Genomic DNA, 113,460 nt, shown 5'->3' with positions numbered 1-113,460 from the left:
CAGGCCGCCGCGTCAGCGGCGCTTCGCCTTTCAGGACCTTTTTCTGCAGGGCGGCGGGAAACCCGCCCGGCGGCTGACCAAGGCCGCCGCGGAAGAAGTTGATGACGCTTTCAGGGAAGGAGACATCGCCCGGCCCTTCGATGTCGCTCCGGGTCTGCCCCGCCGCCACCATCGCCAGCGCCATGTCCCCCACCACCTTGGAGGAGGGGGTGACCTTGGGGATGTCGCCAAACATCCGGTTCACCTCGGCGTAGGTTTCCGCGACCTCGCCCCAGCGATCCTCGAGCCCGAGGCTCCGGGCCTGGGTTTTCAGATTGGTGAACTGCCCGCCCGGCATCTCATGGAGATACACCTCCGAGGCGCCGGAGATGGTGCCGCTCTCGAACGCGGTGTAGAGCCCGCGCACGCCCTCCCAATATCGGGAAATCTCGCGGATCGCGGCGCCGTCGAGACCCGTGTCCCGCTCCGAGCCGCGCAGATCCTCGACGATGGAGCCGAGGCAGGGCTGGGACGTGCCCGATGAAAACGCGTCCATCGCCGCATCGACCGCGTCGACGCCCGCATCCGCCGCCGCGAGGATCGACGCCGCGGCGATGGCCGAGGTGTCGTGGGTGTGAAAATGGATCGGGAGGCCCACCTCCTCCTTCAGCGCCTTCACCAGCACGCCGGCCGCGCGAGGCTTCAAAAGCCCGGCCATGTCCTTCAGCCCGAGGATATGCGCGCCCGCCGCCTTCAGCTCGCGCCCCATCGAGACATAGTATTTCAGATCGTATTTCGCCCGATCCGGATCGAGGATATCGCCCGTGTAGCAGATCGCCCCCTCGCAGATCTTGCCGCTTTCGAGCACCGCGTCCATGGCGACGCGCATGTTCTCGACCCAGTTCAGACTGTCGAAGACCCGGAAGAGATCGACCCCGGATTCCGCCGCCCGCTCGACGAATTTCACCACGACGTTGTCCGGGTAATTCGTGTAGCCGACGCCGTTCGCCGAGCGCAGCAACATCTGCATCAGCAGGTTCGGCATCGCCGCGCGAAGATCGCGGAGCCGCTGCCATGGGCATTCCTGGAGGAAGCGGTAGGCGACGTCGAAGGTCGCGCCGCCCCAGCACTCCATCGAAAAGAGGCCCGGCATGTTGTGGGCGTAGGCGGGCGCGATCTTCAGCATGTCATGCGTGCGCATCCGCGTCGCGAGAAGCGATTGATGGCCGTCGCGCATGGTCGTGTCGGTGATGAGCAGCTTCTTCTCGGCCAGCATCCACTCCGCGACGCCGGCGGCGCCCTTCTCCTCCAGCAATTGCCGGGAGCCTGGCGGCGGCGCCTCGCCCCTGGTCGCCGGCGGCTTTGGCGGCTTCGCGTGTGCAGGCGGCCGCGGCCGGCCCGCGGCCTCGGGGTGGCCGTTCACGGTGATGTCCGCGATATAGGTCAGGAGCTTGGTCGCCCGGTCCCGCCGCTTCGCGAATTTGAAGAGCTCCGGCGTCTCGTCGATGAACTTCGTCGTGTAGGTCGCGGAGTTGAACTTCGGATGCGCGATCAGGTTCTCGACAAAGGCGAGATTGGTGGCCACGCCGCGAATGCGGAACTCGCGGAGCGCGCGAGAGAGCCGCGCCGTCGCCTCCTCCGGGGTCGGGGCCCAGGCCGTGACCTTCTCCAGAAGCGAATCATAGAAACGCGTGATCACCGCGCCGGAATAGGCGGTGCCGCCATCCAGCCGGATGCCGAACCCCGTCGCCCCCCGATAGGCGGTGATCCGCCCGTAATCGGGGATGAAATTGTTCATCGGATCTTCGGTGGTCACCCGGCATTGCACCGCGTGGCCGCGCAGATGGATATCCTTCTGCGCCGGAACGCCGGTCTCCTCCGGGACGCCGATCCGACCGCCCTCCATGATGCGGATCTGCGCTTTCACGATATCGATCCCGGTGACTTCTTCGGTCACGGTGTGCTCGACCTGAATGCGCGGATTGACCTCGATGAAGAAAAATTCGTGCGTCTCCGCATCCATCAGGAACTCGATCGTTCCCGCGCAGCGATAATTGGCGAAGCGCGCGATCTTGAGGCCCAGTTCGCAAATCTCCGCCCGCTCGGCGTCGGTCAGCAGAGGGTCCGGCGCGCGTTCGACCACTTTCTGATTGCGCCGCTGGACCGAACAGTCCCGCTCGAAAAGATGCACCAGATTGCCGTGGCTGTCGCCGAGAACCTGCACCTCCACATGGCGCGCATGGGTCACCAGACGCTCCAGAAAGCCTTCGCCGTCGCCGAAGGCGGCCTCCGCCTCCCGGCGCCCCTCCAGCACCTTCGCCTCCAGCTCGTCAGGCCCGTGGATCGGGCGCATGCCGCGCCCGCCGCCGCCCCATGAGGCCTTCAGCATCAGCGGATAGCCGATCTCGTCCGCCATCCGGCGGACCTCGTCCATGTCCTCCGGCAGAACCTCGGTCGCCGGAACCACCGGCACGCCGGCGTCGATCGCCGCGCGCCGGGCGCTGGCCTTGTCGCCGAGAAGACGCATCGTCTCCGCCTTCGGGCCGATGAAGACGATGCCGGCCGCTTCGCAGGCGTCGACGAAATCGGGGTTCTCCGACAGAAGCCCATAGCCGGGATGGATCGCGTCCGCGCCGCATTCACGGGCGACGCGGATGATCTCGGGGATCGAGAGATACGCTTCGATCGGCCCCATGCCCTCGCCGATCTTGTAGGCCTCGTCGGCCTTGAACCGATGCAGACCGAGCTTGTCCTCCTCCGCGTAGACCGCGACGGTGCGCTTTCCCAACTCGCTCGCCGCGCGCATCACGCGGATCGCGATCTCACCACGGTTCGCGATCAGTATCTTCTCGAAGTTTCGCATCAACTCGTTTCCTCAATCAGCGCGATTCTCGGCGCAAACTACGTCGCATTGCTGCGACTGCGAAGCGGCAAAGCGAACTCATGATCAGATCGGGCCGATCAATCGGGTCAAAATCCGGTCCAGCGCGGCGCGATCCTCCGGCGAAAGCCGCGCCAGAAGCGTCGCTTCATACGCCCGCCCCAGCGGAATCAGCTCCTCCATCGCCTCACGCCCCTTCGCAGTGAGGGTCAGCGCGACCAGGCGCCGATCGCTCGGGTCGGCGCTCTTTCGGATCAATCCCGCCGCCTCCAGCCGGGCCGCGGCGCGGGACGCCTTAGACTTCTCCAGATCGGCGCGGCGATGGATGTCGCGCACCGACACGCTGCCAGACTGGCTGAGATGCGCCAGCACCCGCCATTCGGCGATCGAAAGCCCGAAGCGCGGCTGATAGCTGTCGGCGAACTCGCGGCTGACCCGCCCGGCCAGAACCGAAAGCCGGTAGGGAAGGAACTGATCGAGCGCGAATTTCATCCGCCGGATCATTGCAGATGCATCCACCTCGTCAAGCAATCCCGGCGCCGCGCGTTGATTTATGGTAAGGTGGCCCCCAATTCGAGTCCGTGCGAGGAAGTTGAAAATGGCCCGGCATCCAATCGACAAACGAATTTGCGAATCCGACCCGAGGGACGTGAAGCGGTTCAGCCGGTTCGACGCGCAGAACCTCGGCGCGCTCCATCCCGCCATCAGGGTCGTCCATCGCCAGCCGCGCGAGGCGGACTCCCTGCCGCTGAAGGCGTATCTGAGGATCGCTCGCGGCCATCTGGCCTGACAGGCGTCGTCGCCGATTGACTTCGTTGCATTTGCAACGATAAGAAGGAGGAGCGCGAACCGAAGGTCGATTCCAATGAACACCGAGACCAGCCCAGACTCGTTCACCCCGCATGACAGCCGCTATGGCGTGACGCCCGGCTACATGCCCGGTTTCGGCAACGATTTCGAGAGCGAGGCGCTCCCCGGCGCGCTCCCCATCGGCCGCAATTCACCTCAGAGGGTGAACTACGGGCTCTACGCCGAGCAGCTTTCCGGCTCGCCCTTCACCGCGCCACACGGGTCGCTCGAGCGAAGCTGGCTGTATCGGATCCGTCCCTCCGTGAAGCATGTCTCCCGGTTCCGGAAGATCGACTTGCCGCGCTGGCGAACGGCGCCGAACGTCATTCCCGATGTCGTCTCGCTCGGGCAGTATCGCTGGGATCCGATCCCGTTTCCGGCGGAGAAGCTGACCTTCGTCTCCGGGATGCGGACGATGACCACGGCGGGCGACGTCTTCACGCAGGTCGGCATGGCCGCCCACGTCTATCTCGCCAACGCCGACATGACCGACGAATACTTCTATTCCGCGGACTCCGAGCTTCTGGTCGTGCCGCAGCATGGCCGGCTGGCGATCTCCACCGAGTTCGGAAAGATCGATCTGGAGCCGCTGGAGATCTGCGTGTTGCCGCGCGGCATGGTCTTTCGCGTCGCGCTGCCGGACGGCGAGGCGCGCGGCTTCGTCTGCGAGAATTACGGCGCCAAGTTCACCCTGCCGGGGCGCGGGCCCATCGGCGCGAACTGCCTCGCCAACCCGCGCGACTTCAAGACCCCGGTCGCCGCCTTCGAGGACAAGGAGACCCCGAGCCGGGTCATCGTCAAATGGTGCGGCCAGTTCCACGAGACGGAGATCGGCCATTCGCCGCTCGACGTCGTCGCCTGGCATGGCAATTACGCGCCCTACAAATACGATCTCCGGACCTACGCCGCCGTCGGTTCGATCACCTTCGATCACCCGGACCCGTCGATCTTCACCGTGTTGACGGCGCCGACCGCCGAGGAAGGCACCGCGAATATCGACTTCGTGATCTTCCCCGAGCGCTGGCTCCCGCAGGAGGATACGTTCCGCCCGCCCTGGTACCACAAGAACATCATGTCGGAGCTGATGGGCAACATCCACGGCCAGTACGACGCCAAGCCGCAAGGCTTCGCGCCGGGCGGGATCTCCCTTCACAATTGCATGCTGCCGCACGGGCCGGACCGCACCGCCTTCGAGAAGGCGACGACGGACGACTGGACCCCGGTGAAGCTGAGGAACACGATGAGCTTCATGTTCGAGACCCGCTTTCCCCAGCAACTCACCGAATTCGCCGCGAAGGACGCGCCCCTGCAAGACGATTACATCGACTGCTGGGCCGGTCTGGAGAAAAAATTCGACGGAACGCCGGGGCTGAAGTAACCCGGCCGTGACCAGACGCGAGAGGCGGCCCCGGCGAAGCCGCGCATTCCCCTTGTTGACGCCCCCGGAGGATCCATGCCGCTTCTGAAGAGCCGTATCGACAGCGCGAACCACCCCGAAAGCCCGTTTCCCCTCAACAATCTGCCTTATGGCGTCTTCTCGACCGGGGCGGAGGCGCCGCGGTGCTGCGTCGCCATCGGCGATCAGGCGCTCGATCTTGCGGCGCTGGAGGAAATGGGGCTGATCGACGCCGGCGCCGGGCGCCCGGTCTTCGCGGAGCCTGCGCTCAACGCTTTCATGGAGCTGGGGGCGGAGGCGTGGGCTTCGGTCCGCGCGCAGCTGACCGATATTCTGGCGGAAGGCGCCGCGGCGGCGCTTCCGCCGGGCGCGCTGACGCCTCAGGCGGAGGCGGTCATGCACATGCCTTTCAAGGTGAGCGAATACACCGATTTCTACTCGGGCCGGAACCACGCCTTCAATGTCGGCTCGATGTTTCGCGGCGCGGAGAACGCCCTGCCGCCGAACTGGCTCCATGTCCCGATCGCCTATAACGGCCGCGCCTCCACCGTCGTCGTCTCCGGCGCGGAGATCCATCGGCCGCTCGGCCAGATGAAACCGCGCGGAGCGGAGCGGCGCATCTTCGGCCCCAGCCGCCGGCTCGATATCGAACTGGAGATGGGCTGCGTCGTCGGCGCCGGCTCGACGATGGGAGAGCCGATCACCGTGGCCGAGGCCGACGAGATGATCTTCGGCTATGTCCTTCTGAACGACTGGTCCGCGCGCGACATTCAGGCGTGGGAATATCAGCCGCTCGGCCCGTTTCAGGCGAAGGCGTTCGCAACCTCAATCAGCCCATGGGTCGTGACCAGGGCGGCGCTGGAGCCGTTCCGCGTTCCCACCCCGGAGCGGGAGTTCGAGCTTCTGCCCTATCTTCGCGAACCCGGCCCGATGCTCTATGACATCAAGCTCGAGATCCTGATGCGGCCCGAGGGCGCGGCGAAGGCGACCACGATCTCCCGGACGAACTACAGGGAGATGTATTATTCCGCGCCGCAGCAGCTCGCTCATCACGCCATCGGCGGCTGCCGGATGAATCCGGGCGATCTCCTCGGCTCCGGCACCATCTCCGGCGCCGGGAAGGGCGAGCGCGGCTCGCTTCTGGAGCTTTGCTGGGGCGGCAAGGAGCCGCTGACGCTGGAAACCGGCGAGACCCGCACCTTTCTCGAGGATGGCGACGAGATGACGCTTGCCGGCTACGCCGAGGGCGACGGCTACCGCGTCGGCTTCGGAACATGCGCAGGGAAGATCCTGCCCGCCCCCGCCGAGCGCGACTGGACGAAATAGGCGCCGCGGCGCCCCACTCAAAAGGACCGAACGCCATGGCGAAAAAATTCGCGTCGCAAGACGACCTCAGCGAAAAGAAGATCTCCTTCACCGAAATCGGCGAAGGGCTCTGGGCCTTCACCGCCGAGGGGGACCCGAACTCCGGAGTCATCATCGGCGATGACAGCGTGATGATCGTCGAGGCGCAGGCGACGCCGCGCCTCGCCAACATGGTGATCGAGAAGGTCCGCGAGATCACCGACAAGCCGATCACCCATCTCGCGCTCACGCATTATCACGCGGTCCGCGTCCTTGGCGCTTCGGCCTTCGGCGCCGGGCAGGTGATCATGTCGGACATGGCCCGCGCGATGGTGGTGGAGCGTGGGCAGGAGGATTGGGACAGCGAGTTTCAGCGTTTCCCACGTCTCTTCGAAGGGCATGAGAGCATCCCCGGCCTCACCTGGCCGACCACGACCTTCTCGGATTCGATGACCGTCTATCTCGGCAAGCGCCGGGTCGACATCATGCATCTCGGCCGCGCCCACACCGCCGGCGACGCGGTGATCTGGGTGCCGGATCAGGAGGTGATGTTCACCGGCGACATCGTCGAATACCATTCCGCCTGCTATTGCGGCGACGGCCATTTCGGCGACTGGGGCGACACGCTCGACGCGGTGAAATTCTTTGACCCGCGCGCGATCGCGCCGGGCCGGGGCGACGCGCTGATCGGGGTCGACATGGTCGATGCGGCCCTGGAGGCGACGCGCGATTTCGTCGAGAGCACCTATCGTCCCGCCGCCAGGGTGGCCGCGAAAGGCGGCTCCTTGAAAGACGCCTGGGACGCGGTGCGCGAGAGGTGCGATTCCAAATTCAAGGATTACGCGATCTACGAGCATTGCCTGCCGTTCAACGTCTCCCGCGCCTATGACGAGGCGCGCGGCGTCGACACGCCGCGGATCTGGACCGCGGATCGCGACATCGCCATGTGGGAGGCGCTGCAAGGCTGAGCCTGGCCATTCGCCAATGGACGCGGGAGAAGGATAGGCCCGGCCGGACCGCTTCAGCCGACCAGGCCGCCATCCACGCGCCGCACCGCGACAACCGAGGAACGCGGCGGCGCGTCGCCGCCTTCGGGCCAGTGGCTTCCGACCCGTTCGCCCGGATGCTGGACGCCGACGAACATCGTCCTTCGATCCGGGCTCCAGGCGAGGCCGGCGATCTCGGCGCCGCGCGGGCCGACGAGAAAGCGGCGGATCTCGCCGGTCAGGGGGTCCGCCGCAAGCATCTGGTTGTTCCCGTGCCCGGCGAAATCGCCTTTGTCCGAATAATTGCCATCGGTCAGAATCCAGAGCAGCCCCGACTCGTCGAAGGCGACCCCATCGGGCGAGTTGAACATGTTTCCCGGATTCAGATTGGCGGAGCCCGCGTTCGCGTCCTCATGCACGGCGGGATTGCCCGCCATCACGAAAAGATCCCACTCGAACGTCTCCGCCGCATGATCTCCGCCGGTCGGGCGCCAGCGGACGATCTGACCGTATTTGTTCGCCTCGCGCGGGTTCGGCCCGCCGACCGGGGTTTCGTCGCCGCCGGCGTTCGGCTTCCGGCCGCGCGCCTTGTTGTTGGTGAGCGCGCAATAGACCTCGGCGGCGCGCGGGTTGGCCGCCACCCATTCGGGGCGGTCCATCGTCGTCGCGCCAACTCTGGAGCCGGCGATCCGCGCATGGATCAGAACCTCGCCGATATCGGCCATGCCGGTCGTCTCCGGCGTCAACGCGCGCCAGGCGCCGGTTCCATCATCGTTGAACCTGGCCGCGAACAGCACGCCTTCATCGAGAAGGGCGGACGTGTCCGCGCCCGGCGCGAAGACGCCGTTCGAGACGAACCGATAGAGAAACTCGCCGCGCTCGTCATCGCCCATATAGACGACGATGCGCCCGTCGCCATTCACCACCACCTCGGCGTTCTCATGCTTGAAACGGCCGAGCGCGGTGCGCTTTTTTGGCGTGGAGGACGGGTCGGAGGGGTCGATCTCGACCACCCAGCCGGCGCGGTTGGGCTCATTCGGATGTTTCGAGACGTCGAAGCGCTCATCGACCTTCGCCCAGCCATAGCCCCAGTCCGCCGCGGAGACGCCGTAGCGCGAAAGCGCGGGCGGGAAGGCGAACGCCTTGTCGCTGGCGCTGAAATAGCCGTTGAAATTCTCTTCACAAGTCAGATACGCGCCCCACGGCGTCTTGCCGGAGCCGCAATTGTTCCAGGTGCCGAGGCTCCGGGTTCCGGTCGGATCGGCCGCGGTCTTCATCAGCGCATGGCCGGCGGCGGGGCCGGTGATGTCCATCGCGGTCAGTGGGGTGATCCGGCGGTTCAGGGGGCTGTCCCTGACCGCGGACCAGACCCCGCCCCTCTCCGCGATTTCGACCACAGAGACGCCATGCGCCGCCATTCCCTTCAGGAGATCGTCGGCGGAGACCGCACGCCCTTTCGGCCGATTCCCCCATATCACCCGACGGTTCGCGGATTCGTGGTTCACGACCAGAACCGTGCGCCCGTCGATGACAAAGATCTCCATCCCGTCGTTATTGTCGCCGAAAGCGGCGGCCTGCGTCGCCGCCGCGCCGCGCGTCGCGGGATCGAATTCGGGCGCGCCCGCGGTGATCGGGTCGCCCCACCGCAGCAGGATCTCCGCTTCGTAGCCTTCGGGAACGGTGAGCGCGTCGCGCGTGTTCGCCGCGACCTGACGGAATGCGAACGGAGACCCGGCCGCGCGCGCCGCCCCGCCGACGCCGAGCGCGGCGACGCCGCCGAACGCGACCACGCCGCCGAGAAAACCGCGCCGGCTCAACGCCCGCTCGACCACCCCGTCGAAATCGCATTCCGCGGGCCTCGGCGTCACGCGCTCGTCGAAATCGTCAAAGCTCAGATCCTGATCCCGCACCGCGCCCCTCCTCATTCCGATCCGATCGCCCCGCACGCCTGAAGCGCGCGCCGGCGCGTCATGATGCGCGAGACGTCCGCGCGACGCCAACATGAAGAGCGCTCCCGCGCCACACTGCGGCCCCGTCGCCATGGCGCCCCGCTCCAGGCGGGAAGAAAAAGCGCCGAAAAGAGGGCCATTCACGCCATTATACGCTCGGCATTATACGCTCAGCCGAGGGATGAAACGCTTCACGCATGGCGCCGACATTGTTCCTTGCCGTCTGCAAGCCGCCCTGTAGAATCTCGAAATGTGGGCGGAGTCTATTCCCGCGCGATCCCCAGCGCAGGCCGGTAGCGCGTCACGTATTTGACGACATGGCGTTGATTGGGGGAGGCGCCGAAAATGCATGCGCCGCAATCTGTGACAGAAGGATCGGAGGACAAGATTCCCTCATCCAATCAGCGTGACGGGAAAGAGCGTCAGGCCGTGGAGATGTGCGTTCATCCAGGCGACGTCATCAAGGTTTTGATCGCCATCACCCTGGCCTTGTTCGCGGCCCATGTCTCAGGGTTGATCCTATCCTATAATACTGACTACGAAATCTTCAGAAAGCTGAGCGGTCTATTTCATTTCGGATATGAATGGAATGTCCCATCGGTGTTTTCATCATCCCTTTTGTTAATCTGCTCCATCGGAACCTTTTTGATCTGGAGTCTGGAGAGATCCGGGAAAATGAATGCCCTATGGATATTGCTCAGCGTGATTTTCCTGTTCCTGGCGGCCGATGAGCTGACCTCGATACACGAAAATTTCGATACGCCGGTTCGCAATATGATTGGCGCATCCGGCGTATTTTATTTCTCATGGATAATTCCATATATGATAGCGGTTATCGCCCTATCCATATTGTATTTCAGGTGGCTGTTTTCTCTTCCGAAGTCGGTCAGGAACATCATGATCGCTTCCGCCGCAATATATCTCTCCGGCGCTGTCGGCGTTGAGATGCTTGAGGCGCGCCATATGAACAATCACGTCAACGATCAGGGGCGCTTCGTCTGGGATCTGACCTATGATCTGTTGATCACCGTCGAGGAGCCTTTGGAGATCCTCGGGCTCATAACGTTCATCTACGCGCTGCTTTCCTATATTTCGATCAGATATGGCGGCGTGACGATCCGGCTGGCCAAGCGGTGAATCCGCATCCCGCTCTGCGGACGAGGCCGCGAGCGGCTTTGACATGACCCCAACGCCGCGTATGCGTTAGGGACGCCGCGCCGCCGCCATGAACCACGAGTCGCATGTGCCATACGAATATCGGGAATTTCCCTATCTGACCCCCGGCCCGCTGGCCGGAAGGCCCGAAGCCCGCCACAAGGTCGTCATCGTCGGCGCCGGGCCGGTCGGGCTCGCGATGGCGATCGACCTCGCGCTCCGTGGCGTCGCGTGCGTCGTCCTCGACGACAACAACGTCGTCTCGGTCGGCTCCCGCGCGATCTGCTGGGCGAAGCGGACGCTGGAGATTTTCGACCGGCTCGGCGTCGGCGAGCGGATTGTCGCCAAAGGCGTCACCTGGAAAATCGGCCGCACCCGGCACCGCGACAGGGACGTGTTCCGCTTCGACCTTCTCCCCGAGAGCGGGCACAAGATGCCGGCTTTCGTCAATCTTCAGCAATATTACGTCGAGCAATTTCTCGTGGAGCGATGCCGGGACTTTCCCGACCTGATCGATCTCCGCTTTCGCAATCGCGTCGTCGCCGTCAACCAGAGCGACGCGTGCGCCACGGCGACGGTCTCGACCCCGGACGGCGTCTACGAGATCGAGGCGGATTATCTCCTCGCCTGCGACGGCGCGACCAGCCCGCTTCGCAGCCTGCTGGGGCTGGATTTCGCTGGCGAGCTGTTCGAGGAGCGGTTCCTCATCGCCGATATCGTGATGGCGGCAGATTTCCCGCCCGAGCGCTGGTTCTGGTTCGAGCCGCCCTTCCACACCGGGCAATCGGCGCTGCTTCACAAGCAGCCGGACGATATTTACCGGATCGACCTGCAACTCGGCTGGGACGCCGACCCGGAAGAGGAAAGGAAGCCGGAAAACGTCATCCCGCGAATCGAGAAGGTGGTGGAGGGGCGCCCGTTCACGCTCGATTGGGTTTCCGTTTACACGTTCCAGTGCCGGCGGCTGGAGCGGTTCACCCATGACCGCGTGATCTTCGTCGGCGACAGCGCGCATGTCGTCTCCCCCTTCGGGGCGCGGGGCGGGAACGGCGGCGTGCAGGATGTCGATAATCTCGGCTGGAAACTCGCGGCCGCCCTGACCGGCGACGCTGGCGCGCGCCTTTTGCAGACCTATGATTCGGAGCGGATCGCCGGAGCGGATGAAAACATCCTCAATTCAGCCCGCGCCACACGCTTCATGTCGCCGGCGCCGGGGGCGGAGCGGCTTTTCCGCGATGCGGTGCTGGCGCTTGCGGCGGAGGCGCCGTTTGCGCGCGAAATGGTGAACTCGGGGCGGCTGTCGCGCCCCTGCGCCTACGCAGATTCCCCGCTCAACGGCCCGGATGACGCGGAGTTGCCGGCCTCCGCCGCGCCGGGCTGGCCCGCGCCCGACGCGCCGCTTGGCGAGGGCTGGCTTCTGGAGCGGCTTGGCGAGGGGTTCGTCTTTCTCGGCCTGAATACGGCGCCGCCCCGGCCGACGGGGGCCGCAAGCCTTCGGCTCGACGCCGAAGGCGCCTTGAAATCCCGTTATCTCGGCGCCGCGGCGGGCGCGGTCTATCTGATCCGCCCCGACCAGCATGTCGCCGCCCGCTGGCGCGCGGCGCCGGACGCGGCGACGGCGGCGGCCGCGCTGGCGAAAGCGAAAGGGGCCGACGCATGAAGACGCTGATACGCGAGAAGAACATCGACGATCATGACGGCTTCTACGCCGAACTGCTCGCCGCGCATAAGGGTCTCGATGAAGCCGAAAGCGCCGCGCTGAACGCGCGGCTCATTCTCATCCTCGCCAACCATATCGGGGAGCGCGACGTGCTGCGCGAAGCGTTGGCGCTCGCTTCGCGCGGCTGAAGCCCCCGCTCAGACGTCGAGATTGACGACGTCGAGCGCGTTGTCCTGAATGAACTTCCGGCGCGGCTCCACCACATCGCCCATCAGCGTGGTGAAGATTTCATTCGCCTCGTCGATATGATCGACCCTGACCTGAAGCAGCGTCCGCGCGTTCGGATCCAGCGTCGTCTCCCAGAGCTGATCGGGGTTCATCTCCCCAAGGCCCTTGTAGCGCTGAAGGCTGAGCCCCTTCTCCCCTTCCGCGAGGATCAGATCGAGCAGCTCCGTCGGCGAGCGGACCGGCGATGTGCGGTCCTTCCGCTCCAGAACGGCCGGCCGCTCATAGATTTCATGGAGCGCGTCCGCGAAACTCGCGAGACGGCGCGCTTCGGCCGACTGGCAAGCGGCGGCGTCGATCACCCGCGTCTCCGTCACCCCGCGCACGGTCCGCTCGAAGATCATGCCGCCGTCCTGCGCGGCGCGCCCGGTCCAGCCCTGTTCGGTCTCGGGCGCGATCGCGTCGAGCCGCGCCGCGACCAGCGTCGCGGCCTCCGCGGCCGGCAGCCGCAGAAGCTGGCCGGACCAGCCCGCCTCCGCCTCCTCGCGTGGACGGCGGCGGAAAACCCCGCCGATCGCCGCCTGCTCCAGAACGAACCGCGGCAGATGAGTCGGAAACGCGGAGAGCGCGCCGCGGACGACGCGCGCCTCCTCCACGACCCGCCGGAGATCCTCGCCGGCGATCTGCGCGCCGGTCGCGAGGCGCAGCGTGACCCCTTCGAGCCCCTGCCTGACCAGATAATCCTCCAGCTCCTTCTGATCCTTCAGATAAACCTCGGACTTGCCGCGCGAGACTTTGTAGAGCGGGGGCTGGGCGATGTAGAGATACCCGCCTTCGATCAACGCCGGCATCTGCCGGTAGAAGAACGTCAGCAGAAGCGTGCGGATATGCGCGCCATCGACATCGGCGTCGGTCATCAGCACGATCTTGTGGTAGCGGAGCTTGTCGATATTGAACTCGTCATGGCCGATGCCGGTCCCGAGCGCCATCACCAGGTTGCCGATTTCCTGACTGGAGAGCATCCGGTCGAAGCGGGCGCGCTCCACATTCAGGATCTTGCCGCGAAGAGGCAGAACCGCCTGCGTCGCGCGGTCGCGCCCTTGCGTCGCGGAGCCGCCGGCGCTGTCTCCCTCGACGAGGAAAAGCTCGGTTTTCGACGCATCCTTCTCGGAACAATCCTTCAGCTTCCCGGCGAGAAACGCCACGTCGACCACGGATTTGCGCCGGGTGAGTTCACGCGCTTTGCGCGCCGCCTCGCGCGCCGCCGCCGCCTCGACGATCTTGTTGACGACGATCTTGGCGTCCGCCGGGTTCTCCTCGAACCATTCGGAAAGCTTCTCGTTGAGGAGACTCTCGACCGCGGGCCGGACCTCGGAGGAGACGAGCTTGTCCTTCGTCTGGGACGAGAACTTCGGATCGGGAACTTTCACCGAGAGAACGCAGGTCAACCCCTCGCGCGCGTCGTCGCCGGTCAGCGTCACCTTCTCTTTCCGGGCGAGGCCGCTGGTCGCCGCATAGGCGTTGATGGTGCGGGTCAACGCGCCGCGAAACCCGGCGACATGCGCGCCGCCGTCCCGTTGCGGGATGTTGTTGGTGAATGGCAGCACGTTCTCGTGGTAGCTGTCGTTCCACCACATCGCGACCTCGACGATGATGCCGTCCTTCTCGCCGGTGACGTAGATCGGCTCCGACGTCAGCGGCGTGCGCGACCGGTCGATATATCGGACGAACTCGCGCACGCCCCCTTCATAGATCATCTCCTCTTCCACCGGCTCCGCCGGCCGCTCGTCGCGCAGCGTGATCCGCACGCCGGAATTGAGGAATGCGAGCTCGCGAAGCCGGTGCTCCAGCGTCTTGAAGACGTAGTCGCGGCTGGCGAACGTCTCCAGCGATGCGAGAAAGCGCACCTCCGTGCCCTTGCGCCCGTTCGCGGGGCCGACCACCTCAAGCGGTTTCACGGTGAAGCCGCCTTCGAAACGGGCGTAGTGCTCCTTGTCGTGGCGCCAGATCCGAAGCTCCAACCATTCCGAAAGCGCGTTGACGACCGAAACGCCGACGCCGTGGAGGCCGCCGGAGACCTTGTAGGAGTTGGAGTCGAACTTCCCGCCGGCGTGCAGCTGGGTCATGATCACCTCAGCCGCCGACACGCCCTCTTCCGGGTGTATGGCGGTCGGAATGCCGCGCCCGTTATCGGACACGCCGACGGAGCCGTCGGCGTAAAGCGTCACCGAAACCGTGTCGCAATACCCGCCCAGCGCCTCGTCGATACCGTTGTCGACGACCTCGTAGACCATGTGATGCAGGCCCGAGCCGTCATCCGTGTCCCCGATATACATCCCGGGACGCTTCCTGACCGCCTCAAGGCCCCTAAGAACCTTAATGGAATCAGCGCCATACGTCTCGGGAACCTGCTCTTCGTCCGCCATCTGCCCGCCGCCTGTTGTTCTGTCGCCGCACCTTATCCGGGCGGCGCGGGAATGTCATGCCGCCAACCCGGCGAAACCTCGGATTTCGCCCGTTTTTCTTGGGATTCGTCGCCTCCGGGGCGGTTTACCTCCGCCGGCCGGCCGCATAGGCTCCGCCGCGGCCCAGTTGGCGGGAATTGCATATATGGGAACTCCGGATTTCATCTGCATCGGCGCGCAAAAAGCGGCGACGAGCTGGCTCGCCGCCAATCTCGCGCATCACCCCGACATCTGGCTGCCGTTCACCAAGGAGCTTCATTTTTTCGACCCGCAGGTCGAGGGCTCGATCCCGCACTGGCGGCGGCGGCACGCCAATCGGCTCGCCGCGCTGATCGAACGCGCGAAGGCGAACGGCGCGCGCAAACGCGTCGCCTATCTCGAAGGATTGACCGGTGAAGATTTCATCCTCACCGAAGCCTGGTACAGGAAGGTCTTCGCTCACCGGCCCGCTGGGCGCATGACTGGCGAATTCACGCCGCGTTACGCCACCCTGCCCGCCGCATCCATCGACCAGATGCTCTCCATCGCCCCGGACGCGCGCTTCATCTACCTGATCCGTGATCCGGTCGCCCGCGCGATCTCCAATTTCCGCATGGATCTGGCGTTCAAATCCCCTGAACCGCCGAGCCCCGAGTTCATCGAGAGCTTCGCCCGGCGATGGACCGGGGCGCGGCGCTACACGTCCAGCGATTACGCCGATCATATCCCGCGATGGGATGCGAAACTGGACCCGGAGCGGCTGCTCTATCTGCCGTTCGGCGAGGTGAAGGCGGATCCGCGCCGTGTGCTGGCGCGGGTGGAGCGCTTTCTCGGCCTCGCGCCCTTCGCCGCCTATCCGAAAGCGGAGCGCCGCGTGAACCGCACCGCGGAGATCGCGCTCCCCGACTGGTTGCGCCCGCATCTCGAAGCCGATCTCGCGCGCCACCGCGCATTTCTGGAGGCGCGCTTTCCCCCGGCGTTCTTCGCCCGGATCGCCTGATCAGGCGCGGTCGGGCAACGGCCGGGCGGGGCCGCGATAGGCGTCCTGATATCTCGCCGGCAATTCATCGCCGTCGTGAACCCCGATCAGGATGCCCTTTTCCGCGGTCTTTCCGCGCCCGGCGGCGATCGCGGCCTCCGACATCGTGGTCCGCTGCGACAGCCGCCGCGCCCATCGCGCGAGCCGCTCATACATCATGCTGATGATGTCGGCGTGCTCCGGATCGTCGCCAAGATCGCGATATTCCTCCGGATCGGTCTCCATGTCGAAAAGCATCGGCCGGAAGCCGCCCTCCGCATGGATGAACTTCCAGCGCTTGTCCGCGATCATGAAGAGCCGCGCATCCCGCGGCGCGACGCCGAGCGCGCCGGCCATGGGCGAGATCGAATAATCGTATTCGCTGACAGCGAAATCACGCCACTCCGGCGTCTCGCCCCGCAGGAACGGCGTCAGCGAGCGGCCCTCGAGGACATGATCGGGAACCGCGGCGCGGTAATGGTCGATGAATGTCGCCGCGAGATCGATCTGCTCGACCAGCTCCTCGCAGACCGCGCCGCGGGTTCGGTCGGCCTCGGGCGACGGGTCATGGATGATCAGCGGAACCTTCACCGATTGCTCATGGAAGAGATCCTTCTCGCCCAGCCAGTGATCGCCTAGATAATCGCCATGATCGGAGGTCGCGACGATCATCGTCTCCTCCATCGCGCCGGTTTGCTCCATCCATGCGAAAAGCCGGCCCATCTGGTCGTCGCATTGCTTGATCAGCCCCATATAGGCGGGGATCACCGTCTCCCGCACGCCCTCGCGGCTGAAGGTGCGGCCGATCTGGTTGCTCATGAAGGCGCCGTAGATCGGATGGGGGTTCTGACGCTCGCGTTCATCGCGGATCGGCGGCGCGACATGCTCCGGCCCATACATGGCGTTGTAGGGCGCGGGCGCGATATAGGGCCAGTGCGGCTTGATATACGAGAGATGACAGACCCAGGGCGCGCCGCCCTGTCGCGCCTTCATGAATTCGATCGCCCGGTCGGTGAGCCATGGCGTCTCCGAGTCTTCCTCATGGATATGCGTGGGAAGCCCGGCGTTCTTCGTCAACCAGCCGGAGGCGATCTCGCCCTCCGGGGTCACGCCCGAATTGGCGAAATCATGCCAGGGGTTGCGCCCGCCATAGCCCTTGGCGTTCAGATATTCGTTATAGGGGGAGGGCTTTTCATCGTAGAGCCCCGCCGGCCCTTCGCCGATCAGCCCATCCTCGCGCACGAAGGCGTCGAACCCGCAATCCGCGACGCGGGCGCCGATCACGCTGTCGGGCGCGAGCCCGAGCCGGCGCATCCCTTCCGCATCCGCCTTCATGTGGGTCTTGCCCACCAGCCAGCACTCGACGCCGATCTTCCGGAGATGATCGCCCAGCGTCTCCTCGCCGACCTTCAGCGGATAATTGTTATAGCTCGCGCCATGGGAGTGCACGTACCGCCCGGTATAGGTGGACATCCGCGAGGCGCCGCAAACCGGGGACTGAACATAACACCGCGTGAACCGCACCCCCCGCGCCGCCAGACGATCCAGATTTGGGGTTTTCAGGTGCGGATGCCCGTAACAGGAGAGATAATCCCATCTCAACTGATCGAACATGATGAAAAGAATGTTCCTCGCCCGCGCCATGCCGCCTCTCCCGCTTTGGCGAGAGCCTAGCCTGTCGCTCACGAATGCCAAGGCCGCCCCGCTTGGCATCGGTCCGGGCATCCGTTATCCCCGGCGCGACGAACCAGCCCCGGGTGCCCCATGGCCAAGATCCAGAAACCCCGCCGCCCGAAGGCGGAGACGCCGCGCGGCTTTCGCGACTACGCCGGCGCGGACGTGACGGAACGCGACGCGATGCTGACCGCGATCACCGACGTCTATCATCGCTACGGGTTCGATCCGCTGGAGACCTCCGCCGTGGAGACGCTGGACGCGCTCGGCAAGTTCCTGCCCGATGTCGACCGGCCGAACGAGGGCGTTTTCGCCTGGCGGGATGAGGACGAGGCGTGGATGGCGCTCCGCTACGACCTCACCGCGCCGCTCGCGCGGTTCTACGCGCAGAATCATCTCGCCCTGCCGACGCCCTATCGGCGCTACGCGGTCGGGCCGGTCTGGCGCAATGAAAAGCCGGGGCCGGGCCGCTTCCGGCAGTTCTATCAATGCGACGCGGACACGGTCGGCTCCGCCTCCCCCGCCGCCGACGCGGAAATCTGCATGATGCTGGCCGATGCGCTGGAGGCGGTCGGCATCGCGCGCGGCGATTACGTGATCCGGATCAACAACCGCAAGGTTCTGAACGGGGTGATGGAGGTGGTCGGCCTGCTGGATCCAGCCGCGCCGGACGCCGGTGAAGCGGCGCGCGGCGTGGTTCTCCGGGCGATAGACAAGCTCGACCGGCTGGGGCCGGACGGCGTTCGGGCCCTCCTTGGCCAGGGCCGGAAGGATGAGAGCGGAGATTTCACCGAGGGCGCGGGGCTGGGCGCCGGGCAGATCGAGATCGTGATGGGTTTCGTCGCTGCGGAGCGGGATACCGGCGCCGCGACCTGCGCGCGCCTCCGCGACCTCGTCTCGGAATCGAAGACCGGTCTCGAAGGGGTCGATGAGTTGGAGGCGATCTCTTCGCTGCTGGCGGCGGGCTACGCCGACCGCGCGAGGATCGACCCCTCCGTCGTCCGCGGCCTCGGCTATTACACCGGCCCGGTCTATGAGGCCGAGCTCACCTTCGAGATCACCGACGAGAAAGGCCGCAAGCGCCAGTTCGGCTCCGTCGCCGGCGGCGGGCGCTATGACGATCTGGTGATGCGCTTCACCGGCCAGCGGGTGCCGGCCACCGGCGTCTCCATCGGCGTCGACCGGCTGCTCGCAGCGCTTCAGGCGAAACGCGGCGCCGGCGCCGAGGCGCCCGGCCCGGTTCTGGTCACGGTGATGGAGAAGGATCGGCTCGCCGAGTATCAGGCGATGACCGCCGAATTGCGGCAGGCCGGCATCCGCGCCGAAATGTTCCTCGGCGGCGGCAACATGGCGAAACAGCTGAAATACGCCGACAAGCGCGGCGCGCCCGTCGCGATCATCGAAGGCGGGGACGAACGCGCCGCCGGAATCGTCCAGCTGAAGGATCTCGCCCTCGGCGCGCGGCTCGCCGCCGAGATCGAGACGAACGAGGAATGGAAGGCGCAGCCCGCCCAGATCGAGGCGCCGCGCGCCGGGCTCGTCGACGCGGTGCGCGCGATGCTGGCGCGCGGCGTCTGACATGGCGGCGGCGCGCGCCTATCTCCCCGGCGGCAGGATCGGCGTGGATCTGGACCGCCTCTCGGCGCTTCGCGCCCGGATCATGGCGCGCCTCATAGACGCGGGCGCGGCGCGGGTGGAGCCTGAAACGCTCCAGCCCGCCGATCTTCTCCTCGACCTCTACGGCGAGGATATTCGCGCGCGCGCCTTCATCGTCCATGATCCAACCGCGGGCGAATTGGCGCTGCGCCCGGATTTCACGGTGCCGGTCGCGCGCCTCCACATGGAGGGCCACGCCGCCCCCGCGCGCTACGCCTATGAGGGGCTGGTCTGGCGTCGGCAACCGCCCGGCGCCGACCGGCCGAGCGAATATCTTCAGGCCGGGATCGAAGTGATCGGCGGCGCCGACCCGGCGGCGGAGGAGGCGGAGGTCTACACCCTGATCGCCGCGGCCCTGGAGGGCGTGGACGCCGCGCCAGTCACCGGAGATCTCGGCGTCATCTTCGCCGCCATCGCCGCGATCGAGACGACGGAGCCGCGCCGCGCCGCGCTCCGCCGTCATGTCTGGCGCCCGGCGCGGTTTCAGGAGCTTCTGGAGCGCTTCGCCGCGCCGCCGAAACCCTCCACCACCCGCGCCGCGCTTCTCGCCGCCGGACCGGAGGAGCGCCGCGCCGCCATCGCCGGCGCCGGTCGCTTCGTCGGCCTGCGGGAGGAATCGGAGATCCTCGCCCGGCTCGACGCCCTGGCCGAAGACGCCGCCGCGCCGCCGCTCCCACATGAGCAAAAGGCCCTGATCGAAGCGATTCTGGCCGTGAAGGGGCGCTCCGACGCCGCGCTGGCGCGCCTCCGGGCCATGAACCTCGCGCCGATGCGCTCCGCGCTCGACCGGATGGAGCGGCGCCTCGACGCGCTGGAGGCGCGGGGCGTCGACGCCGGCGCCCTGCCCTTCGACGCCGCCTTCGGGCGCGGGCTCGAATATTATGACGGGTTCGTTTTCGAATTCAGAAGCCCGCGCCCCGGCCTTCCCCCGCTTGGCGGCGGCGGCCGCTACGACGCGCTGACCGCGATCCTCGGCGCGGGCGCGGAGGCGCCGGCGGTCGGCGGCATGGTGCGCCCCGAGGCGCTGCTGGCGGCGGGAGCGGACGCATGAGCATCAAGCTTGGCCTTCCCTCCAAGGGGCGCCTGCAGGAGGCGAGCGTCGCCTGGCTCGCCGCGCGCGGGGTCCGGATCGAGCGCGCGGAAGCCGGGCGCGAATACGCCGGGAGCGTCATCGGCGTCGACGGGGTCGAGCTCGCGCTTCTCTCCGCCGCCGAAATCCCGCGCGAGCTCGCCGCCGGGCGCATCCATCTCGGCGTCACCGGCGAAGACCTCGTGCGCGAGAAGATCCCCGGCTGGGAGACGAAGATCGACCTTGGGCGCCCGCTGGGTTTCGGCCACGCCGACCTGATCGTCGCGGTTCCCGCCGTCTGGGTCGACGTCGAGACGACGCATGACCTCGACGCCGCGGCGGCGGGATTCCGCCGTCGCCATGGCTGCCGGCTTCGCATCGCCACGAAATATCACAACCTCGCGCGGGCGTTCCTCACCCGGCGCGGCGTCGCCGATTACCGCCTTGTGGACAGTCAGGGCGCGACCGAAGCGACGCCGCTGAACCTGACCGCCGAAGCGATCATCGACATCACCTCATCCGGCGAGACCTTGCAGGCGAATCATCTGAAGGCGCTTGAAGACGGCCTGATCCTCTCGTCCGAAGCGCGGCTCTGCCGCTCCCTGGTCGCGCCGGTCGCGCCGGCCGACGAGGAGGCGCTGGCGGCGCTCCGGGCCCGGATCGACGCCTGACGGGCGCGGGCGCCGCGAAGCCGTCGATACTCTTCCGTCCCTATTCGGCCGCCAGCGTCCGCAGACGCGCCATATCCGTGGCCGCGATCAGCTCGGCTGTGATTCCGGGCTCCGAGAGGGCGTGCCCCGCGTTTCCGATCATCTTGAGCCTCGATCCGGGCCAGGCCCGGTGCAGCTCGAACGCCGAACGCGGCGGGCAGATCATGTCATAGCGCCCCTGCACGATTACCCCCGGAATATCGCGAATCCGGCCGATATCCCGAAGGATCTGTCCGTCTTCGGCCAGGAACCCCCGGTTCTGGAAATAATGGCATTCGATCCGGGCGAACGCGCGCGCGTAAGAGGCCGCCGCATAGCCCGGGGCCGCGTCGTCATCCGCGCGAAGGGTCGCGGTCGCCCCTTCCCACCGCGCCCAGATCCGCGCGCATTCGGTCTGCACCGAAAGGTCTCCGCCCATCAGCCGCTTGTGATAGGCGCCGATCAGGTCGCCGCGCTCCGCCTCGGGAATCGGGCGCAGGAACTCGTCCCAGAGGTCGGGCCAGAACGCCGACGCGCCGCCGCCATAGAACCAGTCGAGCTCACGCTGCGTCATCAGGAACACACCGCGGAGAATCAGCTCCGCTGCCCGTTTCGGGTAGGTCTCCGCATAGATCAGCGCCAGCGTCGAGCCCCAGGAGCCGCCGAAAACGGTCCACCGATCAACGCCGATGCGCCGGCGGATCGCCTCGATATCCTCGACCAGATCCCAGGTCGTGTTCCGCTCCACGCTGGCGTGGGGGCGCGAGCGGCCGCAGCCGCGCTGATCGAAAAGGATGATCCGCCAGAATTCCGGGTCGAAATAACGGCGCATTCCCGGGCTGCAGCCGCCGCCCGGTCCGCCATGCAGAACGACGACGGGGCGCCCGTCCTTCGCGCCGCACTCCTCCACATAGATGTCATGGCCGCCGGGCACCTCCATCCGGAATCTGTTGAATGGCTCGAGCGGCGGATATAGCGAGCGGCGAGGCGGGGTCATCGGGTCCCTGGTGTCGTTGCGATTGCCCTTCATTGCTCCATGTTCTAGGGCGAAGATGCAAGGAAGCCTATACCGGGAGCCGAAATTGTCCATCAGCGGAACAGCGGACGCCGCCGAAATCGCGAAATTCGAGGCGATGGCCGCCGAATGGTGGGATCCGGACGGCAAGTTCCGCCCGCTTCACGCCATGAATCCGTGCCGGCTCGACTACATCGCCGGGCAGATCGCCGCGGAATTCGGCCGCAACCTGCGCGCCCGGCGCCCGTTCGACGGGCTCGCGATCGCGGATATCGGTTGCGGCGGCGGGCTGACGGCGGAGCCGATGGCGCGGCTCGGCGCCGCCGTCGCCGGCTTCGACGCGGCGGAGGAAAGCCTCGCCGTCGCGCGCGCCCACGCCGCGGCGGGCGGGCTCGACATCGACTATCGGGCGGAGCTGGCTGAGGACGCGGCGGCGCGGGGCGCGCGGTACGATGTCGTTCTCGCGCTCGAAATCGTCGAGCATGTGGCGGACCCGGCCGCCTTCGCCGCGGCGCTCGGCGCGCTGCTGCGCCCCGGCGGCATGGCGATCCTCTCGACGCTGAACCGCACGCCGGAAAGCTACGCCGCCGCCATCGTCGGCGCCGAACACATTCTCCGCTGGCTGCCGCGAGGCACCCATGACTGGCGCAAATTCCCGACGCCGGACGAGCTGGAGGCGCTGCTGGCGGCCGCCGGGCTCGATGTGGTCGACGCGAAGGGCATGGTTCCCGACCTGACGCGCGGCGGATGGCGGTTGAGCGCGGGAAATCTTCGGGTCAACTACATCATGACGGCGATCCGCCCGGCCGATGGGCCGAAGGAGGGCTGATCCGCCCCCCCGCGGCCCCGACGCGGAGTCAGGTCGCGATCAGCGACAGCGCCTTGGCCTCGGCCCGGTCCGCCCGGCCCTTGTCCCCCAGTCCGCGGAACGCCCGCGCGACGCAGCGCCAGTTCTGGGCCGAGGTCGGCTTCAGCGCCGTCCGCTCGTTTGCGAGACCGAGCGCGAGGTCGAAGCGCCGCGCGCGAAGCGCCGCCTCCACCAGCGTCCAGCCGATCACATCGCGCTGCGCGTAACTGCCGCCGAGCCGGTGCGTCATGTAGCGAACCGGAAGCAGCCGGTCGACGCAGGCGCCGTAGCGCTCCGCCTGGAAATCCTGAATCGCGAGGCAGAACGGCATCCCGATCTCCCGGCTGATCGCGGCGTTGGCGTCGGACGCGCTTTCGACATAGCGCTCATTCGCGGTCAGGAGCGCGCGCTGCGCATCCTTGCGGTCGTCGGAGACGAAGGCCATCATCGCATGGACGTCGTTGAACGCGTAGAGCGTGTCCTGCGCCGCCGGCTCCCATTTGTCGGCCAGATGGCGCCAGCGCTGACCGACATCGACCCCGGTGAGATTGAGCCGCCAGAGCAACGCGGCGGCGTCCAACTCCTCATACCGGTCGCCCGCCTTCCCCTCGGAGCTGAGATGCGCGTCGTAGATCCCGACGACCTGCTCCGTCTCCTCGATATCGAGATGAAAAAGCGACGTGTGCCACCAGAGATGGTTCGAGAAATTCGAGTCGCCCCAACGCGACTCGTTCTCCTTCATGAAGCGGACGCCGCCCGCCTGCCGCCCGTTCATCTCCATCACATGGGAGACGGCGTGCACCGCATATGGATTGTCCGGCCGGATGGCGAGCGCGCGGCGGCCCATTTCCTCCGCCAACGCGAAATCCCGGTTCTCCTCCAGCCCGAAGGCGTAGAAGCCGAGCACGAATTCGTATCCCGGGATGCTTTCGTCCCAAAGGTTGAAAACCCGCGCCACCACATCGCGCTGCCCGACGACGTCGCCGAGAAGAACATTGGTCAAATGCACGAGCTCCAGGGCGAAAAGATCCATCGGGCAGGCGACGAGAACCTTTTCCCATTCCTGCACCGCGCCGAAAAAATCGCCCCTGACCCAGGCGCGCACCGCGGCGAGATGGCCGCGCTCGCGCTCATTGGCGCGGCCCGCCAGTTTTTCCGCCTCCGCGAGCGCCGCCGTCATGTCGGCGTAGATCCGCGTCTCCATCGCCTGGGTCAGCCAACCCGCCTTGAAGAGCCAACCCATGATGAACTCGGGGTGATTGGCGAGGACCGCGTCGATCTCCGCGATCGCGTCCCCGCGAAAGGCGAGGGACATCTCCAGCGCCCGCTCCAGCCCCTCCACCGCGTCGGGATGCGCGTAGGAGAGGGGGGCGCCGCGCGGGTCGGCCCCGCCGCGAAAACATGCTCCAGTCTCAGATCCGTCCGTCATATGCGTTCCTTCCGATCATCGCCGAGATAAGAGTGAAGGTGTCTCGTCGATACGCCGCCGCCACCGCGGCGCGGAGCGCGGCGCGGTCGGCGACGGTGACGCCGACGCCGCCCATCGCATTCGCGACGGCGGTGAAATCCGTTCCCGGGAATTCGACGCCGAGCGGCTCCATCCCCATGCCGCGCTGCTTCAGCTCGATCAGCCCGAGTTGCCCGTCGACGAAGACGACCACCGGCAGGCCCAGCCCGAGATCACGGGCCGTCGCCAACTCGCCGAGCCCCATCTCCAGGCCGGCGTCGCCGACGAAGGCGACGACGGCGCGGCCCGGCTCCGCCAGCTTCCGCCCGATGGCGAGCGGGACCGAGACCCCCATGGCGCAGAGCGCGGTGGACTGGAGAACGCCGCCGGGGTGGTCGCTCTCCCACACCTGCGAGGCGACGATCCGATGCGCGCCGCTGTCCATGGCGGCCACGGCGCCCGGCGGCGAGGCGCGCCGGGTCTCGTCCACCACCGCCGCCGGGCCCCATGATTCGTCCCGCCGGAAAAGCGCGTGGAGCCGGGCCTTCACCGCGGCGGGCGCCCCGTCCGGCCAGGTCGCGCGCGGCGCCACATCCGCCGACAGCGCGGCGAGCGACGCCGCCACATCGCCGATGAAGTTCAGCGGCGCCTGATGCATGTAATGGGTGTTGGGCGCGGCGGCGATGTCGATCACCCGCTGCGCCGGACCGAACGCGTCGCGCCAGCCGATCCGCATCTCGATCGGGTCGTATCCGGCGAGAATGACGCAATCCGAGGCTTCGACCAGCGGCAGCAGCTCCCCGTCGGCCACCGGCGAAAGCCCGGCGCCGCCCAGCGCCAGCGGATCCGCCTCCGGCATCACGCCCTTCGCCTTGTAGGTTGCGATCACCGGCGCCTGGTGACGGCGGCAGAACGCCTCCACCGCGCCGCCCGCGCGCTGCGTCAGGACATCGAGCCCGGCGACGACCAGCGGCCGCTCCGCCTCCGCCAGCCAGGAGCGCGCCGTCTCCAGCGCGTCGCCCGCCGGCGCCATCGGCGCGTCCGGCGCGTGGCGAGAGCGATGATACGCCGCCGGCGCCTCCCGCTGCACGTCGATCGGCACATCGAGGATGACGGGGCCGGGGCGCCCCGAGGTCGCGATCTTCAGCGCCTTGTCGATGGCGACGGCGGCGGCGCCCGCCTCGACCCGGATCGCCGCCTTCGAGATCGGCTCCAGAAAACGCACATGGTCGAACACCTGATGGGTGTAGGTCAGCGCCTCCGCCGCCGGGACGCTCCCGGTCAGCACGATCAGCGGAACGCGTTCCTGCCAGGCGTTGGCGATGGCCGTGGCGGCGTTGACGACGCCCGGGCCGATGGTGGCGAAAAGAACGCCCGGCGCCCCCGTGGCGCGCCAGGCGCCTTCGGCCATGAACCCGCCCGCGTTCTCATGTTTCACCAGCGTGATCTGGAGCCCGGCGCGCCCCAGCGCCCCCATCAGCGCGAGCACCTCGCCGCCCGGGATGCCGAACGCATGCCGACACCCCGCCTCCGCCAGGCGGGTCGCGATCACATCGGAGGCTGTCGCCGCGCCTGGCTCCGCGCCATCTCTCATCATGCGTCCTTCGGTCATTTCGGCGCATACGCGCCGCGTCCTTGCGGGGTCTTCATATCCAATATGCGCCCGGCGATCAGATTCCGAAGCATCTGTCCGGTTCCTCCCCCGATTGTGAACATGCGTGCGTCCCGCACCATGCGCTCCAGGGGGTTGCGTCGGCTGTACCCGGCCGCGCCATGCAGCTGAAGCGCCGCGTTGGTGACCTCGACCGCCATCTCCGACGCCGCGATTTTCGCCTGCGCCGCCAGCAACGGATCGGGGAAGCCGCCGGCCCGCGTTTCGGCCGAAAGCGCCGCGCGCCAGACCATCATCCGCGCCGAGTCGAGCTTCACCGCCATCTCCGCCAGCATCCATTGCAGCCCCTGGAACTCCGCCAGCGGCCGGCCGAACTGTTCGCGCGTCTTCAGGTACGCCCGCGCGACATCGAACGCGCCCTGCGCGATGCCGAGCGCGACCGTCGCGGCGCCGACGCGCTGCGCGTTATAGGCGTCCATCAGCGCGGCGAAACCGCGCCGGATCCCCTCCGGCGGCAGAAGAATCCGGTCCGACGCGAGGCGCAGCCCCTCGCAGATCACCTCGGTCTCGGGAATGCCGCGGAGCCCCATGGTCGGCTCGCGCGCGCCGATCTTCAGCCCCTCCTCGCCCGAAAGCGCGATGAAGCCGCCGATCCCCAGATCCTCCCCGCCGTCGATCACACGCGCGAAGATGAGATGAAGCCGGGAGATCCCGCCGCCGGTGATCCAGTGCTTGCGCCCGTCGAGCACCCATGAATCGCCGTCGCGGCGCGCGGTGGTCGTCATTTCCGTCGCGGCGCTGCCGGCGCCGGGTTCGGTGATGCAGATCGCCGGCTTGTCGCCGGAGAGAACATGCTCCGCCGCCAGCCGTCTCTGCTCCGGCGTCCCGTAAGCGAGGATCGCGCCGACCGCGCCCATGTTGCCTTCGACCACGATCCGGCCGGAGACGCCGCACACGCGCGCCAGCTCCTCGATCACGAGCACGGTGTCGAAGTAGCTTCTGCCGCTCCCGCCGAGATCGGCCGGCACCGTCTGCCCCATGAAGCCGCCGGCCGTCAGCGCCTCGACCACTTTCCAGGGATAGCTTTCGGCGCGGTCCGCCTCCGCGGCCTGCGGCGCCGCGATCTCCTCGGCGAGCCGGCGCGCGCGCGATTGGAGCCGGGCCTGCCCCTCGCTCAGCGTGAACCAGGGACCACGCCCGTTTTCCGCGTCATACATGTCTCTCTCCTCGGAGTTCACAAAACCGCGAGAAGAGTATTCCTCAAGGGAAACTCATGAAAGCGATATAATCAAAACATCTACGTAATCGCGCCCGATCTTATACGGCATCTTATACGGCGCGAAGCGCGTTCAGAAACGTCTCGATCAACGCCGCCGGGGCGCCATCAGGGGCGACGAGAGCGCCAATCTCCCGGCAATAGGGCGGATCGCCAAAGGGCAGCGATCGGATGCGCGGCGGAAACGGCCGCGCCCCCTTGCAGATCGGCACGATCGAGACGCCGAGCCCCGCCCCGACCAGAGAGGCGATCGCGTCGAGCGAGTCGATCTCGATATCCGACGTGACCACGATACGGCGCCGATTCAGCTCCGCGTCTATCCCCCGCCCGGCCCAGGTCTTGCGATTGAACCAGATGAAGGGAAGCGTCGTCAGAAGCTCCGCATCGGTCGCGCCGGCGGCGTGGGCGGGCGCGATCACCGCGAAGGGCTCGGTCGCGACCCGCCGCCATTCGAGCCCGGGCGGCGATGGGTCCGGACGGGTGCAGATCGCAATGTCCAGCTCCCCGCGCTGCAGGCGCGTGGCCAGCCCGGCGGAGCTGTCCGAGCGGATCTCCACCCGAATTTCCGGGTGGCGGTCCCTCAGCGTCGCCAGCGCAGGCGGCAGGATGGAGGAGAGCGTCGTCGGCACCGCCCCGACGGTGAGGCGCCCGTGGACCAGTTCCCCCGTCGCGACAGCGCGGGCGGCGTCGAAATATTCGAGCGTCTTGCGGGCGTGCCCGGCCAGCGCCCGCCCCCGCGCGGTCGGCGCGGGCGGGCGCTTGGAGCGATCGAACAGCGCGACGCCGAGTTCCTCCTCCAGCCCCTTGATCTGAAGGCTGACTGCGGAATGCGATACGCCGACGGACTCGCCCGCCGCCGCAAACGATCCACGCTCGACGACAGCGAGAAGGGTGCGAAGGTGTCGGATGTTCATACGCGATCCTAGGCTGCAAGCCGGGTGAGAAAAAGCGGTTTCTGCACCGGGTCCTCAACCGTCCGTCATCGCCGCGCTCATCTGTCGCTCTGACGCCCGGGCGGAGCGACGATGGCCGTCGGCCGGAGGGGAGCGCCGGGCGTTCGGACCGGCGAGCCGGGGCAGACATGGGCGCCCTCCGTCGCCCCCCGCTCAGCCGCCGACCGCGCGCAACGGCTCATAGGAGACCATCACATGCTCGGCGTAAGCGGGGCGCGCGACGAGCCGCGCGTAATAGGCGTCCACCGCCGGGGTTTCGGCCTTGTCGAAATCCACCGTCTGATAGCGATAGAGAAGATTTCCGACCGTGACGTCGGCGAAGGTGAAGGTCTCGCCCGCCATCCACGGCCCGGCGCCGATCCGGGCGTCCAGCCGGCGCATCACCGGCTTCAGCGTCTCGATCGCGTGGTCGATCTTCGCCTGATCCCGCGTCGAAGGCGGGTTCCGGACCAACGGGAAGAAAACGCCGTAGTTGAAGGCCGGCGCCAGCGTCGTCCGGCACCACTCCGCCCACATGTCGAGCGGCGCGCGCGCCGCCGGGTCGCGCGGCCAGAACGCGGCGTCGCCGTAACGCGCCGCCAGATACCGCAGGATCGCCGCGCTCTCCCACAACGTGAGGTCGCCGTCCTTCAGCACCGGCACCAGCCCGTTCGGATTCATCGCCAGGAATTCCGGCGTGTCGATCCCGCCATAGCTATGGCCGTAATCAAGCCGTTCGGCGGTCAGGCCAAGCTCCGCCAGGGTCCACATGACGATCTGCACATTGGAGGACGTGGCCCGCCCGAAAACAGTGATCATGCGGTTGTCTCCCCCAGCTGACGCGCCGGCGGAAGCTAGCACGCGGGATGGGGGCGGCCAAATATTTTCCTCCACCGTCATGCGGGAGCCGTATGGGACGTTCAGACCACGTTTCGCCCCACGAGAAATTGACCGGGACGGCCTTGCGCGCGGCCGCAACCGGGCGGCGAGTCGCGGGGCCGGCGGGCCTGCTCGTCACGCGCGGCGGCGCGTTTCGAAAAAGCCTTCGGGCGCGGGGCTTCCGCCTCGCGGATGAAAGTGCTAGACGCCATCCCCTGATCGCCGCATGACCGAAAGAACGGCCGCAAGACAAAGATATGCAGGTCGAAGCAGATATACCCACTCCGGCTCCGACCGAGAGCGGCCTGCCGCTGCGACAGGCTGATTTCGCGAATTTCGCGGAAGCGCTCGCGTATGCGGCCACCGGCGCGACCGGATTCACGTTTTACAATGGCCACGGCGAAATCGCCGAAGTCCTGACCTATCGACAATTATACGACGACGCTCTCGACGTCGCGGGGCGGTTTCTCGCGCTTGGCCTCGTTCCCGGCGACCGGGTCGCGGTTCTCGCCGAAACGGAGGGCGATTTCGCACGCGCCTTCGCCGGCGCCATGCTCGCGGGGCTCGCGCCCGCCCCGTTGCCGCTGCCCGTCGCCTTCAGCGGCCGCGAAGATTACAATGATCAGCTCCGCCGGATCGTCGCCGTCGCCGGCGCGCGCGCGGTGATCACCCCCGGCGAATACGCGCAGTGGGTCGCGGAAGCGATGGCGGAGGTCGACCTTCTGTTCTGCGGCAAGCTCGATGAGCTTCCGGCCGTCGCAGGCGGAACGGTCCCCACGCCGGCCGCCAACCCGGACGATCTCGCCTATCTCCAGTTCTCCTCCGGCACCACCAGCTCTCCCAAGGGCATCGCGGTGACGCATCGCTCGATGATGGCCAATCTTCACGCCATCGCCGCGCACGGGCTGAATCTGCGGTCGGACGACCGGGGCGTGAGCTGGCTGCCGCTTTACCATGACATGGGCCTGGTCGGCTGTTTTCTCACGCCGATCGCGACACAGCTTTCGACCGATCACATCGCGACCAGGGATTTCATCCGCCGGCCCCTGCTCTGGCTGGAGCTGATCGACAGGAATCGCGGCACCATCACCTTCGGCCCGACTCTCGGATATGATCTGGCCCTTCGCCGGGCGCGGGGCCGGGCGCCGGAAGGGCTCGATCTGTCGAGCTGGCGCGTCGCCGGCATCGGCGCGGACATGATCAAGGCGCCGGTCATCCGCGCCTTCGCCCGCGCCTTCGCCGACGCGAACTTCGACGCCGGAACCTTCACGCCCTCCTACGGCATGGCGGAGACCACGCTGGCGCTGTCCTTCTCGCCGCTCGGTCAGGGGCTGCGCACGGCGCGGCTCGACCTTGACGCGCTGGAGCGCGACATGGTCGCGAAGCCCGCGACGCCGGGCGCCAAGGCGCGCGATTTCGCGCTGTGCGGCCCCGCGCTCAGCGGCCACGCGATCGAAATCCGCGATGAGAACGGCGTCCCGCTTCCGGATGGCCGGGTCGGCCGGATTTTCGCCTCCGGGCCAAGCCTGATGCGCGAATATTTCGGCGATCCCGAGCAGACCGCGGCTTGCCTCTCCGATGGGTGGCTGGACACGGGCGATCTCGGCTATCTCACGCCGACGGAGCGCGACCGGCAGATCGTCATCACCGGCCGCGCCAAGGATCTGATGATCGTCAACGGCCGCAACATCTGGCCGCAGGATCTTGAATGGACGATCCAGAACCGTGTCGAACATATCCGCGAGGGAGGCGCCGCCGCCTTCGCGGTGACGCCCGACGACAGCGGGCCCCGGATTGAAGAGCAGATCATCGTCGTCGTCGAATGCCGCTTCCGCGACGCGGCCCGGCGCGAGGCGCTCCGCGTCGAGGTGCATGGCGCGGTGCGCGAAGCGCATGGCGTGGAGGCGCAGATCGCGTTGGCGCGAAACGGCGAATTGCCCAGCACCTCCTCCGGGAAACTGAGCCGGGCGAAGGCGCGGCGGATGTATCTCGATGGGCTTTTCGACCTGTCGGGGGCGGCGTCGGCCTCATCAGCGTGAGTCGAATCGCCGCCCTGACCGGCGGAACCGGGTTCCTTGGCCGCCACGCGGCGGCGGCGCTGGCGGCGCGAGGCTGGCGGGTCCGGATGCTGGTTCGGCGCGCGCCCGATCTTCCCGAACTGGCGGAATGGCCGATCGAGATCATTCCCGGCGCTCTTTCCGACCCCGGCGCGCTCGACCGGCTTGTCGGCGGCGCGGACGTCGTCATCCACATGGCCGGGTTGGTGAAGGCCGGGAGCAAGGCCGCCTTCATGGCCGCGAACGTGGAGGGCGTGGCGGCGCTGGCGCGGGCGTGGCGCGCTCATGCGCCGGACGCGCGCTTCATCCTCATCTCCTCCATGGCGGCGCGCGAGCCCGGGCTGTCCGCCTACGCCGCGTCGAAGCGGGCCGGGGAAGATCGCCTCGCCGCGCTCGGCGCCGGCGGCGACTGGCGCATTCTGCGCCCCGCGGCGATCTACGGCGCGCACGATCTCGAGAGCCTGAAAGTGCTGAAGCTGGCGGATGCGCCGGTGCAACTGATGCTGAACGGCGCCGGCGCGCGGGTGACGATGATCGACGCGCGTGACGCCGGGGCCGCGATCGCCGCCTTCGCGGAGCGCCCGGGCGGCGGCGCGACGCATGAGCTGACGGACGCGCGGCGGAGCGGCTATTCGTGGCCGGAGTTGACGCGAACCGCCGCGATGGCGCTCGGCCGCGCCCCCTGCGCCATCCGCCTGCCGGCGACCGCGCTCCGGCTTCTCGGCGCGTGCGGCGGCGCGGCGGCGCGCCTGACCGGCGCCGCCGGCATGCTCACCCCCGGGAAAGCGCGCGAGATTCTGCACGCGGACTGGAGCGCCGACCCGGCGCTGCCCGCGCCGCCTTCCGCCATCTGGGAGCCGCGGATCGGCCTCGCCGAGGGCCTCGCCCATATGGCCGCCTCGGCCCGCGCCGAAGGGCGGCTCCGCTCCTCCCGAGCCCACCCCTCTTGATCCCGGCGGCCGCTTCGCCGGATATAGGATCGAATCTTCAAGGAAGCGCCTTATGCCCGGACCGATCTACACCGATCTTGTCGCCAGTCTGCCCTCGACCGTGCCCTTCGTCGGCCCTGAAACGCAGGAGCGCGCGCGCGGGCGCGCCTTCGCCGCGCGGATCGGCGCGAATGAGAGCGTGTTCGGCCCCTCGCCGAAAGCCATCGAGGCGATGCGTCAGGCGGCCGCGGACATCTGGAAATACGGCGACCCGGAAAATCACGATCTCCGCCACGCGCTCGCGGCGCATCATGGCGTCTCCCCCGACAACATCACCGTCGGCGAGGGGATCGACAGCATGCTCGGCTATCTCTGCCGGATGCTGGTCGAGCCGGGCGTCTCCGTCGCCACCTCGCTCGGCGCCTATCCCACCTTCAATTTCCATGTCGCCGGCTATGGCGGGCGGCTGGTCGCGGCGCCCTATGTCGACGATCGGGAGGACCCTGAAAGCCTGATCGCGCTGGCGCGCGCCGAGGGGGCGCGGCTGATCTATTTCGCCAATCCCGACAATCCGATGGGCGGCTTCTGGGACGCCGCCGCAGTGCAGCGCCTGATCGATGCGACGCCGCCGGGCGCGCTTCTTTGCCTCGACGAGGCCTATATCGATTTCGCCCCCGAAGGGACCGCGCCCGCGATCGACCCGGACGATCCGCGGGTGATTCGCTTTCGCACCTTCTCGAAGGCGCATGGCATGGCCGGCGCCCGCGTCGGCTATGCGATCGCCGCCGAGCCGCTCGCGACCGCGTTCAACAAGGTCCGCAATCATTTCGGCGTCAACCGCGTGGCTCAGGCGGGCGCCCTCGCCGCGCTCGCGGACCATGAATGGCTCTCGGAGGTGAAGCGGAATGTCGCCGAAGCGCGGCGCCGGATAACCGCCATCGCCGCGTCGAACGGGCTACGCGCGCTGCCCTCGGCCACGAATTTCGTCACCATAGACTGCGGCGCCGACGGTGATTTCGCGAAGGCGGTGCTCGACGGGCTGATCGCCCGCGACATTTTCGTCCGGATGCCCTTCGTCGCGCCGCAGAACCGCTGCATCCGCGTCAGCGCCGGGCGCCCGGAGGACATGGCCCTCTTCGAAGCCGCGCTCCCCGCGGCGCTCGGCGATGCGCGCGCGGCCCGCTCCTAGCCGATCCGCCGCGCAAGGTCGACGAGGTCTTCGGCGATCAGATCCCAATCCGCCTCGGCCCGGGTCTCGCCCCGGCCGGCGCCTTTCTCGTCCGGGCGCGGGATGAACGCGGTCTTCAGCCCGGCCGCGCGCGCGGCGGCGAGGTCGGAGTTATGCGCGGCGACCATCAGCACCTCATCCGCGGCGAACCCGAGCGCGGCGGCGGAGGCCTGATAGACCTTCGGATCGGGCTTGTAGCCGCGGGCGATTTCCGCCCCGAGGATCGCATCCCAGCTCAGCCCGGCGAAACGCGCCAGCGAAACCATCAGCGCGATCGAGCCGTTCGAGCATGTCGCGACCGGCGACTTCTCCCGAATCGCCGCGACCCCGGCGACGCTGTCCGGCCAGGGCGGCAGGCGCTCCCAGGCGTGATTCAGCGCATCCCGCTCCACCGGGTCGAACGCCGCCTCCAGCCCTCTCGCCGCCAACACAATGTCGAGATTCTCGCGGTGGAGCCGATCGAGCGGAACATAGCCGCGCGCGCCGCTCCGGACCCGCGCCATCGCCGGTTGATACTCGCCGCGCCAGGCGTCTGCGAACGCGCCGGCGTCATGCTCGAGCCCCTTGGCCCTGAACTGCGCGGCCACCTCCCCCGCGACGCCCGCGCGCCAGTCCACCACCGTGCCGAACACATCGAAAACCGCAGCCTTGATCGCCATCTCGCACTCCTCCGGATCGCGCCGACGCTCGCCGCGCCCGGGCGCTCCGTCAAGCCCTTGCGAACGGGGGCCGGCGCGGGCGGGGAGATATCACCGCAACGCGTCTTTTGCGGTTTCGGATCCGGCGCGGATCGGTATGCTTGGGTCTCGTCCCCCTTGGCGATCACGCTCCAACTGGTAAAGGCGCCTGACCGATGTCCACGCATGATGACATTCCGCAAGAGATGCGCGACCGCGTCGCCGCTTCGGATTTCGACAAGGTGTTGAAGTTCGATTGCGGCGATGACGGCGTTCTCATCATCAATCGCCGCGAGGTGACGCGCGAGGACATGGAGGCCGATTGCGTGATCTCGCTGTCGAAGAAGGACCTCAAGAAGCTTCTGACCGGCGATCTCAGCCCCACCACCGCGTTCATGACCGGCAAGATCAAGGTGGACGGCGACCTTTCCGTCGCGCTGCAATTGCAGACCCTGCTCTGATCAGCGCCGCCCGATGACCCGGTCCAGCGCCCGCGTCGGCAGGACCCGGCGCAGAATGTCCGCAAGATAGGTCGGGGTGGTCACCAGATAGCGCGCGCGCGGGCGCGGATCCTCCAGCGCCCGGATCAGCTTCGCGGTCACGGCGGCGGGCTGGAGGTCGAACCGCCCGCCCTTCTTGTCCTTGTAGAGCCGGCGCTCGATCTCGCTCCAGATCTCCTGCGGGTGGCTGGAGCCGGCGCGCGCCGGCCGCATCCAGCGTTCATACGGCGCGCGGGAGTTTCGCCGGAACGGGGTCAGGATCGGGCCGGGCGCGATCAGGACGATCTCCACCGGCGCGCCCGCGAGTTCCCGCCGCAGGGTGTCCGTCAACCCTTCGAGCGCGAATTTCGTCGCATTATAGGCCCCGCGATAGGGCGCCGCGACCATGCCGAGAACCGATGAGCAATTCACGATCCTCCCGCCCCCGGCCGCCCTCATCGCCGGCAGGACCGCGGCGGCGAGCTGATGCGGGCCGAAGAGATTGGCCTCGAAGATCGCGCGCAGCCCATCCCTCGGCAGGTCCTCCGCCGGGCCCGGCAGCGCCCACGCGCCATTGTTGAACAGCGCGTCCAGCCGCCCCTCGGACCGGGCCAGCGCCTCCGCCGCGCCGGCGGCCACGCTCTCCTCGTCCTCGTAATCGAGCCGCCAGCTCTCGAAGCCGGCCTCGCGCAGCCGCGCGGCGTCCGCCTCGCGCCGGCAGGTGGCGAAAACCCGCCAGCCCCGCGCGCGCAATGTCGTCGCCGCGTCTTCGCCGATGCCGGATGCGCACCCGGTGATGAGGATTGTCCGCTTCGTCATGCCGTCCTCTCTGGACCCGGGGGCCGCCCGCCCCCTATACGGCGTCTATGGCCGATCAACGCGACGATGACAAAGACCCTGGTGAAATCATTGCCGAGCCGATGCGCCGGGCGCTCGGCGAGCGGTATCTGCAATATGCGCTCTCGACCATCACCAACAGAGCGCTGCCGGACGCGCGCGACGGGCTGAAGCCCGTCCACCGGCGGATCCTCTACGCGATGCGCATGCTGAAGCTGGAGCCGGGCTCCGCGTTCCGGAAATGCGCCAAGATCGTCGGCGAGGTGATGGGCGGCTATCACCCGCATGGCGATCAGGCGATCTACGACGCGCTGGTGCGGCTCGCGCAGGATTTCTCCCAGCGCTACCCCCTCGTCGAGGGGCAGGGGAATTTCGGCAATATCGACGGGGACAACGCCGCCGCGCAGCGCTACACGGAAGCGCGCCTGACGGCCGCCGCTCAGGCGATGATGGTCGGCCTTTCGGAGGACGCGGTCGATTTCCGCGACAATTACGACGGCTCCGAGCGCGAGCCGGTGGTGATGCCCTCCGCGTTCCCCAATCTTCTCGCCAACGGCTCCAGCGGCATCGCCGTCGGCATGGCGACCTCGATCCCGCCGCACAACGTGCACGAAGTCTGCGACGCGCTCCTGCATCTGATCAAGACGCCGAACGCCCGGCCGGAGACCCTGGCCGAGATCATTCCCGGCCCCGACTTCCCGACCGGCGGCGTTCTGATCGAGCCGCGCGCGAACATCCTCACCGCCTATGAGACCGGCCGCGGCTCATTCCGGCTTCGCGCGCGCTGGGAGCGCGAGGATCTGGGCCGGGGGCTCTGGCGCGTCGTCGTCACCGAGATCCCGTATCAGGTGCAGAAATCGAAACTGATCGAGCGCATCGCCGACCTCATCAACGCGAAGAAGCTCCCCATCCTCGCCGATCTTCACGACGAGAGCGCGGAGGATATCCGCCTCGTTCTCGAGCCGCGCTCGCGCAGCGTCGATCCGGCGCAGATGATGGAGAGCCTGTTTCGGCTGACCGACCTTGAAACCCGCTTCAGCCTGAACATGAACGTGCTGATCGACGGGCGCACGCCGAAGGTCTGCGGGCTCCGCGAGGTGCTTCTGGCGTTCCTCGGCCATCGCCGCGACGTTCTGATCCGCCGGTCGCAAAATCGCCTTGGCGAGATCGCGAAGCGCCTCGAAGTGCTCGAAGGCTACATCATCGCCTACCTCAATCTCGACCGGGTGATCGAGATCATCCGCTATGAGGACGAGCCGAAAGCGATGCTGATCGCCGAGTTCGAGCTGACCGACGCGCAGGCCGAGGCGATCCTGAACATGCGGCTCCGCAACCTCCGGAAGCTGGAGGAGATGGCGCTGCGGCGCGAGCGCGACACGCTGCTCGAGGAGCAGGCCGGGCTGACCGCGCTGATCGGCGACGCCAGCCTCCAATGGGCGCGGATCGCCGAAGAGGTGCGCGACATCCGCACCCGTTTCGGCCGCTCGGCCCCCGGCGGCGCGCGGCGCACCGAGATCTCCCAGGCGCCCGATGTCGAGGAGATCAGCCTCGAAGCCATGATCGACAAGGAGCCGGTGACGGTGGTCTGCTCCGAAAAGGGCTGGATCCGCACGCTTCGCGGACATCAGCCGCTCGACGGCGAGCTGAAATTCAAGGACGGCGATTCCGGGCGTTTCATCCTGCATGCGGAGACGACGGACAAGCTTCTTCTCGCCGCGTCGGGCGGGCGCATCTTCACGCTCGACGTGCACAAACTTCCCGGCGGGCGCGGCATGGGCGAGCCGGTGCGCCTGATGGTCGACATGGCCAATGATGAGGACATGGTCGCGCTTCTGCTTCATCGGCCCGGCGGGCGGCTTCTGCTCGCGTCCTCCGCGGGCGACGGGTTCGTCGCGCTCGAAGACGACCTGATCGCGCAGACCCGCAGCGGCAAGCAAACGCTGAACCTGAAGGACGGCGCGACGGCCCGTGTCTGCCGCCCAGTCTCCGGCGATCATGTCGCTGTCGTGGGAGAGAACCGGAAGGTTCTGGTCTTCCCGCTTGCGGATCTGCCCGAGATGAGCCGCGGCAAGGGCGTGCGCCTCCAGAAATACAAGGATGGCGGCCTCGCGGACGCGACGACATTCAACCTCGCCGAGGGCCTCTCATGGCGCGACCCGGCCGGGCGGACCCGGACCGAACCCGTGCTGGACGAGTGGCTCGCGAAGCGGGCGACATCGGGACGGATGGCGCCGCGCGGCTTCCCTCGCGACAACAAGTTCAACTGAACGCGCCGTCAGGTGAACTCCAGCACCACCGCGCCATAGAGCGTCACTGTCGCCGAAAGCACGAAAACGTGCCAGATCGCGTTCTGGAACGGCAGGCGCTCCCAAAGGTGGAAGATCACCCCGATCGAATAGAGCCCGCCGGCCACGAACATGAGGGTCAGCGCCGAGGTGTCGATGCTGCGGGCGATGTCTCCCGCAAACATCACCGCCGCCCATCCCATCCCGAGATACAGGAAGATGGAAAGCGTATCGAACCGGCGCGGAAAAAACAGCTTCAACGCAATCCCGAACCCCGCCGTCGCCCAGATCCCGGCGAGGAGCCCCACGCCCAGCTTTCCCCCCACCGACAGGGCGGCGAACGGCGTGTAGGCGCCGGCGATCTTCAGATAGATCGTCGAATGATCGAGCCGGCGCAGCCAGTCCTTCGCGCCTTCGACCGGGAGAAGGTTATAGATCGCCGAGAACGAGAACATCGCGATCAGCGTGGCGACATAGATCGACACCGCGATGACCGGGCCCGGCTCCCCCCGCGCGGCGACGAGCGCGATCAGGATCGGGCCGCCGATCAGCCCGAATCCGACGCCGAGCGCGTGGACCGCCGCGTCCGCGATGATCTCCGGCCGCGTCTTGACGCGCCGTGTTCCGAGTCGAGTCTCCATCGTCAGATTATGGGGTCCGGGGCGCGTTTCTGAAAGGCGCGCTTGCGTCTATCGAGCTGGAATGTGGCGCATGACGGGCGCCGCGCGCGCCTCCCCCTTGTCGCCGCGGCCGCCCCGGGGCATCGTCACGGGCGGCGACGCCGACCCGAACCACTTGAATGGACAACCTGAAATGAACCAACCCGCCGCCCCTGCGCCCGAAGTCGGCTTCGATGTTCCCGCTCTTCCCGGCATGAGCGAGGCCGATATCCAGACGCCCTGCCTTGTCATCGACCTCGACGCGTTCGAGCGGAACGTCGCCAAGCTTCGAGACTTCTGCGCAGCGGCGGGCGTCGCACACCGCGCGCACGCCAAGATGCATAAATCCGTCGATGTCGCGACCTATCAGATCGAGGTTGGCGGCGCCGTCGGGATCTGCTGCCAGAAAGCCTCCGAGGCGCTCGCCTTCGCCCGCGCCGGGGTGGGCGACATTCTTGTCTCCAATCAGGTGCGCGACGCGAGAAAGATCGCGATGCTGGCGGACGTCGCGAAACTCTCCCGCTGCATCGTCTGCTGCGACGATATCGACAATATCGCCGATCTGTCCGCCGCCGCCGTCGCCGCCGGGGTCACGATCGAGGTGCTGGTGGAGATCGACTGCGACACCGGGCGGTGCGGCGTGACCACGACCGAAGCCGTCCTGGAGATCGCCAAGGCGGCCGCCGCGGCGCCGGGGCTGACGTTTTCCGGTCTTCAGGCCTATCAGGGCGCGGCCCAGCACATTCCGCGCTTCGAAGATCGGAAGGCGAAGATTGAAGCCGCTGTCGCGACGACGAAGGCGGCGCGGGACGCGCTTGTCGCCGCCGGTCTCGGCTGCGCGATCGTCACCGGCGCCGGCACCGGCTCCTATCGGCTGGAGGGGGCGTCCGGCGTCTTCACCGAACTCCAATGCGGCTCCTACGCCTTCATGGACGCGGCTTACGGCCGCGTTTTCGACAGGAACGGCGCGCCTCTCGATCAGACCGAATGGGAGAACGCGCTCTTCGTTCTGACGTCGGTGATGAGTCATGTGAAACCGGATCGGGCGGTCTGCGACGCCGGCCTGAAGGCGCAGGCGGTCGACAGCGGCCTGCCCAAGGTGTTCGGGCGCGCGGACGTCGAATACATCCATTGCTCGGACGAGCACGGCATCATCGACGACCCCGCCGGCGCGCTGAAGATAAACCAGAAGCTCCGCCTGGTTCCCGGTCATTGCGACCCGACCTGCAACCTCCATGACTGGCTTGTCGGCGTGCGGAACGGCGAGGTGGAGACGCTGTGGCCGGTCACGGCGCGCGGTCTCGGCTATTGAAACGACACGGCGGATGAGGGAATCGAAGTGACCAATTGCGACAAGGCGGCCTGAGCGATGCCCGGGCCGCTCGAAGGTTTGAACGTCGTCGAGATGGAGGGGCTGGGCCCCTGCCCGCTCGCCGGGCAGTTTCTCGCCGATCTCGGCGCCGCCGTCATCGTCATCGTCCGGAAGGCGGGGCCGCCCGACCCGACCGATATCGTCAATCGGGGCAAGCGTTCCGTCGCGCTCGACATCAAGTCGGACAAGGGGCTCGAAGCCGCGCGGCGGCTGATCGCGAGAGCCGATATTCTGATCGAAGGCTTTCGGCCCGGCGTGATGGAGCGGCTCGGGCTCGGCCCCGAGGCCGTGATGGAGGGGAACCCCGGCCTGATCTACGGGCGGATGACCGGCTGGGGGCAGGACGGCCCGCTGTCGCAGACCGCCGGGCACGACATCAACTACCTCGGCGTCACCGGCGTCCTCCATGCGATCGGCCGGCGGGACGCGCCGCCGCCGCCGCCGCTCAATATCGGCGCGGATTACGCGGGCGGCACGATGTTTCTGCTCCTCGGCGTCCTCTCGGCGCTCTGGGAGCGGGGGCGGTCCGGGCGCGGGCAAGTGGTCGACGCGGCGATGGTGGACGGCGCGGCGGCGCTGATGTCGCTCTTCCATTCCTTCATCGCGAAGGGCCGGTGGCGGAACGAACGGGAGGCGAACCTGCTCGACGGCGGCGCGCCCTTCTATCGGTCCTACGAGACGAAGGACGGCCGGTTTCTCTCGGTCGGCGCGCTGGAGCCGCAGTTCCACGCCGAATTCCTGCGCATCGCCGGGCTCCCGGCCGCGCATCAGGACACCCAGATGGCCGAGGCCGCATGGCCCGAGCGGCATGCGGCCTATGAAGCGGTCTTCAAAAGCAGGACCCGGGCTGAATGGACGGCGCTTTTCGCCGGATCGGACGCCTGCGTCGCGCCGGTGATGGACTGGGAGGAAGCGCCGGACCATCCGCAAATGAAGGCGCGCGGCGCGTTGCAGGCGCATGGCGGCGTCATGCAGGCGGCCCCGGCCCCCCGGTTCGGGCGCACCCCCGCGGGCGAGCTGGCGGACCCGCCCGCGCCCGGCGCCGACACCGCCGCGATTCTGCGCGAGATCGGTCTCGACGAAGGCTGACAGGCGGGCGGGAGCGGCCGGACGCCGCTCTCGCCGCTCCTGTCCGGACGCGGCCCGACGCCGCGCGCCCTATTCCGCCGCGTCGACGTAGTCCTCGAGCGGCGGACAGGTGCAGACGAGATTTCTGTCGCCGAACACATTGTCCACCCGCCCGACCGGCGGCCAGTATTTGTCGACCCTGAACGCCCCCGGCGGGAAGCAGCCCTGCTCACGCCCGTAGGGGCGATCCCATTCGGCGACGAGATCCTCGACCGTATGCGGCGCATGCCGAAGCGGGCTTTGCTCAACCGGCAGGTCGCCGTCGGCGACGTTGCGGATTTCCTCCCGGATCGCGAGCAGCGCGGTGACGAACCGGTCTATCTCCGCCTTGGTCTCGCTCTCGGTCGGCTCCACCATCAGCGTCCCCGAAACCGGCCAGCTCATCGTCGGGGCGTGGAAGCCGTTATCGATCAGCCGCTTGGCGATGTCATCGACGGTGACCCCATGCGCCGCGAACGGCCGCGTGTCGAGAATGCACTCATGTGCGACGCGGCCGCGATTGCCGATGAAGAGAACGTCATAGGCGCCGCGAAGCCGGGCGACGATGTAATTGGCGTTGAGGATCGCGACGCGGGTCGCCTGCGTCAGGCCCGCGCCGCCCATCATCAGGCAATAGGCCCATGAGATCAGGAGGATCGACGCCGACCCATAAGGCGCGGCGCTGACCGCGCCCTCCCCCGCGCCGGTTTCCGGATGGCCGGGAAGAAAGGGCGCGAGATGCGCTTTCACGCCGATCGGCCCCATGCCCGGTCCGCCGCCGCCATGGGGAATGGCGAAGGTCTTGTGAAGATTGAGGTGGCTCACATCCGAGCCGATCTCCCCCGGTCGCGCCAGCCCGACCATCGCATTGAGGTTCGCGCCGTCGAGATAGACCTGCCCGCCGAATTCATGGGTGATGTCGCAGACCGTGCGCACCGTCTCTTCGAAGACGCCATGGGTCGAGGGATAGGTGATCATGCAGGCGGCCAGATTCTCACCCGCCGCCGCCGCCTTGTCGCGAAAGTCCTCCAGGTCGATATCGCCGTTCGCGGAAGACTTGACCACCACCACCTTCATGCCGGCCATCTGCGCCGAGGCGGGGTTGGTGCCGTGCGCGGAGATCGGAATGAGGCAGACGTTCCGCCGCGACTCCCCGCGGGAGGCGTGATAGGCGGCGATGGTCATCAGCCCGGCGAACTCCCCCTGCGCGCCGGAATTCGGCTGCATGGAGAAGGCGTCATAGCCGGTGATGTCGCAAAGCTTCTCGGTCAGGTCCGCGATCGCCTCCGCGTAACCGGCGGCCTGCTCCACCGGCGCGAACGGATGCAGCCTGCCGAATTCCGGCCAGGTGAGCGGCATCATCTCGGCGGCGGCGTTCAGCTTCATCGTGCAGGAGCCGAGCGGGATCATCGCGCGATCCAGCGCGAGGTCGCGGTCGGCGAGACGGCGCATGTAGCGCATCATCTCGGTCTCGGCCCGGTTCATGTGGAAGACCGGATGTTCGAGATACGCGCTCTGACGGAGAAGCGCGTCCGGCACGCGCAGGGTCCGGCCTTCGTCCGCCGGCTCGCTCACTCCGAACGCGTCCAGCACACGGGCGATCACGTCGGCGTCCGTCGTCTCATCGACGGAAACGCCGACCCGGTCCCGACCGATGCGCCGAAGATTGACGCCGCGCTGCTCCGCCGCCGCCAGAATCCCCGCCTGCCCGACGCCGACCTCGATGGTGATCGTATCGAAGAACGCGTCGGGAGCCACCTTGGCGCCCGCCGCGCGCAACGCGTCCGCCAGCCGGACGGCGTTGAAATGAACGCGCTCCGCGATCGCCCTCAGGCCGACCGGCCCATGGAAAACGGCGTAAAACGACGCCATCACCGCCAGAAGCGCCTGCGCCGTGCACACGTTCGAGGTCGCCTTCTCGCGGCGGATATGCTGCTCGCGCGTCTGGAGCGCCAGCCGATAGGCGCGCGCCCCGCGCGCGTCGACGGAGACCCCGACGATCCGCCCCGGCAGGTTGCGCTTGTACGCGTCGCGGCAGGACATGAAGGCGGCGTGCGGGCCGCCATACCCCATCGGCACGCCGAAGCGCTGCGCGGAGCCGATCGCGATATCGGCGCCCATCGCGCCCGGCTCCTTCAGCAGGCAAAGCGCCAGAAGATCGGTCGCCACCGCCGCGACCGCGCCGGCTTCATGCAGCGCCGCGATCGGCGCGGTGAAATCCCGGATATGGCCATAGGTGCCCGGATACTGGAAAAGCGCGCCGTAAACGGCGCCGGGGTCGAGCGCTTCCGGAGCGCCGACGCGCACCTCGACGCCGAGCGGGCGCGCCCGCGTCTGGACGACGGCGATGGTCTGCGGATGGCAGTTCTCATCGACGAAAAAGACGTTCGCCTTCGATTTCGCCACCCGGCGGGCCATCGCCATCGCTTCGGCCGCCGCGGTCGCCTCGTCGAGAAGCGAGGCGTTGGAGATCGGCAGGCCGGTGAGATCGCTGACCATGGTCTGGAAATTCAGCAACGCCTCCAGCCGCCCCTGCGCGATTTCGGGCTGATAGGGCGTATAAGCCGTGTACCACGCCGGATTCTCGAGAATGTTCCGCTGGATCGCCGGCGGCGTCGCGGTGCCGTAATAGCCCTGACCGATCAGGCTGACCATCACCCGGTTCTTGGCCGCGACGGCCCGCATCTTCTCCAGAAGCTCATGCTCCGTCAGCGCCGGCCAGGTCAGCGGCCCGCTCTGGCGGATGACCTGCGGGACGGTCTCGTCGATCAGCGCATCCAGGCTCTCCGCCCCGACCGCCTTCAACATCTCGTCCATTTCTTCCGGCGAAGGGCCTATATGGCGGCGGTTCGCAAAATCATAGGTGTCGTAGTCGGTCGGGGAATATGCCATTGCGCGCCTCAGCCGATCATCTTCTTGTAGCCGCTCTCGTCCATCAGACCGTCGAGCGCGGCGACGTCCGCCAGCTTCATCTTGAAGAACCAGGCCGCCTCCATCGCGTCCTCGTTCACCAGCGCGGGATTGTCCGCAAGCGCGTCGTTCACCTCGACGATCTCGCCATCCACCGGCGCCTCGATCCCCGAGGCGGCCTTGACGCTTTCGATGACGACGATCTCATCGCCCTGAGAGACGGAAGTCCCCACTTCGGGAAGCTCGACGAAAACCACGTCGCCAAGCTGTTCGGCGGCGTAGGTCGTGACGCCGACCACGGCGTGATCGCCCTCGACGCGAAGCCATTCATGGCTCTCGGTGTATTTGATGTTCGACATGGACGGTGTTCCTCAGCGTTTGTAGGTTGATGTTCTGAACGGAAGCGGCGCGACCTGAGCGGGATGCCTGCGGCCGCGAACTTCGCCATAGACGGTCGCGCCTTCCTCGATATCGGGCGGCAGATATCCCATCGCGATCGGTCTTTCGACCGAAGGGCCGAAGCCGCCGGAGGTCACCCGGCCGATCGGCGCGCCGCCCTCCGCCGCGGCGTATATCTCCACGCCTTCGCGCATCGGCGCGCGGCCCTCGGGCAGGAGCCCGCGGCGACAGCGCGACGGCCCTTCGGCGAGCGCCGCGAAGATGGGCGCCGCGCCGGGAAAACCGCCCTCGCGCGCGCCGCCGGGGCGGCGGGCCTTCTGGATCGCCCATTGCAGCCCCGCCTCGACCGGATTCACGGTCTCGTCCATGTCGTGGCCATAGAGACAAAGCCCGGATTCAAGACGCAGACTGTCGCGCGCGCCGAGCCCGATCGGCCAGACCTCCTCTTCGGCGAGAAGGGCTTCCGCCAGCGGCTCCGCGCGGTCGGCGGGCATGGAGATCTCGAAGCCGTCCTCGCCGGTGTAGCCGGAGCGGGAGATCCAGACCTCCGCGCCGCGCCAGTCGAAACTGGCCGAGTCCATGAAGCGCATCGCCGCCACTCCGGGGACGAGACGCTCCAGCACCGCCTCCGCCGCCGGGCCCTGCAGCGCCAGAAGCCCGCGGTCGGTCAACTCGGTCGCCTCCGCGCCGTCGAGATTGGCCTGCATGTGCGCGACATCATTCGCCTTGCACGCGGCGTTGACCACGAGAAAGAGATGATCCCCCCGGTTCGCCACCATCAGATCGTCGAGAATTCCGCCGGCGGCGTTCGTGAACAGCGCATAGCGCTGACGCCCCTCGGCCAACGCCAGAAGATCCACCGGCGCCAGGGCCTCCAGCGCCGCCGCGGCGTCGGCGGCGCGACCGGAGGGCGCGCGCACGATCACCTGCCCCATATGGCTGACATCGAACAGCCCGGCGGCGGCGCGGGTGTGAAGGTGCTCCTTCATCACCCCGGTCGGATACTGGACCGGCATTTCATAACCTGCGAACGGCACGAGCTTGGCTCCGAGCCGAAGGTGCAGATCATGAAGCGGTGTCCGAAACAAATCGCTCATCGCATCACTTCCATCACTGGCCGGAGTTCCGGCATCGTTTTCCAAACGGGCGCGCCCGTTCACATCGACGCCCCCTCTGTCCCTTGCGCCTGAGATCGTTATCCCTTCGGCGAACGCGTCCGCGTTTCTCTCCAGAGTCTTCGTGTCGGGCCGGTCCCTTGCGCCTGAGAGTTTACCGGGGCGGTTGCTCCTTCGGCACCGGCGAGATCAAACCCGCCAGCTTCTCCCAATCCGACATGCAGACGGTAATCCGGCGGCGCCGGATCTGGCAAGAGCGTTAATGCCCAAAGGGCGACGTCGCGGGTTCAGAAGCGAAGCCCCCGCGCGGCGGCGGCGCCCGCGTCCATCAGGTCGAGCAACCGCGCGACGTAATGCTCCCGCGCGACGAAGCCCGCGGCCTCCCCCTCCACAAACTGCCGCTCCAGCGCGTCGATCAGCCGGAGAAGCCGCCGCCGGTGCAGACCAAGCCCGCGCTGCACCGGATCCGCCACCACCCCGGCGAAAGCCGCGAGAACCGACGCCGAGGCCGCAAGCCCCGCCGTCACCCCCGCCACCAGAGACACGGGAACCGCCGGCGTCATCACGCCGTACCAGAGCGACCCTGCGGCCGCGCCGAGCGGAAACGCCGCGACGGCCGCGCTCTGCGTCATCGCCGCGGCGAGCGCCGGTCCGAGCGAGAGCGCTCCCGGCGTCAACTTCTGGAAAACCGCCGCCCCCGCGCCGACCGTCGCCAGCGCCGTGGTCATCTCCGCGACCGCGGCGCGCGCGCCGGCGTATTCGGAAAGCCCGGCATGGAGCGCGGCCCGGCCCGGCCCGCCGCGCTCCGCCGCCGCCAGCATCCGGCGGATCGCCGGATCGGCGGTGATCGCCGCCGCCAGCGCGTCGTCGCCGGCGCCATCGGGCGGCAATTCCAGAAGCTCGACCAGAATCAGCCGCCGCACCTCCCGCATCACCGCCGTCTCCAACATGATCCGGCGCGAGCGGAGCCAGCCCGCCGTTCGCCGCCGTTTCGCGGCGGCGGCGAGCGCCGCCGTCAGCCGCGCGCTCGCGAAGACCGGCGCCAGCGCAAGGTTCGCCGGCGCCCGCGCGATGTCCCAGCCGAGCGCGTGCCGATGCAGCCGGAGCGAGCCGCGGATCGTGAACCACTGGTCGACGAACCCGTCCACGCGGGCGCGGCGCTCATCGAAATAACGGCGCGCGGCCGCGACCACCGCCGCGCGCACCTCGTCGGGCGTCGGGCCGGGCTCCGGCGCGCCGGGCGTCGCGGCGAAGGGGGCGTCATCCACAGCCATCACTCCGGAATATGGGCGCGCGGCGCCGCCTGCGCAAAGGACTCAGGCCGCGTCCCACGCGACCGGGACCGAGAGCGGCCCCCGGAACGCCCATCCACCGATTTTCGCCTCTCCGTTCAGGCGGAGGCCCTTCAACCGCTCGAAAAGCGTCGGCAGCGCCACCTCCGAGACCAGCGCCTTCGCCGCCCAGGCGCCGGCGCAAAAATGCGGCCCCGCCCCGAAGGCGATATGGGCGGATGCGTCGCGCGTGACGTCGAACCGCTCCGGCGCGGTGAAATGCGCGGGATCGCGGTTGGCGGCGCCGAACATGAAAAAGACCCGCTCCTCCGGCTCGAAGCGCACGCCGTCAAACTCGAAATCGCGCGCGACCCGGCGCGGCGACATGCCGATCGGCGACATCCAGCGGACATATTCCGCGAAGACCCGGGTCCAATCCACCTCGCCGCGCCGCACCAGATCCAGTTGCTCCGGATGGCTCAGAAGCGCCCAGGCGGCGCCGGCGATGGCGTCCCGCGGCTCGTTCTGGCCGCCGGAGATCACCAGTTTGATGTTCGCCCGGATCTGCGCCATCGGCTGCCCGGCCCGCATGAGGACCGAGAGGATCGACGGGTCGGGCGCCGCCCGCTTCGCGGGGATCGTTCGGGTGATGTGCTCGTCGATCAGTCCGGTTCCCCAATCGCAGCGCGCCGCCACTTCGGGGTCGCCGACATAATTGGCGCAGCCGTCGATCATCGCCTGGGAGGCCGCGTTCAGGTCCTCCCACGTCATCGACGTCAGCCCGGTGATCGCCCGGAGCGCGTCGGCGGCGACCGGCGCCGCGTAATCCTGCGTCAGCTCCGCCGCGCGCCGCGGCGCCAAAGCGTCCAGCGCCCGCGCGACATCCCGATGAAAGTGCGACGTCCAGACATCCCGCACCGTGCGCGGCGAGACGGAGGGAAACATCTGCTTGCGCTCATCGAGATGCGCCGCGCCGTCCTTTCGCATCATGTTCTCGCCCATGAGGACGGTCATCAGCCCGCCCGGCTGCACGGACGAGAAGATGTCGATCTTCTTTTCACATTCGAAGATCGCGTCGCGGCGGGTGAAGAGCGTGGCGTTCAGCTGCGGGACGAATGCGATCGGGGCTTCGGCCTGCATCCTTGCAAGGTCGGGATATGGATCGGCCCAGAAGGCCGCATGGTCGATCTCGTAAACCGGCGCCGTGCTCACCTGATCTTCACCTCGAACAGATCCGCGCCGCCTCAGGCGCAGGCCGGGTCAACCGCCGTTCAGCAACGCCTGCGCCTCCGCGGCGATCCGCGAGACGATGGCGCCCGTCCCCTCCGTCCTCCGGTTCAGCCCGACCGCCTGCCCGGCCCAGAGCGACAGGAAATCGGCCGAGTCGGCGTCAGCGCAGGCGTTTCTCAGCGGTCGGGTCAGGGGGTTCATCAATGGAAAATCGGCCCAGACCATATCCGCGGTCTCTTCGATGTAGCGATTGCGGATGCCGCGCGCCGGGCGGCCGGAGAACGCCGTCGTCACCACCGTATCCGCCCCGTCGGAGCTCAGGAGCGCGGCCTTGTGCGGCGCGCGGACCGACGCTTCGGGGCTGGTCAGGAAGGCCGTGCCGATCTGCACCCCCGCCGCACCCAGCATCAGCGCGGCGGCGACGCCCCGGCCGTCGCCGATGCCGCCAGCCGCGATCACCGGAACCGAAACCCGGTCGACGATCGCCGGAACCAGCGCCATCGTTCCCATCTCGCCCCAGCTTTCATCCGGGTTGAACGCGCCGCGATGGCCGCCCGCCTCCCAGCCCTGGGCGATGATCGCGTCCGCGCCGGCGGCCTCCAGCGCCTCGGCCTCCTTCGGCGAGGTGGCCGACGACATGATGAAGATGCCCGCGGCCTTCAGCGGCGCCAGCAGCGCCGGCGCGGGCAAGCCGAAATGGAAGGAGACCACCGGCGGCGCGGCGGCGAGCGCCGCCTCCAGCTGCGCCTCGCCGAACCCCGGGCCGGCCGTCGGCGCCGCCGGCGCGCCAAGACCGAATTCCGCGTAATCAAGACCGAATTCCGCGTAATAAGGGGCGAGCCGATCGATCGACGCCTGCTCGCGCGCGGCGTCGCGCCGGGGCGGCTCGTGGCAGAAAAAGTTGATCGAGATCGCGCCGTTCGTCGCTCCCTGCGCCTCCTTGCAGGCCGCGACCGCCGCCTCCGGCGTCATCAGCGCGACGCCGAGCCCGCCGAGCGCGCCGGCGTTCGCCGCCGCCGCCGCCATCGCCGGCGTCGCCGCGCCGGCCATCGGGGCCTGAACGATCGGATGCCGGATGCCGAGCCGGTCCATCAGTCTCTTGTCACGCCACATCAGCTTTCAATCGCCTCCGCACAGCTCAAGGGTTCATTTTCCGCGATCCGCCCGACCGTCTGCTCGTCACCGTCTTCCCCGCTGATGATCACGATATCCGCGCCGCGCTTCACGTGCAGGAAACAGTGGAGATCCGGGCCGTAGGCGAAACAATATTCGCCGTCCGCGTAGGCCCAGCGCCCTTCCGCGCACAGCCCGTCCGGGAAGCGAAACACAACGTCGCCGTCATCATTGCGATAGTATTCGCGCCCGAACAACACCCCGTCCTTGTAGTAATGCAGGGTTTTCCCTGTGGTCAGCGCCCGCCAGGCGTCCGGCGCGATCGGCTTGTCCTCCAGCGCCTCCGCGAACGCGCCCCCGCCAAGCGCCGCGATAATCACAGCCAATATCACTCCATGCATTCCGAACCTCCACACTAACGGACCCAGAAAACCACGCGCCGCACCCGAACGCCAGCAAGAAGAAGTCACGTCGCATTGATGACCGCCCCGTCTGGACAGCGGACGCCGGGCGGTCTTATTGGTCTGAGAGTTTGGGAGGGACCAATGATCGCGATTGAAGGCAAAACCATCGGCGCCGTTTTCGACGAGGCGACCCGGACCTGGCCCGACGCGCCCTTTCTGATCGAGCCGGCGAAGACGGGCGGCGCGCCGCGCATCCTCAGCTACGCCGAAGCCGCCGCGGAGGTCGACCGTCTCTCGGCGGCGCTCTCGGCCGCCGGCTATGGCCACGGTCACCGGATCGCGACGCTGATCGGCAATCGGCCCGAGTTCTTCCTGATGCGGCTGGCGATGAACCGGCTCGGGATCTCCATCGTGCCGGTGAACCCGGATTACCGCGCCGGCGAAATCGCCTATCTGATCGACGATTCCGGCGCTGATCTGGCGCTGGCGGAGGCGTCGCGCCGGGATCTGATGGCGGCCGGCGTCGCGGAGGCGGAGAGCGGCCCGCCGCTGGTGCTTTTCGAGGACATCCTCGCCGGCCCGCCGCCGCCCGCCGCGCCGCCGCCGCTCTCCGGCCCGCCGACCCCGGCGACGGAGGCGAGCCTGGTCTACACATCCGGCACTACCGGAAGGCCGAAAGGCTGCATCCTCAGCCACGAGGCCGAGCTGATGTATGGCGAAAGCTATCTGCTGATCCCGCCGCCGATCGGTCTTCGCGAAGCCAGCGAGCGAATTCTCAACCCGCTCCCGCTCTATCATGTCAACGCCGGCGGCATCACCTTCTTCGGCGTGCTGCTCTCGGGCAACGCGCAGGTCATCCCGGAGCGGTTCTCCGCGTCGAACTGGTGGCGCGACATCCGCGACACCGGCGCCACGATCTTCCATTATCTCGGGGTCATCATTCCCGTGCTGATGGCCGACAAGACCGTCGGAAAGGCGGATATCGGCGCCCTTCGCTGCGCGCTCGGCGCCGGGGTCGAGCCGGCGCTTCACGATCCGTTCGAAGAGCGGTTCGGCATCCCGCTCATCGAATGCTGGGGCATGACCGAGATGTGCCGCGTCCTCGCCATCGCCGAGGAGCCGCGCATGACCGACACGCGCGCCATCGGCCGGCCGCGCGCCGGGCTGGAGGTCCGGGTTCTCGATCAGGACGGGAACGAGGTTCCACGCGGGACGCCGGGAGAGATGTGCATTCGCCATTCGGCCGAGACGCCGGGAAAGGGCTTCTTCTCGGGCTATCACAACAAGCCGGAGGCGACCGCGGAGGCGTGGCGCGGCGGCTGGTTTCACACCGGCGACACCGTGTCCATGGACGAAAGCGGGATGATCTTCTTCATCGACCGGGCGAAGAACATCATTCGCCGCTCGGGCGAGAACATCGCCGCGGCCGAGGTCGAGAACTGCCTCTTCGAGGATGAGCGCGTCGTCGCGGTCGCCTGCGTCGCCGCGCCCGACGAGATGCGCGACGAGGAGGTGCTGGCCTGCGTCGTCCTCGCCGAAGAAACCGAGAAGAACGAGGCGACGGCCCGCGCGCTCTTCGATCACGCTTTCCGGAGGCTCGCCTATTTCAAACCCCCCGGCTGGATCCGGTTCATGGACGCGCTTCCGGTGACCGGCACGCAGAAGGTGCTGAAGCACAAGATCTTCCAGCCCGACGAAGATCCGCGCGCCGGAGCGTTTGATTTCCGGGCGCTGAAGCGGCGCGGCTAGACGAGACCGGGCCGTCGCCCGCGCGGCGCGCGGGCGACGGCCGGGATTCAGGACGAGCGGAACAGGTAGATCGGGCTGGTCCAGGCCCGGGCGCCGTCTTCCAGCGTCAGGCGAATATAGATCGGGTTGTCCCCCTCGGGCCTGATGTCGATCCGCCGCGTGAAGCTGAACCGGCGCTCGGCGTTTTCCTCCGGCAGGCGGAACGCCTTGACGAACCGGGGCAACTCGCCGGACGCGTCATAGATGCGATCCTCAAGCCCGATTTCGGCGAGTGGAGCCTCGAACGAGACGAGCGGCGAGCGGAACTCCAGAACCGCGTCCTCCGCCCCGTCCAGCGTGACGTCGAAGCCGCCGAAATTGCCGGTGGTCAACGCGTCCCAGCGCAACCCGTCATCGCCCACGCGCGACAGGGTCTTGTCGCGATTGAAGAAGTTGACCGGGCTGGCGGCGCGAATCTTCGCTCCCTTGAACCGCGCCTCCCCGTCCCAGACCACCTGCCGGAACCGCCCCCGATACTCGGCGCCTTCCCAGAGCACCCGGATGCGCGGGCCGAGATCCGCCGCGCCGTAGGGGCGCAGCGTCTCGACCAGGTCCCGGCCGTTGAAGATATCGACCCGCTCGACCGGAGAGGAGGCGACGATATCGACGTCGATCTCCACGCCTCCATCGGGGAGATGAACGATATCGCCCATAAGCGCGTCGCGCGCCGGGCGCCCTTCCGCCGGGCCGAGCGCCGGGTCGTCGTGATAGAGCGTTCCCTCCTGATCGAAGCGCGCCTTCAGGTCGATCACCATCCGTCCGGACGGGCCGCCGGTCGTGCCGAAATGGCGGCGCTTGCGCAGGCAGTCGAGAAGCGCGGGGCGTGAAAGCTCCTCCATCAGATAGCAGGTGAGCCCGCCGATCGCGCCGAATTTCCCCGCCCCCGGATAGCTCGCGCCGGGCCGGCCCTTGTGGCCGTCGGAATTTGCGACGACGCCGACGCGGTAGCCGAGCCGGAGCGCGTCATGCAGCAGCCATTCGAACGTTCCCCAGGAGGAATGCACCTCCACCGACCGCTCGAACCGGCCGTCATGGGCCAGCTCGATATCGGCGTAGCGCCCGCCGCAATGGGCGAAACAGACGACGTCGAACTCCTCCGCCTCGGCCAGCGCGGCGAAAAGCGCGCCCGCCGTGGGGCAATCGTATTTCGCCGTCGCGCGATCCTCGATCAGCGCATGCGAAGAGCGCCGGATGATCCGGCCCTCGGCCGGGAAATAGACGTTGCGGTCGCCGCCGAGCGCGGTGTTGCCGGACCATTCATAGCCCGGCAGCGCAACGAACTTTCCCGGCTCGTCGAACTCCGCGGTGATCCGGTTCAGTTCCGCCCAGAACTCATCGGTGATCTGGAAATCATTGCCCTGATGGCCGCAGGCGTCGACGAAGGCGCGGTCCCGCGCGAAGGCGAAATAGGCGCGCGCGCTTCCGGTGCCGATCGTCTCTTCCGACTGCCCGTGAATGTCGCCCCAGAAATGAACGAGCTTCGTCTCTTCGACGCGAAGCGGATTCGTCTCCGCGACGACTTCGCCGTCGGGGCCGCGAAGGACGATGGAGACGTCGGCCGGCTCCCGCACCACAAGGCCCGGCGCTTCGAAGGCGAACGGGCCGGGAGAAAGCTCCATCTCCGCCGGCAGACCTTCAATCGGCCCCCGCGCCTCCAGAGTGAGACGGGTCTGGCAGAGATCGGAAGGGTTGCCCCACTTGTCCTCGCCTTTCAGCTTCAGCGCGAACGCCTCGCCCGGCCGGCGCCGGGTCGGCAGGACGGCGACGAAGCGCTCCGGCGCGCCCGGCGCGATGTTGATGATCGGCTGTTCGGGAAGCGGCTGAAAGTTAAAGGTTGCGATCGGGTCGACCAGCACGCGAAACTCGAACGTCTCTTCGCAGAAGGTCTGAAGGCGCATTCCCGGCCCGCCATGATCCGTGATCCCGAAACGGACCACGATCTGGTCGCCCTCCTTCAGATAGCCTTTCACCACCTTGATCCAGAGCGTCCGATCCCAGGGGCGCACATTCGCCTTCGGATCCCAGCGGAGTTGAAGAACCGCGCCGTTCGACGCCTCGACCGTGCAATAATTCGCGCCCTTCGGGTCATCGAATTGCGGCGCGCTCTGATCGGAGGCGAAGCGGAAGCAGATGCGAAGACTTCCCGAATCGTCGATTCCATACGCGCCGGCGGTGTAGGTCAGCGTGAACGAGGCGTAAGAGCCCGCCTCGAGGCGGCCGGCGGGGGAGATCTCGGCCCGGCCAAGCAGATGATCGGGGATGGCGTGAAGGATCACGCCGCTATTCATATCCTCCCACGGCCGGGCGGCCTCGGTCGCCGCGGCATGCTTGTCGGTCATCGTCGTCTCCTTCATCGGCCCCGCGCTCGCGCGCGCCATCAAGCAAAAAGCTCCACAAGAAAAATCGAGATCTGCGGCACATAGGTGATCAGCATCAGGTCCGCGATCAGAATCGCGATATACGGCCAGATCACGACGACGATCCGCTCCACCGGAACCCGCGTGATCGCCGAAGCCACGAACAGGTCGACGCCGAGCGGCGGCGTCACGGTGCCGATCGAGAGATTGACGCACATGATGACGCCGAAAAGAACCGGATCGACGCCGAAACTCATCGCGGCCGGATAGAGGATCGCGGTGAAGATCACGATCGCCGCCGCCGCGTTCATCAGGCAGCCGACAAGAAGCAGGAAAAGATTGACGAACAGCAGATAGACGAGATCGCTCCCCGCGGTGGCCGCGAGATACGCCGATATGTTCTGCGGGATCTGGTTGATGGTGATCAGCCAGGCGAAAACTCCGGCGCAGTTCATGATGAACATGACCACCGCGGAGGAGATCACCGCCTTGTAGAAGGCGCGATAAAGCCCGCTCAACGTCAATTCGCGATACGCGAAGCCGACCAGAATCCCGTAAAGCACGGCGACGACGGCCGCCTCGGTCGGGGTGAAGACGCCGCCGTAAATGCCGCCGAGGATGATGACGGGCATCAGAAGCGGCCAGAACGCCGCCCGGAAGCTCCGAAGGATCTCGCCGCCGCCGGCGAACGGCTCGACCGCGACCGTCTCGCGCCGGATCAGCACCCAGTTCACCAGCAGCATGCTGGCGCAGATCACGACGCCGGGCCCGATCCCGGCGAGAAAGAGATCCGCGATCGAGACGCCGGTGACGACCCCGTAAAGAATAAGGAGAATGCTCGGCGGAATGATCATGCCGGTCACGCCCGCCGCCGCCACCGTCGCGGCGGTGTAGGAGGGGCGATAGCCCTTCTCCGCCATCGGCCCGCTCATCACGCCGCCGATCGCCGCCACGGTGGCCGCGTTGGAGCCGGAAAGCGCCGCGAAGAAGCTGGAGCCGAGGATCGCCACCGCGCCGAGCCCGCCGCGGAAATGGCCGACCAGCGCGCTGGCGAAGTCCACCAGACGGCGCGACATGCCGCCGGTCGCCATGATCTCCCCCGCGAGGATGAAGAACGGGATCGCCAGCAGCGGAAAGGAGTTGTTGGTGGAGAAAAGCCGCTGCGCGATGATCTCCAGGCTGATGTCGCTCAACAAGAGCCCGACGACGCTGGAGACGCCAAGCGCAACCGCGATCGGCGCCCTGATCATCATCAGGATCAGCAGCGTCGCGAAAATGGCGGTCGTCACCATGCGCGGGGACCGTTCTCTCTCATGGCGTCACTCCCAATCATTCGCGTCAGGCTCCGCTTCAGGCGCGACGATCAGCCCGCGGATGATCTCGATCATGTAGATCAGCATGAACGCGGCCCCGGTCGGCACGGCCGCGTAGGCCCACGCCATCGAGACCTCCAGCGCGGGCGAGATCTGCGGCGCGACCCGGACCGTGAGCTCGGCCCCATAGCCGACCAGCACCGCGAAGAACCCCGCCGAGGTCGCCGCCGCGATCAGCAGCGCCCCGCGCCGGAGCGGCGCCGGCATCAGCTTCACGAAAACGCCGATCGCCGCATGCGCTCCCCGCCGCAGGGTCACGGCGGAGCCGAGAAAGACCATCCAGACGAAAAGATAGCGGATCATTTCATCGGGGAAGGCGAGCGAGCTATCCAGCAGGAACCGGAAGACGACGGTCGCGACGCCAAGGGCGAACATCGCCGCGAACGCCGCGACGCACAGGGCCGCCAGCGCGGATTCGGTGAGATCCAGAATCCGGGTCGTCATTCCGGCCTCATCCAACCGGCCCGCGCGGCGGCCCGCCGGGTCACTTCGTGTCGATGACGCTCTGCACGAGCGCCTCGCCGATCTTGCCGCGATACTCAGCCCAGACCGGGGCCATCGCCTTCTGGAATTCAGCCGTCTGCTCGGGGGTGAGACGCGTGACGACCATGCCGCCCGTCTCCATCTCCGAGAGGTATTTCGCCTCTTCCGCGTTCAGCGTCTCGCGCTCCCACGCCTGAGTTTCGAGCGCGGTCTCCGCGAAGAGGGTCTGAACCTCCTCGGGAACGCTCTTCCACATCTTTTCGTTGGCGAGGAACATGATTCCGGCCCATTGATGGTTCGAAAGCGTGATGTTGCCCTGCACCTTGTCGAACCCGAACGCCTTCACATTGCCGACCGGGTTGTCCTGCCCGTCCACGGTGCCTTGCTGGAGCCCGGTGAAGACCTCCGAAAGCGCCATCGGCGTCGGGTTGGCGCCGAGCGCCTTGAAGGTCGCCACGTTGAGCGGGTTGTTCACCACGCGAAACTTGATCCCCTTCATGTCGTCCGGCTCGGAGACCTTGGTGTCGCGGGTGGTGATGGTGCGGAATCCGCTTTCGTACATCGCCAGCGTGCGGATGCCGATCTTCTCCAGCATGTCGGCCGTCAGGCCGGCGCCGACCGGGCCGTCCGCGACCGCGTAGGCGTGTTCACGGTCCCGAAAGATGAACGGCAGGTAATAGATGTCGAGCGGCGGATAGAAGCTCGCCACGTTCGTGGTCGGAACGAGGGCGAAATCGACGACGCCGATCTGCATCGCCTCCACCAGGTCGCGGGAGGAGCCGATGGTGCTGTTCGGAAAGACGCTGATCGTGATCTCGCCACCGCTTTTCTCGGCGATCTGATCGGCGAACATCTGCGCGCCGCGCGCAAGCGGATGCGCCTCGTTGTAGGGGTGGCCGAATTTCAGGTCGAGCTTGGGATAATCCGCCGCCACGGCCGCTCCCGCCGAAGCCGCGAGCAGCCATGCGCCCGCGAGCGCGCCAGCCGCGCGGGCGAAGCGCCCGGCGCGGGCGCGAGATCCCATCTGGATGTTCGTCGTCATAGCACTCTCCGTTGTTGTCTTCGGTTGATCCGACCGTATCGCCGGGCTTCGCCGCCCGGTCTCTCCATGTGTTTTCCGCTTGTTTTCATCACGCGCGCGCCCCGATCGGGGATAGACATGACCGTCGTCCGCCCCCGGCGCGCTCACGGCGCCGGAACCGAACGCGCCCGACCCGTGAAACGCCCCGACGCCCGGCCTGCGACGGGCCGCTCATCGTAACGTCGATCCCGTTTCGCGTCGCCATCGAACTGAGCGCCTGTTCCGAACTTCGTCACGAAATTGACGCTTCAGATGCCGGTCGGTCAAGTCCTCTATAGGAATTAATTCGCGCCGGCCCCGCCTCTCCGGGGCGCCGGCGTCACCCGCTCCGCGGGCGGTTCGCGCCCAGTCCGGCGGTCAGAAACCGGCCGGCCCGGAGCTTCGCGCCATCGACCACGCTGAAAAGCACGGGCACGAACAGAAGCGACAGCAATGTCGACAGCACCAACCCGCCGATCACCGCGAGAGCCATCGGCGAGCGGAATTCGCCGCCCGGCCCAAGCGCGAGCGCGCTCGGCGTCATGCCGGCGGTCATCGCGATCGTCGTCATGATGATCGGCCGCGCGCGCTTGTGGCCGGCGTCGAGCACGGCGGCGCGCCGGTCGGCGCCGTCTTTCATGGCCTGGATCGTGAACTCCACCAGCATGATCGCGTTCTTGGTCACGATTCCCATCAGCATCAGGAACCCGATGACGACCGAGAGGCCGATCGCGGAGCCGTTGAGATAAAGCGCGAAGATCGCGCCGCCGATCGCGAGAGGCAGCGACAGCAGGATCGTCAGAGGCGTGATGAAGCTGGAGAAAAGCAGAACCAGAACGACATAGACCAGAAGAGCCCCGGCCCCCATGGCGAGGCCGAAACTGGTGAAGACCTCGGTCATGACCTCCGCGTCGCCCGAACTCTGGATCGAGGCGCCTTCCGGCATCGCGCCGGCGACGGGAAGCGCATGAATCTCCGCCACGGTCGGGCCGAGCAGCGCGCCATCCGCGAGGTCGGCCTCCACCGAGACGCGGTATTGGCGATCATATCGTTCGATCGCGCTCGGCCCCATGCCCAACGCCAGATCGGCCACCACCGCCAGCGGCACAGGCCCGCCCGTCGTGCTCGGCACATGTTGACCGGAGAGCCGCATGAGATCGCGGCGCGCCGCCTCCTTCAGCCGCACAACGATGGGGATGCGGCGCTCCCCGGTGTTGAATTTGGCGAGATTGGCGTCGATGTCGCCGATAGTCGCGATGCGGACCGTCGACGCCAGCGCCGCCGCCGTCACGCCCATCTCCGCGGCCAGCTCCGGTTTCGGCGTGATCCGGATCTCGGGCCGAAGAAGCGCCGCCGACGTCGTCGGATCCACCACCGACCCCAGGGCGTCCATCGCATCGGCCAGGCTCGACGCCGCGCGGCTGGCGGCGGCCTCGGTGTCGGCGAGAACGCTGATCGAGATGTCCCGCGCGCCGTTATCGTTGAGCATGTGCAGCCTGACATCGGGAATTCCGGCCAGCCGCCCGGCGAGGTCGTCCAGGATCTCGGAGGACGAGCGTTCGCGCTCGTCCTTCCGTCCGAAATTGACGGTGACGTTCGCGGTTGCGATCCCGTCCGCGCCGCCGTTGACGAAAACGTTTCCAACCTCCGGAATCTGATGCGCGGCGTCCGAAATCTCGTGCGTGACGAGACGGGCCTCATCCAGCGTCGAACCGGGCGGCAGCTCGACGGAAATATTCGTCCGGCCGGTGTCCGCCGACGGGATGAACTCGGTCGGCAGCAAGGTCGCGGAGAAGATCGACACCGCGAAGATCGCCACCCCCGCGCCCAGCGCCAGCGCCCGGTGGCGGAGCGTCCAGCGCAGGGCCGCGAGATAGGCGCGCATGAGCCGACCGTCGCTCGGGGCCTCCCGCTCGCCCCCGTCCTTCATGAAATAGGCCGCCATCATCGGCGTGATCAGCCGCGCGACGAGCAGGGAGAACAAAACCGCGACCGCGACCGTGAGCCCGAACTGCTTGAAATACTGCCCCGCGATCCCGCCCATGAAGCTGACCGGCGCGAAGACCGCGACGATGCTGAAGCTGATCGCGATGACGGCGAGGCCGATTTCGGTCGCGGCGGCCTCCGACGCCTCATAGGCCGGGCTGCCCATCCGGATGTGGCGGGCGATGTTCTCGATCTCGACGATGGCGTCGTCGACCAGGATCCCCGTCACCAGCGTGATGCCGAGCAAGCTGATCGTGTTCAGCGAAAAGCCGAGCAACTCCATCACGAAAAAGGTCGGGATGATCGACAGCGGCAACGCCACCGCGGTGATGATGGTCGCGCGCCAGTCGCGAAGGAAAAGCAGCACGACAAGAACCGCGAGCGCCGCGCCCTCGTAAAGCGTCTCCATCGCGCTATCGAAACTGTCCTCGGTGTAGACGGTCATATCGTCGATCAGCGAGAAGGAGACGTTCGGATACGCCTCTCGGATCCGGTCCAGCTTCACCTTCACCGCCTCGGCCGCGTCGAGGTCGCTGGCGCCCGTGGCTCTCCGGACCGAAAAGGCGACGACCGGCTGGCCGTCATAGAGCGCGAAGGCCCGGGCCTCGGCCGCGCCGTCGATCACCGCGCCGAGCGCGTTGAGCCGAACCGTGCGCCCGGATGGAAGCGTGATCGGCGTCTCCGCGAGCTCCTCCACCGTATCGGCGCCGCCGAGGGCGCGGATGCTGAACTCCCGCCCGGCCAGCTCCCCGCGCCCGCCGCCAAGATCGATATTGATCGCGCGAAGCTGACTGCTGACGTCCGCCGCCGTGATTCCGAGCGCGCGCAGCCGGTCCGGCTCCAGCTCGACCTTGATCTCCCGGTCGGCGCCGCCGACCCGCGCCACGCGTCCGACGCCGCCCACCGCCTGCAGATCCCGCGCGACGACCTCATCCACGAAATACGACAGATCCTCGATCGAACGCGTGGGGTCGGACACCGCGTAGGTCAGGATCGGCAGGCCGGTCACATCGAGCCGTTTGACGATCGGCTCCGTCACCTCTTCGGGCAGATCGTCGCGAACGCCGGCGACGGCGTCCTTGATATCGTTCAGCGCCCGGTCGGTGTCGGTCTCAAGCAGGAATTCGATGGTCAGGTTGGCGGAGGAATCGGTGGCGACGGCGGTGACATGCTTCACCCCGACCACATCCGACACCGCGCTCTCGATCGGCTTGACGATCTGGCTCGCCATCTCCGCCGGCGCGGCGCCGGGCTGGGTGACCGAAACGGTGATGATCGGGACGTCGATATTGGGGAACTGCGTGACCGGCAGGCGCACGAAGCTCACCACGCCGACGATGCAGAGCACGAGAAAAAGCGCCAGCGGCGGCACCGGCCTGCGGATCGCCCAGGTCGCGATGTTCATTCGGCCGCGTCCGTCGCCCGGACCGGGCGGATCCTGTCCCCATCGCGAAAGAACGCGCCCGCCCTCGCGACAACCACCTCGCCGACCTCGAGCCCGGAGAGAATCTCGCGGCGCCCGTCCCAGATGAGGCCGGCCGCGACCTTTCGTCTCTCGATGACGCCATCGACGACAACGAGAACATGATCGCCCTCCAGATCGGTGAGCACCGCCGCCGCCGGCACGCTCGGCGAAATTCGCCGGTCGGTGATGATCCAGCCGCCGGCGAAAAGCCCCGTCTTGTCCACGGCGCCGCCCGCCACGGCGATTCTGATGACGCCGAGCCGGTCGACGGGATCCACCGCCGGCGAGATCAGCCTGACGGTTCCTGTCGCGGCGCCGCGCCCGGCGATCATCAGCTCCGTCTCGTCGCCCGGCTCGATCCGCCCGAGCGTGGTTTCGATCACCTCCGCCTCGACCTCGATCTCTCCATTCGCGATGATCGTGAAAAGCGGCTCCCCGCCCGACGCCGAGATCGCGCCGACGCGCGCGGTCCGGGCCGAGACCACGCCGTCCCACGGCGCCCTGATCTTCGCATTGTCCAGATTGAGGCGCGCGACATCCAGCTCCGCCGCGGTCCGGCGCGTCTGCGCTTCGGCGATGGCGAGGCCGCTCGTCGCCGAATCCAACGCGGCGCGGGCCATCTCCGCATCGGCCGTCGCCTGATCGGCGCTGGCCTGGCTGATATTGTCCCGCGCCCGCAGCCGGTCGCTTCGCGCCTGCGCCGCCTCCGCCTGGGCCAGGGCGGCCTCGGCCGAAGCGATCTGGCTTCGGGCCTGGCGCTCACCGGCTTTCGCACGCGTGAATTCAGCTTCCGCCTGAGCCAGTTGCGCCGCCAGCCGCGAATCGTCCAGCGTCGCCAGAATCTCGCCCGCCGCGACTGTATCGCCGATATCGACCTCAACCGTTTCGACGCTGTAGCCGCTGACGCGCGGATAGATCAGGATCTCCCTGCGCGGAACCGTGGTCCCCGAAACCGGCGCCCGGCCGACGATCTCCGCGAGCGTCACCGGCGCCACCGTCACCACCGGAAGCCGGGGGCCGGCCTCTTCCGCGGCCGCGGCCCATGCGCCAAGCAGGAGCGTGGCCGCCGCAGCCCATAGCCCACAGCGACGCCGGACCGCGCGCGCAAGCCCGGGCGTCCGCGCCATCCCGTCCGGTTCTTCGCTCATCCGCATCAGCCGTCGCCCCACCCGTGAGCACCCCACCCTTCACGAATCGTCCCGCCGTCATATGTCGCCACTCAGCCACAGGTCTATCACGAGTCATAGGGGAAGCCGGGGCGGCCCGACGGGTCGCCTCCGCCGCGCGCGTCTCGGCGGCGGCGCTTCGGGCGCCCCCGGTGGAGACGGCCCGCCATGCGCGAAGGACCGCGGCCCGTCTCGCGAACCAGACCGCTCCAACCGGGCCCGAACCGGCGAACAGGGGCCCGGGGCGAAGAAAAAGCCAATGCTGGCAGGAAGGTGACACGCGAACATCCGCCATCACGCGAATCAGAAAAGCGCGCTCTGGTAAGCTTCAGTTAGTCTGTACCCGCTAGTGAATCTGGCGACCGAGAGAATCTACGGCGCCGGGACCATGCTGGACATCGATGACATCGACTCAGACGACGAGACGGAAGCCGCGCCGCCGCCGAAGCGGAGCCGCGCGCCCCTGCTGATCGGGCTCGCGCTCTTCGTTCTCCTCGGCGCGGGCGGGTTCTACGCGATGTTCTCCGGGATCGTCACCCTCCCCACCGGGCAGAAAGACGAGAATCATCGGCCAAGCTACGCCGCCGCGAACCCCGAAGACGCGCCGACATTCGTGCCGATCGGGGAAATGGTCATCCCTCTCGGCCCGAATGCGAATGCGAAATTTCTGGTGATCGACACGCAGATCGAGACGCGGCGGGAGGACGCCGCCGCGCTGGAGGCGCTGCGGCCGCGCATTCTCGATGTGTTCAACACCTTTCTTCGCGCAGTCGAGGAATCCGATATCGAGGCGCCCAGCGCCACGATCCGGCTCCGCGCGCAATTGCTGCGCCGGGCCAGCGCGGTCGCCGCGCCGATCCAGCCGCGCGATCTTCTCATCACCTCGTTCGTTCTGAAATAGGAGCCATTTCATGGAGCTGATCGCTGACGGGCTACTGCTGATCGCCTCGATGGTGGCGGCGCTCTACTGCCTCATCCTCTCGCGGCGGCTTCGGCGGCTGACGCGGATGGAGGGTGGGCTCGGCAAGGCCATCACGACCATGTCCACGCAGGTGGACGAGATGAAGGCCGTGCTTTCAACCTCGCAAAAGGCGACCGCGAAAGCCATCGGCGACCTCGATGCGCGGCTCGCCGCCGCCAAGACCGCGGCGGCGAAGCTCGAAGCCACGGCGGCGGCGGCCGACGACGCCGCCGAGACCCTCAAGGAGGCCGCCGCCCGCGCGGAGGCCGCGCCGAAGCCCGCCGCCCGCAAGACCGCCGCGAGAAAGCCGCGCGCCAAATCGGCGTCGAAATCCGCCGCCGCCCGCAAGCCGGCGACGCGCAAGGCGGCCGGCGCCGACGCCGACGCGGATGCGCCCGCGCCCGACAAGAAAACCGTCGCGCAGGATCCCGCTCCCGTCGAGGAAGCGGCCAGCGCCAGGGAAACCAGCGTGATCGCGGCGGTCGACGAGATCCTGTCCACCGAAGGGCGTGACGATCACGACCTTCTGGCGCGGCGCCTGACCGCCGCGATCGCCGGCGAAGGCCAGACCGAGGCGGCCGGGCGATGAGCGCCGGCGCGAACCGGCGCGGTCGGCCGGCGATGCTGATGCTTTCGGGGTGCTTCATGCTGTCGGCGGTGATGCGCGTCGCCGACCCCGCGATCGCGCTCGCGGTGGAGGCGCCGCGCGCCGGCGACTCGGCGGCGCCCCAGGACGCCGCGAGCAGCATCGGCCCGACGCACAGCGACCTCGCCGCGCTGCTCGCAACCCTGCGCGAGCGCGAGACGCAGCTCGACGCGCGCGAAGAGCGCATCGCCGTCAAGACCCGCGTGATCGAGGCTTCGGAGGCGAAGCTCCGCGATCAGATGAAGCGCCTCGAAGAGGCCGAAGCCCGGCTCGGCGCGCTTTTGCGCGTGGCCGACGGCGCCGCGGACAGGGATGTCGGCAAGCTCGTCGCGGCCTTTCAGGCCATGGATGAAAAGCGCGCGGCGCCGATTTTCGAGAACATGGACGTCGCCTTCGCCGCCGGCCTCCTCTCGCGGATGACGGACGGGCCGGCGGCGGAGATCCTCGGCGCGCTGACGCCGGAGAAGGCCTACGCGATCACCGTTCAGATCGCCGGGCAGAACGCGAGAGCGCCCAAGAAATGAGCCGCCGGTCATCCGTTTCGCCGTTTCTTAACGGCCCATGGGCGATGATCGGCGTCGCGGTCGGAACGACGGGGGCGCCTCGACGCTCCGCCAGCGAGCAGGACAGAGCATGATCGGCGTCATCGGCATCGTTTTCACGTTCATCATGGTCTTCGGCGGCTACGTCTTCGCCGGCGGGAAGATGGCGATCATCTTCCATGCGCTCCCCTTCGAGATGATGATCATCGGCGGCGCCGCGGTGGGCGCCTTTCTCCTCGCCAACAGCATGGCGGAGATCAAGGCGACGCTTGGCGCGGTCCGCACGGTCTTCCGCGGAGCGAAATGGAAGGATGAGGATTTCCAGGATCTCCTCTGCCTTCTCTATGCGCTGATCCGAATCAGCCGCGCGAACCCGGTCGACGTCGAGGCGCATATCGAGGAGCCGGAGCAAAGCTCGGTCTTCCAGAAATATCCCCGCATCCTCGCGGACCATGAGGCGGTCGCGCTGATCTGCGACACGATGCGCGCCGGAGCGATGAATTACGACGATCCGAACCAGGTGGAGGAGGTGCTGGAGAAGCGCCTCGAAAAGATCCACCAGCACTCCATGCACGCCAGCCACGCGCTCGCGAGCATGGCGGACGGGCTGCCCGCGCTCGGCATCGTCGCCGCCGTGCTTGGCGTGATCAAGACGATGGCGTCGATCGATCAGCCGCCGGAGGTGCTTGGCAGACTGATCGGCGGCGCGCTCGTCGGCACGTTCCTCGGCGTGTTCCTGTCCTACGGGCTGGTCGGCCCGATCGCGATGAAGGTGAAGGCCGTCGTCGACGCCGAGCAGCAGTTCTATTCGCTGATCCGCGAGGTGCTGATCGCCAATCTCTACAATCACGCGCCCGATATCTGCATCGAGGTCGGGCGGCAGAACGCGCCGCACGAGTTGCGGCCGAGCTTCGGCGCGCTCGCCGAAGCGCTGCAGGCGGTCAAGGCCGCTTCGGCGACGTGACCAGGCGCGCGCTCTCCGCCGCCGCGGCGCTCTGCGCGCTCGCCGCGTCCGCGCCGCCGCTGTCGGCGGAGGCGGTCCGGGTGCGGGCGACGGATATCGCTCATGCGAGCCAGGTCGAGATTCCCGTCGCCGGCCTCGGCTTCGGCGTCGAGAGGACCGGGCCGCGCCAGATCGACATCGTCATCTCCGGCGGCGGGGGCGCGTTCGATCTATCGGAGATCTTCCCGGGGGCCGGCGCCCGGCGGATCGTCAGCGCCCGGCTTGTCCCCGACGACGCCGCGACGCGGCTCCGGTTCGTGCTGAACTGCGACTGCGACTATGCGGCCCATGTCGCAGGCGGCGCTCTGACGGTCGAGTTTCGGGATCCGGCGCCGGGCCCCGTCCTCGCGGCGAGCGAGCAGCCCGCCGCGGCTCCGCTCCCGCAGCGCGCGCCGGAGGAGGGCACCGAACGCGCCCCGCACTCCGCGCCCGCGCCGACGCCCCGCCACGCCGGCGCCCCCCGGTCCGGCGGCGCCGAAACCGCAGACGCGGCCCCGCCGGAGCATGACGTGGTCATCGCGCGTCAACGCCTTCTGGAGCAGCTCTCGCGCGCCGCCGATCAGGGGCTGCTCTCCTACCGCTCTCCCGAAGCCGCCGCCGCCGCGCCGCCGCCCACCGACCCCGAGCGGCGCGGCCGCCGCGCGCCGGAGACGCCCGAACCGCCGCCCGCCCCGGCCCCCGCTCCCGCGGCCACGGCCGAACTCATGGCGAAGACGCCGCCCCCGGAGAAGGATTACGCCGAGGCGCCCAAACCGCTCGAACTGCCGGTGCGCGCCCGCACGGCGGTCGACCGCGCGTTCCGGGCCGATCGGGCGGAGACTTTCGTCGACGAGGTGGACTGCATCGCCGACGCCCGGCTCGACACCTCGGACTGGCCGGACGCGGACGCCTTTTCGGCGGAGCTGGCGCGGCTCTCCGGCGCGCTTCTCGATGAATTCGACATGCCGTTGCCGGACATCGCGACAGGGCTTGTGAAGCTCTATATCGCCGCCGGGTTCAGCGCCGAGGCCCTCGGCGTGATCGACCTTTACCCGGATGCGGTGGAGGATTCCGCGCTGCTTCGGGATCTCGCGCACATCGTCGGCGGAACGCCCCCCGCGCCTGACGGGCCGCTGGCCGTCACGGGCGCCTGCTCCGGGCCGACCGCGGTCTGGCGGCGCGCGGCCGGGCTCCCCGCCGCCGTTCAACCCTACGCCGCCGATGACGCGCAAGCCTGGCTCGACGCGAAGATGGTCACCGCCTTCGCGACGCTTCCGGTCTCTCTGCGGGTCCTCATCGGACCGATGATCATGGCCTCTTTCCTCGATGACGGCGAGGTCGAGAACGCGCGCAAGATCGATCTCATCCTGCGCCGGATCCCCGGCGATCACGGCCCCGCCTTCGATCTGGCGCGCGCGCGGCTGCTGACCGCGTCCCATGAAGATGAGGAGGCCGACGCGCTTTACACGCGGCTCGGCCGGCGCGATCTGGCCGAATCGCGCGAGGCGCTGCTGCGCTTGCTTGAAAGCCGCATCCGGCGCGGCGCGCCCATCAGCGCGGATCTGACGGAGGCTCTGGCCGAAGCCGCCTTCATCGCGCGGGGCTCGCAAATGGAGCGGCCGCTGAAGATCGCGGAGATCCGCGCCCGCGCCCGCGCGGAAGGGCTGACCGCGGCTCTCAGGACGGTGCGCGACGCGATGACCCGCTCGCCAGCGGCGAAGATCATCCTCCGGGACGCCGGGCACGCGGTGCTGGAGGAGGCCAGCGCGGAGGAGACCGGGCCGCTCGCCTATGTCCGCGCCGTTCTCGGCTATCGCGACGAAATCTCGACGGAGATGGCCGGCGACGCCGCGCGCCGACGGATCGCGGAGGAGCTGACCGGGCTTGGCCTCGCCAACGCCGCGCTCGCCTTCCTCGACCCGGCGCTCGGGCGCGGCGCGCCGGGTCTGCGCCGGGCGGCGGCGCGGGCGCACCTCGCGGAAGCGGATGCCGCGAGCGCGCTCGAGACGCTGGCCGGGCTCGACGGGATCGAAGCGAAGCGCCTCCGCGCCAAAGCCGAAGAAATGATGGGCGAGCCCGCCTCCGCGCTCGCCACCCTCGCCGAAATCGACATCCCGGCCGAGAGCTCCGCGGACCGGGCGGATCTGGCGTTCAGGGCGGGAGCATGGGCGGAAGCGGCCGAGTCCGGCCCGCCCGAACGCCGCCTGCTCGCGGCGTTCATGGCCGGCTCCGAAGCCGCGCCGAAGATCGACGCGGCGCTGAGCGAGAACGCCGCCGCCGCCGCATTTCTCACCCCGCCGCAGGTCGAGGGGGAAGTCACCCTTGGCGCGGCGCAATCCGTCATAGACGCATCCCGCGCGGTCCGCGCGGTCATCGAGGAGGCGCTGGAGGATGGATAATCCCGGCTATGTGACGCTCTCACGCCAGTCCGGTCTGCTGAAGGACATGCAGATCATCGCGAACAACATCGCCAACGCCTCCACAACCGGATTCCGCCGGGAGGGCGCCGTGTTCGCGGAGATGGTCGACCGGTTGAACGTCGTCGGCGGCGGCACCGCCCAGACGGCGGCGCGGGTCCGGGTGACGGATTTTCAGCAGGGCGCCCTCGCGCCGACCGGCGGCGCCTTTGATTTCGCCATCGAAGGCGACGGCTTCTTCATGATCGAGACGCCCGACGGCCCGGCGCTGACCCGCGCAGGCTCCTTCGTCCGGAACCCCGATGGGGAGCTGGCGACGAAAGACGGCCTTCGCCTTCTGGACGAGGGCGGCGCCCCTCTCTTCGCGCCGCCCGACGCGCGCGAGATGACCGTGGCGACCGACGGCACCCTCTCCGCCGATGGGCAGCCGATCGGCCGGATCGGTCTCGTGACCGTCGCCGACACGTCCAGCCTGACGCGGAGCGGGGCCGGGCTCTTCACCACCGAGGAGCCGCTCCTTCCAGCCGAGGAGGCCAGCATTTTTCAGGGCTTCGTCGAACGAAGCAATGTCGATCCGATCCGCGAGATCTCGCGGATGATCGAAGTGCAACGGGCCTATGAAATGGGCCAGAACTTTCTGAACGCCGAAGACGAACGCATGCGCCAGGCCGTCCGCGTGATCGGATCGGGCGCCTGATCCCCGGCGCCACGGCGCCCAGACTGAACGACGACGCGAGCAAAGGAGAATCCAGATGCGCGCACTCGATATCGCCGCCACCGGAATGCAGGCCCAGCAAACGCGGGTCGAGACCATTTCCAACAACCTCTCGAACATGAGCACCACAGCCTATAATCCGCGGCGCGCGGAATTCGCGGACCTGCACTACCAGCAGGTGCGCCAGCCCGGCGCGGTGAACGCCGCCGACGGCTCGATCCTGCCCACCGGCGTGCAGCTCGGCCTCGGCGTCCGGGCGGCCGCGGTGTCGATGGAGGTCGGCCAGGGGGCGCTGCGCCAGACCGGCGGAGAGCTCGACATCGCCATCGAGGGCGCCGGATATCTCGAGGTGGAGCTGCCCTCCGGCATCTCCGCCTACACAAGAGACGGCGGCCTGAAGCGGACCGGCGACGGGCTGATCGTCACCTCGGAAGGCTATCCGATCATCCCCGAGATCACGATCCCGGAGGATGCGAGCGCGATCACCATCAACGCCGATGGCGAGGTGGTCGCCTCCTTCGACGACCAGACGGACTCCGAGGTTCTGGGCCGGCTGTCGCTCGCGAGCTTCGTGAATGAAAAAGGGCTCGAGGCGATCGGCGGCAATCTCTTCCGGGAGACCGCGGCCTCCGGCCAGCCCAATATCGGCGACCCGGACACGGATGGACGCGGCCGGTTCCGGCAGGGCTTCCTCGAGGAAAGCGGCGTCGACGCGGTGCGCGAGATCACCGAGCTGATCGAAGCGCAGCGCGGCTACGAGATGAACGCGAAGGTGATCACCGCCGCCGATCAGATGCTCGGCGCGACGGTGCAGATCCGATGATCCCGCGCGCCATGCAGGCGCTCTTCGGAGGCGCGCTCGCCGCGCTGACGCTGACAGCGCCGAGCGCCGCCACGGCCGAAAGCATGGTCGCCGCGCGCTCGATCATGGCCAGAACGGTGATCGACGCCGGCGATCTGCGCATGGCCTCGGCGGCGATCCCCGGCGCCATCACCCAACCCTCCGACGCCGTCGGGAAGGAGGCGCTGGTCACGATCTACGAGGGCCGGCCGGTCCGGCCGGGCGATCTCGGGCCGCCGACGCTCGTCGAGCGGAACGACATCGTGCGCCTCCGCTTCGCTGTCGGCGCGATCGAGATCACGACGGAGGGGCGCGCGCTCGATCGCGGCGCCCTCGGCGACCGGGTGCGGGTGATGAACCTGTCTTCGCGCGCCATCGTGACCGGCAGCGTCGCCGGCGCCGCCGATATCTCGGTGTCCAGATGAGCGCCGGCGTCTGGCGCGCGGCGCTTCTCTGCCTCACCGCCGCGAGCGCCTGCGGCAGGCTCGATCATGTCGGGCAGCCGCCGCCCTTCACCCCGTCCGGGCAGGTCTATATCGACACGCCCCCGGTGACGCCGGAGCGCGTCGCGCTCGCGACGCCGTCCCCGGCGGAGGTCGCGGCGATGCGCGCGCCGATCGAGGACTCGCCCCGGATCCGGTCGGCTTCGCTCTGGCGTTCGGGGCCGACGTCGCTCTTCGGCGATCGGAGGGCCCAGGGCCGCGGCGATATCCTCACCGTGGTGATCGAGATCGACGAGGAGGCCACGATCCGGAACGCGACGCAGCGCTCACGCTCCGGCGCCGAGGATCTGTCGATCGGGGCGCTCTTCGGCCTGCCCGATCTCGTCGACGACGCGACCGGCGTCGACCTCGACCCCGCCGCGCAGATCGTCTCCGGCTCAACGAGCTCCGGCGACGGCTCGGTCCGCCGCAACGAGGAGATCACGCTCCGGCTCGCGGCGACGGTCACCCAGGTTCTGCCGAACGGCCATTTCGTGATTGTCGGCAATCAGGAGGTGCGGGTGAATTTCGAGCTTCGCGACCTCCGGGTTCAGGGCGTGATCCGGCCTGAGGACATCTCGCGCAAGAACGAGATCACCTACGACAAGATCGCCGACGCGCGGATCAGCTATGGCGGCCGGGGGCAGATCACCGATGTGCAGCAGCCGCGGTACGGCCAGCAGATCGCCGACATCATCCTGCCGTTCTAGGAGACCGGGCCATGAAGAAGTTCTTGCCGCCGATAATTCTCGCGTCGCTCGGACTCGGTCTCGGCGCGGCCGCCGGTCATCTCCTGAAACCGGCGGCGCCCGCCCCCGAAACCGAAGCCGAAGTCGAGGGAGACGGCGGGGCCGGGGCCGCCGCGCCCGCGCTCGTCTCCACCCACGTCCCGGCGGCGACCCCCGGCACCGGCGAGTATGTGAAGCTGGACAAACAATTCATCGTTCCGGTCGTCATCGACGACAGGGTCGATTCGCTCATCGTGATCTCGATGGCCCTGGAAGTGTCCAGCGGACAGACCGAGACGGTCTTCCTGCATGAGCCCAAGCTCCGCGACGAGTTTCTCCGCGTTCTGTTTCTTCACGCGCAGTCGGGCGGGTTCTCGGGCGCGTTCACCGAGTCGCACGTCATGAACGATCTTCGCGGCGCGCTCACCGCTTCGGCGCAGGCGATCCTTGGCGATATCGCGCATTCGGTCCTGCTGACGAGCGTCGTCAGGCAGGACCTCTGAGGCGAGCGGCGGTCACCCCGCCGCAGCCCCCGCCGCGCGGATCGCCGTCACGTCGTCGGCGCTGATGACGTCGCCGCTGTCGAGCACGAGTTCGACGCCGCCATCCGCAAGCCGCGCCTCGGTCACTCCGGCGAAGCCCCTCGGCTCCGCGTCCGGGAGCGGCGCGCTTCCGTTCATCCGCTCCAGCGAGAACCGATAGACGCCGGCCGGCGCGGGCTCGCCGCCGGCCACCGCGCCATCCCAGGTCAGCGTGGTCGCCTGCGGATCGACAGGCTGGCGGGCGACAACCAGCCCGGACTCGCTTTTCACGACCAGCGTCGCCGCCGTCGCCGCCGGATCTCTCGCGACCGTCAGTTCGACCGGCGCGCCATCGAAGCGGAGCGCGGCGGCGGCGTTCACCTGGGCGCCGATCCAGGGCGCGAGCGCGCCAGCCCCCTGCCCGCCCAGCGCGCTGAGGATCGCATCAAGGGACTGGTTGGTCTTCACCTGCTGCTCGACCGAAGAGAACTGCGCGAGTTGCGCCACGAACTCGGTCGAGTCAGCCGGATTCAGCGGATCCTGGTTCCTGAGCTGCGTGGTCAGCAGATTGAGAAATGTCTCGAAATCGCCGTTCACATCGAAGCCGTCGGAGGCGCTTTTCTGCGCGCTCCTCGCCGCGGGCGACGCCTGCGATTGGAGGGCGGTGGCGTTGGTTTCCATGAGCGTTCCCTATAGCCTGATGTCGAGGCGATCGTCGGCGCCGCCGCGCCAGACGGCCGTGATCGCGGGGCTGGCGGCCCCGATGCGCGCGGCGGGCGGCGCGGACGGGGCGCCATCCTGGCGCTGCGCGCCGCCGCCATCGCCCGAGTGGGCGAAATCCAGCGTCACGTTGCGATAGCCCGCAGAGGTGAGATCCCGTTGCAAAAGCTCTCCGTGGCGGCGCATCAGGTCGAGGACCTCCGGGCGATCCACGCTGATCAGCGCGATCACGCCGTCATCCTTCATCGTGAAGGAAAGCCTGACCCGGCCAAGCTCCGGCGGGTCGAGCCGGACCTCCACCCGGTCGCCGTCCGCGCGCGAGACGGCGAGGCCGATCTGGCTGGAAAGCTGCGCCGCGATGCGCGGGTCCGGGGCGCCGGGAAGAAGCGTCGGCGCGCCGATCCCGCCTCTCGGGCCGCCGATTTCGGCGCCTCGCCCGGCGGCCGCGATGGAAAGCCCGTCCAGCGGGTCCAATCCTCCATCCGCCGCCCGGTCTTCATTCGCCGCGAGGGCGATCGGCGCGTTCGGGGCGGCCTTCACCGGTTCGGGCGAGGCCTTCGGCGGCTCCGGCGCGGCCTCCGGCGAAGACTCAGGCTGGGCCTCCGGCTCCGGATCCGCCGGTTGGTCCACCTTTGCGCCGGCGGGGGCGGCCGCTCCGCCAGCCACGCTCACCGCCGGTTTAGGGTCGGCGCTCCGGTTTTCCGGTTTCACCGCCAAAGCGGCGTCTCCCGTCTCGGCCGCCGCGCCCGGCCGTTCGGCCGGCGCCGACGGCGCCATATCGGGCGTTGTCGCATCGGCGGGCGCTGTCGCATCGGCCGGCGCGGCCGCCTCGGCGCCGGCGGACGCGGGCGCGCCTGGCGTGGCGGCGGCCCGGGATGGAGCGGGCGCCGCGGCGCCTGGCTCCGCCGGGGCGTCAACGGGCGCCTCGGCGGAGCCAGGCGCCTCAGCCGCCTCAAGGGATTGGGCCGCCGTCGGCGCGATCATTTGCTGCGCCGCACCCGCGCGGCGGGGCGGCGGGGCCTCCGCTTCGGCCTCCTTCGGCTCGGCCGGCGGCGGCGCCATCAACGCGCTGAAGTCAACGCCGGGCCGATCAGCCTCCTCGGCGTCGCGCGCGGGAGCGTCCCGCGCTTCGGCGGCGTCCCGGCCCGCCGCCTTGGCGTCCGTCTTTCCGGAAGGGCGCGCGGCGTCTTCCGCCGGCGCGCCGTCTCCGGCGGCGGCGGGTTTCTCTCCGCTCCCAGCGGGGTTCGCCTTCGCGCTGGTCGGCATGCCCGGGGGCCGCAAAAAGTCGCTTTGACCGATCACGCCACGCTCCTCCATTCTGGTTCGCGCGGACGACTATGGGAGGGGATTCTTACCATTCGTTTACTGGATCCATTCATAATCACCCTGTTTTGAAGGGAGACCGCCCCATGGATCCGATCGCAGCCCTGACTGCGCGGCACACGCCGCCCGCGGCGCCCGCGCGCGGCCCCGACGCCCCGCTGCGCGAGGCCGCCACCAAATTCGAAGCGGTGTTCCTCGCGGAGATGTTCGCCCATACCGGCCTCGGCGCGACCCGAGAGAGCAATGGCGGCGGCGCCGGCGAAGAGGCGTTCTCCAGCTTTCTCGCCCGCGAATGGGCCGACAAGGTGGCGGCGGCGGGCGGCGTCGGCCTTTCCGAACGGATTTATCAGGCGCTGGCGGCGCGGGAGGCGGGTGATGCTTAATCAGATGAAATGGCGCTATCGGCTGACCGACGCGCGGGCGATGCTGGAGTCGGAATATCGCCTCATCAAGGCCGGCGCGGTGCGCGAGCTCGCCGCGCTCGATCAGCGCCGCCTCGCGCTGATCGCGCAGATCACCGATATCCCGGCCGCGGTCGCCGCGGCGCATGAGCCCCGGATCCAGGAGATCAGGCGGCTGGCGGCCCGCAATCAGCGCTTGCTGCGCGCCTATCTCGACGGCGCGGCGGACGCGGCGGCGCGCCTTCAGGGGCTAGAGCGGGAAAAGAATCAGATCGGCGCCTACGGGCCGGACGGCGCGCGGATGTCGAGCGGCGGGTCCGCCCCGACGCGAGAGAGCCGCGCGTAAGGCGGCCTTTCTCAGGCCAGGCCCCTCCCACCGGCCGGGCCAGGTCAACGGGCGAGAGAGAGAACCAGATTCTGCGCCCCGAGCGGCCCGACCCCGCCGCCCCCGAGCAGCGCGAGCGCAGCCGCCCCCGGCGTCGAAGCGGAAGGCCCCTCCTCGATCGAGCGGCGGATGAGAAAGCGCTTGATCACCTCATCCACCCGCGCGTCATCCTGAAAGACCGCCAGAGATTTCGAGCCGAAGAAGCGGTTGTTGAGATCCTTGAATTCCTGCTGCTGACGGTCGATGTCCAGCTGGCCGAAACTGTCCGGCAGGCCGAAAGCGCCCTCGAACACCGCCCGCATCTGCGGCTGCCCCATCACCGAGAACCAGGCGGTTCCCTCCGGATCGCTTGCGTTCGCGTATTCCTTGATCTCGCGGCGGAAATTCAGCGCGAGCCGCAGCCCTTCATTCTGGTCGCCGACCGCGATTTCGAACTGGCGATCCTTGAAGGCCGCCGTGATCTCCGCGGCGAAGCCGGGATCTTCCGTGCGCGCGCCGCCGGCGTCGCCGAAGCCGAAGGTCCTGGCGATATCGCCGTAGCGCGGATCGACGAACCGGTTGGCGAAGGCTTCGCGGTCCTCGGTCCCTTCCTCCAGAATCTTGCGCATGAACGCGCGCTTGTCGATCTCGTCGTCCAGCCCGAACGCGCCAAGCGCCACCTTGAGCAGGCGCCGGTCGGAGACGAGATCTTCAGCGCTCTTCACCTCGCCGATCTTTTCGGTGAAATAGGCGATGTCGCGCGCGATCTCCGGCTGACGGTCGAAAATCGCGCGCTGCTTGTCCTCGGTCCGCGTCAGGAGCTGATAGCCGAGCGGGCCGGTTGCGGGAAGGATCGGAGCGAAGCTCATGGCGTCTTTCCTTCGCCGGCGAGCGCCATCAGCCGGTCCTCCATCGGCAGCAGCGCCCGCAGGCCGCGGAGCGCCGGGTAATACCGGCCGAGCGCCACATCCTCGGCCGCCCGCGCGAGGCGGCGGGCCGATTCGCCATCCGTGAACACCGCGCCGAGCTGGTCGATGCCGGTCCTTATCTGCGGCTTCGCCTTCAGCTCCGGCACTTCGCCGGCCAGAAGCAGCTGCACGATGTAGCAGACCCGGCGCACCGGCGTGTTCGCCTCGTCGGGATGCAGCGCGTCGCGCAGCCGCAGGACGTTCGAATCGGGCGTGAGAATATTGAGCCGGGCGCGCCGGTCTCCGTTCTCGATCACGACCCCGTTGGCGACGAAGCGCTCGCCCGGCGCGAGCTTGAGGATCAGGCCCGGCACAGCGCGGCCTCGCTCTGCTGGCGAAGCCCGCGCATGATGGTGGTGTTGATCTCGATCAGCGGCGCGGCGTCCTCCTCCTCCTGCGCCAGAATCTTGCGGGTGTGCGCGCGGGTGAACTCCGCGAGATAGAAGAGCCGGGCGCGCAGCGTCTCCGGCAGGCCGTTGCCCTCGAGCGCGACATCGGTCGCGATCACGGTCCAGAGCCTGAGATTGTCATGAAGGGCGGCGGCGAGGCGGGGGAAGGCCGAGGGCCCGTCCGTCTCCGCGGCGGCGCCGAGGGCGCGGGTGATTCGCGCAAACGCCTGATATTCGATCTGTTTCGGGGCTTTGACCGCAGTCTGGGCCTGGCCGTAGGAAGCGGCGGCCTGATGTTGGGCGTCCATCGGGGTATCCTCGCGAAAGCGCCGGTCGCGCCGGCGGCAGGAACTGGCGCGGCTTCAGCCGCGTGAGCGAGTGCGGCCCGGAGCCGGCGAAGCCGGCTCCGGGGTCGTCATTAACGGAACAGCGCCAGGATCGACTGCGGCGACTGGTTGGCGATCGAGAGCGCCTGAGTGCCGAGCTGCTGCTGGACCTGAAGCGCCTGAAGCCGCGCCGCGGCCGCCTCCAGATCGGCGTCGACCAGCGTGCCGATGCCCGACTTGAAGCTGTCGATCAGCGTGCTCATGAACTCGTTCTGAAGATCGACGCGGTTCTCGGAGGTGCCGAGCGCCGCCTGAGCCTTGACCGAAACCTGGATCAGATCCTCGATGGCCGAGAGCCCGGCCGCCGCGCCTTCGGTGGACGTGACGTCGATATCGTTCAACAGTTCAAGCCCACCGCCGATGGTGCCGCCCGATTCAACCACCACGACCGCGCCGTCGCTCAGGTCGCCCGTCGCCCCGCCGGAATTGTTGAGGATGGTCAGATCGGCGCCGGAGGCCGTCACGGTGAACCCTTCGATCCCTTCGTTGGCGAGGGTGAAGTTGATCCGCGACGCGAGCCCGGCCGCCACATCGGCGAGGGTGTCGCCATCGCGGATGACGAAGTCGATATCGCCTGAGGTTCCGAACGCCGCAGCGGCGAAGGAGACCGAGTCGCCGGCGGTGATGGTGCCGCCGATGGTGATCGTGTCCTCCGCGCCGTCGGCCAGCGCGCCGGCGCCGGCGGCCGAGACGGTGGCCGCTCCGCCGCTGCCCACCGCAGACGCCCCGTTGCCGAGATCCTGCTTGGCGACGGCGATCGACGATGTGGCGACGCCGGTGGCGCCCGGCGCGCGGTCGAGCGAGGAGAGGATGTTGAAGGTGCTCGACCCGGCCGTGTCATCCGTATTCGACAGGACGTTGAGTCCGTTGAACTGAGCCGCGTCGACGATGCCGCTGATCTGGCCGCGGAGCGACGTGATCTCGTCCTGCAGCTTGCCGCGGTCGACGTTTTCGCCATTCGCGGAGATGATCAGCTGCTTGATGTCGTTCAGCCGCTCGCCGACGGCCTTCGCCGCGTTGGAGCCGACCGCGACCGTGGACTGGCCGAGCGAGAGCGATTCGGAGATCGCCTCGAAGCCCTTCACATCCGAGCGCATCACCTGGCTGATGGCGAAAATGGCGGCGTTGTCCTTGGCGTTGCCAATCTTGAGGCCGGTCGAGATTTCGCTCTGCACCTGGCCGAGGTCACGGTTGATGTTGCTGAGCGACTGCAGCGCGACCATCGCGCTGTTGTTGGTGAGAATGCTACCCATGAGAGGGTCTCCTGATCGGGTGGGGCGCTTCAGCGCCCCAGTCTCGTCGCCCGGGTCGCCCCGGGGGTGAACGCCTTTCATGGCGTTTCGCCGATCGTCCCGCCTTTGGCGCCGTCGGCCGGAGCCTTCGTGGCTCTGCCCTCCACATGCCCGCACGCCGCTTAACAAAACCTTGTCGCCCGCCAGCCAAGCATCGAGAATTGCGGCTAATATTTAGAAGGAAGCGCGGCATTCACTCCGCCTTTCCCGCCTGCAGGATCTCCGCCAGGCGCGCAAACCCTTCGCCCGCCCCGGTTTTCGACGCGAAAAAGGCGTCGAGCGCCGGAAAGAGCTCGACCGCGCGGTCGAGCGCCGCGTCCGCGCCTTTCTGATAAAGGCCGGTCTGAATCATCGGCTCGGCCTTTTCATAGGCGCCGATCAGCCGCCGCACCTCGCCGATCAACGCGTTCTCCGCCTCCGTCGCCGCCATCGGCAGGCAGCGCGAGACGGAGCGCCCGATATCGATGGCCGGGAATCGCCCCCGCTCCGCGATCGCGCGCTCGAGAACGATATGTCCGTCAAGCACGCCGCGGGTGATGTCCGCGACCGGCTCCTCCATGTCGGAGCCCGCGACCAGCACCGAGAACACCCCTGTGATCGCGCCGTCGCCCGCCCGCCGCCCGCCGGGGCCCGCGCGCTCCGCCAGAGCGGCGATCGTGTTCGCGGTCGAGGGGGGATAGGCCCGGAGGCTCGGCGTCTCGCCCGCGGTCAGCGCGATCTCCCGATGCGCCTCCGCGAATCGGGTGAGGGAATCGAGAATCAGCAGCACATGCCGCCCGGCGTCGCGGAAATGCTCCGCCAACGCCATCGCGGTCCAGCCCGCGCGCCGGCGGGCCAGCGCCGATTCGTCGGAGGTCGCGACGACGAGCACCGCGCGGCGCAGCCCCTCCGCCCCGAGCCCATCCTCGATAAACTCGTTCAGCTCGCGCCCGCGTTCGCCGATCAGCCCGAAGACGACGACATCGGCCTCCACCCCCTGAGCGAGATCCGTCAGAAGCCGCGATTTGCCGACGCCCGAGCCGGCGAAAACGCCGATCCGCTGACCGCGCGCCAGCGGCAGGATCGTATCCGTCGCGGCGAGACCGGTCAGCAGCCGGCGCCCAAGCCCGCCGCGCGTCGCCGCCGCCGGCGGGGCGCGGCGCACCGGCGCGGCGCGGCTCCCCTCCGGGAGCGGGCGCCCGTCCAGCGGCGCGCCATAGGCATCGATCACCCGGCCGAGCCACGCGTCCGTGGGCCGGAGCGGCGTGTCGGGCGCGAGCCAGACCGGATCGCCAAGGCCGACGCCGCGATCCCCCTGCCCCAGCACCATCGCCCGCGCGCCGGCCTCGGTCAGCGCGACGATCTCGCCGGAGGGCCCGGCGTCCTCCGGGCGGGCCGCCAGCAGGATCCGGTCGCCGAGCCGCGCCGCCCCGCCGAACCCGGAGACGAGGATCGCCCCGCCATCCGCCGCCGCCACCCGCCCGCAGCGCCGCCTCGACGGGGCGCGCGCCAGCTCCGCCTCCAGCATGGTGATATCGACCACATGAACCTCCGCAATTCGTCTGAACTCGTTTGTTCCGAGTCACTTCTTCTAAACGGTTGATCCTTAAGACCGGCTTTCGACGAAAACGGATGGAGAATTCTCCGTGGCCTTCGATCTGACGATTCTGAGTATGGCGAAAGGTCTCGCCGCGCATTCCGCGCAGCGCCAGGGCCTGATCGCCGAGAACGTGGCGAACGCCGACACGCGCGCCTATCGGGCGCGCGATGTGAAGCCGTTCAGCGAAGTTTATGACGGCCCGGGGGCGGATCCGTCCGCGCCGCGGGCGCCGGGGGCCTCGACCTTCATTCCGGCGACGTCCCGCGCCGGCCATTTCGACCCGACGGAGCGCGTCGCCGCCACAGGCGCCGCCAGATCCTACGAGATCACCCGAATCGGCGCCGATTCTCCAAATGGAAACTCCGTCTCGATCGAGGACCAGATGGTCCGCGGCGCACGGGCGATGTCGGATCATCAGATGGCGCTCGGCATTCTGCGGAAGTCGATGGACCTGATCCGCATGGCGATCGGACGCGCCTGATGAGCCCCGCCAGACCAGAACCGGGAGACATTCGATGAGCGACCTTCTTCAGGGCCTGTCCGCCGCCTCGAGCGGCATGACCGCGCAGTCGACGCGGCTCCGCATCGTCTCCGAGAACATCGCCAACGCCGACACGCCGGGCTTCCGGCGCAAGCTCGTGACCTTCGAGGCGATGGTGAACCGGACCGATGACACGCGCGCCGTCGTTCCGAGCCGGGTCTCGTTCGACCAGCGCCCGCTTGAGCAGGTCTACGACCCCGGCCACCCGCTCGCCGACGCGGACGGTTATCACGACGGCTCCAATGTCGAGATGATGATCGAGATCGCCGACGCTCGGGAAGCCCAGAGAAGCTACGAGGCCAATCTCCGCATGTTCGACCAGTCGCGCCAGATGCTGACGTCTCTTTTCGATCTGCTGCGGCGCTGAAAGCGCGCGCCATAAGTCCATAAATCCACCAGAAAGGGGATCCCCATGGAAGTGAATTCCGCACTCGCCAGCCGTTTCTATCAGAATGTCCAGGGCGCGCTCCGCCCCGGCGAAGCCGGGACCGGCAAGCCGAGCGCCGGCGAAAGCGCGATGGACGCCGCCAAGAGCTTCGTCGAGACGCTGCGCCAGGCGGACGAGACCGCGCAGGCCGGCATGGTCGGCCGGGCCGATCCGCAATCGGTGGTGACCGCGCTCGCCAGCGCCGAGATCGCGCTTCAGAGCGCGGTGTCGATCCGCGACAAGGTGGTCGAGAGTTATCAGGAGATTCTGCGGATGCCGGTCTGAGGCGGCGCCCGCAAGGGGCGCGCGGCGATGTCCGGCGAGGAAATCATCGACATCACCCGGGCCATGCTCTGGGTGACGTTCATCACCGCCATGCCGACGCTGGCCGTCGCGCTGGTGGTGGGGTTGGCGATCGGCCTGTTTCAGGCGCTGACCTCGGTGCAGGAGCTGACGCTCACATTCGTGCCGAAGCTGGCCGCCGTGGCGATCACGTTCTGGATCAGCATGGGATTCATGTCGGACGCGGTCATCACCCTCTGGCGCGACCGGCTGATTCCGCTGATCGCCGGGGGATGACGCCGATGAGCCGGCTCTTCCTCCTCATCGCCGCTCTTCTCGCCGCGCCCGCTCTGGCGAGCCAGCCGCCACCAAGCGAGACCTCGGCGATCTGCGACGCCGCCGCCGCGATCGGCGCGGCGCGCGGCCCGGCGCCGGTCGAGATTCTCCGCGCGCTGACCCGGACCGAAACCGGGCGCCGCCTCGACGGCGCGCTCCGCCCCTGGCCATGGACCGTGAACATGGAGGGCGAGGGCTTCTGGTTCGACAGCCGGGCGGAGGCGCTCGCGTTCGTCAAGGCCCGCCACGCGGAGGGCGCGCGCTCCTTCGACGTCGGCTGCTTCCAGATCAATTTCCGCTGGCACGGAGAGGCGTTCGCCTCGATCGACGCGATGTTCGACCCCGTAGAAAACGCCGGATACGCGGCCCGGTTCCTGTCGGAGCTGAAAGCCGAGGGCGGCGACTGGCGCGACGCGGTCGGGAAATATCACTCCCGCACGCCGAGCTTCGCCGCAAAATACACCAGGCGCTTCGACTCCATTCTCGCCGCGCTCGACCCGGCGCCGGCCGCCGTCGTCCCGGCGTCGACGCGCCTGGCCGCCGCTCCGAAACCGCCCGCGCGCGGCGCCTGGCCGCCGTTCTTCCAGGGCGGCGCCGGCCATGGCGGCGGCGTCATCGTCGCCGCCCCGGCTCACGGTCTCCTCGACAAGGAGCGCGCCAACTGGCGCGGCGGCGTCGCGCTTTCGGCCTTCACCCCCGGCGCCGGGCTGCTTCGCCCCGCCCGGCCGTTATTCGATTGAGCGGTCATGGATATCTCGAAACTCTATCAACCGACGATCCTGCTGGCGCTCGCGCTGCTCGCGGTGATCGTGATGATGATCCTGCCGATGCCGGCGATCGTTCTCGATCTCGGGCTCACGGTATCGTTCGGGCTGTCGATCCTGGTTTTCACCAACACGCTTTTCATCAGCAGGCCGCTGGATTTCTCCGCCTTCCCGACCGTGCTCCTCGCGTCGCTGATGCTGCGGCTGTCGCTGAACGTCTCCTCCACGAAGCTGATCATCGGAGAAGGGCATAACGGCAGCGGCGCCGCCGGCGAGGTGATCCAGGGATTTGCGATGTTCGTGATGGGCGGGTCGATCTATCTCGGCCTCGTCGTCTTCGGCGTCCTCCTGATCGTCAACTTCATCGTCATCACCAAGGGCGCGGGCCGGATGGCGGAGGTCGGCGCCCGGTTCGCGCTCGACGGGATGCCCGGCCGGCAGCTCGCCATCGACAGCGACATGGCCGCCGGCGCGATCAGCCACGAGGAGGCGCGCCTTCGCCGCAAGACCGAACAGGAGGAGACCACGTTCTTCGGCTCGCTCGACGGCGCGTCGAAATTCGTGAAGGGCGATGCGGTCGCCGGCCTGCTGATCACGCTTCTCAATCTTGTCGTCGGCCTCGCCATGGGCGTTCTGGTTCATGGAATGCCGGTCAAGGAGGCGTTCGAGACCTACGCCATTCTGACCGTCGGCGATGGGCTGGTGAACCAGATCCCCGCCGTCATCATCTCGATCGCGGCGGCGCTGTTGCTCTCCAAGGGCGGCGTTCTCGGATCCACCGACAAGGCGTTCATCAGCCAGCTCGGCGGCTTTCCCGGCGCGCTCGCCACCGTCGCCGGGTTGATGACGCTTCTCGCGCTGGTGCCGGGCCTGCCGATGCCGCCCTTCCTTCTCGGCGCGATCCTGCTCGCCGCCGCCGCCTGGACCGGCGCGCGCCGGTCCGCGCGGCTCGCGCAGGCCTCCCCCTCCGAGGCGGTCGCGGCCAAGAGGCCGGAGAAGAAGGTCGGCGACCTGCTCGATCTCGACGAGATCCACGTCGAATTCGCCGCCGACATGGTCGGCGCGGTGCTGGACGAGGCGACGGGCCTCGGAAATCGCATCACCAACATGCGCAATCACATCGTCGGCCTTTACGGCGTGGTGATTCCGGAGATTCGCCTGACCGACGACATCGGCCTCCCCAGCGGCGCCTATGTCATCCGCATCCAGGGCGTCGAAATGGCCCGGGCCACCCTCCGTCCCGGCCGGGTTCTGATCCTCCTCGGCGACGAAGAGGCGCTCGCGCCTGGCGGCGAAGATGCGGCGGAGCCGGTCTACGGCGCGCCGGCGCGCTGGATCTCGGAAGACGACCAGGAGCAGGCCGCGCTGGCCGGGTTCTCGGTCATCACGCCGACGGAGGTCGTCGCGACCCATCTTCTGGAGGTGATCAAGGCGAATTTCGGCCGGCTCTTCACCCGGCGCGCGCTCCGCAAGCTTCTGGATGAATTCTCCGCCGTCTCCGACCCGGCGCGCGCCACCGCGAACCGGCGCCTGCTGGACGAGTTCATCCCCGACAAGGTGCCGGTCGATCTGTTGCAGGGCGTGCTGCGGCGGCTGCTCGAAGAACAGGTCTCGGTGCGCAATCTGCCGCTCATTCTCGAAGCGGTGCAGGAGGCGAAAGCCATCACATCCGGGCAGGACGCCATCGTCGAGCATGTGCGCCGGCGGCTCGGCTTTCAGCTTGTCGCCGGGTTGACGGAGCCGGACGGCGCGCTGCCGATGATCCAGCTCTGCCCGGAATGGGAGGAGCTTTTCCTTCGTCATCAGGTCGAAACCGAGGACGGGATCGCCGATATCGCCTTGCCGCCCTCGGAGTTCAATCGTCTCGCCGGCTCGGTCGCGGACAAGGTGGCCGAAGCCGGGCGCCAGGGCCGGTACCCGGTGATCGCCACATCCTCGACGCGCCGCCGCTTCCTGCGCACGGTGCTGGAGGCGAAAGGCGTGCGCAACGCCGTTCTCTCCTTCGAGGAGATCGGCGTCAGCGCCCGGCCGACCCTGATCGGCGTGGCCTGAACGATGGAGGGGCTTGCGTCTCCCACGTCTGAACTGGTGCGGATCTTCCTGTCGCTCGGTCAGGTGTTCTCCTTCACCGAGGCGGAGCTCTTCGCGCTGGTCGCGGTCTTCATCCGGGTCGGCGCGGTTGCGACGCTGCTGCCGGGGTTTGGCGAACAGGTCATCCCCGCGCGGGTCCGGCTGGTCGCGGCGCTCGCCTTCACCGCCATCGTCTGGCCGGCGGTTCTGCCGGGTCTGGATATTCCCGCCGCGGCCCCGATCGGCGAATCGATGGCGCCCGCCCTCTCCTATGGCCGCCTGTTTCTGGCGGAGGCGGCGGTCGGGCTCGCGCTCGGGCTCGCGCTTCGCTTCATGGTCTTCGCGCTGCAGCTCGCCGGGTCGATGGCGGCGCAGGCGACCTCGGTCGCGCAGATCCTCGGCGCCGGGGCGACCCCGGACCCGATGCCGGCGATCGGCAATCTTCTGGTTCTCGCAGGCGTCGCGCTGGCGCTGGCCGCAGGGCTCCACATAAAGGCCGCGGCGGCGATGATCGGCTCCTATGAGGTATTGCCCTTCGGCGTCTTCCCCGTCGCCGGCGATCTCGCGGAATGGGGCGTCGCGCGCGGGGAGGCGGTGTTCGGCCTCGCCTTCACGCTCGCCTCGCCTTTCATCGTCGCGGCGCTGGTCTACAATGTCGCGCTCGGCGCGATCAACCGCGCGATGCCGCAATTGATGGTGGCCTTCGTCGGCGCGCCGGCGATCACCGCGGGCGCGCTCTTCTTCCTGCTTCTCGCGGCCCCGGTCGGGCTTCTTCACTGGTCGGGCCTTCTGGACGAGGTGCTCGCCGCGCCTTTCGCAATGCCCCGATGAGCGGCGGCGGCGAAGATTCGGGCGAGAAGTCCCACGACCCGACGCAGCAAAAGCTCGACGACGAGCGCAAGAAGGGCAATGTCCCGAAGTCGACGGATCTGTCCGCCACCGCAGCCTATTTCGGGCTTCTCACGGCGCTCTGGCTCGCCGGCGCCGGCGCGGTCCAGTCCAGCGGCGCGGTCCTCGCGGGGTATCTGGCGCGGGCGGACACGCTCGCCCCGCGCCATTTCTCCAGCGGCGGCGGCCTCTCGGTCGAGGTGTTCCTGCAGGCCGTAACTGGGCTCGCGCCGCTTTTCTTTCTGCCGTTTCTCTTCGTCACCCTCGTCATCGTCGCGCAGCACGCGTTCGTCGTCGCGCCGGAGAAGATCCTGCCGAAATTGAACCGGATTTCGATGATCGCGCAGGCCAAGAACAAGTTCGGGCCCACCGGGCTTTTCGAGTTCGCCAAATCCGCGGCCAAGCTCCTGGTCATCTCCATCGTGCTGGCGCTCTTCCTGATGAACGAGACCGACAGGATCATCGGGCTGACCCGCGCCGCGCCGAAAGCCATCCCCGGGGAGATGGGCCGCCTCGCCATTTCGCTCCTCCTGCAGATCGCGATCATCGCGCTGATCATCGCCGCCTTCGACTATCTCTGGCAGCGCTTCGACCATGCGCGCAAATTGCGGATGAGCTTTCAGGAGCTCAAGGACGAGATGAAGAACTCCGAGGGCGACCCGATGCTGAAAGCGCAGCGCCGGCGCCGCGCCAACGACATCGCGACGAACCAGATGATGCTCGATGTGCCGGACGCCGCGGTGGTGATCGTCAACCCGACCCATTACGCGGTCGCGCTGAAATGGGACCGCAACTCCGGCGGCGCGCCGATCGTGGTCGCGAAGGGCGTCGACAATGTCGCGTTCCGCATCCGCGAGATCGCGGCGGACGCCGGCGTGCCGATCCACCGCGACCCGCCCACCGCGCGCGCCCTCGAGGCGTCCGTCGACATCGGCTGCGAGATCGAGCCCGCGCATTATCACGCCGTCGCCGCCGCGATCCGCTTCGCCGAGGCGATCCGCGCCAAGACCAGGGAGCGCGGCTCGTGAGCGGCGAGCCCTACGCCGCGCTCGAGGAGATCGCCGAGCGGATGAGCCTCCGCGCGCTCGCCGCGCTGGCGGAGATCCGCCGCGCCCTCGCCGCGCTGGAGAGGGAAGACGCGGCGGAGGCGGAGGCCGGCAAAGCCGAAGCCGAAGCCGCGTTCCCGGATCTCGTCACGCTTCGCGCGCTCACCGCGTTCCGCGCCGCCAGCGCCGCGCGCCGGCGCGCGCTGGCCGCGCGGCGCAAGGCGCTGATGGCGGAGGAGGAGGCCGCCCGCGCCGACGCGGCGCGGGCGCTCGGACGGGCCCGCGCGGTGGCGCTGCTCCGGCGGCGCGAAGCGGCGAAAGCGCGCGCCGCTCGGGAGAGGCGGGACGAACAGACGCTATCGGCGCTTCGAAAGGCGTGAAGGGCCGCAGGAGCCGGCGACCGACGGCGCGGCGCGGCCCTCCCCCTCAGGCTTTCCGCTCCAGAAGCATCTTCACGTCGCATTGCGCGACGCGCAGGATGTTCGTCGTTCCCGGCACGTTGAACGGCACGCCCGCGGTCACCACGATCAGATCCGTCTCCTCCGCGAAGCCGTCCGCCAGCGCCGTGCGCGCGGCGCTGACCACCGCCAGCTTGAACCGCTCCACCTCTTCGGTCAGCGCGCAGTGCAGGCCCCAGACCAGCGCCAGCCGCCGCGCCGTCGCGCGAAACGGCGTCAGCGCGATGATTGGCGTGAAGGGCCGCTCCCGCGCCATCAGGAACGCGGTCGCGCCCGAATGGGTGAAGCAGCAGATCGCCTTGATGTCGGTCGTCTCCGCCACTTCGCGGGCGGCCGCGGTGATCGCGGTCGCGACGGCGTCGCCGGAACCGGTCCGGCTGTGGCTGATGATCTCGCGATAGGCCGGGTCCGCCTCGACCGCGACCGCGACGGCGTTCATCATCGTCACCGCTTCGATCGGATAGGCGCCCGCCGCGCTCTCGGCGGAGAGCATCACCGCGTCCGCGCCCTCGTAGATCGCCTGCGCGACGTCGGAGACCTCGGCCCGCGTCGGCACCGGACTCTCGATCATGCTCTCCAGCATCTGCGTCGCCACGATCACCGGCTTTCCGGCGATCCGGCACTTCCCGACGATGCGCTTTTGCAGCGGCGGCACGTCGGAGACCGGCAGCTCGACCCCGAGATCGCCCCGCGCCACCATGATCCCCGCCGAGGCTTCGATGATCGCGTCCAGATCCCTCAGCGCGGCCGGCTTCTCGATCTTGGAGAGCACCGCGGCCCGCCCCCTGGCCAGCGCGATCGTCTCCTCGACATCGGCGGCGCGCTGCACGAAGGAGATGCCGAGCCAGTCGATTCCGAGGTCGCAGACGAATTCCAGGTCGGCGCGGTCCTTCTCCGAGAGCGCGGCCAGCGGCAGCACCACGTCGGGCACGTTGACGCCCTTGCGGTCGGAAATCTCGCCGCCGACGATGACTTCGCAATCGGCGCTCGAGTCGTCGCACGCGGTCACTTTCAGGCGGATCTTGCCGTCATTGACCAGAAGCGCGGCGCCAGGCTCCAGCGCCTTGAAAATCTCCGGATGCGGCAGTTCGGCGCGGCTGGCGTCGCCCGGCGTCGGATCGAGATCGAGCCGGAACGCCGCGCCCTCCACCAGCATCTGCGGCCCGTCGGCGAAGGTTCCGACCCGGAGTTTCGGGCCCTGAAGGTCGGCGAGAATGCCGATCGGCCTGCCAAGCTCATGCTCCACCTCGCGGATGAGCTGATGGCGCGCCCGGGTCGCCTCATGGTCGCCATGGCTCATGTTGAGCCGAAACACATCCGCCCCCGCCCGAAACAGCGCCCGGATCGTCTCCCGATCGGATGAAGCCGGGCCGAGCGTTGCGACGATCTTCACATTGCGATTGCGACGCATGAGTCTTCCTCTGATCCGCTCTGTTTGCCTTCAGCCGGTCATAACCGGCATCGCGCCGCTTTCCTAGGGCGCGCCAGCGGTTGATCGCCGCCCGTTCGGGCGCTATCCGGCATGGATGACGCATCCTTCCTATGAAATCGTCGGCGCCGAGCGCGATCCCGCCTGGATCGTGCTTTGCGACCACGCCTCCAACCGCGTCCCGCCGGAGATTTCTGGCGGCGATCTTGGCCTCGGGCCGGAGGACATGAACCGCCATATCGCCTGGGATGTGGGCGCGCGCGGCGCGGCGCTGGCGCTCGCCGACACGTTGTCGGCGCCGATGATCGCCTCGCGGTTCTCACGGCTGGTGATCGACCCGAACCGGGGCGAGGACGACCCCACCCTCCTGATGAAGCTCTATGACGGCTCGATCATCCCCGGCAATCGCCACGCCGACGCGGCGGAGAAGGAGCGCAGGCTCGCGCTTTGCCATCGCCCCTACCACGACGCGCTCACGCGGCTGATCGACGGCGCGGTGGCCGCCGGAGCGGCGCCGCGGCTCATCTCGCTCCATTCGTTCACGCCGCAGCTGCGCGGCCGCCCGCGCCGCCCCTGGGAGATCGGCCTGCTCTGGGACCGGGACGACCGGCTCTTCCGCCCTCTTTACGAGCGGCTCCAGCGCGAGCCGGACCTCACCGTCGGCGATAACGAGCCTTATAGCGGGCGGCTGACGGGCGACACGATGTGGCGGCACGGGACAGCCCGCGCCCTGCCGCATCTGCTCATTGAAATCAGGAACGATCTGATCCGGACCGACGCCGAACAGGTCCGCTGGGGGCGGGCTCTCGGGCGGTGGCTGCTCGAAGCGATGGACGAAGCCCCGGAAGGCGCCTAAGTCATAGCGGAACGGAGGAGAGAGCCATGGACGATCAGACCCGACTGGAACTCGAGGCCGCGGCCTTCCGCCGCCTCCGCGACCATCTGAGGACGCGAACCGACGTCCAGAACATCGACATGATGAATCTCGCCGGGTTCTGCAGAAACTGCCTCAGCCGCTGGTATCAGGAGGCGGCCAACGAGCGCGGGATCGAGATGACCAAGGACGAAGGGCGCGAGATTTTCTATGGCATGCCCTTCGCCGAATGGCGCGCCCGCTATCAGACCGACGCGACCGACGAGCAGAAGGCGGCCTTCGCGAAATCCCATGGCTGAGGCGCGCGCCGGCCGGCCAGCGCCCCGGCGATAGCCGCCGCCCAGCGCGGGAGGCGCCGGCTTTCCCCCTGGCGCTGGCCGTCCGGGCCATGACGCCCGCCATGGTTTGCAGCGCGGGCCAAATCCGCTACGAGACGGCCATCCAGCGAAGGAGCGCGCGTCATGATCCTCTATCCCGCGATCGATCTCAAAGGCGGCGCCTGCGTCCGGCTGCTGCGCGGGGAGATGGACGCCGCGACGGTCTTCAACGACGACCCCGCCGCCCAGGCGCGCGCGTTCGTCGCGGCGGGTTGCGAATGGCTGCACCTCGTTGATCTCGACGGCGCCTTCGCCGGCGCGCCGGTGAACGCGGAGGCGGTCGGCGCGATCCTCGCCGCCGTGTCCGTTCCGGTTCAGCTCGGCGGCGGGGTCCGCGACCGCGCCACGCTGGAGAGTTGGCTGGAGAAGGGCGTCCGCCGGGTGATCCTCGGCACCGCCGCGGTGCGCGACCCCGCGTTCGTGCGCGCCGCCGCGCGCGCGCATCCGGGCCGCGTCGCCGTCGGCGTCGACGCGCGCGGGGGCCAGGTTGCGGTCGAAGGCTGGGCCGAGACGACCGGAACGGACGCGACCGATCTCGCCCGCCGCTATGAGGACGCCGGCGTCGCCGCGATCATCTACACCGATATCGAGCGGGACGGCGCGATGCAGGGCCCGAACGTCGCCGCGACCGCGGCGCTGGCCCGTGCGGTCTCGATCCCCGTGATCGCCTCCGGCGGCGTCAGCTCGATGGCCGATCTCGAAGCGTTGAAAAGCTGCGGCGCGCCGCTCGACGGCGCGATCTCTGGACGGGCGCTCTATGACGGGCGAATCAACGTCGCCGAGGCGGCGGCGCTCCTCCGCGCCTGAGCTCCGCAGGCCTTTGAACCCGGAGGCCCGAGGGGCTATTGAACCCGGAATGGAACGCGAAGGGTCGCCCATGCTGAAAATCAGGATCATTCCCTGCCTCGACGTGAAGGACGGCCGGGTCGTGAAAGGCGTCAACTTCGTCGATCTGGTCGATGCGGGCGATCCGGTCGAGCAGGCCGCGCTCTACGACGCCGCCGGGGCGGACGAGCTCTGCTTTCTGGACATCACCGCATCGAGCGATGAGCGCCCCACCATACTCGATATCGCGCGCCGGACGGCGGAGCGCTGCTTCATGCCCCTGACCGTCGGCGGCGGCGTCAGGACGCTGGAGAATATCCGCGATCTTCTCCTCGCCGGCGCCGACAAGGTCTCGATCAACACCGCGGCCGTCAAGGACCCGGATTTCGTCGCGCGCGCCGCGGAGAAGTTCGGCGCGCAATGCGTCACCGTCGCGATCGACGCCAAGGCTGTCGCGCCCGGAAAGTGGGAGATCTTCACCCATGGCGGCCGTCAGCGCACCGGGATCGACGCCGTCGAATTCGCACGCGACATGGCCGGCAAGGGAGCGGGAGAGATCCTGCTGACCTCCATGGACCGCGACGGCGTCAAGACCGGGTTCGACATACCGTTGACGCGCGCCGTGTCGGACGCGGTTCCGGTTCCCGTCATCGCGTCCGGCGGGGTGGGAACGCTGGACCATCTGGTCGAAGGGGTGGTGGAGGGCGGCGCGTCGGCGGTCCTCGCCGCCTCGATCTTTCATTTTGGGATCCACACCATCGCCGAAGCGAAAGCGCATATGGCGGCGGCCGGCGTGGCGGTGAGGCTCTGATGACCGATATTCTGAACAGGCTCGAGGCCGTGATCGCGGCGCGGAAAGCGGCGGGCGAGACCACCTCGTCCCACACCGCCGCGCTTCTGGCCAAAGGGCCGCGCGCCTGCGCCCAGAAATTCGGCGAGGAAGCCGTCGAGGCGGTGATCGCCGCCGCCGCCGGCGACCCGGCCGAATTGGTGACCGAGGGAGCCGATACGCTGTTTCACTTCCTCGTCATGCTCGCCGCGCTCGACGTGCCCCTCTCGGCGGTTCTGGCCGAGCTGGAGCGCCGCGAAGGCGTCTCGGGCATCTCGGAAAAGGCGGCGCGCGGGCGCTGACCGCCCGCGCTCGGCGCGCCGGCTTGCGATCAACACTTGCATCGCCGCCGCCGCCCGCGTAATCAACGCGCCGTTCGCAGGCGAGAGTCTGACGAAAGACCGGTAAGAGAACGCCGCTGTAGCTCAGATGGTAGAGCACGTCATTCGTAATGATGGGGTCGGGGGTTCGAGTCCCTTCAGCGGCACCACTTAAAGGAAGACTTCGCCTGGATATCCTGCGGTCAGGATATCGCGCGTCGTCCCGATTCCTCTGTCGTCCCCTGTCCGGGCGCGGTCATTCGCCGCTCTCCATCGCGCATGACCGGACCGCCATCCGGCAGAGGCTTCAAGGCGATAGGGGCTGCGGAGGCGTGCGCGCGCCGCGGGCGCGACGCCAAGTCGACGAAACCGCCGGCTGAGGCGATGATGGCGCTAAGCCGGCCTCAGACGCGCCGCTGAGCCCGCGCCCCGCGCGGGGTTGAGCAGCGGTCAATCGCGCCCGCAAAGCCCATGCGAAAGGGCCCTGGGGGCGCGAGAACAGCCGCCTGCGCGGCGAACGCCTGAACCAGCGCCCCTTTTCGGCGGTCCGCGCCATGCCTGTCGCCTGATCGCGGCATGGCGCGGGAGCCCGCACCCCTCATTCCCTTTCTTTGCGCGCGCCCCGACGGGCGGTCACCGCATCAGGCTGGGCAGGAGCAGCGATATTTGCGGGACGAACGTCACGAGCAACAGCGACAGCACGAGAGGAATGTAGAACGGCGCGATCGCGACAAGAGCCTTGTTCATCGGCACGTTCGCGACTTTCGCGACGGCGAACATCAACATGCCGACGGGCGGGGTCAGAAGGCCGAGCATCAGGTTGAGCACCATGATGATCCCGAAATGCACGGGATCGACGCCGACAGCCAGCGCGAGCGGGAGCAACATCGGCGTGAAGATGGTGATCGCCGCGTTGGTCTCCATGAAGAGGCCGATCACGAGGAGGAAGAGATTGATGATGAGCAGAAGCCCGACCGGGCCGAGACTGAGCTCATTGACCACCTGAACCATCTGTTGCGGGATCTGCGTGAAGACCAGCAACCAGCCGTAAAGCGACGCCGCGGCGACGATCAGGAGAATGATCGCGCTCTCGCGCATGGTCTCCCGCAGGATCGTGAACAACTGCGGAAGAGACATCTCGCGGTAGAAGACCATCGCGATCAGCAGCGCGTAGACCGCGGCGATGGCTGCGGCCTCGGTCGGCGTGAAGACGCCGGACCACATTCCGCCGATGATGATCGCCGGCGTCACCAGCGGGGGGATCGCGACGATGAAGCTGGTCAGCAGAAGGGCGAAGCCCTCCCAGCGCTCGGTCGGCAGGTTGCGCCGCCGCGCGAGGATCGCCACCACGATCATCATGAGCAGGCCCATCAGAAGGCCCGGCAGGATGCCCGCGATCAGGAGAGCGGTCGCCGAGACGTTGGCCATGACGGCGTAGATGATGAGCGGGATCGACGGCGGAATGATCGGGCCGATCGCGGCGGAGGCCGCCGTGACGCCGACCGAAAAGTCATCCGGGTAGCCCGCCTTTCTCATCGCCTGAATCTCGATCTGGCCGATTCCCATCGCGTCGGCGACGGCCGAACCCGACATGCCGGAAAAGATGATCGAGGCGGCGATGTTGACCTGGCCGAGACCGCCTTGCAGGCGCCCGACGAGCCGACGGGCGAAATCGAAGATCCGGTCGGTGATGCCGCCGGTGTTCATGATCTTGCCGGCGAGGATGAAGAACGGAATGGCGAGCAGCGGAAAGCTGTTGACGCCGTAGACCATGCGCTGGGCGACGATCGTGTAGGGAATGGCGTCGAAGCCGCGCTCGAAGCCGGTGACGATCAGCGAGGTGAGCCCAAGCGCGAAGGCTGCGGGGATGCCGACGACGAAGAGAAGGACAAGAACGCCAAGAAAAAGTGAGAGGATCATGCCTCGGTCTCCTTCCGCCGGCCCGCGAGAACGAGCAACTGGCCGTAAATGTCGATGATGAGGACCAGGGTCATCGCCGAGACGGCGACGCCGACGGCGATGTAGAGATAGCCGGTCCGGAACCAGGCCATGCTTGCGGTGAAGGTCGTCCAGGTGGCGCTCGTCAGCAGGTAGCAGCCATAGGCGACGGCGACCAGGAACCAGGCCATCATGAGATCGACGATGACGCCGACCGTCGCGAGGCCGCGCCGCCCCAGCAGGCTGTCGATCATCTCGACCCGGATGTGCTCTCTCGCGATAAGCACGACGACGCTGCCGAAATACGTGGTCAGCACGCACATCAGCCGTGCGAGCTCCTCCGTCCACATCAGAGGCGCGTTGAGAACGTAACGGTAGAACACCTGAAGGACGGACGACCCCAGCATCAGCAGGAATGCTGCGATGGCGAGCGTCTCAAAGATGTAGAAGATCGCGCGGCGAACTTGGGCTGCGGTTTTCATCGCGACCTCCGGTCTCGGTGTGCGTTTAATCGAAAACGAAGGGCGGCGCGCGACGCCGTTCAGGTCTTTCGCGCGCCGCCCACCCGATTGGGCTTATTCGAGATATTTCGACACGGCGTCATAGACGCCCGGCGCCCAGTCTTTCGCCAGCTCGTCGATCGCCGGACGCGCGGCCGCGATGAACGGGCCCCGGTCGACCTCGAGCAGCGTCATCCCGTGCTCCTCGCCGAGCGAGGCGCAGGTCTTGTCGATCTGCTCCTTGGTGACCATGTCGCCATAGGCGGCAGCGTCGATGGCGGAGCTGACCACGGCTTCCCGCAGCTCAGGCGTCAGGCTCTCGAGGAAAGCCGTGCTGATCCCCCAATGCCACACCGCCGGCACATGCGCGGTGTACATCAGATGCGACTGCACCTCGTAAAGTTTGGCCTGATTGATGTTGAAGCAGGGGTTCTCCTGGCTTTCCACCACGCCCATCTGGAGCGCGCTGAACACCTCGGGCCATGCGACCGGCGTCGGCGAGGCGCCGATCTCGGACCAGACCTTGACCCAGGACGGAATCTCCGGGACGCGCATCTTGACGCCCTTGATGTCGGCCGGAGAGTTGATCGCCTTGCTGGCGGTCAGGTGCCGATCGCCGCGCCGGGTGAACGCGACCATCTCCACCTTCACCTTGTCGCGGATGAGGGCCTTGGCTTCATCGCCGACCGGGCCGGACCAGTACTCGAAAACCTCCTCCGGGCCGGGGAAGACGAACGGCACCACCGTCGCGCCATATTCCGGCACGACGACGCTGGGAAGCAGGTCGCCGAAGAGGGTCATCTGGACTTCGTTGACGGTCAGCTGCTCAAGATTGTCCCGCTCGCCGCCGAGCACGGCGGACGGATAGGTCTTGACGTTGATCTCGCCGTTGCTCCGCTCCTTCACAAGCTCGATGAACTTGTCGACCGCCTCGAATTCCGGGCCGGGCGGCGATGTGTGCATCGCGAAGCTCAGGTCGATGGCCTGGGCGCCTCCCGCGGCGCCGAACATCATTGCGGCCGCCATTGCTGACGTCGCCATGGATTTGAATATCATTCGTTTTCTCCCGTTGTGGTGGTGTTGATTTCGTCTCATGCGTGCTTTTCCGGCGCCTCCCTCGCAATCGTTTCGACTGCTTCGCGCACGCTTGAGCCGCGACGGATTCCGGCGGCTTCGGCGGCGCGACCCACGGCGCTGATCACGCCATTGGCCCATGTGTCTTCAGCGTCTCCGATCCGCGCGCTCTCATGCGAGACTGTCGCGCAGGCGATTCCAGCCTCGTCGAGAAGCACGAGCCCCGCGCGCCCGGCGCCCGATTTTCCGCCGCCCGCATCGTTGAAGACGACGAACAGCGGCGGATGGCTGGCGGCGAAGGCGCCGGAGATGGTCCCGCCATGGGAGGCGGAGATCACGACGCCGCCGACGTTCGCCTCCGATATGAGCGAGATCGAATCCATCAGCACGACGTCATGACCCGCGATGCTGGCGCAAACCTCGTTTCTCACGCTTCGCCCTTTCCGAAAATGCGATGAACGGCCGCCCGCACCGGCTCTCCGCGCTTGAAGCCGGCGGCTTCGGCCTGCGGATTGAGGGCGGAGATCACGCCGCCCCAGGTCTCGCGGCCGAGCCCGATCTCGGCGCTCTCGTGCGACACCGCGCCGGCCGCGATTCCGAGCTTGGAGAGAAGACCGAGCCCCGCGACGCCGGCCTCGTCCTTGCCGATCCCCGCATCGTTGAAAAAGACCGCGGCCAGCGGCGCGCGCGCGGCGTATTCGCCGGAGCTGACGCCGCCGTGGGATCCGGTCATCACCACCCGACCGGCGTCCTCTTCCGGCCGCACGTGAGCGATGGTGTCCACGGCGAGGACCGTCGTGTCGCCGACCACCTCGACGATCCCGCGAAACATGGTGAAGTCGCTCATCCCTCGGAGTCCCCCCGCAATCCCGACATCTCTTCGAGAAGGAGCGCGAGCGACGAGTTGTCGAGGCCGTTCCTGCCGGTCGCCGCCAGCATGCCGTAAAGCTGCTGCACCAGCGCTCCGACCGGGAGGGGCGCGCCCGTCGCCTCGCCGGTCTCGAGCGCGAGCCGGAGATCCTTTCGCTGGAGCGCGACCCGGAACCCGGCCTCGTAATTCCCGTCGAGCACCCGCTGGCCATGCTGATCGAGCGCGGTGCTCTGAGCGAAGCCGCCGAGCAGCGCCTCGCGAACCTTGGTCGGATCGACGCCGCATTTCTTCGCCAGGGTCATCGATTCCGCGACCGCCTGGATATTGATGGCGACCGCGACCTGGTTGCAGACCTTGCAGACCTGGCCGGCGCCGGCGCCGCCGATATGGCTTATGGTCTTGCCCATCGCGTTCAGAATCGGCCGGCAGCGTTCAAGCACGTCCGCCTCGCCGCCGATCATGATGGAGAGCGTTCCCGTGTCCGCGCCGCGAAAGCCGCCGCTGACGGGCGCGTCGAGCATCGCGACGCCGCGCTCGGCGAGCTTTTCCGCGAAGGTTCTCGTGGCGATGGGGGAGATCGAGCTCATGTCGATCAGCGTCGCGCCGGCGCGCATCGACGCGGCCAGACCGTCCGGGCCGAACAGCACCGCTTCGACATCCGGCGTGTCGGGCAGCATGGTGATCACCACGTCGGCGTCCGCCGCGCCGCCGAGCGATCCGGCGTCCGTCGCGCCGGCGGCGACCAGTTCGTCGACCGCGGCGCGATTGAGGTCATGCGCCTTGAGGCGGAAGCCGGCCTTCAAGAGATTGGCCGCCATCCGGCGCCCCATGACGCCAAGGCCGACAAAGCCGATGACGAGATCCTGCGAATCGCCTGATGGCGGCATTTATGCTCTCCCTACCTTCCAGACGGGGGGCGCAAGGGCGAGATCTTCGCTCAAAACGACCCTCCCGGGTTCCTCCGCCCATCATGAGCGGCGCATGTATCGAATTGCTCGGCGCCGGCCCGGCGCCGCCTCGGCTTCAATATGTCTTGCAGTGCAGCCCGCCATCCACGCAAAGCTCGATTCCGGTGATGTATTTCGCGTCGTCGGAGGCGAGGAACAGCGCCGCGTGCGCGATATCCCAGCCGTCGCCCATCTTCTTCATCGGCGTGACGGCGGCGCGCTGATTCTGCATGGCGGTGAAGTCGGTGTAGTGCTCCTTCATCGCCTCGTAGATATGCGGCGTGTCCATCAGGCCGGGAAGCACCGTGTTCGCCCGGATGCCGCGATCGGCGTATTGGAGCGCGATCGCGCGGGTGAAGTTATTCACGCCCGCTTTCGACGCGTAGTAGGAAATGTAGTTGAACTGCATCCAGCGGATCGACGCGAGCGACGAGATGTTGACGATGGCGCCGTTCCCCTGCGCCTCCATGATCGGCAGCACGCATTTGCAGGTGAGGAACATGCTCTTGAGATTGACCGCCATCACGCGGTCCCAGTCTTCCTCGCTGGTCTCGACCGGCCCGCCCTCGATGTTCATGCCGACATTGTTGTGCAGCACGTCGATGCGCCCGAAGGCGCTCTGCGTCGCCTCGACCGAGGCGCGCACCTGATCGAGCTTCGTCACATCGGCCTGGAGCGCGATGGCGGTTCCGCCTTCGCCGTTGATGATGTTCGCCGTCTCCTCCGCGGCGGCGCGGTTCAGGTCGACGCAGGCCACTTTCGCGCCCTCGCGCGCGTAGAGCACGGCGGAGGCCTTGCCGTTGCCCCAGCCTTCGCCGACCGAGCCTGCGCCAAAGAGAAGCGCGGATTTTCCTTCGAGGCGTTTCACCATTCCCGTAATTCCTTCATTGAATATATTGTCTAACGCGCTGTGGAGGCGCGGTCTCTGGACGCCAGATGCGGCGCGAACGTCTCGATCGCCATTTGCAAGGCCCGGTCTTCACGCGCGGCGTCGACCAGGGGCACGCCCGCGACGGCCGCCTCCCACGCCGCCCGGAGCGCGCGGCACCCTTCCGCGATTCCGCCGGGGTGGCCGACGATTCCGCCGCCGCAGGCGTAGATCAGGTCGGTCGACTGGATCGCGGCGAAGGTGTCATGCGCCTGCAACACGGTCTGGCTGCTGGAGAAGACCGGCATGACGAGCGGGTCATCCGCGCTCAACGGCGTGAGACACGCCCTCGCCGACGCGATGACGGACGCGTCCGGCTCGGTGAACTTGTTCCGAAGGCCGTTCACATGCAGATGGTCCACGCCGGCCAGCCGGAAGATCTTCTGATAGACCCGAAAATCGATCCCGAGCATCGGCGCGCGCGAAAAAAGCCCCCAGCCGTTCCGGTGGCCGTGAATGAAGAGGGGAAACTCGCGGCGAAGCGCGAGAACCGCCGGCGTCCCGACCCAGTTGAGGCTCAGCATCGCGCAGTCGCCGCCCGCGGCGAGCACCTGCTCGGCGCCGCGGCGCATCTGGTCGAAATCGCCGGAGATGTTGAAGGCGTACATCACCTTTTTGCCGGTGCGGTCGGCGTGGCGGTGGAGCACGTCCATCACCGCCTCGATCCGCGCGCTCCGCGGCGCATTGAGCGGATCGACGCACAGCTCGTCGTCCTTGATGAAGTCGATGCCGCCGGCGGCGAACTCCGCCACGGCGTCCGCGGTCTCCTCCGGCGTGAGCCCGATGCTCGGCTTGACGATCGTGCCGATGGCTGGCGCGCGGTCGAGGCCGAACCGCTCGCGCGACCCGGCGACGCCGTGGCGCGGCCCCGGCGACGCGTCGATGAAGGCCGGAGGCAGGTCGACGTCGAGGAGCTTGATCCCGGAAAGCTCGCTCAACTCGCTGAGATTGCCGCTGATCGTGGCCATCAGCGCGGCGAGGTCGGGGCCGATATTCGCATAGGGCCAGACGATCTCGATCTCGGCGCGGGCGTAGCGCCCGCTCGGCGCCGCCCGCGCGCCGGGGAGACTTGGCGCGTCAACCTCTTCGAGGGGCGTGATCGACGCCACCCGCGCCCCCGCGCGCCGGGTCAACGCGTCAGATTCGGACGCGAGCTTCATGAAGGTGCCGGTGGATTGCTCGCCCGCGATGGCCGCCGCCGCCGCGTCGACGGATAGCGGGGTCTCGATCAGGTACCGGGCGCAGATCTCATCGGGCATCGGAGGCGTTCCTATGGGACGTCGCAAAAAGTATGAGGTATGATCTATAGGCGGTCAATAAAAAATCTTACATCACGTCGCCGCCGCTCACGATCATCGTATGGCCGGTGATGAAGCCGGCCCGGTCCGAGAGCAGGAACGCCGCCGCCTCGGCGATATCGCCGGTTTTTCCGAGCCGCTTCATCGGGATGCCGGCGATACGACCGGGCAGAATGCTCCGATCGAGATCGTCCAGCATGTCGGTCTCGGTCAGGCCGGGCGCGATGGCGTTCACCCTGATCGCGGGGGCGAGCGCCTCGGCGAAACACCGCATCATGGCGAGGACGCCGGCTTTCGCCGCCGCGTAATCGATCTGGCGGGCGCGGGGGCTCAGCGCGGCGATGGAGCCGAGGCAGACAATGCCGCCGAAGCCCTGTTCGATCATGTCTGTCTTGGTCTCCTGAATGGCGATGAATTGCCCGTCCAGGTTGACCCGCATGGTCTCTCGCCATGACGCGAGATCCAGGTCCGCATGGTCGCTCGGCCGAGTGGTTCCCGCGTTGGCCACCAGCATCGTGATCGGCCCGAGCTTCGCGCGGGCCGCGTCGACCGCGGCGGCGAATTCGGGTTGATCGCCGCTATCCGCGCGAAACAATTCGCAGACGCCGCCCATGGCCTCGACCATGGCCTTCGTCTCCGCCGCCGCCGCGTCGTTGCGGACATAGTTCAGCGCGATCCGCGCGCCGCCCTCCGCGAGCCGGAGGCAACAGGCCCGGCCGATGCCGCGCGCGCCGCCGGTCACCATCGCCACCCTTCCGGAGAACTCCGATTCGACGCTAGACACTGTGTCTTGTCCTCTTCTCTAAATTTTGAGGTGGCGAAATTTCGCGATAGGTATAATCTTTCGTGATGTGATCGCCCTTGTCAACATTCACCTGACGCCGGAGGCTCATCAGTTGCGGACCACGCGTTCATGTATCGGGAGCTGAAAAATTGAAGAATTCAACCAGCGAAACTCCGAAGAAGGCGCCGACCCGACTCGAATTCGTTCTGGGGTATATCAAGGGAAGGATCGCCGACGGGACGTTGAAGGCCGGCGTTCGTCTGCCCGCCGAGGTCGACCTCGCGCGTGAAATCGGCGTCAGCAGAACGCCGGTGCGCGAGGCGATAAAAGTTCTCGCCGCCGCGGGCGTTCTGGATGTCCGCCACGGGCACGGGACATTCATCGCCAAAGGGCCGCAGGCGTCGCTCGCGCAGCTGCTGCTGTTCCGGACCCACCTGAAGGCCTCGACCCCGCAGAAGCTCATGGAGGTCCGCTTGATCTTCGAGCGGAGCTGCGCGGAGCTGGCGGCGCAGCGCCGCACGCCCGAGGATCTGGCCGCGATGCGCGCATGCATCGAGCGCCTCCGGAAGCTGGGCGAGGACGATCCGCCCGATCTGGACGCCACGACCGAGGCGGACCTCGACTTTCATCGCGCGGTCTACCACGCCACCCAGAATGAGCTGGTCTCGACCATCGCCAATTTCGTGCTGAACATGGTCGCGGACTGGCTCCGCAAATCGCACGAAAACGGCGAGGTGGAGCACACCGTGCGCCTTCATGAGGTGATGTATACGATGATAGAGGCCCGAAACAGCGGCGGCGCGCGCGAATGCTACGGGGTGGAGGCCAATATGGACCATTTTCGCCAGATGCTCGAGCAGCTTGAGGCGAAGGGCGGCGCGGAGGTTGCGGCGGAATGACTCCTCACGTCTGCTTTTACGGTGACGATTTCACCGGCGCGGCCGAGAATCTGGCGCAGTTCCACCGTCACGGGCTCAGGTCCCGACTGTATTTCGAGCCGGCGGATCATGCGCGTGTGCGCAAGGAAGCCGCGGATCTCGACGTGGTCGGGATCGCGGGCGTCGCCCGGTCATGCGCGCCCGACAAGATGCGCGAGTTGCTTGAGGACGCCTTCTCGCTTTTCGCGTCGCTCAAGGCGCCTCTGAATCAATACAAGGTCTGCTCGACCTTCGACTCGGCGCCGGAGGTCGGCAACTTCGCGGTGGCGATAGAGACGGCCCGCCGGTATTGGCCAGACGCCTGCGCGCCGGTTCTGGCGGCGACGCCGGATTTCGGCCGCTACACCGCCTTCTCCAACCTGTTCTCGGCGCATCGCCAGGAGATTCTCAGGCTCGACCGGAACCCGGCCCTGACCAATCATCCCTCCACACCGATGACGGAAGCGGATCTGAGGCGCCATCTCCATGCTCTCGGAACGCCGCCGCCGGGCGCCATAATGCTGCCGGAGCTGGCCTCGGGCGCCGACGCGGTCGCGGATCTTCTGGATCAACGCGGGGCCGACGGGGCGCCGGTCGTGCTGGACGCCGTCGACAACGCCCAGCTTCGCGTCGTCTGCGCAGCCATGTGGCGCCTCGCGGCGCGCCGCTCCGTGTTCTGCGTCGGCGCGCAAGGTTTTCCGCAAGGGATCGGCGGCCTGATCGCGGCCGAGCTCGGGCGCGCGCCGGCGGAATCGTCCGGGAAGACGTCGCCGCCGGGCCCGGCGCTGGTCCTGTCCGGCAGCTGCGCGGAGCAGACCGGCGTCCAGCTCTCGGCGGTGGAGGCGGCCGGATGGGAGATGATTTCCCTCCCGCCCTCGGAGGTCCGGGCGCCCGAAGACGTCGGGCGCATCGCGGAGCGCGCGGCGCCGCTCATGCTCGAAGCGTTGGCGCGCGGCCGCTCCGTCGCGGCGTTCACGGCCAGAGGCGCCGCGACCGAGCCGTTCGATCCGGCGAGAGCGGAGCGCGTCGGCCAGATCCTGGCCGCCCTCTTCAGGGAGGCTGCGAAGAAGGCGGGGGTCAGGCAGGTTATTTTCGCCGGCGGCGACAGCTCAAGCTACGCCATGCGGAACTCCGGCGCATACGCTCTGGAGATCGCCGCCTTCTACGGGTTGCACTCCAGCAATGTCTGCCGATTGCTCGCGGACGACGAAGTTGACGGCGTCAATGTCGTTCTCAAGGGCGGACAGGCCGGCGATGACGACTTCTTCCTGCGCCCCCTGGGGGAGCCGACCCGCCACTGAGGGTTTCCTCCATCCGCGATGGGAATCCGGCTTTCGATCGAAAGCCGGACCGATGAAAAGAACGCGGTTCGCGGGAGGGCGGACCGAGGAAGGCCGCGCCCCTCTCCGATCTCGGCCTGCAGGCGTTTGATCGAGCCGAAGCCGGCGCGGAAAATCTCGGTGTATAGGCGCCGAGATTCAGCCCCATCGCCGGCTCGCCCGATATTCGCGTTGATGAGCTGCGCCGACCATCGCACTTCGGCGAAGAAATGTCCCGACAGGGCGGATCTTCCCAGCGACATCCGCCGATAGGTGATATCCAGACATGATTGAGTGAGGTATCCTCAGTCTCGCTTCCCGTCCGCACCCGGGGCCGCGGCTCCTGTTTTCGCGGACGTGTCGGCGGCGAAGCCGGGCGAAGGGCGGACGTTGGGGGGAACGGCGCCGTCAAGCCGAGACGTATTGAACGGTCATGAACATGACTTTGTGAATCCCGCCTGCCTAACCAGTTCGTCGCGCTTCGACCGCACCGCGCCAGACGGGTTCAGATCATAAAATGAAAACGCGACAGCATAACGAGAGTGACTAGAATGAAACGACTTTCAATCCTATGCGCCATGACGTTGTTTCTCGCGACGCCGGCCGCAGCTCAGAGTCCGGCCTCGCCTTCCGCCTGGACCTATGAGGCGACCATTTATACTTGGCTGTCCGCCCTCGAATCGAAGGTGGACACCCGCTTTGGCGAGGTTGACGGCAAACTGAGCGCGCGCGACGTGCTATCCCATCTCGATTTTGCGCTCATGGGGACCATCGAAGCGCGGCGCGGCCCTTGGGCGATCATCGTCGACGGGCTGTATACGGATCTGTCGGCCACCAAATCGACGCCTTTCGGCGCCCTGTTTTCCGACGCCAAGGTGGAGACCGAACTGGCGCTCGCCAGCGGCTATCTGACATATCGGGTTTACGACAAGGCCGGCGTCGCGATCGATGTCGGCGGCGGCTTTCGCGCCTTTGACCTGGATGTGAATCTGAAACTCAATCCCGGCAGGCGCCCCGGAGAATCCAGAAAAACGAGCAAGGTCTGGGCCGTTCCTGTGGTCGCGGCGCGAATGACCGTGCCGTTCGATGACAAATGGTCAGTGACCGCATTCGCCGATTTCGGGGGCACCGGGTCGGATGATCAGACCTGGCAAGCCCTGGCGAGCGTGAATTATCAGTTCAACGAGAAATGGTCCGCACGGCTCGGGTATCGCGAGATGGACCTTGAGAACGTCATCGGGGGCCGCAAGACCTCCATCAACCTTTCCGGCCCGTTCATCGCTGGCTCGTACAGGTTTTGAGACCGTCGCAGCCCGCCGTCACGCCACGAAAAGAGGGAATTGACATGAAGAGCAGCGCACGGCGCCTTCGCAAGCATCTGACGGCGTCCATTTCGGCGGCGGCGGTGTTTTCCGCGCTCTCGGCCGCAGGGCCGGCCAACGCCGACGGCGCCTTCGCGAAACAGGCGTTTCAACGCATGTCCGACTATCTGGGCGCGCAGAGCGCGCTCGCATTCGACTATGACTCATCCCTCGATGTCGTGACCGAAGGCGGGCACAAATTCGTGATCGCAAGCTCGGGCGCGATCGCTCTGGAGCGCCCCGGCGCGCTGCATGCGACCCGTGACGGCGGGTTCGCCAGCGTGGTGCTGGACTACGACGGGCGAACCCTGACCGTCGTCAACACCGACGCCAACATCTTCGCCACGATCGAAACCGCCGGTTCGGTGGATGACCTGATCGACACGCTGCGCAAGTCCTACGGTCAGCCGCTGCCCGCCGCTGACCTGCTGAACGCCGACGTCGCCGCCGCGCTGACGCCCCTGTTCACCGATGTCAAAGACCTTGGCGCCGGGGTGATCGGAGGCGTGATGTGCGATCATTTCGCGTTTCAGACCGAGCAGGCGGATCTGCAGATCTGGATCGCTCAGGGCGACACCCCCCACCCCTGCCGTTACGTCATCACCGACACCAGCGTGACCGGCTGGCCGACATACCGCATCGACGTTCGCAACTGGCGCGCAGGAGACGGCGCGGCGGGCGATCTCGCCTTCGCGGTTCCGGCGGGCGCGACCCAGGTCGAATTGTCCGCCGTTCCCGCAATCAACGAACTGTCCGGCATCTACGCCCAGTAAGGACCCCGAGACATGCTCAGAAAAGCCATAATGGCGACCTTCGCCTTGACCGTCGCCTTTTCCATCCTCGAGGTCGGGACCAGCTACATGGCGAGCGGAGTCCTCGGCTTCGGCCAGCCCGCCGAGGCGAGAATCGGCCGCCCGCTGACCCCGGTCAGCATTGCCGGCGTCGGCCGGCGCACGGCGCGGCGCTGCGCGGCCGGCATATATAACTGCTGAGGGTCGCGCAGAATCGCCAGGCGCCCTCGGATTGCCGACTGGCTCCCAAGAGCCAATCCGGCGCGGGAACTGTTTCCGGAGACGGGTTCGCGGCGCCGACCCTGCGTCAGGCGATGGCTTTCGCCGTTCATGACCGGGATGCCGACATGGCGGGGCGGGCGGTTGGCGGCCACGCTGGGGCGGAGGCGCCGACATGGCCGCCCGGCCCTTTCCCGAAAGCGCGCCGGCGCCTAGACTGACCGCACGCCAGCAAAGGATGCGCGATGCTCTATTCAGTTCTCGACCTCGCCCCCGTCGCCGAAGGCCACGATGCGGCGGAGGCGATCAGGAATTCGGTCGATCTCGCGCAGCATGCGGAGGCGCTGGGGTACAAGCGGTTCTGGATGGCGGAGCATCACAACATGCCCGGCATCGCCAGCGCCGCGACCGCGGTCCTGATCGGGCATGTCGCAAACGCCACCCGGACGATCCGCGTCGGCGCCGGCGGCGTGATGCTGCCGAACCACGCGCCGCTCTCGATCGCCGAGCAATACGGCACCCTGGCGACGATCTTCCCGGACCGGATCGACCTTGGCCTCGGCCGCGCGCCGGGCGGCGACATGGCGGTCGCGCGGGCGCTGCGCCGGGGCGCGGACCATGGCGACCGGTTCCCCGACGATGTGGCGGAGCTGATCGGCTATCTCGGCCCGCATCGCCCCGGCGCGCCGGTCCGGGCGCTTCCCGGCGAGGGAACCGCGCCGCCGATCTGGATCCTCGGCTCGTCGCTTTACGGCGCGCAGCTGGCCGCGCATTTCGGGCTCCCCTACGCCTTCGCGTCCCATTTCGCGCCCGACGCGCTCGATCAGGCGGTCGAGATCTACCGCGCGCGGTTTCAGCCGTCGCCACGCGTGCAGCGGCCCCATTTCATGCTGGCGGTGAATGTTTTCGCCGCGGACACCGACGAGGAGGGCGCCTATCTGCGAACCTCCATGCAACAGGCGTTCGCGGCGCTGAGAACCGGCCGGCCCGGAAAACTGCCGCGCCCGGTGACCGACATCGACGCCGTCATCGGCGGGCCCATGCGCGCCGCAGTCGATCAGGCGCTCCGCGTCTCGGCGGTCGGCGCGAAAGACACGGTGCGCCAGACATTGGCCGCGTTGATAAAGCGCCACCAGCCTGATGAGGTGATCCTGACCGGCCAGATCCACGATCACGCCGCGCGGAAGACCTCGTTCCGCATCGCCGCCGAGGCGATGGCGGAGATCGCCGAAACCGCCTGAAACGCGGCTTCGGCGACCGCTCCGGTCAGTCCGCCAGCGTCGCCAGCATTCCGGCCATGATCCGCCCGCGGGATTCGAGCGTCGGGACGTTGATATGCTCGTTCAGCGTATGGATTCCGCCGCCCTCGACGCCGAGCCCGTCCAGCGTCGGGAAGCCGAGCGCGCCGGTGAAGTTGCCGTCGGAGCCGCCGCCGGACGATTCATGGAAACTCTCGATGCCGAGTTCGGCGGCGAAGCCCTTCATCCGCTCGTAAAGCGCCATCGTTCCGGCGTTCGGCTCCCAGACCGGGCGGGTGACGCCGCGCGCGACATGGAACGCGACCTCGGCGGAGGAGTCCGCCATCGCCAGCATCTTCGCCACGCCCGCGTCGAGATCGGCCTGCCGTTTGGCCATCGACAGCACTTCGGCTTCGGCCCGCGAGGAGACGCAGTTCACCCATGTGCCGGCATTGAGGACCCCGACAGAGAAGGTGCAGTCCTCGCTGGTCATCTCCTCGATCTCCATGATGCGCCGGCACATCTCGCGGATCGCCGAGCGGCCCGCCGAAAGCTGCGCGCCGGCGTGGCTCGGCTTGCCGTCGGTGGCGATGTTGAAGCGGGCGATGGCGTAGCGCCCGGTGGTGCAGCCGCCGCCTTCGCGGCCCGGCTCGGGCACCAGGATGTATTTCTGCCGCGCCGCCTCCGCCTCGACGAGATCGCGCGCGGACGGCGTGCCGATCTCCTCCTCGCTGGTCAGGAGGATGGTGACCGGCAAGGGCGTCTCCACGCCGACGCGCGCCAGCACGCGGAGCGCCTCGAGGCTCAGATACGTCCCGCCCTTCATGTCGCAGATGCCCGGCCCATAGGCCAGGTCGCCCTCACGCCGATAAGGCAGCGTCTCCAGCGTCCCGATCGGGTGCACGGTGTCGAGATGCGCCATGATCAGCACGCCCGGCTCGCCCTGGCGCGGATGGGGCATCCGGGCGCGCACGCAGTCGCCCCAGCCCATCCGCCCCGGAATCCGCTCGATCGTCGCGCCCATCAGCGCGAGATCGCGCGAGGCGACATCCATCATCCGGTTCACCGCGCTCGGAACGAAAGTCGGGCTCTCTGTCTCGACCCAGACTCTCAGGCCATTCAACATGGCGTCGACGTCAAAAGGCAATTCGGCGATTTTCATTCTCTGCTCCATTCGGCCTCAGGACGCTTCCGCCACCGGACGAAAACGCGCGAAATCCCAGTTGCGCCCCGGCGCCGCGTCGATGAGCGCGCGGGTGTAATCGGTGCGGGGGGCGCCCAGAACCTCGGCGGCGGGGCCGTATTCGACCACCTCGCCCTTTTGCATCACCATCACATCGTCGCAAATCTGCGCCGCGACCCGGAGATCATGCGTGATGAACAGAAGGCCGACGCCGAGACGCTCCTGGATTTCCGCGAGGAGGTCCAGCACCTGCGCCTGAACGGACACGTCGAGCGCGGAGACCGCCTCGTCGGCGACCAGAAGATCCGGATCCATCGCCAGCGCCCGCGCGATGGCGATGCGCTGGCGCTGCCCGCCGGAAAATTGATGCGGGAACCGGTCCACCGCGCTGGCCGGCAGGCCGACAAGCTCCAGCAGCTCGCGCGCGCGCGCCATCGCCTCGCGCCGCGGCACGCCGAAATTCGTCGGCCCCTCAGTGATCGACTCGCCGATTTCGATCCGCGGGTTGAGGGAGCGGAACGGGTCCTGAAACACGATCTGCACCCGTTTCCGATGCGGCTTCAGCGCCTTCTGGCCGAGGGTCGCGATTTCTTCGCCCGAGATCAGGATGGAGCCTTCCGTGGGGTCGATCAGCCGGACGATGCAGCGCGCCACGGTGGACTTGCCGGAGCCGGACTCGCCGACGATGCCGAGCGTTCGGCCCTGCCGGAGCAAGAGATCGACGCCCTTCGCCGCCACAACCTCGCGGCCCTTCCCGCGCCAGCCGAGCTCGCCATAGGTCTTGCCGAGGCCCTTCGTCTCCAGCACGACGGGCGCGTCCACGCCCTCCGCCGGGCGCGGCGCGCGCGGCGTGAGGCTCGGCACCGCCTGCAGAAGCTGGCGGCTGTACTCGGTGCGCGGGTCGCGCAGAAGCTCTTCGACCGGGCGGGTCTCCTGCACTTCGCCGAGGCGCAGGACCGTCACATTGTCGGCGATCTCGGCGACGACGCCCATGTCATGAGTGATGAAGAGAACCGCGGCGCCCGTGGTTTCCCGCAATTCGCGGATCAGCGCGAGGATCTGTTTTTGCGTCGTCACATCGAGCGCGGTCGTCGGCTCGTCGGCGATCAGAAGCTGCGGCCGCAGGATGAGCGCCATCGCGATCATGATCCGCTGGCGCTGCCCGCCCGAGAGCTGATGCGGAAAACTGCCATAGAGGCTCTCGGGGGAGGGAAGATGCACCTCCTCCATCATCTCGATCACCCGGCGCCGGGCGGCGCCGCGGTCCAGCTTGGTGTGCGCTTCGAGCACCTCGGCGATCTGCTCGCCAACGCGATGCACCGGGTTCAGAGCCGTCATCGGCTCCTGAAAGATCATCGACATCGCGTTCGCGCGGAGGCTGCGCAGCCGCGATGACGGCGCGGCCAGAAGATTTTCGCCCTTCAGCAGGATTTCGCCCGCCGTCGCCTTCAGCGCGCTCGGCAGAAGCCCCATGGTCGCCAGCGCCGTCAGGGATTTGCCGGAGCCGGATTCGCCGACCAGGCACATCGTCTCGCCCGGATGGATCGTGAGCGAGACGCCTTTCACCACCTCCGCCGAGGCGTCGCCGCCAAGCGCGATCCGGAGGTTGCGGATGTCGAGAAGCGGTTCGCTCATCGGTCGATCCCCCGTTTCGCCATTCGCGGATCCAGCGCGTCCCGAACCGCGTCGCCGACGAGGTTGATGGCGAGGATCGTGACCGAGACGAACAGCCCCGGCCAGAGGATGATGCCGGGGTTGATCTGAAAATAGACCCGCCCCTCGGCCATGATGTTGCCCCAGGACGGCGTCTCCGGGTTGATGCCGGCGCCGAGAAAGCTGAGAATCGCCTCCACCAGGATCGCCGCGGCGCAGATATAGGTGCCTTGAACGATCAGGGGCGCGATGGTGTTGGGCAGAAGATGCCGGACCAGAATCCGCCAGGTCGATGAGCCGGCGGCGATCGCCGCCTCGACATAGGGCTCCTCGCGCGCGGAGAGCACGACCGAGCGCACCAGGCGCACGACCCGCGGCACCTCGGGAATGGTGATCGCGACCAGGACGGTCCAGAGCGTCCCCCCCCAGAGCGCCACGATGGCGATCGCCAGAAGAATGCTCGGGATCGCCATCAACCCGTCGACGACCCGCATCACCACCGCGTCGAGGCGCTGGAAAAACCCGGCCGCCAGCCCGACGACGAGGCCAAGCGCCACCGCCGCCACCGCCGCGCCGAGCCCGACGACGAGGGAGATCCGCCCCCCATAGATCACGCGTGAGAGCAGATCGCGGCCAAAGGCGTCGGTGCCGATCAGAAACTCCGCGGAGGGCGGTTTCAATCTCTGCCCCGGACTGAGCCGAACAGGGTCATGCGGCGCGATCAGCGGCGCGAAGATCGCAACGAGGATGATCAGGAAGAGAATTGTCGAGGCGATGGCGACGATCTTGCTGGAGCCGAAGATTTTCAGGGCCTGCCTGAAAGCGGAAGGCCTCGCCGGCGCGGTGAAGACTGTATCGTCGCTCATGCGTAACGGATCCTCGGATCGAGAAAGACGTAGGAGATATCGATGAGCAGATTGATGACGACATAGACGAGGGAAGCCAGCAGGATCATCGCCTGAATGACCGGATAGTCGCGCGCCAGCACCGCGTCCACCGTCAGGCGCCCGAGCCCCGGCAGATTGAACACCGTCTCCGTGACGACGACGCCCGATATGATGAGCGCGAAACCGATCCCGATGATCGTGACGATCGGCACCGCGCAATTCCGGAGCGCATGCCGCATCAGCACGCGCTGGTCGCTCAGCCCTTTCGCGTGGGCGGTCCGCACGTAATCCTCGCCGAGGATCTCCAGCATCGACGTGCGGGTGATCCGCGCGATCAGCGCGATATAGAGCAAGGTCAGCGTCACCGTCGGCAGCGTGATCCGGGCCGCGAACGGGCCGACCCCCTCGAAGATCGATCTGAACCCCTGAACCGGAAACCAGTTCAGATCGAGCGAAAAGATCGAGATCAGGATATAGCCGATCACGAAGACCGGGACGGAGAAGCCCAGCACCGAGATCGCCATCACGACCCGGTCGATCAGCGTGCCTTGCTTCCACGCGGCGATAACGCCAAGCGGAACCGCGATGATGATCGAAAGCGTCATCGTGGTGAGCGCGAGGCTGATCGTCGGCTCCATCCGCCGGCCGATCATCTCCAGCACAGGCGTGTTGGAGAGGATCGAGGTGCCGAAATCGCCCTGGAGAAGATTTCCGATCCAGGTGAAGAACTGGACGTAGAGCGGGTCGTTCAGACCGAGATGCTGCCGGATTCGGTCAAGCTGTTCAGGGGTCGCCGCGTCGCCGGCGATGATCGCCGCCGGGTCGCCGGGCGTGAGCCGGAGCAACAGGAAGACGAAAACCGCGACAAGCGCCATCACCGGCACCGCGGCGAGGATCCGACCAAGAATATAGCGTGTCATGACGCGCCTTCGTTTTGAAAGGAGCGGTCGGCGTCATCCGGGCGCCGACCGCCATTTCAGATGGGCCTATTTCTTGGTGACGTTCCAGAAATAGGGCGTCGCAGGCCCTTCGACCACGCCGTCGAGCCGGGTCGACCAGGCGGACGGCTCGATATACTGGCCAAGCGGGACGTACATCACCTCGTCATAGGCGAGCGTCTGAAGCTTGGTCGCGATCTCCTTCTGCTCGGCGGGGTCCGTCGAGCGGGCGTAGGCGTCCCGAAGCTCTTCGGCCTCCGGCACGGTCGGCCAACCGAACCAGCCGCCATCGTTCGGGCCACGCCCGTTCACCATGTTGTTGTTGATCGGGTTGTTGATGTCCGCGCTGACCCAGTTGGTGAAGAACATGTTCCAGCCGCCTTCGGAGACCGGCGCCTGGCTGGCGCGCCGCCCGACCAGCGTCTGCCAGTCCATCGCCTGGAGATCGACGACGAAGCCCGCATCCCGCATCGCCTGCGCCGCGACCACCGGCTGCGTGCTGAGCGATCCGACATCGGTCGGATGCATGATCACGACCGGCGTGCCGTCATATCCGGCCTCCTTCAGAAGCGCGCGCGCGTGCTCCATGCCGGTCCCGTTCACGACCTCCTCGGACCCCACATCCGTCTCGAGCGGCGTTCCGCAGACGAACATCGCCCCGCAGAGCTGAAAGAGCTCGGGGTCGCCGATCTTCGCGTCCATGAAGTCCTGCTGGTTGAACGCCGCCATCGCCGCCTGCCTGATCAACTTGTTGTCCATCGGCGGATGGAGGAAGTTCGGCCGCATGATCGTCTGAAGGCCGAGCGCGTTCAGGTTCTTGACGACGAGTTCATCATTGCTCCGGAGAATCGGCAGCAGATCCGGCTTCGGATCCTCCCAGAAGTCGACCTCGCCGGATTGAAGCGCGCTGAGCGTGGTCTGGGCGTCGGGCATCACGACGAATTCGACGCGATCGACATTGACCACCTTGCCGCCCGCGGCCCAGCTCGGCGGTTCGTCGCGCGGGACGTAATCCTCGAATTTCTCGTAGACCGAAATCAGGCCGGGCTGAAACTCATCCGCGACGAAACGGAACGGGCCGGAGCCGATCTGCTCGGAGACCGCCTCGGTCGACGGGGTCTCCGCCATCCGCTTCGGCATGATGAACGGCACGATGGAGGATGGCTTGCCGAGGCTTTCAAGCACGAGCCCGTAGGGCTCCTTCAGCGTCATCACCATCACCTTGTCGCCGTCCGCCTTCATGTCGGCGACGAAATCCATCAGCTTCTGGCCCATGCCGTCGCGCTCGCCCCAGCGCTTGAGCGAGGCGATCACGTCTTCGGCGGTGACGGGCGCGCCGTCATGGAATTTCAGTCCGTCGCGAAGGGTGAACGTGTAGGTGAGCTTGTCCTCCGAGATCTCCCAGCTCGCCATCTGCGGCTGAACCTCGAAATTCGCGTCCGTCGCCACCAGCGTGTCGTAGATCATGTAGCCATGATCGCGCGTGATGTAGGCGGTGGTGATGATCGGGTCGAGCACCCGGAGCGCCGAATGGAGAACCGCCCGAATCGTTTGCGCCTCCGCAACCGTACCGAGCAGCATGGCGCCGACCGCGGCGGCGGCGGACACCCGCGCGGCCCGCCCCAGCGCGCCGCGCACCCCGCTCCGTGGGTTCAGTCTCGTGTGTTGAGTCATGTGAAGCTCTCTCTCTGTTGGATAGGCGATCCGGTCGCCCGAAGCCCAAGGCGCCGCATTCTTCCGCGTTTTCTTTACAAAGGATGGCCGCCCGACTTAAGCCTTGTCAACAAGTCTCGGGACCAATCCCGCAAAATCATGATAGCGGCAAAACTTCATCCGCGGAGGAGACGGCATGGCGGACGCGAAAACACCGGGGCCCGAAGCGCGCGCGGCGATCAGGAGCGCCGTCGAGGCGGGATTCGAGGCGCAGACCCGTTTTCTCGCGGACCTGGTCGCGATTCCCTCGCTCCGCGGCCAGGAATCCCCGGCGCAGGACATGATGGAGGCGGCGCTCCGCACCCGCGGCTACGCCGTCGACGCCTGGACCATCGACCCGGAGGAGCTGGCGCCCCTGCCCGGCTTCGGACCGGTCACGCATGATTTCTCCCGCGCGCGCACCGTCGTCGGCTCGTGGCGCCCTGACAGCGCGACCGGCAGATCGCTGATCCTTCAGGGCCATGTCGATGTGGTGCCGACGGGACCGCTGGAGATGTGGGCGACGCCGCCTTTCGAGCCCGTGATCAGGGATGGCTGGATGCATGGCCGCGGGGCCGGAGACATGAAATCCGGCCTGGTCGGCGCGCTCTTCGCGCTCGATGCGATCCGGGCGGCGGGCTACGCGCCTGCGGCCCCGGTGCATCTTCAATCCGTGATCGAGGAGGAGAGCACCGGGCTCGGCGCGCTCTCCGCCTGCCAGCGCGGGTATCGCGCCGACTGCGTGCTGATCCCGGAGCCGGGCGATCACTGCCTGACGCGGGCCCAGGTCGGCGTGCTCTGGTTCCGGCTCCGGGTTCGCGGGCGGCCCACCCATGTCGCGGTGGCGGGAACCGGCTCCAACGCCATCGTCGCCGCGATGCGGATGGTGGAGGCGCTGCAGGGCCTCGAGGCGGAATGGAACGCGCGCGCGAAGGCGCATCCGATCTACGCGAACGTCGAGCATCCGTTGAACTTCAACCCCGGCGTCATTTCCGGCGGCGACTGGCCGTCATCCGTTCCTGCGTGGTGCGACGTCGATTGCCGGATCGGCATTCTGCCCGGAACGAAGATCGAGGATGCGCAGGCCGAGATAGAGGCTTGCGTCGCGAAGGCGGCCTCCAGCCACCCGTTCCTGCGCGAGAACCCGCCGGAGGTCGTCTGGAACGGCTTTCTAGCGGAGGGATGGGTGCTGGAGAACGCCGAGGAGCCGGAGTCGGTGTTCGCCGACGCCTTCTCCACGGTCTTCGGCGCGCCGACGCCCGAGGAGCGGCTGATGACCGCGCTGACCGACACGCGTTTTTACGGACTCTACCACGGGATGCCGGCGCTCTGCTGGGGGCCGATCGCGGAAAACATCCATGGATTCGACGAGCGGGTCGATCTCGACTCGGTCAAACGTTCAACCGAGGTGATGGCGCTCTTCATCGCCTCCTGGTGCGGATTGGTGAAAGCATGACCTCCACTGCAAGATCTCCTCGCGTCGCCATCGGCGGCTTCCTTCACGAAACCAACACCTTTGCGCCGAGCCTCGCGACGCTTGAGAACTTCACCAAGGGCGGCGGCGCGGGCGGCGTGTTCGAAGGCGAGGACGCCGTCGCGGCGCTTCGCGGGGTGAACACGGGCTTCGCCGGCGCGATGGCGCATGGCGAGGCCGCCGGTTGGGAGGTGATCCCGACCCTCTGGGCCGCCGCCTCCCCCTCCGCGCATGTGACGGAAGAGGCGTTCGAGACGATCACCGGCAAACTTCTCGCGCGCATCAAGGCGGCGCTGCCGGTGGACGGGGTCTATCTCGACCTTCACGGCGCGATGGTGACGACGCATCACGACGACGGCGAAGGCGAGATCCTCGCGCGCGTCCGCGCGCTCGTCGGGCCGGACGTCCCGGTCGTCTCCAGTCTCGACCTCCACGGCAACGTCACGGCGCGCATGGTTGGCGAGGCGGATCTTCTGGTCTCCTATCGCACCTATCCGCATGTCGACATGAACGCCACCGGCGCCCGCGCCGCCCGGGCGCTCGGCCGGCTGATCGACGGCGCGGCGCGGCCTTCGAAGGCGTTCCGCCAGGCCCCCTATCTTCTGCCGATCGCCTGGCAGTGCACCGACATGGAGCCGGCGAAGGGGCTTTACGCGCACCTGGAGGCGCGCGAAGGCGACTGGCCGATGAGCCTCAACATGGGCTTTCCCGCCGCGGACTTCCCCGATTGCGGCGCGACCGTGACCGCCTATGGCGCCAACGCCGACGCGGACGCCGACGCGCTGATGGCGGCGGTCGAGGCGGCGGAGTCCCGCTTCACCGGCCGCGTCTTCAGCCCCGACGAGGCGGTGGCCGAGGCGATCCGCATCGCCCGGACCGCGCGTCGGCCGGTCGTGATCGCCGACAGCCAGGACAACCCCGGCGCCGGCGGCGACAGCGACACGATGGGCATGGTCCGCGCGCTCTGCGCGGCGGCGGCGGAAACGGCCCGCGCCCTGCCGGACGCGCCCGGCCCGGCCATCGGCTCGATCTTCGACCCCGCGGCGGCGGCGGCGGCGCATGAAGCCGGCGTCGGCGCCCGCATCCGGCTTCCGCTCGGCGCGAAATCCCGCATTCCGGGCGATTCGCCCTTTGAAGCGGAATTCGAGGTCGCGGCGCTTTCCGATGGCCGCTTCGTCTGCCCCGGCCCCTATCATGGCGGACAGGAGGTTCAGATGGGGCCATCGGCCTGTCTCGTGCTGGACGGCGTGCGCATCGTCGTCGTCTCCGCCAAGGCGCAGATGGCGGACCAGGCGATGTTCCGGCAGGTCGGGATCGAACCGACGGAGGCGGCGATCCTCTGCGTGAAGAGCTCGGTGCATTTCCGCGCCGATTTCGACCCGATCGCCGAGACGATCCTCACCGCCGCCGCGCCCGGGCCGATGCCGGTCAGCCCGGCCAGCCTGCCGTGGAAGCGGCTCCGCCCCGGGGTGCGGACCGCGCCTCTCGGCGAGGCCTACGCGCCCTGAGGGCCAGGAGGCGCGCTCTCACGCCTCTTCCGCGCGCGCGCCGAGCTCGACGCTGAGCTCGGCGGCGTGAATCAGGCTTTCTTCGCCAACCCGCAGCAGCCGCGCGCCGATCGCGCGCGCCGCAACCCCGTCGCCCGCTTCCGCGACAGATGCGAGGTCCGCCGCGATATCCGCCACTCCGGCGAGGCCGACCACGCATGAAACCGCGGCGATATCCGCCGCCGCCAGCGCGAGCGACGCGAGCATCTCCTTCGCGAGCAGCGCCTCGATGCGGCCGAAGCCTTCCGCCGCTTCGAACGCCGCGGTCTCGAACACCTCATCGAAAGCGGCCGCCCCGACTTCGGCGCGGAGCGCCGCGAGCGCGGCCCGGTCCACCCGGACCTCGACCGCGGGGGCCAGATGCCTCACGCCGCCCGGCCAGTTCGGGCCACGGCTCCGGGTGTTCTCGATCCGCATACGACGCGCCTTCCTCTTTTTCGAGAAAGCGTTATCGGCGCTAAATCTTAACTTAGCGTGATTCTCATGATCGCCTCGGTTGGCGCGCCGCCGCCGCAAATCAGGCCGCGCCGGTTCACCTCCCGGGGCGTCAGCCGCGCCGCGACGCGCGGATCCGCGGCGTCGAGCGCGCCGAGCGCCACAAGGATCCCCGTCATCGCGGATTCCGCCGCCGCCGTGTTTCCATCGTCGATCTTCAGGGCGACGCCAAGCCCGCGCTCAGGCAGGATCGCGATGAACGCGCCTTCGGCCCCGGTCTTCACCACGAGGCGCCCGCCGCCCGCCCGCATGAGGTCGGTGCAGGCGCGCCCTTCGCCAGCCACCTCGAACGGATGTTCCGCCATCGCCGAGCGCAGCCTGATCGCCGCCTCCCGCCGCGCGCCCTTCAGCGCCGTCTCCGCCGCCGCGATCCGCGCCATCGCCCGCGCCAGCCCGGTGAGCGACACCGCGAAATTCGGGGCCGAGCACCCGTCAATCGCATACCCGGAGAGGGCCTCGTCCGCGAGTTCGGCCGTCGCGGCGGCCACCGCTTTCTGAACCGCATGCCCGGGCGAGACATAATCGTTCAGCGGCGCGCCGAGATGCCGCGCCAGACAGAGAAAGCCCGAGTGTTTGCCGGAGCAGTTGTTGTGCAGTTGCGACGGCGCCTCGCCCGCGCGGATCATACGCTCCCGCGTCTCCTGATCTCCCGGCGCCTGCGCGCCGCAGAGCAGATCCGCCTCGCCCAACCCCATCTCGGCCAGCCACTCCGCGGCGAGGGCGGCGTGGGCGTCCGAGCCTTGGTGCGACGCGCAGGAAAAGGCCAGCCGCCGCGGCGAAAGGCGGGCCGCATCGGCGGCGCCGCTCTCCACCATCGGCAGCGCCTGCAGGATCTTGCACGAGGAGCGCGGCAGAAAGGCGGCGCCCACATCGCCAAGCGCCGCGACGAGCGCGCCATCGCGGCTCCGGCCGTCGACAATGGCGACGCGGCCGCGATGGACGCGCTCGATG

At 67.9% G+C, this 113,460-nt stretch carries 105 protein-coding genes, 1 tRNA gene and 2 riboswitches (2 of these 108 running past the window's edge); of the genes, 55 read left to right on the top strand and 51 right to left on the bottom strand.

Features of this window, described 5'->3' with window-relative positions:
• A protein-coding gene (pyc, locus tag WG921_RS05520; protein WP_340108217.1) for a pyruvate carboxylase crosses the window boundary here: on the bottom strand, positions 1-2,842 show its 5' portion. 608 nt of this gene lie to the left of the window's left edge; 2,842 of the gene's 3,450 nt are visible here — the first part of the coding sequence; the start codon lies at positions 2,840-2,842; its stop codon lies beyond the left edge, outside the window.
• Between the two features lie 84 nt (positions 2,843-2,926).
• Positions 2,927-3,352: a MarR family winged helix-turn-helix transcriptional regulator gene (locus tag WG921_RS05515; protein WP_340108216.1), complete on the bottom strand. Its 426-nt coding sequence runs from the start codon at positions 3,350-3,352 to the stop codon at positions 2,927-2,929.
• Between the two features lie 106 nt (positions 3,353-3,458).
• On the opposite strand from WG921_RS05515, the gene WG921_RS05510 reads away from it, so the two are divergent.
• The 4 genes from WG921_RS05510 to WG921_RS05495 all read left to right on the top strand — a co-directional run bounded on the left by WG921_RS05510 (position 3,459) and on the right by WG921_RS05495 (position 7,417).
• Positions 3,459-3,650 carry a hypothetical protein gene (locus WG921_RS05510; RefSeq protein ID WP_340108215.1) on the top strand — a complete coding sequence of 64 codons (192 nt, stop codon included), beginning with the start codon at positions 3,459-3,461 and terminating at the stop codon, positions 3,648-3,650.
• A gap of 75 nt (positions 3,651-3,725) precedes the next feature.
• Positions 3,726-5,087 (top strand): homogentisate 1,2-dioxygenase, encoded by a 1,362-nt coding sequence (gene hmgA, locus WG921_RS05505; protein ID WP_413788558.1) that lies wholly within the window; start codon positions 3,726-3,728, stop codon positions 5,085-5,087.
• A gap of 75 nt (positions 5,088-5,162) precedes the next feature.
• The gene (gene fahA / locus WG921_RS05500; RefSeq protein ID WP_340108214.1) at positions 5,163-6,431 is read left to right on the top strand and encodes a fumarylacetoacetase; all 1,269 of its coding nucleotides are present in this window, start codon (positions 5,163-5,165) and stop codon (positions 6,429-6,431) included.
• Positions 6,432-6,466: 35 nt separating this feature from the next.
• Entirely contained in the window at positions 6,467-7,417 is a 951-nt protein-coding gene (locus tag WG921_RS05495) for an MBL fold metallo-hydrolase (protein WP_340108213.1), read from the top strand.
• A 53-nt stretch (positions 7,418-7,470) separates the two neighbouring features.
• Here the strand turns inward: WG921_RS05495 and WG921_RS05490 are convergent, their stop codons facing one another.
• On the bottom strand, positions 7,471-9,360 hold the full coding sequence (locus WG921_RS05490) for a PhoX family protein (RefSeq protein ID WP_413788566.1): 1,890 nt from the start codon (positions 9,358-9,360) through the stop codon (positions 7,471-7,473).
• Positions 9,361-9,729: 369 nt separating this feature from the next.
• Between WG921_RS05490 and WG921_RS05485 the strand changes: the two genes are divergently transcribed.
• The 3 genes from WG921_RS05485 to WG921_RS05475 all read left to right on the top strand — a co-directional run bounded on the left by WG921_RS05485 (position 9,730) and on the right by WG921_RS05475 (position 12,387).
• A complete protein-coding gene (locus tag WG921_RS05485; protein WP_340108211.1) occupies positions 9,730-10,521 on the top strand; it encodes a hypothetical protein in 792 nt (263 codons plus the stop codon).
• Between the two features lie 106 nt (positions 10,522-10,627).
• Positions 10,628-12,199: an FAD-dependent oxidoreductase gene (locus WG921_RS05480; protein ID WP_340108210.1), complete on the top strand. Its 1,572-nt coding sequence runs from the start codon at positions 10,628-10,630 to the stop codon at positions 12,197-12,199.
• A complete protein-coding gene (locus WG921_RS05475; RefSeq protein ID WP_340108209.1) occupies positions 12,196-12,387 on the top strand; it encodes a DUF2783 domain-containing protein in 192 nt (63 codons plus the stop codon). Before WG921_RS05480 ends, WG921_RS05475 begins: the two co-directional genes overlap by 4 nt.
• A 9-nt stretch (positions 12,388-12,396) precedes the next feature.
• Here the strand turns inward: WG921_RS05475 and gyrB are convergent, their stop codons facing one another.
• Positions 12,397-14,850: a DNA topoisomerase (ATP-hydrolyzing) subunit B gene (gene gyrB / locus WG921_RS05470; RefSeq protein WP_340108208.1), complete on the bottom strand. Its 2,454-nt coding sequence runs from the start codon at positions 14,848-14,850 to the stop codon at positions 12,397-12,399.
• A gap of 184 nt (positions 14,851-15,034) precedes the next feature.
• On the opposite strand from gyrB, the gene WG921_RS05465 reads away from it, so the two are divergent.
• The gene (locus WG921_RS05465; protein ID WP_340108207.1) at positions 15,035-15,868 is read left to right on the top strand and encodes a sulfotransferase; all 834 of its coding nucleotides are present in this window, start codon (positions 15,035-15,037) and stop codon (positions 15,866-15,868) included.
• Here the strand turns inward: WG921_RS05465 and WG921_RS05460 are convergent, their stop codons facing one another.
• Entirely contained in the window at positions 15,869-17,530 is a 1,662-nt protein-coding gene (locus tag WG921_RS05460) for a sulfatase-like hydrolase/transferase (protein ID WP_340108206.1), read from the bottom strand.
• A gap of 120 nt (positions 17,531-17,650) precedes the next feature.
• Between WG921_RS05460 and hisS the strand changes: the two genes are divergently transcribed.
• The 3 genes from hisS to hisG are packed head-to-tail and all read left to right on the top strand — an operon-like array spanning position 17,651 to position 20,956.
• The gene (hisS, locus tag WG921_RS05455; protein WP_340108205.1) at positions 17,651-19,138 is read left to right on the top strand and encodes a histidine--tRNA ligase; all 1,488 of its coding nucleotides are present in this window, start codon (positions 17,651-17,653) and stop codon (positions 19,136-19,138) included.
• 1 nt (position 19,139) lies between these two features.
• A complete protein-coding gene (locus WG921_RS05450; RefSeq protein ID WP_340108204.1) occupies positions 19,140-20,267 on the top strand; it encodes an ATP phosphoribosyltransferase regulatory subunit in 1,128 nt (375 codons plus the stop codon).
• A complete protein-coding gene (gene hisG / locus WG921_RS05445) occupies positions 20,264-20,956 on the top strand; it encodes an ATP phosphoribosyltransferase (RefSeq protein WP_340108203.1) in 693 nt (230 codons plus the stop codon). Before WG921_RS05450 ends, hisG begins: the two co-directional genes overlap by 4 nt.
• Positions 20,957-20,996: 40 nt before the next feature.
• Here the strand turns inward: hisG and pip are convergent, their stop codons facing one another.
• The gene (gene pip, locus WG921_RS05440; RefSeq protein ID WP_340108469.1) at positions 20,997-21,971 is read right to left on the bottom strand and encodes a prolyl aminopeptidase; all 975 of its coding nucleotides are present in this window, start codon (positions 21,969-21,971) and stop codon (positions 20,997-20,999) included.
• A gap of 85 nt (positions 21,972-22,056) precedes the next feature.
• Between pip and ubiG the strand changes: the two genes are divergently transcribed.
• Positions 22,057-22,818 carry a bifunctional 2-polyprenyl-6-hydroxyphenol methylase/3-demethylubiquinol 3-O-methyltransferase UbiG gene (gene ubiG / locus WG921_RS05435; RefSeq protein ID WP_340108202.1) on the top strand — a complete coding sequence of 254 codons (762 nt, stop codon included), beginning with the start codon at positions 22,057-22,059 and terminating at the stop codon, positions 22,816-22,818.
• A gap of 28 nt (positions 22,819-22,846) precedes the next feature.
• On the opposite strand, the gene WG921_RS05430 is transcribed toward ubiG, so the two are convergent.
• The 5 genes from WG921_RS05430 to WG921_RS05410 all read right to left on the bottom strand — a co-directional run bounded on the left by WG921_RS05430 (position 22,847) and on the right by WG921_RS05410 (position 28,922).
• Positions 22,847-24,265 (bottom strand): tetratricopeptide repeat protein, encoded by a 1,419-nt coding sequence (locus WG921_RS05430; RefSeq protein WP_340108201.1) that lies wholly within the window; start codon positions 24,263-24,265, stop codon positions 22,847-22,849.
• Complete coding sequence (locus tag WG921_RS05425) at positions 24,249-25,877, bottom strand: thiamine pyrophosphate-binding protein (protein ID WP_340108200.1); 1,629 nt, start codon at positions 25,875-25,877, stop codon at positions 24,249-24,251. The genes WG921_RS05430 and WG921_RS05425 overlap by 17 nt, the downstream gene beginning before the upstream one ends.
• Before the next feature lie 14 nt (positions 25,878-25,891).
• Entirely contained in the window at positions 25,892-27,112 is a 1,221-nt protein-coding gene (gene acdA / locus WG921_RS05420) for a 3-sulfinopropanoyl-CoA desulfinase (protein ID WP_340108199.1), read from the bottom strand.
• 112 nt (positions 27,113-27,224) lie between these two features.
• Complete coding sequence (locus WG921_RS05415; protein WP_340108198.1) at positions 27,225-28,085, bottom strand: LysR substrate-binding domain-containing protein; 861 nt, start codon at positions 28,083-28,085, stop codon at positions 27,225-27,227.
• A gap of 192 nt (positions 28,086-28,277) precedes the next feature.
• Positions 28,278-28,922: a glutathione S-transferase family protein gene (locus WG921_RS05410; RefSeq protein WP_340108197.1), complete on the bottom strand. Its 645-nt coding sequence runs from the start codon at positions 28,920-28,922 to the stop codon at positions 28,278-28,280.
• Positions 28,923-29,239: 317 nt separating this feature from the next.
• Here WG921_RS05410 and WG921_RS05405 point away from each other — a divergent pair, with 317 nt between their 5' ends.
• From WG921_RS05405 to WG921_RS05395, 3 genes are read left to right on the top strand one after another with little or no spacing between them, the layout of a single operon-like run.
• The gene (locus WG921_RS05405) at positions 29,240-31,021 is read left to right on the top strand and encodes a fatty acyl-AMP ligase (RefSeq protein WP_340108196.1); all 1,782 of its coding nucleotides are present in this window, start codon (positions 29,240-29,242) and stop codon (positions 31,019-31,021) included.
• Positions 31,018-31,989 (top strand): NAD-dependent epimerase/dehydratase family protein, encoded by a 972-nt coding sequence (locus WG921_RS05400; protein WP_340108195.1) that lies wholly within the window; start codon positions 31,018-31,020, stop codon positions 31,987-31,989. Before WG921_RS05405 ends, WG921_RS05400 begins: the two co-directional genes overlap by 4 nt.
• A gap of 52 nt (positions 31,990-32,041) precedes the next feature.
• A complete protein-coding gene (locus tag WG921_RS05395; protein ID WP_340108194.1) occupies positions 32,042-33,157 on the top strand; it encodes a pyridoxal phosphate-dependent aminotransferase in 1,116 nt (371 codons plus the stop codon).
• Here the strand turns inward: WG921_RS05395 and WG921_RS05390 are convergent.
• Positions 33,154-33,855, bottom strand: coding sequence for a haloacid dehalogenase type II (locus WG921_RS05390; protein WP_340108193.1), 702 nt, complete (start codon positions 33,853-33,855; stop codon positions 33,154-33,156). The two genes, WG921_RS05395 and WG921_RS05390, sit on opposite strands and share 4 nt — an antisense overlap.
• 194 nt (positions 33,856-34,049) lie before the next feature.
• Here WG921_RS05390 and WG921_RS05385 point away from each other — a divergent pair, with 194 nt between their 5' ends.
• Complete coding sequence (locus tag WG921_RS05385; RefSeq protein WP_340108192.1) at positions 34,050-34,334, top strand: SCP2 sterol-binding domain-containing protein; 285 nt, start codon at positions 34,050-34,052, stop codon at positions 34,332-34,334.
• Here WG921_RS05385 and WG921_RS05380 read toward each other — a convergent pair whose 3' ends face one another.
• On the bottom strand, positions 34,335-35,171 hold the full coding sequence (locus tag WG921_RS05380; RefSeq protein WP_340108191.1) for an SDR family NAD(P)-dependent oxidoreductase: 837 nt from the start codon (positions 35,169-35,171) through the stop codon (positions 34,335-34,337). It lies immediately after the preceding gene.
• 47 nt (positions 35,172-35,218) lie between these two features.
• Between WG921_RS05380 and parC the strand changes: the two genes are divergently transcribed.
• The gene (gene parC / locus WG921_RS05375; RefSeq protein WP_340108190.1) at positions 35,219-37,456 is read left to right on the top strand and encodes a DNA topoisomerase IV subunit A; all 2,238 of its coding nucleotides are present in this window, start codon (positions 35,219-35,221) and stop codon (positions 37,454-37,456) included.
• An 8-nt stretch (positions 37,457-37,464) separates the two neighbouring features.
• Here the strand turns inward: parC and trhA are convergent, their stop codons facing one another.
• Positions 37,465-38,115, bottom strand: a complete 651-nt coding sequence (gene trhA, locus WG921_RS05370) for a PAQR family membrane homeostasis protein TrhA (protein ID WP_340108189.1) — start codon at positions 38,113-38,115, stop codon at positions 37,465-37,467.
• Positions 38,116-38,287: 172 nt separating this feature from the next.
• Here trhA and WG921_RS05365 point away from each other — a divergent pair, with 172 nt between their 5' ends.
• Entirely contained in the window at positions 38,288-39,445 is a 1,158-nt protein-coding gene (locus WG921_RS05365; RefSeq protein ID WP_340108188.1) for a DSD1 family PLP-dependent enzyme, read from the top strand.
• A gap of 57 nt (positions 39,446-39,502) precedes the next feature.
• Entirely contained in the window at positions 39,503-40,594 is a 1,092-nt protein-coding gene (locus tag WG921_RS05360; protein WP_340108187.1) for a CaiB/BaiF CoA transferase family protein, read from the top strand.
• Positions 40,595-40,663: 69 nt separating this feature from the next.
• Here the strand turns inward: WG921_RS05360 and gcvP are convergent, their stop codons facing one another.
• The 7 genes from gcvP to WG921_RS05325 all read right to left on the bottom strand — a co-directional run bounded on the left by gcvP (position 40,664) and on the right by WG921_RS05325 (position 49,036).
• Entirely contained in the window at positions 40,664-43,504 is a 2,841-nt protein-coding gene (gene gcvP, locus WG921_RS05355; RefSeq protein ID WP_340108186.1) for an aminomethyl-transferring glycine dehydrogenase, read from the bottom strand.
• Between the two features lie 8 nt (positions 43,505-43,512).
• A complete protein-coding gene (gene gcvH / locus WG921_RS05350; RefSeq protein ID WP_340108468.1) occupies positions 43,513-43,872 on the bottom strand; it encodes a glycine cleavage system protein GcvH in 360 nt (119 codons plus the stop codon).
• A gap of 21 nt (positions 43,873-43,893) precedes the next feature.
• The gene (gcvT, locus tag WG921_RS05345; RefSeq protein WP_340108185.1) at positions 43,894-45,018 is read right to left on the bottom strand and encodes a glycine cleavage system aminomethyltransferase GcvT; all 1,125 of its coding nucleotides are present in this window, start codon (positions 45,016-45,018) and stop codon (positions 43,894-43,896) included.
• Positions 45,019-45,092: 74 nt separating this feature from the next.
• Positions 45,093-45,155, bottom strand: a riboswitch (glycine riboswitch).
• A 4-nt stretch (positions 45,156-45,159) separates the two neighbouring features.
• Positions 45,160-45,257: riboswitch (glycine riboswitch) on the bottom strand.
• A gap of 66 nt (positions 45,258-45,323) precedes the next feature.
• Positions 45,324-46,304, bottom strand: a complete 981-nt coding sequence (locus WG921_RS05340) for a DUF6635 family protein (RefSeq protein ID WP_340108184.1) — start codon at positions 46,302-46,304, stop codon at positions 45,324-45,326.
• A gap of 48 nt (positions 46,305-46,352) precedes the next feature.
• On the bottom strand, positions 46,353-47,519 hold the full coding sequence (locus WG921_RS05335; RefSeq protein WP_340108183.1) for a cytochrome P450: 1,167 nt from the start codon (positions 47,517-47,519) through the stop codon (positions 46,353-46,355).
• Between the two features lie 48 nt (positions 47,520-47,567).
• Positions 47,568-48,650: an NAD(P)H-dependent flavin oxidoreductase gene (locus WG921_RS05330; RefSeq protein ID WP_340108182.1), complete on the bottom strand. Its 1,083-nt coding sequence runs from the start codon at positions 48,648-48,650 to the stop codon at positions 47,568-47,570.
• Positions 48,650-49,036 carry a hypothetical protein gene (locus WG921_RS05325; RefSeq protein ID WP_340108181.1) on the bottom strand — a complete coding sequence of 129 codons (387 nt, stop codon included), beginning with the start codon at positions 49,034-49,036 and terminating at the stop codon, positions 48,650-48,652. The genes WG921_RS05330 and WG921_RS05325 overlap by 1 nt, the downstream gene beginning before the upstream one ends.
• A 159-nt stretch (positions 49,037-49,195) precedes the next feature.
• Here WG921_RS05325 and WG921_RS05320 point away from each other — a divergent pair, with 159 nt between their 5' ends.
• A complete protein-coding gene (locus tag WG921_RS05320; protein ID WP_340108180.1) occupies positions 49,196-50,803 on the top strand; it encodes an AMP-binding protein in 1,608 nt (535 codons plus the stop codon).
• A gap of 47 nt (positions 50,804-50,850) precedes the next feature.
• Here WG921_RS05320 and WG921_RS05315 read toward each other — a convergent pair whose 3' ends face one another.
• The 6 genes from WG921_RS05315 to WG921_RS05290 all read right to left on the bottom strand — a co-directional run bounded on the left by WG921_RS05315 (position 50,851) and on the right by WG921_RS05290 (position 60,714).
• A complete protein-coding gene (locus WG921_RS05315) occupies positions 50,851-53,181 on the bottom strand; it encodes a DUF3604 domain-containing protein (protein WP_340108179.1) in 2,331 nt (776 codons plus the stop codon).
• A gap of 38 nt (positions 53,182-53,219) precedes the next feature.
• On the bottom strand, positions 53,220-54,491 hold the full coding sequence (locus WG921_RS05310) for a TRAP transporter large permease (RefSeq protein WP_340108178.1): 1,272 nt from the start codon (positions 54,489-54,491) through the stop codon (positions 53,220-53,222).
• A gap of 27 nt (positions 54,492-54,518) precedes the next feature.
• Positions 54,519-55,016 carry a TRAP transporter small permease gene (locus tag WG921_RS05305; RefSeq protein ID WP_340108177.1) on the bottom strand — a complete coding sequence of 166 codons (498 nt, stop codon included), beginning with the start codon at positions 55,014-55,016 and terminating at the stop codon, positions 54,519-54,521.
• A 40-nt stretch (positions 55,017-55,056) separates the two neighbouring features.
• Entirely contained in the window at positions 55,057-56,097 is a 1,041-nt protein-coding gene (locus WG921_RS05300; protein WP_340108176.1) for a TRAP transporter substrate-binding protein, read from the bottom strand.
• A gap of 358 nt (positions 56,098-56,455) precedes the next feature.
• Positions 56,456-59,506, bottom strand: a complete 3,051-nt coding sequence (locus tag WG921_RS05295; RefSeq protein ID WP_340108175.1) for an efflux RND transporter permease subunit — start codon at positions 59,504-59,506, stop codon at positions 56,456-56,458.
• The gene (locus WG921_RS05290) at positions 59,503-60,714 is read right to left on the bottom strand and encodes an efflux RND transporter periplasmic adaptor subunit (protein ID WP_340108174.1); all 1,212 of its coding nucleotides are present in this window, start codon (positions 60,712-60,714) and stop codon (positions 59,503-59,505) included. Before WG921_RS05290 ends, WG921_RS05295 begins: the two co-directional genes overlap by 4 nt.
• Before the next feature lie 406 nt (positions 60,715-61,120).
• Between WG921_RS05290 and WG921_RS05285 the strand changes: the two genes are divergently transcribed.
• From WG921_RS05285 to WG921_RS05240, 10 genes are all read left to right on the top strand, one after another.
• The gene (locus WG921_RS05285) at positions 61,121-61,633 is read left to right on the top strand and encodes a flagellar basal body-associated FliL family protein (protein ID WP_340108173.1); all 513 of its coding nucleotides are present in this window, start codon (positions 61,121-61,123) and stop codon (positions 61,631-61,633) included.
• Between the two features lie 10 nt (positions 61,634-61,643).
• A complete protein-coding gene (locus WG921_RS05280) occupies positions 61,644-62,282 on the top strand; it encodes a hypothetical protein (protein ID WP_340108172.1) in 639 nt (212 codons plus the stop codon).
• Positions 62,279-62,863: a MotE family protein gene (locus WG921_RS05275; RefSeq protein ID WP_340108171.1), complete on the top strand. Its 585-nt coding sequence runs from the start codon at positions 62,279-62,281 to the stop codon at positions 62,861-62,863. The genes WG921_RS05280 and WG921_RS05275 overlap by 4 nt, the downstream gene beginning before the upstream one ends.
• A 109-nt stretch (positions 62,864-62,972) precedes the next feature.
• Complete coding sequence (gene motA / locus WG921_RS05270) at positions 62,973-63,845, top strand: flagellar motor stator protein MotA (protein WP_340108170.1); 873 nt, start codon at positions 62,973-62,975, stop codon at positions 63,843-63,845.
• Complete coding sequence (locus tag WG921_RS05265; RefSeq protein ID WP_340108169.1) at positions 63,842-66,262, top strand: hypothetical protein; 2,421 nt, start codon at positions 63,842-63,844, stop codon at positions 66,260-66,262. The genes motA and WG921_RS05265 overlap by 4 nt, the downstream gene beginning before the upstream one ends.
• On the top strand, positions 66,255-66,977 hold the full coding sequence (locus tag WG921_RS05260; protein ID WP_340108168.1) for a flagellar hook-basal body complex protein: 723 nt from the start codon (positions 66,255-66,257) through the stop codon (positions 66,975-66,977). The genes WG921_RS05265 and WG921_RS05260 overlap by 8 nt, the downstream gene beginning before the upstream one ends.
• Positions 66,978-67,032: 55 nt before the next feature.
• On the top strand, positions 67,033-67,818 hold the full coding sequence (gene flgG, locus WG921_RS05255; RefSeq protein WP_340108167.1) for a flagellar basal-body rod protein FlgG: 786 nt from the start codon (positions 67,033-67,035) through the stop codon (positions 67,816-67,818).
• Positions 67,815-68,261: a flagellar basal body P-ring formation chaperone FlgA gene (gene flgA / locus WG921_RS05250; protein ID WP_413788557.1), complete on the top strand. Its 447-nt coding sequence runs from the start codon at positions 67,815-67,817 to the stop codon at positions 68,259-68,261. The genes flgG and flgA overlap by 4 nt, the downstream gene beginning before the upstream one ends.
• Positions 68,258-69,028: a flagellar basal body L-ring protein FlgH gene (gene flgH, locus WG921_RS05245; RefSeq protein WP_340108166.1), complete on the top strand. Its 771-nt coding sequence runs from the start codon at positions 68,258-68,260 to the stop codon at positions 69,026-69,028. The genes flgA and flgH overlap by 4 nt, the downstream gene beginning before the upstream one ends.
• 11 nt (positions 69,029-69,039) lie before the next feature.
• Complete coding sequence (locus tag WG921_RS05240) at positions 69,040-69,549, top strand: flagellar basal body-associated FliL family protein (protein ID WP_340108165.1); 510 nt, start codon at positions 69,040-69,042, stop codon at positions 69,547-69,549.
• A 12-nt stretch (positions 69,550-69,561) separates the two neighbouring features.
• Here the strand turns inward: WG921_RS05240 and WG921_RS05235 are convergent, their stop codons facing one another.
• Both WG921_RS05235 and WG921_RS05230 read right to left on the bottom strand, forming a co-directional pair.
• Positions 69,562-70,248, bottom strand: coding sequence for a flagellar hook capping FlgD N-terminal domain-containing protein (locus WG921_RS05235; RefSeq protein ID WP_340108164.1), 687 nt, complete (start codon positions 70,246-70,248; stop codon positions 69,562-69,564).
• A gap of 9 nt (positions 70,249-70,257) precedes the next feature.
• On the bottom strand, positions 70,258-71,589 hold the full coding sequence (locus tag WG921_RS05230; RefSeq protein ID WP_340108163.1) for a flagellar hook-length control protein FliK: 1,332 nt from the start codon (positions 71,587-71,589) through the stop codon (positions 70,258-70,260).
• Positions 71,590-71,696: 107 nt separating this feature from the next.
• On the opposite strand from WG921_RS05230, the gene WG921_RS05225 reads away from it, so the two are divergent.
• Positions 71,697-71,993, top strand: a complete 297-nt coding sequence (locus tag WG921_RS05225) for a flagellar biosynthesis protein FlgJ (protein ID WP_340108162.1) — start codon at positions 71,697-71,699, stop codon at positions 71,991-71,993.
• Complete coding sequence (locus WG921_RS05220; RefSeq protein WP_340108161.1) at positions 71,986-72,357, top strand: hypothetical protein; 372 nt, start codon at positions 71,986-71,988, stop codon at positions 72,355-72,357. The genes WG921_RS05225 and WG921_RS05220 overlap by 8 nt, the downstream gene beginning before the upstream one ends.
• Positions 72,358-72,401: 44 nt before the next feature.
• Here the strand turns inward: WG921_RS05220 and WG921_RS05215 are convergent, their stop codons facing one another.
• The 5 genes from WG921_RS05215 to WG921_RS05195 form a co-directional block, all read right to left on the bottom strand.
• A complete protein-coding gene (locus WG921_RS05215) occupies positions 72,402-73,244 on the bottom strand; it encodes a DUF1217 domain-containing protein (protein ID WP_340108160.1) in 843 nt (280 codons plus the stop codon).
• Positions 73,241-73,657, bottom strand: coding sequence for a flagellar biosynthesis repressor FlbT (gene flbT, locus WG921_RS05210; protein WP_340108159.1), 417 nt, complete (start codon positions 73,655-73,657; stop codon positions 73,241-73,243). The genes WG921_RS05215 and flbT overlap by 4 nt, the downstream gene beginning before the upstream one ends.
• Positions 73,645-74,040 (bottom strand): flagellar biosynthesis regulator FlaF, encoded by a 396-nt coding sequence (flaF, locus tag WG921_RS05205; RefSeq protein WP_340108158.1) that lies wholly within the window; start codon positions 74,038-74,040, stop codon positions 73,645-73,647. Before flaF ends, flbT begins: the two co-directional genes overlap by 13 nt.
• A gap of 110 nt (positions 74,041-74,150) precedes the next feature.
• Complete coding sequence (locus WG921_RS05200; protein ID WP_340108157.1) at positions 74,151-75,371, bottom strand: flagellin; 1,221 nt, start codon at positions 75,369-75,371, stop codon at positions 74,151-74,153.
• 232 nt (positions 75,372-75,603) lie between these two features.
• Entirely contained in the window at positions 75,604-76,917 is a 1,314-nt protein-coding gene (locus tag WG921_RS05195; RefSeq protein ID WP_340108466.1) for a FliI/YscN family ATPase, read from the bottom strand.
• A gap of 118 nt (positions 76,918-77,035) precedes the next feature.
• Between WG921_RS05195 and WG921_RS05190 the strand changes: the two genes are divergently transcribed.
• From WG921_RS05190 to WG921_RS05150, 9 genes are read left to right on the top strand one after another with little or no spacing between them, the layout of a single operon-like run.
• The gene (locus tag WG921_RS05190; RefSeq protein WP_340108156.1) at positions 77,036-77,470 is read left to right on the top strand and encodes a flagellar basal body rod protein FlgB; all 435 of its coding nucleotides are present in this window, start codon (positions 77,036-77,038) and stop codon (positions 77,468-77,470) included.
• A gap of 34 nt (positions 77,471-77,504) precedes the next feature.
• On the top strand, positions 77,505-77,897 hold the full coding sequence (gene flgC / locus WG921_RS05185) for a flagellar basal body rod protein FlgC (protein ID WP_340108155.1): 393 nt from the start codon (positions 77,505-77,507) through the stop codon (positions 77,895-77,897).
• 45 nt (positions 77,898-77,942) lie between these two features.
• On the top strand, positions 77,943-78,242 hold the full coding sequence (locus tag WG921_RS05180) for a flagellar hook-basal body complex protein FliE (protein WP_340108154.1): 300 nt from the start codon (positions 77,943-77,945) through the stop codon (positions 78,240-78,242).
• Positions 78,243-78,269: 27 nt separating this feature from the next.
• Positions 78,270-78,536, top strand: coding sequence for a flagellar biosynthetic protein FliQ (locus WG921_RS05175; protein ID WP_340108153.1), 267 nt, complete (start codon positions 78,270-78,272; stop codon positions 78,534-78,536).
• 5 nt (positions 78,537-78,541) lie between these two features.
• Entirely contained in the window at positions 78,542-79,315 is a 774-nt protein-coding gene (locus tag WG921_RS05170) for a lysozyme family protein (RefSeq protein ID WP_340108152.1), read from the top strand.
• A gap of 6 nt (positions 79,316-79,321) precedes the next feature.
• Positions 79,322-81,391 (top strand): flagellar biosynthesis protein FlhA, encoded by a 2,070-nt coding sequence (locus WG921_RS05165; protein WP_340108151.1) that lies wholly within the window; start codon positions 79,322-79,324, stop codon positions 81,389-81,391.
• A 3-nt stretch (positions 81,392-81,394) separates the two neighbouring features.
• Positions 81,395-82,240, top strand: coding sequence for a flagellar biosynthetic protein FliR (locus tag WG921_RS05160; protein ID WP_340108150.1), 846 nt, complete (start codon positions 81,395-81,397; stop codon positions 82,238-82,240).
• Complete coding sequence (locus WG921_RS05155) at positions 82,237-83,325, top strand: EscU/YscU/HrcU family type III secretion system export apparatus switch protein (protein ID WP_340108149.1); 1,089 nt, start codon at positions 82,237-82,239, stop codon at positions 83,323-83,325. The genes WG921_RS05160 and WG921_RS05155 overlap by 4 nt, the downstream gene beginning before the upstream one ends.
• Entirely contained in the window at positions 83,322-83,723 is a 402-nt protein-coding gene (locus WG921_RS05150; protein WP_340108148.1) for a hypothetical protein, read from the top strand. Before WG921_RS05155 ends, WG921_RS05150 begins: the two co-directional genes overlap by 4 nt.
• A gap of 46 nt (positions 83,724-83,769) precedes the next feature.
• Here WG921_RS05150 and pyk read toward each other — a convergent pair whose 3' ends face one another.
• Positions 83,770-85,212 (bottom strand): pyruvate kinase, encoded by a 1,443-nt coding sequence (pyk, locus tag WG921_RS05145; protein ID WP_340108147.1) that lies wholly within the window; start codon positions 85,210-85,212, stop codon positions 83,770-83,772.
• A 115-nt stretch (positions 85,213-85,327) separates the two neighbouring features.
• On the opposite strand from pyk, the gene WG921_RS05140 reads away from it, so the two are divergent.
• From WG921_RS05140 to WG921_RS05115, 6 genes are all read left to right on the top strand, one after another.
• The gene (locus WG921_RS05140; protein ID WP_340108146.1) at positions 85,328-86,086 is read left to right on the top strand and encodes an N-formylglutamate amidohydrolase; all 759 of its coding nucleotides are present in this window, start codon (positions 85,328-85,330) and stop codon (positions 86,084-86,086) included.
• Positions 86,087-86,112: 26 nt separating this feature from the next.
• On the top strand, positions 86,113-86,403 hold the full coding sequence (locus WG921_RS05135; protein WP_340108145.1) for a DUF1244 domain-containing protein: 291 nt from the start codon (positions 86,113-86,115) through the stop codon (positions 86,401-86,403).
• 162 nt (positions 86,404-86,565) lie between these two features.
• On the top strand, positions 86,566-87,288 hold the full coding sequence (hisA, locus tag WG921_RS05130) for a 1-(5-phosphoribosyl)-5-[(5-phosphoribosylamino)methylideneamino]imidazole-4-carboxamide isomerase (RefSeq protein WP_340108144.1): 723 nt from the start codon (positions 86,566-86,568) through the stop codon (positions 87,286-87,288).
• A gap of 70 nt (positions 87,289-87,358) precedes the next feature.
• A complete protein-coding gene (hisF, locus tag WG921_RS05125) occupies positions 87,359-88,117 on the top strand; it encodes an imidazole glycerol phosphate synthase subunit HisF (protein WP_340108143.1) in 759 nt (252 codons plus the stop codon).
• A complete protein-coding gene (locus WG921_RS05120; protein WP_340108142.1) occupies positions 88,117-88,437 on the top strand; it encodes a phosphoribosyl-ATP diphosphatase in 321 nt (106 codons plus the stop codon). The genes hisF and WG921_RS05120 overlap by 1 nt, the downstream gene beginning before the upstream one ends.
• A gap of 112 nt (positions 88,438-88,549) precedes the next feature.
• Positions 88,550-88,625: transfer RNA gene (locus tag WG921_RS05115), tRNA-Thr, on the top strand.
• Positions 88,626-89,088: 463 nt separating this feature from the next.
• On the opposite strand, the gene WG921_RS05110 is transcribed toward WG921_RS05115, so the two are convergent.
• From WG921_RS05110 to WG921_RS05070, 9 genes are all read right to left on the bottom strand, one after another.
• Entirely contained in the window at positions 89,089-90,375 is a 1,287-nt protein-coding gene (locus WG921_RS05110; protein WP_340108141.1) for a TRAP transporter large permease, read from the bottom strand.
• Positions 90,372-90,875, bottom strand: a complete 504-nt coding sequence (locus WG921_RS05105; protein ID WP_340108140.1) for a TRAP transporter small permease — start codon at positions 90,873-90,875, stop codon at positions 90,372-90,374. The genes WG921_RS05110 and WG921_RS05105 overlap by 4 nt, the downstream gene beginning before the upstream one ends.
• Before the next feature lie 93 nt (positions 90,876-90,968).
• Positions 90,969-91,934, bottom strand: coding sequence for a TRAP transporter substrate-binding protein (locus WG921_RS05100; protein WP_340108139.1), 966 nt, complete (start codon positions 91,932-91,934; stop codon positions 90,969-90,971).
• A 50-nt stretch (positions 91,935-91,984) separates the two neighbouring features.
• Positions 91,985-92,398 carry a hypothetical protein gene (locus WG921_RS05095; RefSeq protein WP_340108138.1) on the bottom strand — a complete coding sequence of 138 codons (414 nt, stop codon included), beginning with the start codon at positions 92,396-92,398 and terminating at the stop codon, positions 91,985-91,987.
• Entirely contained in the window at positions 92,395-92,814 is a 420-nt protein-coding gene (locus WG921_RS05090) for a hypothetical protein (protein WP_340108137.1), read from the bottom strand. Before WG921_RS05090 ends, WG921_RS05095 begins: the two co-directional genes overlap by 4 nt.
• Positions 92,811-93,725: a 2-hydroxy-3-oxopropionate reductase gene (locus WG921_RS05085; RefSeq protein WP_340108136.1), complete on the bottom strand. Its 915-nt coding sequence runs from the start codon at positions 93,723-93,725 to the stop codon at positions 92,811-92,813. Before WG921_RS05085 ends, WG921_RS05090 begins: the two co-directional genes overlap by 4 nt.
• 136 nt (positions 93,726-93,861) lie before the next feature.
• The gene (locus tag WG921_RS05080; protein WP_340108135.1) at positions 93,862-94,656 is read right to left on the bottom strand and encodes an SDR family NAD(P)-dependent oxidoreductase; all 795 of its coding nucleotides are present in this window, start codon (positions 94,654-94,656) and stop codon (positions 93,862-93,864) included.
• Between the two features lie 29 nt (positions 94,657-94,685).
• The gene (locus tag WG921_RS05075) at positions 94,686-95,972 is read right to left on the bottom strand and encodes a RuBisCO large subunit C-terminal-like domain-containing protein (RefSeq protein ID WP_340108134.1); all 1,287 of its coding nucleotides are present in this window, start codon (positions 95,970-95,972) and stop codon (positions 94,686-94,688) included.
• A gap of 67 nt (positions 95,973-96,039) precedes the next feature.
• Positions 96,040-96,795 carry an SDR family NAD(P)-dependent oxidoreductase gene (locus WG921_RS05070; RefSeq protein WP_340108133.1) on the bottom strand — a complete coding sequence of 252 codons (756 nt, stop codon included), beginning with the start codon at positions 96,793-96,795 and terminating at the stop codon, positions 96,040-96,042.
• A gap of 149 nt (positions 96,796-96,944) precedes the next feature.
• Here WG921_RS05070 and WG921_RS05065 point away from each other — a divergent pair, with 149 nt between their 5' ends.
• The 6 genes from WG921_RS05065 to WG921_RS05040 all read left to right on the top strand — a co-directional run bounded on the left by WG921_RS05065 (position 96,945) and on the right by WG921_RS05040 (position 102,643).
• Complete coding sequence (locus WG921_RS05065) at positions 96,945-97,694, top strand: FadR/GntR family transcriptional regulator (protein WP_340108132.1); 750 nt, start codon at positions 96,945-96,947, stop codon at positions 97,692-97,694.
• Positions 97,691-99,013, top strand: a complete 1,323-nt coding sequence (locus WG921_RS05060) for a four-carbon acid sugar kinase family protein (RefSeq protein WP_340108131.1) — start codon at positions 97,691-97,693, stop codon at positions 99,011-99,013. The genes WG921_RS05065 and WG921_RS05060 overlap by 4 nt, the downstream gene beginning before the upstream one ends.
• A gap of 569 nt (positions 99,014-99,582) precedes the next feature.
• Entirely contained in the window at positions 99,583-100,332 is a 750-nt protein-coding gene (locus WG921_RS05055) for a porin family protein (protein WP_340108130.1), read from the top strand.
• Between the two features lie 44 nt (positions 100,333-100,376).
• Positions 100,377-101,165: a DUF2092 domain-containing protein gene (locus WG921_RS05050; protein WP_340108129.1), complete on the top strand. Its 789-nt coding sequence runs from the start codon at positions 100,377-100,379 to the stop codon at positions 101,163-101,165.
• Between the two features lie 30 nt (positions 101,166-101,195).
• A complete protein-coding gene (locus WG921_RS05045; RefSeq protein WP_340108128.1) occupies positions 101,196-101,384 on the top strand; it encodes a hypothetical protein in 189 nt (62 codons plus the stop codon).
• A 263-nt stretch (positions 101,385-101,647) separates the two neighbouring features.
• Positions 101,648-102,643, top strand: coding sequence for an LLM class flavin-dependent oxidoreductase (locus tag WG921_RS05040; RefSeq protein WP_340108127.1), 996 nt, complete (start codon positions 101,648-101,650; stop codon positions 102,641-102,643).
• A 25-nt stretch (positions 102,644-102,668) separates the two neighbouring features.
• Here the strand turns inward: WG921_RS05040 and WG921_RS05035 are convergent, their stop codons facing one another.
• From WG921_RS05035 to WG921_RS05015, 5 genes are all read right to left on the bottom strand, one after another.
• Entirely contained in the window at positions 102,669-103,802 is a 1,134-nt protein-coding gene (locus WG921_RS05035) for a M20/M25/M40 family metallo-hydrolase (RefSeq protein ID WP_340108126.1), read from the bottom strand.
• Positions 103,803-103,820: 18 nt separating this feature from the next.
• On the bottom strand, positions 103,821-105,458 hold the full coding sequence (locus WG921_RS05030; protein WP_340108125.1) for an ABC transporter ATP-binding protein: 1,638 nt from the start codon (positions 105,456-105,458) through the stop codon (positions 103,821-103,823).
• A complete protein-coding gene (locus WG921_RS05025; protein WP_340108124.1) occupies positions 105,455-106,342 on the bottom strand; it encodes an ABC transporter permease in 888 nt (295 codons plus the stop codon). The genes WG921_RS05030 and WG921_RS05025 overlap by 4 nt, the downstream gene beginning before the upstream one ends.
• On the bottom strand, positions 106,339-107,283 hold the full coding sequence (locus WG921_RS05020; RefSeq protein ID WP_340108123.1) for an ABC transporter permease: 945 nt from the start codon (positions 107,281-107,283) through the stop codon (positions 106,339-106,341). Before WG921_RS05020 ends, WG921_RS05025 begins: the two co-directional genes overlap by 4 nt.
• A 66-nt stretch (positions 107,284-107,349) precedes the next feature.
• Positions 107,350-108,975 carry an ABC transporter substrate-binding protein gene (locus WG921_RS05015; RefSeq protein ID WP_340108122.1) on the bottom strand — a complete coding sequence of 542 codons (1,626 nt, stop codon included), beginning with the start codon at positions 108,973-108,975 and terminating at the stop codon, positions 107,350-107,352.
• A gap of 175 nt (positions 108,976-109,150) precedes the next feature.
• Between WG921_RS05015 and WG921_RS05010 the strand changes: the two genes are divergently transcribed.
• Both WG921_RS05010 and WG921_RS05005 read left to right on the top strand, forming a co-directional pair.
• Positions 109,151-110,449: an ArgE/DapE family deacylase gene (locus WG921_RS05010; protein ID WP_340108121.1), complete on the top strand. Its 1,299-nt coding sequence runs from the start codon at positions 109,151-109,153 to the stop codon at positions 110,447-110,449.
• Positions 110,446-111,975 carry a M81 family metallopeptidase gene (locus WG921_RS05005; protein WP_340108120.1) on the top strand — a complete coding sequence of 510 codons (1,530 nt, stop codon included), beginning with the start codon at positions 110,446-110,448 and terminating at the stop codon, positions 111,973-111,975. The genes WG921_RS05010 and WG921_RS05005 overlap by 4 nt, the downstream gene beginning before the upstream one ends.
• A gap of 18 nt (positions 111,976-111,993) precedes the next feature.
• Here the strand turns inward: WG921_RS05005 and WG921_RS05000 are convergent, their stop codons facing one another.
• Both WG921_RS05000 and WG921_RS04995 read right to left on the bottom strand, forming a co-directional pair.
• On the bottom strand, positions 111,994-112,431 hold the full coding sequence (locus WG921_RS05000) for a hypothetical protein (RefSeq protein WP_340108119.1): 438 nt from the start codon (positions 112,429-112,431) through the stop codon (positions 111,994-111,996).
• Positions 112,432-112,478: 47 nt separating this feature from the next.
• On the bottom strand, positions 112,479-113,460 hold the 3' portion of the coding sequence (locus WG921_RS04995; RefSeq protein WP_413788565.1) for an asparaginase. Its footprint extends 41 nt past the window's final position; only the last 982 of its 1,023 coding nucleotides appear in the window; the start codon falls outside the window, past its right edge — the gene reads right to left on this strand; it ends in the stop codon at positions 112,479-112,481.

It is taken from the genome of Paludibacillus litoralis (assembly GCF_037646705.1).
Lineage (GTDB): Bacteria > Pseudomonadota > Alphaproteobacteria > Rhodobacterales > Rhodobacteraceae > Pikeienuella > Pikeienuella litoralis.
Note: the sequence above shows the minus strand (reverse complement) of the source record. Positions and strands in the feature narration are given on the sequence as shown.

Bases quoted from the DNA above. Each gene is read 5' to 3' on its own strand.
- WG921_RS05295 (WP_340108175.1), bottom strand. From the start codon at position 59,506: ATGAACATCGCGACCTGGGCGATCCGCAGGCCGGTGCCGCCGCTGGCG.
- hisG (WP_340108203.1), top strand. From the start codon at position 20,264: ATGAGCATCAAGCTTGGCCTTCCCTCCAAGGGGCGCCTGCAGGAGGCG.
- hisA (WP_340108144.1), top strand. From the start codon at position 86,566: ATGATCCTCTATCCCGCGATCGATCTCAAAGGCGGCGCCTGCGTCCGG.
- WG921_RS05140 (WP_340108146.1), top strand. From the start codon at position 85,328: ATGACGCATCCTTCCTATGAAATCGTCGGCGCCGAGCGCGATCCCGCC.
- WG921_RS05465 (WP_340108207.1), top strand. From the start codon at position 15,035: ATGGGAACTCCGGATTTCATCTGCATCGGCGCGCAAAAAGCGGCGACG.
- WG921_RS05280 (WP_340108172.1), top strand. From the start codon at position 61,644: ATGGAGCTGATCGCTGACGGGCTACTGCTGATCGCCTCGATGGTGGCG.
- flgC (WP_340108155.1), top strand. From the start codon at position 77,505: ATGAGCGACCTTCTTCAGGGCCTGTCCGCCGCCTCGAGCGGCATGACC.
- WG921_RS05215 (WP_340108160.1), bottom strand. From the start codon at position 73,244: ATGAGCTTCGCTCCGATCCTTCCCGCAACCGGCCCGCTCGGCTATCAG.
- WG921_RS05410 (WP_340108197.1), bottom strand. From the start codon at position 28,922: ATGATCACTGTTTTCGGGCGGGCCACGTCCTCCAATGTGCAGATCGTC.
- WG921_RS05235 (WP_340108164.1), bottom strand. From the start codon at position 70,248: ATGGAAACCAACGCCACCGCCCTCCAATCGCAGGCGTCGCCCGCGGCG.
- WG921_RS05045 (WP_340108128.1), top strand. From the start codon at position 101,196: ATGGCGACCTTCGCCTTGACCGTCGCCTTTTCCATCCTCGAGGTCGGG.
- WG921_RS05080 (WP_340108135.1), bottom strand. From the start codon at position 94,656: ATGGTGAAACGCCTCGAAGGAAAATCCGCGCTTCTCTTTGGCGCAGGC.
- WG921_RS05035 (WP_340108126.1), bottom strand. From the start codon at position 103,802: ATGAAAATCGCCGAATTGCCTTTTGACGTCGACGCCATGTTGAATGGC.
- WG921_RS05425 (WP_340108200.1), bottom strand. From the start codon at position 25,877: ATGAGAGATGGCGCGGAGCCAGGCGCGGCGACAGCCTCCGATGTGATC.
- WG921_RS05460 (WP_340108206.1), bottom strand. From the start codon at position 17,530: ATGGCGCGGGCGAGGAACATTCTTTTCATCATGTTCGATCAGTTGAGA.
- trhA (WP_340108189.1), bottom strand. From the start codon at position 38,115: ATGGAGACTCGACTCGGAACACGGCGCGTCAAGACGCGGCCGGAGATC.
- WG921_RS05015 (WP_340108122.1), bottom strand. From the start codon at position 108,975: ATGACTCAACACACGAGACTGAACCCACGGAGCGGGGTGCGCGGCGCG.
- WG921_RS05395 (WP_340108194.1), top strand. From the start codon at position 32,042: ATGCCCGGACCGATCTACACCGATCTTGTCGCCAGTCTGCCCTCGACC.
- WG921_RS05495 (WP_340108213.1), top strand. From the start codon at position 6,467: ATGGCGAAAAAATTCGCGTCGCAAGACGACCTCAGCGAAAAGAAGATC.
- gyrB (WP_340108208.1), bottom strand. From the start codon at position 14,850: ATGGCGGACGAAGAGCAGGTTCCCGAGACGTATGGCGCTGATTCCATT.
- hisS (WP_340108205.1), top strand. From the start codon at position 17,651: ATGGCCAAGATCCAGAAACCCCGCCGCCCGAAGGCGGAGACGCCGCGC.
- WG921_RS05010 (WP_340108121.1), top strand. From the start codon at position 109,151: ATGGCGGACGCGAAAACACCGGGGCCCGAAGCGCGCGCGGCGATCAGG.
- WG921_RS05000 (WP_340108119.1), bottom strand. From the start codon at position 112,431: ATGCGGATCGAGAACACCCGGAGCCGTGGCCCGAACTGGCCGGGCGGC.
- WG921_RS05075 (WP_340108134.1), bottom strand. From the start codon at position 95,972: ATGCCCGATGAGATCTGCGCCCGGTACCTGATCGAGACCCCGCTATCC.
- motA (WP_340108170.1), top strand. From the start codon at position 62,973: ATGATCGGCGTCATCGGCATCGTTTTCACGTTCATCATGGTCTTCGGC.
- WG921_RS05085 (WP_340108136.1), bottom strand. From the start codon at position 93,725: ATGCCGCCATCAGGCGATTCGCAGGATCTCGTCATCGGCTTTGTCGGC.
- WG921_RS05175 (WP_340108153.1), top strand. From the start codon at position 78,270: ATGTCCGGCGAGGAAATCATCGACATCACCCGGGCCATGCTCTGGGTG.
- gcvP (WP_340108186.1), bottom strand. From the start codon at position 43,504: ATGGCATATTCCCCGACCGACTACGACACCTATGATTTTGCGAACCGC.
- hmgA (WP_413788558.1), top strand. From the start codon at position 3,726: ATGAACACCGAGACCAGCCCAGACTCGTTCACCCCGCATGACAGCCGC.
- WG921_RS05240 (WP_340108165.1), top strand. From the start codon at position 69,040: ATGAAGAAGTTCTTGCCGCCGATAATTCTCGCGTCGCTCGGACTCGGT.
- WG921_RS05430 (WP_340108201.1), bottom strand. From the start codon at position 24,265: ATGACGGACGGATCTGAGACTGGAGCATGTTTTCGCGGCGGGGCCGAC.
- WG921_RS05360 (WP_340108187.1), top strand. From the start codon at position 39,503: ATGCCCGGGCCGCTCGAAGGTTTGAACGTCGTCGAGATGGAGGGGCTG.
- WG921_RS05380 (WP_340108191.1), bottom strand. From the start codon at position 35,171: ATGACGAAGCGGACAATCCTCATCACCGGGTGCGCATCCGGCATCGGC.
- WG921_RS05110 (WP_340108141.1), bottom strand. From the start codon at position 90,375: ATGATCCTCTCACTTTTTCTTGGCGTTCTTGTCCTTCTCTTCGTCGTC.
- WG921_RS05300 (WP_340108176.1), bottom strand. From the start codon at position 56,097: ATGACGACGAACATCCAGATGGGATCTCGCGCCCGCGCCGGGCGCTTC.
- WG921_RS05200 (WP_340108157.1), bottom strand. From the start codon at position 75,371: ATGGGTAGCATTCTCACCAACAACAGCGCGATGGTCGCGCTGCAGTCG.
- WG921_RS05040 (WP_340108127.1), top strand. From the start codon at position 101,648: ATGCTCTATTCAGTTCTCGACCTCGCCCCCGTCGCCGAAGGCCACGAT.
- gcvT (WP_340108185.1), bottom strand. From the start codon at position 45,018: ATGAGCGATTTGTTTCGGACACCGCTTCATGATCTGCACCTTCGGCTC.
- WG921_RS05225 (WP_340108162.1), top strand. From the start codon at position 71,697: ATGGATCCGATCGCAGCCCTGACTGCGCGGCACACGCCGCCCGCGGCG.
- WG921_RS05195 (WP_340108466.1), bottom strand. From the start codon at position 76,917: ATGCTGGAGGCGGAGCTGGCGCGCGCCCCGTCGAGGCGGCGCTGCGGG.
- WG921_RS05020 (WP_340108123.1), bottom strand. From the start codon at position 107,283: ATGACACGCTATATTCTTGGTCGGATCCTCGCCGCGGTGCCGGTGATG.
- WG921_RS05030 (WP_340108125.1), bottom strand. From the start codon at position 105,458: ATGAGCGAACCGCTTCTCGACATCCGCAACCTCCGGATCGCGCTTGGC.
- WG921_RS05050 (WP_340108129.1), top strand. From the start codon at position 100,377: ATGAAGAGCAGCGCACGGCGCCTTCGCAAGCATCTGACGGCGTCCATT.
- WG921_RS05120 (WP_340108142.1), top strand. From the start codon at position 88,117: ATGACCGATATTCTGAACAGGCTCGAGGCCGTGATCGCGGCGCGGAAA.
- WG921_RS05310 (WP_340108178.1), bottom strand. From the start codon at position 54,491: ATGGTGACGACCGCCATTTTCGCGACGCTGCTGATCCTGATGATGATC.
- hisF (WP_340108143.1), top strand. From the start codon at position 87,359: ATGCTGAAAATCAGGATCATTCCCTGCCTCGACGTGAAGGACGGCCGG.
- WG921_RS05415 (WP_340108198.1), bottom strand. From the start codon at position 28,085: ATGAACATCCGACACCTTCGCACCCTTCTCGCTGTCGTCGAGCGTGGA.
- WG921_RS05260 (WP_340108168.1), top strand. From the start codon at position 66,255: ATGGATAATCCCGGCTATGTGACGCTCTCACGCCAGTCCGGTCTGCTG.
- WG921_RS05165 (WP_340108151.1), top strand. From the start codon at position 79,322: ATGGATATCTCGAAACTCTATCAACCGACGATCCTGCTGGCGCTCGCG.
- WG921_RS05170 (WP_340108152.1), top strand. From the start codon at position 78,542: ATGAGCCGGCTCTTCCTCCTCATCGCCGCTCTTCTCGCCGCGCCCGCT.
- WG921_RS05490 (WP_413788566.1), bottom strand. From the start codon at position 9,360: ATGAGGAGGGGCGCGGTGCGGGATCAGGATCTGAGCTTTGACGATTTC.
- fahA (WP_340108214.1), top strand. From the start codon at position 5,163: ATGCCGCTTCTGAAGAGCCGTATCGACAGCGCGAACCACCCCGAAAGC.
- flgG (WP_340108167.1), top strand. From the start codon at position 67,033: ATGCGCGCACTCGATATCGCCGCCACCGGAATGCAGGCCCAGCAAACG.
- WG921_RS05100 (WP_340108139.1), bottom strand. From the start codon at position 91,934: ATGGCGACGTCAGCAATGGCGGCCGCAATGATGTTCGGCGCCGCGGGA.
- pip (WP_340108469.1), bottom strand. From the start codon at position 21,971: ATGACCCCGCCTCGCCGCTCGCTATATCCGCCGCTCGAGCCATTCAAC.
- WG921_RS05090 (WP_340108137.1), bottom strand. From the start codon at position 92,814: ATGAGCGACTTCACCATGTTTCGCGGGATCGTCGAGGTGGTCGGCGAC.
- WG921_RS05005 (WP_340108120.1), top strand. From the start codon at position 110,446: ATGACCTCCACTGCAAGATCTCCTCGCGTCGCCATCGGCGGCTTCCTT.
- WG921_RS05475 (WP_340108209.1), top strand. From the start codon at position 12,196: ATGAAGACGCTGATACGCGAGAAGAACATCGACGATCATGACGGCTTC.
- WG921_RS05180 (WP_340108154.1), top strand. From the start codon at position 77,943: ATGGAAGTGAATTCCGCACTCGCCAGCCGTTTCTATCAGAATGTCCAG.
- WG921_RS05285 (WP_340108173.1), top strand. From the start codon at position 61,121: ATGCTGGACATCGATGACATCGACTCAGACGACGAGACGGAAGCCGCG.
- WG921_RS05055 (WP_340108130.1), top strand. From the start codon at position 99,583: ATGAAACGACTTTCAATCCTATGCGCCATGACGTTGTTTCTCGCGACG.
- WG921_RS05515 (WP_340108216.1), bottom strand. From the start codon at position 3,352: ATGAAATTCGCGCTCGATCAGTTCCTTCCCTACCGGCTTTCGGTTCTG.
- flgA (WP_413788557.1), top strand. From the start codon at position 67,815: ATGATCCCGCGCGCCATGCAGGCGCTCTTCGGAGGCGCGCTCGCCGCG.
- WG921_RS05025 (WP_340108124.1), bottom strand. From the start codon at position 106,342: ATGAGCGACGATACAGTCTTCACCGCGCCGGCGAGGCCTTCCGCTTTC.
- WG921_RS05135 (WP_340108145.1), top strand. From the start codon at position 86,113: ATGGACGATCAGACCCGACTGGAACTCGAGGCCGCGGCCTTCCGCCGC.
- WG921_RS05510 (WP_340108215.1), top strand. From the start codon at position 3,459: ATGGCCCGGCATCCAATCGACAAACGAATTTGCGAATCCGACCCGAGG.
- WG921_RS05365 (WP_340108188.1), top strand. From the start codon at position 38,288: ATGAACCAACCCGCCGCCCCTGCGCCCGAAGTCGGCTTCGATGTTCCC.
- WG921_RS05290 (WP_340108174.1), bottom strand. From the start codon at position 60,714: ATGAGCGAAGAACCGGACGGGATGGCGCGGACGCCCGGGCTTGCGCGC.
- WG921_RS05105 (WP_340108140.1), bottom strand. From the start codon at position 90,875: ATGAAAACCGCAGCCCAAGTTCGCCGCGCGATCTTCTACATCTTTGAG.
- WG921_RS05450 (WP_340108204.1), top strand. From the start codon at position 19,140: ATGGCGGCGGCGCGCGCCTATCTCCCCGGCGGCAGGATCGGCGTGGAT.
- WG921_RS05320 (WP_340108180.1), top strand. From the start codon at position 49,196: ATGATCGCGATTGAAGGCAAAACCATCGGCGCCGTTTTCGACGAGGCG.
- WG921_RS05315 (WP_340108179.1), bottom strand. From the start codon at position 53,181: ATGACCGACAAGCATGCCGCGGCGACCGAGGCCGCCCGGCCGTGGGAG.
- WG921_RS05160 (WP_340108150.1), top strand. From the start codon at position 81,395: ATGGAGGGGCTTGCGTCTCCCACGTCTGAACTGGTGCGGATCTTCCTG.
- WG921_RS05485 (WP_340108211.1), top strand. From the start codon at position 9,730: ATGCATGCGCCGCAATCTGTGACAGAAGGATCGGAGGACAAGATTCCC.
- WG921_RS05155 (WP_340108149.1), top strand. From the start codon at position 82,237: ATGAGCGGCGGCGGCGAAGATTCGGGCGAGAAGTCCCACGACCCGACG.
- WG921_RS05275 (WP_340108171.1), top strand. From the start codon at position 62,279: ATGAGCGCCGGCGCGAACCGGCGCGGTCGGCCGGCGATGCTGATGCTT.
- WG921_RS05330 (WP_340108182.1), bottom strand. From the start codon at position 48,650: ATGTGGCGTGACAAGAGACTGATGGACCGGCTCGGCATCCGGCATCCG.
- WG921_RS05390 (WP_340108193.1), bottom strand. From the start codon at position 33,855: ATGGCGATCAAGGCTGCGGTTTTCGATGTGTTCGGCACGGTGGTGGAC.
- WG921_RS05385 (WP_340108192.1), top strand. From the start codon at position 34,050: ATGTCCACGCATGATGACATTCCGCAAGAGATGCGCGACCGCGTCGCC.
- WG921_RS05405 (WP_340108196.1), top strand. From the start codon at position 29,240: ATGCAGGTCGAAGCAGATATACCCACTCCGGCTCCGACCGAGAGCGGC.
- pyk (WP_340108147.1), bottom strand. From the start codon at position 85,212: ATGCGTCGCAATCGCAATGTGAAGATCGTCGCAACGCTCGGCCCGGCT.
- acdA (WP_340108199.1), bottom strand. From the start codon at position 27,112: ATGTATGACGCGGAAAACGGGCGTGGTCCCTGGTTCACGCTGAGCGAG.
- WG921_RS05305 (WP_340108177.1), bottom strand. From the start codon at position 55,016: ATGACGACCCGGATTCTGGATCTCACCGAATCCGCGCTGGCGGCCCTG.
- WG921_RS05220 (WP_340108161.1), top strand. From the start codon at position 71,986: ATGCTTAATCAGATGAAATGGCGCTATCGGCTGACCGACGCGCGGGCG.
- parC (WP_340108190.1), top strand. From the start codon at position 35,219: ATGGCCGATCAACGCGACGATGACAAAGACCCTGGTGAAATCATTGCC.
- WG921_RS05060 (WP_340108131.1), top strand. From the start codon at position 97,691: ATGACTCCTCACGTCTGCTTTTACGGTGACGATTTCACCGGCGCGGCC.
- flgH (WP_340108166.1), top strand. From the start codon at position 68,258: ATGAGCGCCGGCGTCTGGCGCGCGGCGCTTCTCTGCCTCACCGCCGCG.
- flaF (WP_340108158.1), bottom strand. From the start codon at position 74,040: ATGGACGCCCAACATCAGGCCGCCGCTTCCTACGGCCAGGCCCAGACT.